Origin of the sequence: Ramlibacter sp. PS3R-8 (assembly GCF_037572435.1) — a bacterium.
Taxonomy (GTDB): Bacteria; Pseudomonadota; Gammaproteobacteria; order Burkholderiales; family Burkholderiaceae_C; genus Ramlibacter.
In genome coordinates this window covers 223,539-335,670 of record NZ_JBBHGT010000002.1, presented here as the reverse complement: position 1 = coordinate 335,670, position 112,132 = coordinate 223,539, and the positions used below count along the sequence as shown (strand labels likewise).

Below are 112,132 nucleotides of genomic sequence, written 5' to 3'. Positions count from 1 at the left end.
AGCGCGAGGCGGGCACGCCGCTCAAGTCGCAGGCGGTGCTGTTCCGCACCAGCCACCACAGCGCTGGCCTGGAGCTGGAGCTCGCCCGCCGCAACATCCCTTTCGTGAAGTTCGGCGGGCTGAAGTTCCTGGAGGCCGCGCACGTCAAGGATGTGATGGCCCTGCTGCGTTTCGCGCAGAACCCGCGCAGCCGCATGGCGGGCTTTCGCGTGGCGCAACTCGTGCCGGGCATCGGGGCGGCGACGGCCACGCGGCTGCTCGATGCCATGGCCGAAGCGGGCGACCCGCACCAGGTCTTGCAGGACTTCGAAGCGCCGGCGCAGGCCTTGCAGGAGTGGTCGCAGCTCGCGTCGCTGTTCGCCAGGCTGAACGACGCCGAGCTCGCGTGGCCGGCCGACATGGAACTGGCCAAGTCCTGGTACCTGCCGGTGCTGGAGCGCCTGCATGACGATGCAGGCGTGCGCAAGCTGGATGTGGAGCAACTGGCGCGGCTGGCCGCCGGCTACGGCAGCCGCGAGCGCTTCCTGACGGAGCTGACGCTGGACCCGCCCGACGCCACCAGCGACCAGAGCGGGCCGCCGCTGCGCGACGAGGACTACCTGGTCCTGTCCACCATCCACAGCGCCAAGGGCCAGGAGTGGAAGGCGGTGCACGTGCTGAGCGTGGTCGACGGCTGCATCCCCAGCGACATGGCGACGGGCACGACGGAGGAGATCGAGGAGGAGCGCCGGCTCCTGTACGTGGCGATGACGCGTGCCCGCGAGCAGCTGCACCTGCTGGTGCCGCAGCGCTTCTATGTCACGCAGCAGTCGGGCGGCGGCGACCGCCACCTGTATGCGGGCCGCTCGCGCTTCATCAGCGAGGCGATGACAGCGCACTACGAGCAGGTCACGTGGCCCGAAGCCATCGCCGTGCGGCCGGGGCTGGCGCAGCCACAGGTGCCCGTGATCCAGGTGCGGTCGCGTGCGCGTGCGGCATGGAAGTAGCGCTTTAAGAAGACGGGCGCGAGCCCCGCCGTCGCCTCTCCGCGACAATAGGCCATGCGTCTCCCCAGCTCCGCCAATTTTCGCCCCGTCGGCACCATTCCCCTGCGCAACCTCTGGCGCTCCGACCACCTCGGCGCGCTCGACGCGCACGACGCCGCACAGATCCAGGCCCTCGGCATCCGCCGCGTGCTCGACTTCCGCGGTGTCGAGGAACGCACCGCCGCCGCCTGCGCCCTGCCGGGCGTAACGGTCCATTCGCTGCCGATCGAACCGACCATCGTGCAGAAACTGGCGGACCTCGTGGCGGCCGGCAGCACGATCTCCGGGACGGACGTTTCCACCTACATGCAGGACACCTACCGCGGCTTCGTGCGCACCGGCACGCCGCGCTTCGCCGAGTTTTTCGGCCACCTGCTGGCCTCCGACGAGCCCACGGTCTTCCACTGCACGGCGGGCAAGGACCGCACGGGTTTCGCCGCGGCGCTGCTGCTCAAGGCCACCGGCGCGAGCGACGACGAGGTCATGCAGGACTACCTGCTGACGAACGATCGCGTGCAGTTGCCGTCCGCTTCCCGCCTGGGCCTCTCGCCGGAAGCCACCGAAGTGCTGTGGCGGGTGCAGCCGGAATTCCTGCACGCCGCCTTCACCGAAGTCCACAGTTCCTATGGTTCGCTGGAAAACTACCTGCGCGAGGGCCTGGGGCTGCGCGACGCCGAGCGCGAGCGACTGAATCTGCTTTACCGGACTAGGTAGGAACCCGCCCCCTGGCCCGTCGGTTTTCCTGCCGGCTACCGCGACAGCCTCCTACGCAACTCCCCGGGCAGAGCCGACAGGTCTGCCATTCGGCGACGCAAACACTCCGTTCCATGGCAGGCAAATTGCCTGTGATAAAGAAAGGGAGTCCGCGATGCCGAACCAGGAACAATCCCGAGACGGGATCCCGCGCAAGGACGACAACCGCCCGAGCCCGGATGGGCAAAAGGGTGGCGAGGCTCCCGGCAGCCAGGACTACCGCGGCGACGGCCCGGGCAAGCCAGGCCTGACCAGCGACAACCAGCCTGATCTCGTGGCGCCGTCCGGTGTCAACGAGCGCGACGGTGCTCCCGTTGAAGGAGCAGGCGGCGCCCTCGACTTCGACGACGGCACGGACATGGTCCATCCGCGCGGCAAGGTGACCAGCGCGGGCCGCACGGCCAACGAGAAGAACCCCAGCGATGCCGGGGACCTGGGTGCGCCCAACGCCGGCATGTCGGACCGCAACGGTCCGAGCGATCCCGATGCAAAACGTAGCCGCTAAGGCGGTGCGGGGAGGAGGCAACATGGTTTACGCGATCTTCTCCGCTTCGGTCCTGCTGGCGATCGGCGCGATCTATGCAGGCGCGGTCAGCTGGCTGTACTTCCGGCAGGAACGCCTGCTGTTCGAGCCCGACGCGCTGCCGCACGACGACCCGATCTGCACCGATCCCGATACGCGCGAGTTTTTCGTCGACGTGCCGGGTGCGCGCTTGTCCGTGGCCCAGATGACGCGGCCCGACTCGCGCGGCGTGTTCTTCTTCCTCCACGGCAATTCCGGCAACCTGAAGAAGTGGTTCGTCGATCTCGACGCCTTCCGCCAGGCCAATTTCGACGTGGTGATGTTCGACTATCGCGGCTTCGGCAAGAGCAGCGGGCGCATCGAAAGCGAGGAGCAACTGCGCGCCGACGTCGCCGCGGTCTGGGCGCACTTCGCCCCGGCCTACCAGGGCAAGCGGGTCGTGATCTCCGGCCAGTCGCTGGGCACGGGCCTGGCTGCCGGCCTGGCCGCGCAACTTGGCGCCGAGGGACACGCGCCCGACCTGACCTTGCTGGTCTCGCCGTACAGCAGCATGCGCGCCCTGGCAGCGGAGCTGTATCCATGGGTGCCGCAGCAGGTGCTGCGGTATCCGCTGCATACGCTGGAGCACGCCGCCAAGCTGCTGGGCCCGGTGATGCTGATCCACGGCGAGAAAGACGAACTGATCCCGATCCACCACAGCGAGACGCTGTGCAAGTCGATGCGGTCGGCCGAACTCGTGCGGGTGGACGGGGCCGGGCACAGCGACGTGCACCAGTTCCCCACGGTGCGCAAGGCGCTCGCATCGGCCCTGGGCCGGCTCTGACCGCTCGCTGACATCACGCAACGCCCGTCCTGCCTCCGGGCAGGACGCGGCATTCGCCCACACGGCCGTGCCCGACAATGCCGGCCATGGATCTTGCCCTCTGGTCGGTGATCGTCGGTGTGTTGCTGGTGCTGATGGCGCTGGCATCGACGGTGCTGAAACGCCTGCCGCTTTCCACCGCCATGCTCTACTTGCTGGTGGGCATCGCCGTCAGCCCGCTCGGCTTGGCCCTGGTGCACGCGGAGCCACGCACCCATGCGCTGATCCTGGAGCGCATGGCCGAAGTGGTGGTGCTGCTGTCGCTGTTCACCGCCGGCCTGAAGCTGAGCCCGGGCCTCACGGACAAGCGCTGGCGCCTGCCCGTGCGGCTCGCGGTCAACTCCATGGTGATCACCGTCGCGTTGATTGCCGTCGTCGCCTGGTTCTTCCTGGGCCTGCCGCTGGGCGCGTGCGTCCTGCTGGGCGCCATCCTGGCGCCGACGGACCCGGTGCTCGCCTCCGATGTGCAGTTGCACGAGCCCGGCGACACCGACAAGCTGCGCTTCGCCTTGACCGGCGAGGGAGGGCTCAACGACGGCACCGCCTTCCCCTTCGTCATGCTCGGCCTGGGCCTGCTCGGTTTGCACGAACTCGGCTCGTTCGGCTGGCGCTGGGTCGCCGTGGACGTGGTGTGGGCGACCGCCACCGGCCTGGTGACCGGCTGGGTGCTCGGCATGGCCGTGGGGCGCCTGGTGCTGCACTTGCGGCGGGAGCACAAGGAGGCGGTCGGCCTCGACGACTTTCTCGCCCTCGGGCTGATCGCCCTGGCGTACGGCTGCGCGTTGCTGCTGCAAGGCTATGGCTTCCTTGCGGTGTTCGCCGCCGGCGTGGCCTTGCGCCGGCTGGAGCAACTCGAGGGCGGGGGGACGGCGAGCGCCGGCAAGGTGGAACAGGCCCTGCTGGACCCGGACCGCAGTGCGGCCGAGAACGCTGCGGTCCACCCCAGGCACGCGCCGATGTACATGACCCAGGCGGTGCTCGGCTTCAACCAGCAGGCCGAGCGCATCGGCGAAGTCGCCATCGTGATCGCCATCGGTGCGCTGCTGTGGGCCGTCGACTGGCATGCGTCGGCCTGGTGGTTCGTGCCCTTGATGTTCCTGGTGATCCGGCCGCTGTCGGTGCGCATCGGCCTCTCGGGGGCTCCCGTGTCCGGCGCGCAGCGCTGGTTGATCGGATGGTTCGGCATCCGTGGCGTCGGCTCGCTCTACTACCTCATGTATGCCGTCAACCATGGGCTCGACGCCGCGCTGGCCAACCAGATCATCGCGCTCACCCTGGCCGTGGTCGTCACCTCCATCGTCGTGCATGGCACTTCCGTCACGCCGATCATGGCGGCCTACGAGCGCACGCTGAGGCGGGGCCGGCGCAAGCCCTGACGAAGGCCGGGTCTCCTACACCACCGAAGTCCGGGGGCTGACATCGCCATTCATGCGCTTCTCTAGAGTATCCACAAGTGAGGAATCGCATGAAGAAGTCACCGCCAACCACGGGCCGCACACACCATGAAAAAGCCAACGCCTGACGCCGTCGACCTCCTGGACGCGGACCACCTTGCCGTGCACGCACTGTTCGAGGCCTACCGCGAGCTGGTGGCCATGCGCGCGCCCGCCCCGCAGCGGCGCACGCTGGCCGAGGAGATCTGCATCGAGCTGACCATCCATGCGCGGCTGGAGGAAGAGCTGTTCTATCCGGCAGTGCGCGATGCGCTGAACGACGACGAATTGCTCGACGACGCCGAGGATGCGCATGGCAGCCAGCGCGAGTTCGTCGCTCAGATCCTGGCCACGCCGGCGGACGACGAGCTCTACGACGCGAAAGTGGCGGTGCTCGCCGATTACGTCGCGCGCCACGTTCGCCAGGAACGCGAGGAAGTGTTCAATCGCGTGCTGGCTTCGCGCATGGACCTGCAGTCCCTCGGCCGCACGCTCGCCGTGCGCAAGGAGGAGCTGCGCTCGGTCAAGGAGGCCTTGCGCGAGGACGCGCTGGCCTCGGCGCTTGCGTAGCACGGCCGAGCCTGAACACGGCATGCCCGAGAAATGTCCTACATGGTTCGACAGCGGGAGACGACAAGACGGGATTGATCGGCCACTAAAGTGACTGAAGGCAGGGGAAACCCTGTCATCTCAACTGACCGAAACAAAACCCCTAGGAGTTCCTGATGATCAAGTCCCCCATCGCGCAATGCGCCGCCCTGGCCCTCATGGCAGCCCTGTCGCTGAGTGCGTGCGGCAAGAAGGACGAGGTCCCGGCCTCGTCGTCCTCCTCGACCTCGACGCCTTCCACCTCGAGCACGTCGCCTTCGACCACCTCGCCCAGCACGGCTGGCAGCACCACCGGCTCGGGCTCCATGGCCACGACGCCGAGCACGGGCAGCACCGACACCACCGCTGGCTCCAGCACGGGTTCCACGATGGGTTCCGCCTCGGGTTCCGCGACCGGCTCCACCGGCAGCGGCACCTCCATGGGCGCCTCCGGCACCGGCACCCCGACGGACATGAGCTCCAGCTCGTCGTCCAGCACGCCGATGGCCACCACGTCCACCCGGTAAGGCGACAGCGGGAGCAATCCAGCGCAGCAAAAAGCCGGGCTTGCCCGGCTTTTTTCCGGCCTCAGCCCTTTTCGATCGGAAGCCGCGGCGTGCGGCACCACTCGCTCCAGCTTCCTGCATACAGGCCGGGCGGGGTGAGGCCCGCGAGTTCCATGCCGATGACGTTCGGCACGGCGCTCACGCCGCTGCCGCAGTACATCACCACCGATGCCGCGTCGCGGCCGCCGAGCAGCTGGTCGAATTCCTCGCGCAGTTGCGCCGCGGGCTTGAAGCGGCCGTCGGCGCCGATGTTCTGCGCGAACGGCCGGTTCAGGGCGCCCGGGATGTGACCGGCCACCGGATCCAGCGGCTCCACCTCGCCGCGAAACCGCTGCGGCGCGCGCGCGTCCACCAGCGTCACCGCACCGCTGCCGAGCGCGCCTGCCACCTGCTGCGTGGTCACCAGCTTGCGCAAAGGCGGGCCCAGTTCGAAGTTGGACTGGAAGTGCGAAGCCTCCGCGCCCGAGCGCACCTCGCCACCGGCCGCCTGCCAGGCCTGCAGCCCGCCATCCAGCACGGCGGCCGCTTCATGGCCTGCCCACTTGAGCATCCACCAGAGCCGGCCGCAATAGTTGGCGCCATTGCGGTCGTACACGACGGCCTGCATGTCGTTGGCGAAGCCGACGCTGGACAGCCACATCGCGAACTTCTCGCGGCTGGGCAACGGGTGCCGGCCGCCGGAGGCGGCATCGGCGTGCGGCTGCTGCTGCCCGTTGGCGTCCGGCAGGCCCTTGTCGCTGAGCGCTTCGTCCAGGTGCGCATACACCGCTCCGGGAATGTGCGCCTGCAGGTACTGCCGCTCGCCGCTGGCGGGGTCCATCAGGTCGAAGGTGCAGTCGAAGACCATCAGGCGCGCCTTGGTGTCCCGCAAGGCCTTCAGCTGGTCGACGGAGACAAGGGTCGTGTGCATGTTCGGCGCCTCGGTCAGGGCAGGACGCTGCGCGGGCCCACCGCCTCGCGGTACCACTCGTGGAAGTGCTGCATGCCGTCTTCCATCGGGCTCTGGTACGGGCCGACTTCGTTGTCGCCGCGTTCCATCAGCGCCTTGCGCCCGGCGTCCATGCGCAGGGCGATCTCGTCGTCCTCCTCGCAGGTTTCCATGTACGCGGCCTGTTGCGCCTCGACGAATTCGCGCTCGAAGGCCTGGATCTCCTCGGGGTAGAAGAACTCCACCATGTTCAGCGTCTTCTGCGGCCCCTTCGGGTACAGCGTGGAGACCACCAGCACGTTGGGATACCACTCCACCATCACGTTGGGGTACAGCGTGAGCCAGATCGCGCCGTGCTTGGGAGGGCGGCCGTTGCCGAAGCGCAGGATTTCGTCGTGCCACTTGCGGTACACGTCGGAGCCGGGCTTGCCGAGCTTGCCGGCCACGCCCACGGTCTGCACCGAGTGGTCGCGCCCGAACTCCCAGCTCAGGTCTTCACAGGCGACGAAGTTGCCGAGGCCCGGGTGGAACGGCCCGACGTGGTAGTCCTCGAGATAGACCTCGATGAAGGTCTTCCAGTTGTAGTTCACTTCGTGCAGCACGGCGCGGTCGAACACGTAGCCCGAAAAGTCGAGGTCGGCCTTGGGCCCGAGCTTCGCCAGCGCCCGCGCCACGTCGTAGCCGCCCTTCTTCTCGAACAGCAGGCCGTTCCAGTTCTGCACCTCGTAGTTGTTGAGGTTCAGGCACGGGTCGGTCTGGAAGTGCGGCGCGCCCAGCAGGGTGCCCGCTGGCCCGCCGCTGCCCGCGCTGTAGGTCCAGCGATGCAGCGGGCACACGATGTTTCCGCCCGACGATGGCGTCGCCTGCACCGAGCCGCGACCGCGCAGCATCAGCGCCTGCCGGTGCCGGCAGACGTTGGAGATCAGTTCGATGCCGTTGGCCGAGCGCAGCAGCGCGCGCCCCTCGCCCTCCTGGGGCAGGGTGTAATAGTCGCCGCGCTCCGGCACCGCCAGCTCGTGCCCCACATAACGGGGCCCTTGCTGGAAGATCAGCTCCATCTCACGCGAATGGAGCGCCTGGTCGAAGTAACTGGTGACGGGAAGTTGGCTTGCGGCCTGCTGTAGCTGAAGACTTAAATCAGACATGGACCTGACCTAGAGACTCCCCCTATGAAGGGGACAGGGCCGCGCTTGGGAGCGCGACGAGAGGGAGGGCGATTCTAACCCCCGACTGCACATGGGGCGGTCCCGCCTAAAATCCAGTCTCGACCCGAACACATTACATGTCCAAGCCGTCATTCAATCCCCCTGCCAGCTATGAAGCGGCCATGGAAGAGCTGGAACAGCTCACGAGCCGCATCGAGTCCGGACAGTTGCCGCTGGAGCAACTGCTCGCCGGCTACGAGCGCGGCGCCGACCTGCTGAAGTTCTGCCGCGAGAAGCTGCAGGCCGTGGAAGAGCAGATCAAGGTGCTCGACGCCGGCGTGCTCAAGCCGTGGGCGACGGAGTGACGTTCGACCTGCGCGCATGGTCCGCCCGGCGGCTGGCGGAAGTGGAGGACGCCCTGTCCGCGTGGGTGCCCGCCGACGCACCGGCCGGCCTGGGCCACGCCATGCGCTATGCGGTGCTCGATGGCGGCAAGCGCCTGCGGCCACTGCTGGTGGTCGCCGCCTGCGAGTCGGTCGGCGGCCACCAGGGCGCGGCCCTGCGCGCCGGCTGCTCCGTCGAATTGATCCACGCCTACTCGCTGGTGCACGACGACATGCCGTGCATGGACGACGACATCCTGCGGCGCGGCAAGCCGACGGTGCACGTGCAGTTCGGCGAGGCTTCGGCCCTGCTGGCGGGGGACGCGTTGCAGGCGCTGGCCTTCGAGCTGCTCACGCCGGTGGACCAGGGCATTCCCGACGCCACGCAGGCGCGCCTGTGCCGCCTGCTGGCGCGCGCCGCAGGCCACGACGGCATGGCGGGAGGCCAGGCCGTCGACCTGGCCGCCGTCGGCCATGCCCTGACGGAAGACGAACTGCGCCGCATGCACAGCCTGAAGACCGGTGCGCTGCTGCACGCCAGCGTGATGATGGGGGCTGCTTGCGGCGAGCCGGCTTCGGCTGCGTTGAAGGGCCTCGACGGTTACGGACGCGCACTCGGCCTGGCGTTCCAGGTGGTGGACGACATCCTCGACGTCACCGCCGACTCCGCGACGCTGGGCAAGACGCCCGGCAAGGACGCCGCCCAGGCCAAGCCGACCTATGTTTCGCTGCTGGGGCTGGACCGCGCCCGCAGCCACGCGGCCGAACTGCTGGAGCAGGCGCGCGCCGCGCTGGCCACCAGCGGCCTGGCCGACACGCGCGCGCTGCTCGGCCTGGCCGAGATGGTGGTACACAGGGACAACTGAGAACCGCATGGCCAAGCTGCTCGAAACCATCAACGACCCGGCGGACCTGCGCCGGCTGCCGCGCACGCAACTCGCGCCCGTCGCGGAAGAACTGCGCGCCTACGTGCTGGAGTCCGTGGCGCGCACCGGCGGCCACCTGAGCTCCAACCTCGGCACGGTGGAACTCACGATCGCGCTGCACTACGTCTTCAACACGCCGTTCGATCGCATCGTCTGGGACGTCGGCCACCAGACCTATCCGCACAAGATCCTCACGGGCCGGCGGGAGCGCATGGCGTCGCTGCGCCAGCTCGGGGGCCTGGCGGGCTTCCCGCAGCGCGCGGAGAGCGAGTACGACGCCTTCGGCACGGCGCATTCCTCCACCAGCATCTCCGCCGCGCTGGGGATGGCGGTGGCCGCCAAGCAAAAGGGTGAACAGCGCCGTTGCATCGCGGTGATCGGCGACGGCGCGATGAGCGCCGGCATGGCGTTCGAGGCGCTGAACAACGCGGGCGTGGCCGACACCGACCTGCTGGTGATCCTGAACGACAACGACATGTCGATCAGCCCGCCGGTGGGCGCGCTGAACCGCTACCTCGCCCAGCTCATGAGCGGGCGCTTCTATGCCACCGCCAAGGACCTGGGCAAGAACGTGCTGAAGGTGGCGCCGCCGCTGTTCGAACTGGCCAAGCGCTTCGAGGAACATGCCAAGGGCATGGTGGTGCCGGCCACCCTGTTCGAGAAGTTCGGCTTCAACTACATCGGGCCCATCGACGGCCACGACCTCGACTCGCTGGTCCCGACGCTGGAGAACATCAAGCTGCTCAAGGGCCCGCAGTTCCTGCACGTCGTGACGAAGAAGGGGCAGGGCTACAAGCTCGCCGAGGCGGACCCGGTGGCGTACCACGGCCCGGGCAAGTTCGATCCGGCGGTGGGACTGGTCAAGCCGGCGACGGTTTCCAAGCCGACCTTCACGCAGGTGTTCGGCCAGTGGCTGTGCGACATGGCCGCCCAGGACCACCGCCTGGTGGGCATCACGCCCGCCATGCGCGAGGGCTCGGGCATGGTCGAATTCCAGCAGCGCTTTCCCGATCGCTACCACGACGTCGGCATCGCGGAGCAGCACGCCGTGACCTTCGCCGCGGGCCTGGCCTGCGAGGGCTTGAGGCCGGTGGTGGCGATCTATTCGACCTTCCTGCAGCGCGCCTACGACCAGCTGATCCACGACGTCGCACTGCAAAAGCTGCCGGTGGTGTTCGCCCTCGACCGCGCGGGCCTGGTCGGGGCGGACGGCCCCACGCATGCGGGCGCCTACGACATCCCGTTCCTGCGCTGCGTGCCCCATGTCAGCATCGCGTGCCCCGCGGACGAGAACGAATGCCGCAAGCTGCTGACCACGGCCTACCAGCAGGATCACGCGGTGGCAGTGCGCTATCCGCGCGGCGCCGGCGCCGGCGTGGCGGTGGAGCCGGGCCTGCAGTCGCTGCCGTTCGGCAAGGGCGAGTTGCGCCGGCAAGGCCAGTCCGTCGCCATCCTGGCCTTCGGGACGCTGCTGTACCCGGCGCTGCAGGCCGCCGAGCGGCTGGGCGCCAGCGTGGCCAACATGCGCTGGGCCAAGCCGCTGGACACCGAACTGCTGCTGCAACTGGCGGCATCGCACGATGCGCTGGTCACGGTGGAGGAGGGCGCCGTCATGGGCGGGGCCGGCAGCGCGGTGCTGGAAGCGCTGCAAGCCGCGGGCGTCGTCAAGCCCGTGCTGCAACTGGGACTGCGCGACGAATATGCGCCGCACGGGGATCCGGCGCGGCTGCTGTCGCTGCAGGGGCTGGATGCGGCGGGCATCGAGGCGTCCATCCGCGCGCGGTTCGGCGAACTGGTGGCGCGCGCGGCGCCGAGCCTGAAAGTGGTGGGCTAGCCAGCAACGGCGGGGTCACTGCGCGAACCCGCCCTACGAAGCGCCGCCCCTGTAGGGCGGGTTCGCGCCAGCGACCCCGCCATCGAAGCGAGGGAAAACCCGTTCCTGACGGGAAGCTGTCGCTTGGAGAATGGTCCGCCTAGACCTTCTCCAGGAGACAAGCCATGGATCGTCGTTCACTTCTTCGCAACGCAGGGATCGCCGGCGTGCTGGCCACGGGCATCGCGCCCGCCGTGCACGCGCAGGCTGCCATCCGATGGCGGCTCGCTTCGAGCTTCCCGAAATCGCTGGACACCTTGTACGGCGGCGCGGAGGTGTTCGCGGCGCGCGTGAAGGCGCTGTCCGGCGGCAAGTTCGAGATCTCCACCCACGCCGCCGGCGAGCTGATGCCCGCCTTCGGCGTGGTCGACGGCGTGCAGCAGGGCACCGTCGAAGTGGCGCACACGGCGCCGTACTACTTCTTCGGCAAGAGCGAGGTGTTTGCCCTGGGCTGCGCGATCCCCTTCGGCCTGAACAGCCGCCAGATGACGGCGTGGATGCACGAGGGCAATGGCCTGAAGCTGATGCGCGAGTTCTACGCCAAGTACAACATCGTCAACTTCCCGGCCGGCAACACCGGCGCGCAGATGGGCGGCTGGTACCGCAAGGAAATCAAGAGCTCCGCGGACATGAAGGGGCTGAAGTTCCGCGTCGGCGGTTTCGCCGGCAAGGTGATCGAGCGCATGGGAGGTGTGCCCCAGAACATCCCCGGCGGCGAGATCTACCAGGCGCTGGAAAAGGGCACCATCGACGCCGCCGAATGGGTGGGACCGTACGACGACCTGAAACTCGGTTTCGCCAAGGTGGCGCCGTTCTATTACTACCCCGGCTGGTGGGAGGGCGGTCCGGAGCTCGACATATTCGTCAACCAGAAGGCGTACGACGGGCTGTCCCCGGAGTACAAGGCGATGGTCGAGTCCGCCGCGTCCGACGCGCACATCACCGTGCAGGCGCGCTACGACGCGCGCAATCCCGCCGCATTGAAGCAACTGGTGGCGGCGGGCACCAAGCTGCGGCCGTTCTCGAACGAGCTGATGAACGTGGCGTTCAAGGAGTCGATGGCGCTGTACGACGACATCGGTTCGAAGAATGCGGACTGGAAAAAGATCTATGCGGACTATTCGAGCTTCCGCGCCGACCAGAACGTCTGGTTCCGCTTCACCGAGATGACTTTCGACCGCTTCATGCAGAACCAGAAGCTGTGAAGGAAGGCCGCGGCGCTGTGGCGTCGCTGCCGAGCTCAAGGGAAAACCCCCGCTGACGGGAAAGTTCGCGTTCCGGAGAATGTGCCACCCTGCGACCGACACGAAAGTTGGAACACATGGGTGGTACATAACCGAAATTTCTCAAAAGCAGGAGTCCCCATGGATCGTCGTTCCCTGATGAAGAAGGCTGGCATCGCCGGCGTGCTCGCGACCGGCATCGCGCCCGCGGTGCACGCGCAGGCAGCCATCCGCTGGCGCCTCGCCTCGTCTTTTCCGAAGTCGCTGGACACCATCTACGGCGCCGCCGAAGTGTTCGCCGCGCAGGTCAAGGCGATGTCGGGCGGCAAGTTCGAGATCTCCACCCATGCCGCCGGCGAACTGATGCCCGCCTTCGGCGTGGTCGACGGCGTGCAGCAAGGCACCGTGGAGATGGCGCACACCGCGCCGTACTATTTCTTCGGCAAGAGCGAGGTGTTCGCCCTGGGGTGCGCGATCCCGTTCGGCCTGAACAGCCGCCAGATGACGGCATGGATGTACGAGGGCAACGGCCTGAAGCTGATGCGCGAGTTCTACGCCAAGTACAACATCATCAATTTCCCGGGCGGCAACACCGGCACGCAGATGGGCGGCTGGTACCGCAAGGAGATCAAGAGCGTTGGCGACCTGAAGGGCTTGAAGATGCGCATCGGCGGCTTCGCGGGCAAGGTGCTCGAGCGCCTGGGTGGCGTGCCGCAGAACATCCCTGCCGGGGAGATCTACCAGTCGCTGGAGAAGGGCACCATCGACGCCGCCGAATGGGTGGGCCCGTACGACGACCTGAAGCTGGGCTTCAACAAGGTCGCCCCGTTCTACTACTACCCCGGCTGGTGGGAAGGCGGTCCGCAGCTGGACTTCTTCATCAACGACAAGGCCTTCAACGCCCTGAGCCCGGAAAACAAGGCGATCGTCGAAAACGCCGCCGCGCATGCGCACACGGTGATGCAGGCACGCTACGACGCCCGCAACCCGGCTGCGCTGAAGCAACTGGTCGGCGCCGGCACCAAGCTGCGTCCCTTCTCCAACGACCTGATGAATGCCGCTTTCAAGGAGTCGATCGCGCTGTATGAGGAGCTGGGCTCCAAGAATCCGGACTGGAAGAAGATCTACGCCGACTACAGCGGCTTCCGCGCCGAGCAGAACCTGTGGTTCCGCTTCACCGAGGCGACGTTCGACCGTTTCATGCAGGCGCAGAAGCTGTAAGCTGCCTGCACGCAAGAGCAAGAGGCCCCGCGGGGCCTCTTTTTCTTTGCGGCTACACCAGGAGTTCAGTCCCATGGATCGTCGTTCCGCCCTCCGGAATGCCGGCATCGCCGGCGTGCTCGCGGCCGGCGCCGGCCCCGCCGTGCACGCCCAGGCTTCCATTCGCTGGCGCCTCGCTTCCAGCTTCCCGAAATCGCTCGACACCATCTACGGTGCAGCCGACGTCTTCTCGCAAAAGGTCAGGCGGCTGTCCGGCGGCCGCTTCGAGGTGTCCGTGCACGCCGCCGGCGAACTGATGCCGGCCTTCGGCGTGGTGGACGCCGTGCAGAAGGGCGCCGTCGAAGCGGCGCACACCGCACCGTATTACTTCTCCGGCAAGGATGAAACCTTTGCCATCGGCGGCGCCATCCCCTTCGGCCTGAACAGCCGGCAGATGAGCGCGTGGACGTACGAGGGCAACGGCCTGAAGCTGATGCGCGAGTTCTATGCCCGGTACAACATGATCAGTTTCCCGTGCGGCAATACCGGCGCACAGATGGGCGGCTGGATGCGCAAGGAAGTCAGGAGCGCGGCGGACCTGAAGGGACTGAAGTTCCGCATCGGCGGCTTCGCCGGCCGCGTGCTGGAGCGCATGGGCGGCGTGCCGCAGAACATCCCGGGCGGCGAGATCTACCAGGCGCTGGAGAAGGGGAGCATCGACGCGGCGGAATGGATCGGGCCCTACGACGATCTCAAGCTCGGTTTCCACAAGGTGGCTCCCTTCTACTACTACCCCGGGTGGTGGGAGGGCGGCCTGCAACTGGACCTGTTCGTCAACCAGAAGGCCTACGACGCGCTGTCGGAGGAGAACAAGGCCATCGTCGAAGCCGCGTCCACCTATGCGCACGTCGAAACGCAGGCGAAGTACGACGCCCGCAATCCCGGCGCCCTGAAGCAGCTGGTGGCCGCGGGCGCCAGGCTGCGCCCGTTCCCCGCCGACGTGATGACCGAGGCCTTCAAGCAGTCCATCGGCCTGTACGACGAGCTGTCCCGCAAGAACGAGAACTGGAAGAGGGTGTATGGCGACTACTCCAGGTTTCGCGCGGAGCAGAACCTCTGGTTCCGCTTCACCGAGGCGACCTTCGATCGCTTCATGCAGTCGCAGAAACTGTAAGTAGGTCGTCCGTATTCAGCTCATGCCAAATGCATGACGAAGTTCGGCTTTTTTGCAATCAAAGGAAGGTTTTAGGTACAAGCGCTGACGCTGAGTGCCAGCCTTCTGCAAGGTTCGCGGCTTGCTCAGCCGCATCATCCGCGCATCACAGGAGTTGTCATGGACCGTCGTTCCCTCATCAAACGCGCCGGCATCGCCGGCGTTCTGGCCTCCGGCATCGCACCCGCGGTGCATGCCCAGGCTGCCGTCCGCTGGCGCCTCGCCTCCAGCTTCCCCAAGTCGCTGGACACCATCTTCGGCAGCGCGGAGATGTTCGCGCGCACCGTCAAGGACCTCTCGGGCGGCAAGTTCGAAGTTTCCACGCACGCGGCCGGCGAGCTGATGCCCGCCTTCGGCGTGGTGGATGCCATCCAGAACGGCACCATCGAGATGGCGCAGACCGCGCCCTACTACTTCACCGGCAAGAACTCGATCTTCGCTTTCGGCTGCGCCGTACCCTTCGGCCTGACCGCGCGCCAGATGGATTCGTGGATGGAACACGGCAATGGCCGCAAGCTGATGGACGCGTTCTATGCGCAATACAACATCAAGAGCGAGAGCGCGGGCAACACCGGCACGCAGATGGGTGGCTGGTATCGCAAGGAGATCAAGACCGTTGCCGACCTGAAGGGCCTGAAGATGCGCCTGGGAGGCGGCCTGTTCGGCGAAGCGATGGCCAAGCTCGGCGTGGTGGCGCAGAACATGCCCGCCGGCGAGGTGTACCAGGCGCTGGAGAAGGGCACGCTCGACGCCAGCGAGTTCGTCGGCCCTTATGACGACGAGAAGCTCGGTTTCAACAAGGTCGCCCCGTTCTACTACTACCCCGGCTGGTGGGAGGGCGGCGCCGAGCTCGAGTTCTTCATCAACACCAAGGCCTACGCCGCGCTGTCGCCGGAGAACAAGGCGATCGTCGATGCCGCGACCAAGGTGGCGGCGCGTGACATGACCGCCAAGTACGACGCACTGAACCCGGTCGCGCTCAAGCGCCTGGTGGCCGCCAGGACGCAGCTCAAGCCCTTCTCGAAGGACCTGATGGACGCGGGCTTCAAGGCGTCCATGGAAGTCTTCGCGGAGCACGAGGCCAAGTCGCCCGAGTTCAAGAAGATCCACCAGGACATGCGCGCATTCCAGCGCGACCAGCTGCTGTGGACGCGATTCTCCGAATACCGCTTCGACAGCTACATGGCGTCGGTGAAGATTTGAGCCCCATCTGGCCTCGCCATGAAAGCCGCCCCCGGGCGGCTTTTTTCATGCCTACACTGGGTCGATGGCGCAATGGGTCATCGACATCATCGGGCGGCTGGGTTACTTCGGCGTCGCGCTTCTCATGCTGGCCGAGAACCTGTTCCCGCCGCTGCCCTCCGAGTTGATCATGCCTTTCGCGGGCTTCCTCGCCGCGCGCGGTGAGCTTCATCCGGTGCTGGTGGTCGCGGCCGGAACGCTCGGATCGCTGGTCGGCGCCTTGCCCTGGTACCTGTTGGGACGCAAGTTCGGCGCCGACCGGCTGAAGGCGCTGGCCGAGCGGCATGGCCGCTGGATCGCGCTGACGCCCAGGGAGATCGAGCGCGGCCAGAAGCTCTTCGAGGAGCGCGGTCCCCTGGTGCTGGTGTTCGGTCGCCTGGTGCCGGCCTTGCGCACCGTCGTGGCGCTGCCCGCCGGCATGGCGCGCATGCGGCCCCTGCCTTTCGTGCTGTGGACGCTGCTCGGCTCGCTGATCTGGACGTCGCTGCTCACCCTGGCCGGCTACCTGCTGGAGAGCCAGTACGAGCGCATCTCCAGGTGGCTGAACCCGGTGTCGACGGCCATCTTCGCCGTGATCGTGGTCTGGTACGTGGTGCGCGTGGTGCGGCACCGGTCGGACGATGACGAAAACCGCCAGCCCGACTAGGGAAGGATGCGCGCCATCCTTTAGAGTCGGGCGTTCATGCACGACGACCTTCCCCTCATCACCACCATCGCAGCGGGCCTCGGGCTCGCCCTGGTGTTCGGCTTCCTGGCCGTTCGCCTGCGGCTTCCGGCCCTCGTGGGCTACCTCTTCGCCGGCGTCCTGATCGGCCCGTTCACGCCCGGTTTCGTGGCCGACTCGGCCATTGCCGCGCAGCTTGCCGAAATCGGCGTGATGCTGCTGATGTTCGGCGTCGGCCTGCATTTCTCGCTGGGCGACCTGCTGGCGGTGCGCAAGATCGCCGTGCCGGGGGCCGTCGTGCAGATGGCCGCGGCCACCGGCATGGGCATGGGCGTCGCCAGCTTGTGGGGCTGGAGCCTGCCCGCCGCGCTGGTGTTCGGCATCTCGCTGTCGGTCGCCAGCACGGTCGTGCTGCTGCGCGCGCTGGAGGATCGCGGCGCGCTCGACACCTTCAACGGCCGCATCGCGGTGGGCTGGCTGGTGGTGGAAGACCTGGCCATGGTGCTGGTCCTGGTGCTCCTGCCGCCGATGGCCTCCATGATGACGGGCACGGCGCAGCCTGCGGCCGAATCGATGTGGCGCCAGATCGGCGTGACGCTGTTGCAGGTCAGCGCGTTCGTGGCGCTCATGCTGCTGGTGGGCCGGCGCGTGTTCCCCTGGCTGCTGTGGCAGGTGCAGAAGGTCGGTTCGCGCGAGCTGTTCACGCTGTGCGTGGTGGCCGCGGCCGTGAGCATTGCCTACGGCGCCACCAAGCTGTTCGGCGTGTCCTTCGCGCTGGGGGCCTTCTTCGCCGGCATGGTGTTGCGCGAGTCCCAGTTCAGCGAACGCGCTGCGCACGAGACGCTGCCCTTGCGGGACGCCTTCGCCGTGCTGTTCTTCGTCTCCGTGGGCATGTTGTTCGACCCGGCGGTGCTGCTGGAGCAGCCGTTGCGGGTGGCTGCCGTGGTCGGCATCATCGTGTTCGGCAAGTCGATCGCCGCCGCGCTGCTGGTGCTGCTGCTGCGCTATCCGCTGCACACGGCGTTGACGGTGTCCGCCAGCCTGGCGCAGATCGGCGAGTTCTCCTTCATCCTGATGACCCTGGGCGGAACGCTCGGCGTGCTGCCGGCGGACGCGCAGAGCCTGGTCGTGGCCGGCGCCTTGATCTCCATCGCATTGAACCCGCTGCTGTTCCACGTGATCGAGCCGGCGCAGCGCTGGCTGCTGCGCCGTTCGCAGGTGGCGCGCGAACTCGCCACGCGGGACGATCCGCTTGCGGAGCTGCCGATGACGACGGATCCCCGCTTCCTGTCGGGGCATGTCGTGCTGGTCGGCTACGGGCGCGTCGGCCGGAAGCTGGCGGCGGATCTGGCCGCGGCGGGCTTGCCTTACGTGGTGGCCGAACAGAACCGTGAGCTGGTCGAGACCCTGCGCGGCAATGGGATCGCGGCGGTGAGCGGCGATGCCAGCCGCCCGGAGGTGCTGGTGCAGGCGCATGTCGCGCGCGCTCGCCTGTTGGTCATCGCCACGCCCGACACGCTGGGCGTGCGGCAGATGGCCGAGCAAGCGCGGCTGCTCAATCCGTCGATCGAGATCGTGGTGCGCTCGCACAACGAGGAAGAGGCGCGCCGGCTGGAAGCGGAGGTCGCGGGGCGCGTCTTCGTCGGCGAACTGGAGCTGGCCTCGGCGATGAGCCGGTATGTGCTGGAGAGGTGCAGCACCTAGCCCTGGCGTGGGGATCGCGCGCGAAGGTTCTAAGGGTTGCCCCGCCTTGAAGCAATTCACCAAATGGTGAATCGTTGCGGCATGACGGAAACCGCCCAGGAACTGCCCGCGCGCATCGCGGACATCGAAACCCTCGAGGAACTCATGAGCCGGCCGACGCCCGCGCTCGCGCGCAGCCTGGCGCAGGCGCCGGGCGACATCCTGGTCCTCGGTGTCGGCGGCAAGATGGGCCCGACGCTCGCGCGCATGGCCAAGCGGGCCGATCCGGCCCGGCGGGTGATCGGCGTTGCCCGTTTTTCGGAGCCCGGCTTGCGCGAACGCCTGCAAGCCAGCGGCGTGGAATGCATCGCCGCCGACCTGCAGTCGCGTGAAGCGCTCGCGCAACTGCCCGATGCGCCCAACATCATCTTCATGGCGGGCCGCAAGTTCGGCTCCACCGGCAGCGAGTGGCTGACGTGGGCGATGAACGCGCACGTGCCGGCGCTGGTGGCGGAGCGCTTCGCGCGTTCGCGCATCGTCGCCTTCTCCACCGCCTGCGTCTACCCCTTCGTCCCCACCGCGGGTGAAGGCGCGCCGGAGTCGACGCCGCCGACGGCGCCCTCGGGCGAGTACGCCAACTCGTGCGTGGCCCGCGAGCGCCTGTTCGAGCACTTCTCGCACCTGCATGGCACCGAAGGCCGGCTGCTGCGCCTGTCCTACGCGATCGACATGCGCTATGGCGTGCTCCATGACGTGGCGCAGAAGGTGCTGCGCCGCTCGCCCATCGAGCTGGGCATGGGGCATGCCAACGTGATCTGGCAGGGCGAGGCCAACGACTGGGCGCTGCGCACGCTGGCGCATTGCACCGCGCCGACCAGCGCGCTGAACCTGAGCGGCCCGAAGATCAGCATCCGCGAGCTGGCGCTGGCGTTCGCCGAGCGGCTGGGGGTGCGGCCGGTCTTTACCGGGCATGAAGCCCCGACGGCGTGGCTGGTCGACTGCAACCAGGCCTTCCGGCTGTTCGGCCAACCCAGGGTGAGGCTGGAGCGCATGATCGACTGGACCGCCGACTGGGTGCAGCGCGGCGGCGCCACCCTGGGCAAGCCCACGCACTACGAAGCGCGCGACGGCAAATACTGAAGGAAACCCTGATGCACTGGAGCGAACTGCCTGCCGACAGCCTGGCCGTCCTGCGCGCCGGGGCGGTCATTCCGGCGCACCTTCTCGCACTGGACGCGCAGCGCCGGCTCGATGCGCGGCGCCAGCGCGCGATGACGCGCTACTACCTGGACGCCGGCGCTGGCGGGGTGGCGGTCGGCGTGCATTCCACGCAGTTCGCCATCCGTGACGTCGGGCTCTACCAGCCGGTGCTGGAACAGGCCATGCAGACCGCGCGCGAGTGGCAGCCGCTGGGCGGTCGGCGCCCGCTGTTCATGGTGGCGGGGCTGGCGGGCCGCACGGAGCAGGCGTTGCGCGAAGCGCGGGTGGCCCGCGGGCTCGGCTATCACGCCGGCCTGCTCAGCCTGGCCGCGATGAAGTCAGCGAGCGAGGACGAGCTGGTCTCGCATTGCCGCGCCGTGGCCGAAGAGATGCCACTGGTGGGCTTCTACCTGCAGCCCGCGGTCGGCGGCATCCACCTGCCGATGCCGTTCTGGCGCCGCTTCGCCGAGATCGACAACGTCGTCGCGATCAAGATGGCGCCGTTCCATCGCTATCGCACGCTCGACGTGATCCGCGGCGTCGTCGCGGCGCGCGCCGAGGAGCGCATCACGCTCTACACGGGCAACGACGACCACATCGTGCTCGACCTGCTGGCGCCGTTCAGGTTCATGCGCGACGGCCAGCCGGTGACGGCGCGCATCCGCGGCGGCCTGCTGGGGCACTGGAGCGTGGGAACGCGCAGCGCCGTGCAGTTGCTGGAGCGCATCCATGCGGCAGTGCAGGCAGGACAGGCGCCTATGGACTTGCTGGCGCTGGACAGCCAGGTGACCGACTGGAATGCGGCGCTGTTCGACGTGGCGCATGATTTCCACGGCTGCATTGCCGGTTGCCACGAGGTGCTGCGGCGGCAGGGACTGCTGGCGGGCACGTGGTGCCTGGACCCGGCCGAAGGCCTGAGCCCGGGGCAGGCGGAGGAGTTGTCGCGCGTGCAGCGGGAGTATCCGCATCTGAATGATGATGCGTTCGTGGCGGAGCACAGGGAGCGGTGGTTGTCGTAGGGCAACCCTCGTTGACACGGTGGAGTGCTGAACGTAGAGTCAATTAACCGTTTAGGGAATTAACCCGGAGATCCCCATGCAGAAGCGCTTCTTCCTCCACGCCATCGCCGCGACGCTCGCCCTTGGCGCCGTCCTGCCCGCCGCGGCGCAGAACTGGAAACCCACCCGGCCGATCAACCTGATCGTGCCGTGGGCCGCCGGGGGCTCCACCGACCAGGTGACGCGCGTGACCGCCGCGGAACTGGAAAAGGCGCTCGGCCAGACCATCGTCATCGTCAACCAGCCGGGCGCCTCCGGGGCCATCGGCACCAAGAGCGCGATGGATGCAGCCAAGGACGGCTACACGTGGACCGCCGGCGCGGCGCAGGACCTGGGCGCCTACCAGGCTCTGGGCTCCGTCAACACCAGCATCAAGGACTGGCACCTGTTCCTGAACGTGGCCAACATCCAGGTGATCGGCGTGAACCCGCAACGCCCATGGCAGAACGCCAGGCAGCTGCTGGACGACATGAAGGCCAAGCCGGGCCAGATCAGCGTCGCCACCGCCGGCGTGACATCCGCCGCGCATGCCGCGATGGACCAGATCGTCAAGGCCACGGGGGTGAAGTACAAGGAAGTCTCGTACGACGGCGGCAACCCCGCGGTGGTCGCGACCGTCGCCGGAGAAGCCGACCTCACCACGCAGCTGGCGGTGGAGCAGGCCGACATGATCCGCGGCAAGCGCCTGCGTCCGCTGGCCACGGTCAGCGACAAGCCGCTGGAACTCGAAGGCTACGGCACCATCCCGCCGCTGTCGGCCACCATCCCCGGCTTCACCGCGCCGGCAAACTACTTCGGCATCTTCATCCCGAAGGGCGTGCCGGACGACGTGGTCAAGACGGTGGAGCGCATCTGGGCACAGAACATCGTCAAGAGCGAGGCGTTGCGCAAGTACGCCACGAGCCGCGGCGCGCTGATGAATCCCCTGCACGGCGAGGAGGCGCAGCAGGCCGTGTGGCCGGCCGTGCAGACGAACGTCTGGAACCTGCACGCCAGCGGCAAGACCAAGGTGGCGCCCGACACCGTCGGCATCCCCAAGCCCTGAGCCCAGGGCCATGGCGGATCCTGCCCTCGTCCCCGAGCATTCCGTTGCCACCGGCATCGACGAGGAGCGCGCTTCACCGCGCGCAGACCTCAGGGACTCCATCGGCTGGATGATCCTGGGCGTCGCGGTGCTGGTCGGCTCCATCACGATGGACCGGCTGGAACAGCAGAACATCAACCCGGTCACCGTGCCCGGGTTGCTGCCCGGCCTGCTGGGCATCGGCATGATCCTGCTGGGCCTCGTGCTGTGCGTGCGCAGCCTGCGCCTGGGCGCGCTGGCGCACGCCACGCCGGCGCGCACTGCGCACGAGCGCGAGGCATCCCGGCGCGTCTGGATCGCCATCGCGCTGTGCTGCGGCTATGCCGTCGTGCTGGTGGGCCACGGCATTCCCTTCTGGATCGCCTCGTCCATCTACGTGACGGTTTCCATCCTGGTGTTCCGCCGCCTGAGCAACGATCCCGCCGGCCGCCGCCTCGACGCGCGCGCCTGGATCCAGGCGCTGGTGATCGGCGTGCTCTCCTCGGTGGTCACCTGGCTGGTGTTCGAGCGGCTGTTCCTGGTCCGCATGCCCTGAGCCCGACGGCTCCCACACGTAGCGATCTCCACGATGCAAGGACTGCAAGACCTCGGGGCTGCCTATTGGAGCTTCATGAACCCCATGACCCTGTTGTACGGGCTGGGGGGCGCTTTCGTCGGCATCGTCATGGGGATCCTGCCGGGCCTGTCGGCCACGCTCGCGATTGCCCTGCTCACCACGCTGACCATCAAGCTGCAGGCCAACGACGCGATCCTGGTGCTGATCTGCTCCTATGTCGGCGCCCTCTACGGGGGCTCGCGCACGGCCATCCTGCTGAACATTCCCGGCACCGCGGCCAACGCGGCGTCCTGCGCCGACGGCTATGCGCTCGCCATGCAGGGGCAGGCCGGACGCGCCATCGGCATCGCGACGTCCGGGGCTTTCGTCAGCACGTTGCTCGGCGTGGTGTGCCTGGCGCTCTTCACGCCGCTGCTGGCGGAAGTCGCGCTGCAGTTCGGCGCCTTCGAATTCTTCTGGCTCGCCTTGTTCGGTGTCACGCTGTCCGGCAGCATCGTCGGCGGGGACCCGCTCAAGGGCTGGCTGATGGGGCTGCTGGGGCTGTTCCTGGCGCAGGTCGGGCAGGAGACGCTGTATGCCCACAACCGCTTCACCTTCGGCTGGGACGATCTCGCCGGCGGTGTCGCGCTCATCCCCGCGCTGGTGGGCGCGTTCGGGCTGGCCGAAGTGCTCACCACGCTGGCCGACCCGATCGAGCGCAAGATCGCGGACGTCCGGGATTCCGTCCTGCCCCGCTGGAAGGAAATCATCGAGTACCGCTGGACGGTGCTGCGATCCGGCGTCATTGGCGTGTTCACCGGGTTGCTGCCGGGGGTCGGCGAGGACGCGGGCGCCTGGATGTCCTATGCCGCGGCCAAGGCGGCCAGCAAGGAGCCGGAAAAGTTCGGCAAGGGTTCCATCGACGGCCTGATGGCCGCCGAGACCGGCGACATGTCGTCCATCCCCGGCCACATCATTCCCTGCCTGGCGCTCGGCATCCCGGGCTCGGCGCCGTCGGCTGTGCTGATGGCGGCCATGATCATCCACGGCGTGCAGCCCGGCCCGATGCTGATGATCCAGAATCCGCACTTCGTCTACCAGGTGGTCGCCATGACCACCCTGGCTTCGATAGCGATCCTGCTGTTCGGCCTGTTCGGCGTGCGCCCGCTGCTGCATGTGCTGCGGGTGCCCCGCGCCATCCTGATGCCCATCGTGTTCCTGCTGTGCACCGTGGGCGCCTTCGCCACCGCGTCGCGCCTGTTCGACGTTTACATGATGCTGGCCATCGGCATCGGCGCCTTCTTCCTGCGCCGGCGCGGCTATGAAATGGCCCCGCTCGTGCTGGGCCTGGTGCTGGGGCACCTGCTGGACAAGAGCCTGCGCCGCGGCCTGGTGCTGTCCGACGGTAGCATCCTGCCGTTTTTCACGCGGCCGATCGCCATGGGCTTTGCCGTCGTCACGATCTTCGTGATCCTGCTCTACGTCAAGCCGTTCAAGGCGGCGGTCCAACGCGCGAAGAACGGCGTCCTCGGCGGCGTCCGGGCCCTGTTCGCGCGTCGAACCTGAGGTCTTGCACATGAAGTTCGCGCTCTGCAACGAAGTGCTGCAGCCGCTGCCGTTCGCGCAGCAGTGCAGATGGGCGGCGGACCTGGGCTACGACGGTCTCGAGGTCGCGCCGTTCACGCTGGCGGACGACCCGATGTCGATCACCGATGAACAGGCTGCCGGCTTTCGCAAGGTCGCGGAGGACCATGGCCTGCGGATCTTCGGACTGCACTGGCTGCTGGTCGCGCCGGCGGGACTGTCCATCGTCAGCGAGGACGCGCGGTTGCGCCGCCGCACGATGGATGTGATGACGCGGCTGGTGGAATTGTGCGTCGCCCTCGGCGGCAGCTACCTGGTGCACGGTTCGCCCAAGCAGCGCAGCGTGCCCGGGGGCAACACGCGCGAACAGGCGTGGGAGCGCGCGCGCGAATGCCTGCAAGCCGCGGGCGAGGCAGCGGCGCGTTGCGGAGTCACCTACTGCCTGGAGCCGCTGTCGCCTCGCGAGACCGACCTGTTCAACACAGTGGAAGAGGCTGCGCGCATGGTCGACGAGATCGGCCTGCCGGCGCTGCGCACGATGATCGACTGCAGCGCGGCCGGCCAGGCCGAGGCGGAGCCGGTCCAGGCGCTGATGGAACGCTGGATGCCGCGCGGCGTGATCGGTCATGTGCAGGTCAACGACCCGAATCGGCGCGGGCCGGGGCAGGGTGCGATGGAATTCGGGCCCATCCTGCAGGTGATGCTGCGGATGGAAGAAGCGGGCAACTTCCCCGGCATCGTGGGCGTCGAGCCCTTCGACTATGTTCCCGACGGTCCCGGGTGTGCCGCACATTCCCTCGGCTACCTGCGCGGCGTGCTGCAAGGATTGCAAACCCATGGGTGAAGCGCCGCTCCTGTCGATCCGTGCCATCGCGTTGTACGAGCGGCCCGTCAAGCTGCGCATGCCGTTCCGCTTCGGCGTGGTCACGCTGACGGAGTCGCCGCAGGCCTTCGCGCGGGTCCAGGTGGCGCTGCCCGATGGCCGCACTGCATGGGGGGGCGCCGCGGAGCTGATGGCGCCCAAATGGTTCGACAAGAACCTGGCGCTGACGAACGAGGACAACTTCGGGCAGCTGCGCGACGTGCTGCGCATGGCACGTGACGCGTACCTGTCGGACAGTTCGCCCGCCACCGCCTTCGGCCACTTCGGCCGTCACCACGAGGCCCATGCGCGGGCAGCGTCGGCGCGCGGGTTCAACCCGCTGCTCGCCAGCTACGGGCCGGCGCTGGTGGACCGCGCGCTGATGGACGCGATGTGTCGCGCATGCGGCCTCTCGTTCTACGCGGCGATGCAGGCCAATCTCGCAGGCATGGGTGCGGCGCATCCGGAGTTCCAGGGAATCGATTTCGGCGCCTTCCTGGCCGGCCTGCGGCCGGCAGCCAGCATGCACGCGCGCCACACGGTGGGCCTGGTGGACGCCATCACGCCCGCGGACCAGTCCGAGCGTGTCGGCGACGGCCTTCCGGAGACGCTGGAGGAAGTGGTGCGGGCGTACGGCCACCGGTACTTCAAGCTGAAGGTGGCCGGCAACGTGCAGGCCGACGTGCAGCGGCTGCGGTCCATCGCCTCCGTGCTGGACCGCTCGCCGCAGCCGTACTTCGCTTCCCTCGACGGGAACGAGCAGTACGAGAGCGCCGAAGGCGTGCAGGAGCTCGTGCGCGGCATCCAGGCGCAGCCCGCGTTGCGGCGCCTGTGGGAGTCCATCCTGTTCATCGAGCAGCCGATCGCGCGCAAGCTCGCGCTGCAGGTGGACATGCGCTCCGCCGACCTCGGCAAGCCGGTGATCGTCGATGAATCGGACGGCGAGTTGGCGAGCTTCGCGCAGGCACGCGCACGCGGCTATTCGGGGGTGTCGTCAAAGACCTGCAAAGGCTTCTACAAGTCCGTTCTCAACGCGGCGCGTTGCGCGGCATGGAACCGCGAAGAGGCCGGTGCGCATTACTTCATGTCCGCCGAGGACCTGACGACGCAGGCTGGCCTGTCGGTACAGCAGGACCTGGCCTTGGTGAACCTGCTGGGCATCACGCACGTGGAGCGCAACGGGCATCACTACGTCAATGGCATGGCGGCCTTGCCGTGGACGGAGCAGCAGGCCTTCCTGCGCGCGCATCCGGACCTGTACGAGAACAGCCACGGGGCCGTGCGGTTGCGCATTGCCGACGGTGAGATCGCCTTGTCGTCGCTGGATTGCTTGGGCTTCGCGAGCGGATCGATGCCCGATTTCGGCGTGATGTCGGCGCTTTGATGGCTGTCGGGGTGCGCTTCGCGCAACCCGACCTACGCATCGACTACCCCGTAGGCCGGGTTGCGCGCAGCGCACCCCGGCACCCCGACTGCGCTACTTCTTGAACAGGTCGTCGATCTTCTTCTGCTCGTCCGCCTCGGCCTTGTTGGAGGCCGCGGAGCCGGGCTGCAGGTCCGCAGGCGGCGCCAGCGGGTCCGTGCTTCCGCCCGAACCCGGCATGTCCGCCGGCATCTCGATCTTCACCTTGTCCAGATCGACTTTCTCCACCGTGTCATGCCCGACGATCCCCGGGAAGGCGATGATCAGGCCGACCATGGCGAGCTGGATGATCACGAAGGGCACCGCGCCCCAGTAGATCTGCCCCGTGGTGACGGGAGCGATCTGCTTGCGGGTCACCCGGTCGACGTACGCCTTGTCGGGCGCCACGCTGCGCAGGTAGAACAGCGCGAAGCCGAAGGGCGGATGCATGAACGAGGTCTGCATGTTCACCGCGAGCAGCACGCCGAACCACACCAGGTCGATGCCCAACTTGTCGGCTACGGGCGCCAGCAGCGGCACCACGATGAAGGACAGCTCGAAGAAGTCGAGGAAGAACGCGAGCAGGAAGATCAGGATGTTCACCACGATCAGGAAGCCCAGTTGACCTCCCGGCAGCGCCGTCAGCAGGTGCTCCACCCAACGCGGGCCGTCCACGCCCTGGAAGCTCAGGCTGAAGATGGTGGCGCCGATCAGGATGAACACCACGAAGCACGACAGCTTGGTGGTCGCATTCAGCGCCTGCTTCAGCAGGCTCATGCTCAGGCGGCCCCGCACCGTGGCCATGATGATCGCGCCCAGCGCGCCCATCGCGCCGCCTTCGGTGGGCGTGGCAATGCCGAGGAAGATGGTGCCGAGCACCAGGAAGATCAGCAGCAGCGGCGGGATCAGCACGAAGGTGACGCGCTCGGCCATCCGCGACAGGAGACCGAGCCTGGTCACCTTGTTGATCAGCGCGATGATGAAGGCGAACATCACGCCGGCGCACATCGCGACCACGATGGTTTCATCGGTCGGCACGGTCGTCACGGTCTCGCCCCGCCACCAGGAGACCACGCGGGCCCAATTCCGGCCGAGCGTCACCGCCAGCGCAGTGGACAGGATCGTCAGCACCAGCAGCGAGGGCAGGCCGGCCTTGCCGCTGTCCTCGCGAATGGTGCGCGCTTCCAGCGGCAGCGCCGGCACCCACTTCGGCTTGAAGATGGCGATCAGGACCACGTAGCCGGCGTACATGCCGGTCAGCACGAAGCCCGGGATGAACGCCCCCTTGTACATGTCGCCGACGCTGCGACCGAGCTGGTCGGCCAGCACGATCAGCACCAGCGACGGCGGGATGATCTGCGCCAGCGTGCCGGACGCCGCGATCACCCCGGAGGCGAGGCGGCGGTCATAGCCGTAGCGCAGCATGATGGGCAGCGAGATCAGGCCCATCGAAATCACCGAGGCGGCCACCACGCCCGTCGTGGCCGCAAGCAGAGCGCCGACGAATATCACGGCGAAGGCAAGCCCCCCGCGCACGGGTCCGAACAGCTGGCCGATGGTGTCCAGCAGGTCTTCGGCCATGCCGCTGCGCTCCAGGATCAGGCCCATGAGCGTGAAGAACGGGATCGCGAGAAGCGTCTCGTTCTGCATGATTCCGAAGATCCGTAGCGGCAGCGCCTGCAACAGCGAGGTGGGCAGCACGCCCAGCTCGATGCCGATGAAGCCGAAGAAGAGGCCGCAGGCCCCGAGGCTGAAAGCCACCGGGAAGCCGAGCAGCAGGAAGACGAACAGGCCCGCGAACATGATCGGGGCGAGGTTCTGGGCGATGAACTGCATCATTGTTGTGGTCCTCGTTCCGCGCTCAGATGCGGCCCTGGGCTTCGGCCTGGCGCCGAAGTTCCTCGGCCAGTTCTTCTTCGGGGGTCTTGGCCACGATCTTCTGGGTCGGGTCGGAGATCAGTCCCTGCAGGTAGGCGATGCGCTTGATCAGTTCGGAGAAGCCTTGCAGCAGCAGCAGCCCGAAGCCGATCGGCATGAGGATGTACACGGGCCAGCGAATGAGGCCGCCGGCGTTGGAGGAGACCTCGCCGGAGCGGAAACCTTGCAGGAAGAACGGGATGCCGTAGTAGAGGATGACCAAGCAGACCGGCAGCAGGAAGAAGACGAAGCCGAAGATGTCGATCCAGATCTGCTTGCGTTTTTCCAGGCGGCTCGAAATGACGTCGATCTTCACGTGCTCGCCATGCAGGAGGGTGTAGCCGGCGGCCAGCAGGAAGGCGGCGGCGAACAGGTACCACTGCACCTCCAGGTACGCGTTGGAACTCATGTTGAAGATCTTGCGGACCAGGGCATTGACCCCGCTGATGACCGTCGACCCCAGGATCAGCCAGATCACCCACCTGCCGACCTGTGCGTTCAGCCAGTCCACGGCATTGGAGAACTTCAATAAACCGCGCATGGGAATTTTCTCCGTCGGGTGCGGGCACGCCGCCCCGCTTCTGTCGGGTAGAGTAAGAAGGAAATTCTAGAAAGCGGCCTTCCGGCCAACCTGACAGCATCGTGACTGCCGAGCCGGCGCGTTATCAGTGTTTGTACCGGGTCGACGGAATCGCTCGCTTCTGACCCATGACCTTTGCGCCCATCACCGCCGATGCACCGGACATGCGCCGCGCCAGCCGCGACCGCCTGTCCGTGGCGCTGATGGATGCGCGCAACCACACGCTCCAGGCCCTCGGCCGGCTTGAGCCACCGTCCCTTGCCATGTCGCCACCGGGTGACGCGGCGGCTCCACTGTGGCTGGCGGGCCACGTCGCGTGGCTGGCGGAATACTGGATCGGCCGAAATCCACGGCGGGCCCTCGGGCCGCGTTGTCCCGGTGCCGGCGTGCGCACCGCTTCGGTCGAGCCGATGGCGGACGCATGGTTCGACCCGACGCTGGTGCCCCCTGGCCAACGCGGCGGGCTGGCGCTGCCGGACCTGCCGGTGCTGCGGGCCTACCTGCTGGAGACGCTGGAGATCACGCTGGACCTGCTCGATCACACCGCGGACACCGACGACGCGTTGTACTTCCACCGCATGGCCCTGTGGCACGAGGACCTGCGGGGAGAAGAGCTCGCGATCCTGGCGCAGGCGGCCGGCGTCTCCCTGGGGCTGGGACTGCCGCCGGCGGTCGCTGCCCGCGCACCAGTTCTGCTGCCCGCGACCGAATGGACGCTGGGCTGGACCGAACCTGGCTTCGCCCTGGACGTGGAGCGGGGCCGCGCGACGATCACCGTGCCGGAGTTCGAGATCGATGCGCAGCCGGTGGGCTGGGCGCAGTACGTCGAATTCATCGACGACGGCGGCTACGACCGGCAGGAGCTGTGGCACCCGGAGGGCTGGGCTTGGCTGCAGCGCGAGGCGCAGCGCGACGGCCGGCGGGGCCCGCGCCATGTCGACCAGATCGGCGTGGCCAGCGGCGCCGTGCTGCAGACGATGTTCGGCCGGCCCACGCGCATGTCCGGCAGCCAGCCGGTGCTGCACGTGACCTGGTGGGAGGCGGATGCGTGGGCGCGCTGGGCCAACCGCCGCCTGGCGACCGAAGCCGAGTGGGAGATCGCCGCCATGCACGCCGCGCGCCGGGGCTATCGCTGGGGCGACGTGCGCGAATGGACCGCGGGCACGCTGCGGCCGTGGCCCGGCTTCGAGCCGGCGCCCTGGGCGGCGCATGCGGAGCTGGATGCGCAGGGCGTGTTCGGCCGGGCCCGCGTGCAGCGCGGCGCCTCCTTCGCATCGCGCGGGCGCATGAAGCATCCGAAGGCGAGGTGGTGGGCGCTGCCGGAGCGCGACGAAGGGTTCGTCGGGTTTCGGACCTGCGCCTTGTGAGTGCGCAACGCCGGGCGCCGGGCCGCCTCGGCTAGCATCCTCGCTTATGAATACGTTCCAGGACAGCCTGGCGCGCGCCGTTCAACTGGTGGCGGGCGCCGATCCCTTGCTGCTGTCCATCGTCGGCCGCTCGCTCGCGGTGAGCGGGCTGGCATGCATCATCGCCTGCGTGCTCGGCCTCGTGCTGGGCGGCTGGCTCGCCGTCGCGCGCTTCCCGGCGCGCGGGGCCGTGGTCACCATCCTCAACACATTCCTGGCCGTCCCCTCGGTGGTGGTGGGCCTCGTGGTGTACCTGCTGCTCTCCCGCTCCGGGCCCCTCGGCTTTCTCGGCTGGCTGTTCTCCTTCCAGGCCATGGTGTTCGCGCAGGTGCTGCTGGTGCTGCCGGTGTGCACCGCGCTGACGCGCCAGGTGGTGGAGGACGCGGAGCGCGCCAATGGGGAACAGTTGAAGTCGCTGGGCGCCGGCGCGGCCTTGCGCAGCCTGCTGCTCGCCTTCGACGAACGCTATGCGCTGGTGACGGTCCTGCTGGCGTGCTTCGGCCGCGCGATCTCGGAAGTGGGCGCGGTGATGATCGTCGGCGGCAACATCGAGGGCTTCACGCGCGTCATGACCACGGCCATCGCGCTGGAGACGAGCAAGGGCGACTTGCCCCTGGCCCTGGCGCTGGGACTGGTGCTGCTCGGCGTGGTGCTGGCCCTGAACGCGGTGATCGCGCTGGTGGCCCGCTGGCGCGGTGCGCATGCCGAGGGCGTGGTGCTGGCGGGAGCGGGCGGATGACCGCATGGGTCCAGCTGGAGTCGGTCGATTTGCACTTCGGAGCCGTCCACGCCTTGCGTGGCGTCAACCTGCGCATCGCCGCCGGGGAGCGCGTGGCCGTGATCGGCGCCAATGGCTGCGGGAAAAGCACCCTGCTGCGCGTGCTGCACGGCTTGTTGCGGCCCACGGCCGGATCGTTGCAGCGGGACGCCAGGCTCGGCCAGGCGATGGTGTTCCAGAAGCCGTTTGCGCTGCGCGCATCGGCGTTGTCCAACGTGGCGCTCGGCCTGTGGCTGCGCGGCACGCGCTGGCAGGCGGCGAAGCAAGCCGCCCTGGGCGCCCTCGGCCGCGTCGGGCTGGCACAGGTGGCGCTTCGCAATGCCCGCACCTTGTCGGGCGGGCAACTGCAGCGGCTGGCGCTGGCGCGCGCCTGGAGCCTGCGGCCGCATGTGCTGCTGCTCGATGAGCCCACGGCCAGCCTCGACCCGCATGCCAAGCGCGAGGTCGAGGCGCTGATGGCGGATTTCGCCGCCGCCGGCATGACGCTGGTGTTCGCCAGCCACAACCTGGGCCAGGTCAAGCGCCTGGCCACGCGTGTGGTCTACATGGAGCAGGGACGGGTGCTGGCAGACCTGCCGGTGGACGCATTCTTCAACGGTCCGCTGGCCGAGACGTCGCGCGAGGCCGACCTTTTCGTGCGAGGCGAGTTGGGATGAACTGGATGGCCATGGTGCGCTGCGTGGTGCTTGCGACGGCGGGGTGCGGCGCCGCGTCGGCGCAGACGGCCATCACGATGGCATCGACCACGTCCACCGAGCAGTCCGGCCTCTTCGGCCACCTGCTGCCGCAATTCAAGCGTGCCACGGGCATCGACGTGAAGGTCGTCGCCCTCGGCACCGGACAGGCCATCGACATGGCGCGGCGCGGCGATGCCGACGTGCTGTTCGTGCACGACCGCGCGGCCGAGGAGAAGTTCGTGGCCGACGGCTTCGCGCCGCGCCGGCATCCGGTGATGTACAACGACTTCGTCCTGCTGGGCCCCGCCAGTGACCCCGTGGGCGCGCGCGGCAGCGACATCGTCGAGGGGCTGAAGAAGGTGGCGGCTGCCAACGCGCCCTTCATCTCGCGCGGCGACAAGAGCGGCACGCACGCGGCGGAACTGCGCTATTGGCAGCAGGCCGGCGTCCCGGCAGCCAAGGGCGGCGGCTACAGGGAGTGCGGCTGCGGCATGGGTCCCGCGTTGAACATCGCCGCCTCGAGCGGCGCCTATGTGCTTGCGGATCGCGGCACCTGGCTGAGCTTCAAGAACCGGCAAGGCCTGGCGGTGCTGGTGGAGGGCGACAAGCGCCTGTTCAACCAGTACGGCGTGATGGTCGTGAGTCCGCAGCGTTTCCCGCATGTCAAGGCAGCGCAGGCGCAACAGTTCGTCGAATGGGTCACCTCGCCGGCGGGGCAGCAGGTGATCGCCAGTTATCGCATCAACGGCGAGCAGTTGTTCTTTCCGAACGCGGGAACCGCCAATTAGGGGACGCGGCGCCTGCGCAGCCATCGCTCCAGCCCGTCGAACACCCACTGCGTCAACAGCGCCAGCACGGCCGCCGGCACGGCGCCGGCCAGCATCAGGGTGGTGTCGTTCACCGCGAGACCGGCGACGATGCGTTCGCCCAGGCCGCCGGCGCCGATGAAGGTGGCGACGGTTGCCAGGCCGACGTTCAAGACCGCCGCCGTCTTGATCCCCGCGAAGATGGTCGGCGCCGCCAGCGGCAGCTCGACGCCGCGCAGCACCTGGCCGTCGCGCAGGCCCAGCGCCAGCCCGGCCTGCCGCATGCCGGCGGACAGCGAGGACAGCCCCGCGTGCGTGTTGCGCACGATCGGCAGCAGCGCATAGACCGATAGCGCCAGCAACGCCGGCAGGAAGCCGATGGTGCCCACCAGCGCGATCAGGAAAGCGAGCAGCGCCAGCGACGGCACCGTCTGGGCAATGCCCACCGCGCCCATCAGGCTGCCGGACAGCCTCGGCGATCGATGCGCCAGCACGCCCAGCGGCACCCCGATGGCAACGGCGATCGCGAGCGAAGCGAACACCAGCGTGAGGTGTTCGCGCAGCAGCCGCGGCAGGTCCGGTGCGAACAGGCGGTCGACGAAGCCCGTTCCCACAGGCGATGTCGCCGCCGCGGCAGGCCGCACGACACCGGCGACCTTGCTGCGCGCCACGAATTCCCGGGCGACCGCCTCGAACGACTTGCCGTCGATCTCGACCTGCCCGTTCATGGCGCGCATGGCGACGTCGTCGATGCGGTTCGACAGCGCTGCTGCCAGCGGGCGCTCGTCCACCGTGGCGCGCATCAGCAGCACCGCGTCATAGCGCGGGAAGAACGCGCGGTCGTCGCGCAGCACGCGCAGCTTCATGCGCGCGATCTGCGCGTCGGTGGTGTAGGCGTCCACCACGTCCACCTGGCCGCGCGAGAGGGCCTGGTACGCCAGGCCATGGTCCAGCCCGCTGCCGGGCGTGAAAGGCAGCTGGTAAGCGCGTTGCAGCGCGCCCCAGCCGTCGGCGCGCACCAGGAACTCGTGCGACAGGCCGAAGCGCAACGGCCCCTTGGCCCGCGCCAGGTCGGAGATCGTGGCGATGCCCAGCCGCGCGGCGTCGTCTTCGCGCATCGCCAGCGCGTAGCTGTTGTTGAAACCCAGCGGGACCGCGGCTTTCAAGCCCCGGGGCGCGAGCCACTGATTGAGCTGCTCCAGCGAAGGCGAGCCGTCCCGCTTGAGGATCTCGCGCACGATGGTGCCGGTGTATTCGGGGTACACCTGCACGCCGCCGTTGGCCAGCGCCTGTTCCATCACGGCGGTGTTGCCCAGTCCTTGCCGGTGCACGGCCGGCACCCCTGCTTCCACCAGGACCTGGCGGGTGATTTCGCCGAGCACGTAGCTTTCGGTGAAGCGCTTGGAGCCGACGACCAGGTCGTCCGCGATGGCGGGCACCGTGAACGACAAGCACCACGCCGCTGCGGCGAGCCGGGAGAAGAAAGAAGCCATGCGCATCACCCTACCCATGCCGCCGATTTGACCTGGGCCCAGGCGGCAGTGCCGACGGCCAGGCCGAGTTGATCCACCGACCGCGCGGTGACGCGCGCCAGCAGCACGGAGTCCCCGCACGCCAACTGCAGCAGCGCCTGCGACGGATGCCCACCCTGCGCGATGGCCCGAACGGTGCAAGCGAGCACGTTCTGGATGCTGCTGCCTTGCGGCGGCGCCAGGGCGACACTCACATCGCGGGCGAGCACCCGCACGCGGACGGCGTGTCCCACGGCGTGGCCGGCATCCGGCAACCAGAGCACGCCGCCCTCGAAGCGCGCCTGGGCGAGCTGCCACCGCGCGTCGCGGCCGATCACGGTCGCATGCAACAAGGCGGCCGGCTCCTCGCCCGGCACCGCGGGCAGGTCGATGCGCGCGAGTGTTTCAGCCAGCGGACCCGCCGCGCGCACGCGTCCGGCGTCCAGCAGCACCAGGTGGTCGGCCAGGCGCGCCACTTCGTCGCCCGAGTGCGTGACGTAGAGCATCGGGATGCGCAGCTCGTCGCGCAAGCGTTCGAGCCACGGCAGGATCTCCTGCCGGCGGGGCGCGTCCAGCGCGGCCAGCGGCTCGTCGAGCAGCAGGATGCGCGGCTGCGTGGCCAGCGCGCGGGCGATCGCCACCCGCTGCCGCTCGCCGCCGGACAACTGGTGCGGGCGCCGGTCGAGCAATTCGCCGATGCCCAGCAAGCGCACCAGCCCCGGCACGTCGATGCCCGCCGGCGTGCCCGCCGCACGCTTCGCGGCGAAGGCCAGGTTCCCCGACACGTCGAGATGGTCGAACAGGCTGGCTTCCTGGAACACATAGCCCAGCGGTCTCTGCCATGCCGGCAGGAAGACGCCGCGCGCACTGTCTTCCCACGCGGCGCCGTTGACCACCACCCGTGCTTCGGCCGCGCGTTCGAGGCCGGCCACGCAACGCAACAGCGTCGTCTTGCCGGAGCCGGACGGGCCGAACAGGGCCGTCACGCCTTGCGCCGGCAGCCGCAGGTCGACGTCCAGGGTGAAGCCTTCGCGCGGCAGGCGCAGGCGTGCTTCGATCTGGTCCGCGCTCATCCCAGCACCCGCGCGCTGCGGCGGTTCAACAGGGCCAGCGCCAGCAGCACGCCGAAGGAGAACAGCACCATGCCCGCGGACAGCCAGTGCGCCTGCGTGTATTCGAGTGCTTCCACGTGGCCGTAGATCTGGGTCGACACGACGCGCGTGCGCTCCGGAATGTTGCCGCCGATCATGAGCACCACGCCGAACTCGCCCACCGTGTGCGCGAACGTCAGCACCGCGGCCTGCACGATCCCGCCGCGTGACAGCGGCAGCACGACGTGCACGAACGCATCGAAAGGCGTGGCGCGCAGGGTCGCCGCTGCTTCCAGGGGCCGCCGTCCCACGCCTTCGAACGCGGTCTGCAGGGGCTGCACCGCGAACGGGAGCGAATACAGGATGGAGCCGAGCAACAGGCCGCCGAAGGTGAAGGGCAGCAGCCCGATGCCCAGGGCCTGCGTGAGCTGGCCGCCCCAGCCGTTCGGACCCAGCGCCACCAGCAGGTAGAAACCCAGCACGGTCGGCGGCAGCACCAGCGGCAGCGCGACGAACGCGGCGACCGGGCCGCGCCAGCGCGACGCCGTGCGCGCCAGCCACCAGGCGATCGGCGTGGCGATCAGCAGCAGCAGGAAGGTGGTGGATGCCGCGAGTTGCAGCGTGAGCCAGAGCGCCTGCAGGTCGGCCCGGCTGATCGACATGTCAGAACGTATAGCCCGCCGCGCGCAGCACCGCGCGCGCCGGTTCGGATCGCAGGTAGGCCAGGAAGGCGCTGGCTGCCGGATTGGCCGCGCCCGGATTCAGCAGCACGGCGTCCTGCCGGATCGGCGCATGCAGGTTGGCCGGCACGATCCAGCCCGTTCCCCGCAGGATGCGGCCGTCCTCTGCTACCTGCGACAAAGCCACGAAGCCCAGCGGCGCATTGCCAGTCGCGACGAACTGGTAGGCCTGCGCGATGTTCTCTGCATGCGCGAAGTTGCGTTCCCACGCGGAGAGCAGGCCGAGGTTCTTCAGGGTTTCGACGGCGGCGGCGCCGTACGGCGCCACCCGGGGGTCCGCGATGGCGAGGATGCCGTGCGCAGGCTTGCGCAACACGTCGGCGTTGGAGTCCACCACGCCGGGCTGCGCGCTCCAGAGCACCAGTTGGCCGATGGCGTAGGTGAAGCGCGTGCCGGGCCGGGCCAGCCCTTCGGCTTCCAGCCTGCGCGGGGTCTGGGCGTCGGCCGCGAGCAGCACTTCGAACGGTGCGCCGTTGCGGACCTGCGCGTGGAACTTGCCGGTGGAGCCGAGCGCGACGACGGCGGCGTGGCCGGTGTCGCGTTGGAAGGCGGTGGCGATCTTGCGGATCGGCGCGGCGAGGTTCGCCGCCGCGGCCACCTGCACCTGGCCGGCGTGGGCGGGCAGGGCGAGGGCGACGAGGAGGGCGAAGATCGGTCGAATCATCAATGCCGAGTGTAGGCCGGCGGTAAGCGGTAGGCCGGCGGTGAGCGCGGAGCCGAACCCCGGTGAAGGTGACGCACCGGTCACCGGGGTTCGGCTTCGCGCTCACCCCGGCCTACGACCGCCCCGGCTTGTGCCCCAGCTTCCGATACACCGTCGCCCGGCTGATCCCCAGCGCGCGCGCGGCCTCCATCACGTTGCCGCGCGCATCGTTGACCGCCTTGCGGATCAACGCGATCTCCACGTCGCGCAGCGGCAGCCGCGAGCCGGCAGTTGCGCGCGCCTCGCCGGCCGCATGCGCCATGCAGGCCAGGCGCAACCCGGACCACAGCGGCACTTCCACCGGCGCGGCGTCGCCATGCCGCGCCAGGTCGAACAGCTGTTCCCAGGGCTGGGCGAACAACTCGCTGCAATGCACGGGAGCGGCGTGCGCGCCGGCCAGGCCCGCGAGCATCTGGCGCGCGGCCGGATTGCTGCCCGCCACCCAGCCGTCGCCGTCCAGGCACACCAGGCCGTCGTCGTCGTCACCGAGCAGCCGGCCCGGCCAGTTCAGGCGCAGCGCCACCCGGTGCGGGCGCGACAGCGTCAGCGCGTTCTCGATGCTGCGGGCGGATTGCGAAACCAGGTGCTTGAGCTCCGGCCGTTCGGCGGCATCGATGCCCGTCAGGTCCAGCATGCCCACGCAACTGCCGTCGGGGCCGAACAGCGGCGCGCCGGCGCAGCTGTAGCAGCCCGTCATGTCGAAGAAGTGTTCGCCGCGATGCAGCCACACCGGCTGCAGTTCCGCCAGCGCCGCGCCGATGGCGGTGGTGCCGACGCTGCGCTCGGACAGGTCGACGCCGATGCGCGTGATGACCGCGGCGCGCGGGTCCGCATGGTCGATCGGCCCATGCGCGTCCACCACCACGCCGTGCTGGTTGGTGAGGATGGCGAAGTAGCGGGTGCTGGCGATCGCACGGCCGAGCTGCTCCAGCACCGGACGGGCCGCGCTGACGAGCTGGTGGTTGCCTTCCTCGACCCGGCGCGCCTGCTGGCGGGGCACGACGTCGAAGCTGACGGGGTCCTGGGGGCGCTGGCCATGGCCGAGGCAGCGGCGCCAGGAACGCTCGATCCAGCTGCCGCCGTACCAGCCGTCCACCAGCACGTCGGTCATCGAGCGGCCCTCCTGCATCACGGCCTGGCGGGCACGGGCGATCTGCTGCAACCGCCCTTGCACGGCGCTCTCTCCGGGAACGCTCATCTTTCGCTCCATGTTTCCCGGCGCCGCCCCCGCAGCGCCGGACCCCATTGTTCCATTTTGAGAATTTCCCGCCAGTGCGCCGGGCGACCTAGGGTTTCGCCTAGGGAGGGGGAAAGGGGCCAATCCAACAATGGCTGCCCGAGCCCACTCCGGAGACACACGACATGCTGGTATCCCTCAAGGTCAATGGCAAGGCGGCAAGCGTCGACGTCGCCCCCAACACGCTGCTGGTCACCGCCATCCGCGAAAACCTCCGGCTGACGGGCACCCACGTGGGCTGCGACACGGCCCAGTGCGGCGCCTGCACCGTCATCGTCAACGGCCGCGCGGTCAAGTCCTGCAACACCCTCGTCGCGCAGCACCCCGGCGCCGAGATCACCACCATCGAAGGACTGGCGGCTGCCGACGGCACCATGCATCCCATGCAGGCGGCGTTCAAGGAATGCCACGGCCTGCAATGCGGCTTCTGCACGCCGGGCATGGTGATGAGCGCGCTGGACCTGTGCCAGCGCCATCCCAACGCCAGCGAAACGCAAGTGCGCGAACAGCTCGAGGGCAACATCTGCCGCTGCACGGGCTACCAGAACATCGTCAAGGCCGTCCGCCAGGGCCAGGCCGCCATGGGCGCCAAGCCCTGAACCGCACACAAGGAGACAAGCCATGGGTGCATCCGACAACTTCGCCAAGCTGCCGCACATCGGGGAGTCCGTCCGCCGCAAGGAGGACTACCGCTTCCTGACCGGCGCGGGCCAGTACACCGACGACATCAACCTGCCGAACCAGCGCTATGCCGTGTTCGTGCGCTCTCCCCACGCCCACGCGGCGATCCGCGGCATCGACACCGCGCGGGCGTCCGCCATGCCCGGCGTCGCCCGCATCTTCACCGGCAAGGACGTGGAGGGCAAGATGGGCGGGCTGCCCTGCGGCTGGCTGATCACCAGCACCGACGGCACGCCGATGAAGGAGCCGCCGCACCCCATCCTGGCGCAAGGCAAGGTGCGCTACGTCGGCGACCACGTCGCGATGGTGGTGGCCGACACGCTGGAGCAGGCGCGCAATGCGGCCGAGGCGGTCGACGTCGAATACGATCCGCTGCCGGCCGTGGTGGACGTGCGCGGTGCCGCCCGGGCGACGGCGCTGCACGACGCGGCCCCGGACAACCGCTGCTACAAGTGGGCGATCGGCGACAAGAACGCGGTCGACGCGGTGTTCGCCAAGGCCGCGCACGTCACGAAAATCGACCTCACCAACCAGCGGCTGGTCGCCAACCCGATGGAGCCGCGCGCGGCGATCGGCTCGTTCAATCGCGCCAGCGACGAGTACACGCTGTACGTGTCCAACCAGAACCCGCACGTCGAGCGGCTGCTGATGACCGCCTTCGTGCTGGGACTGCCCGAACACAAGGTCCGCGTGATCGCACCCGACGTGGGCGGCGGCTTCGGCGCCAAGATCTTCCTGTATGCGGAAGACGTGGCGTTGACGTGGGCGTCCAAGCAGCTCAATTGCGCCATCAAGTGGACCTGCGACCGCAGCGAGGCCTTCCTGAGCGACGCCCAGGGCCGCGACCACGTGAGCCATGCCGAGATGGCGATGGACAGCCAGGGCAGGTTCCTGGCGCTGCGCGTGAAGACCGACGCCAACCTGGGCGCCTACCTCTCCACGTTCTCCACCGCCGTGCCGACCATCCTGTACGCCACGCTGCTGGCGGGCCAGTACAAGACGCCGCAGGTGTACGTGGAAGTCGATGCGTGGTTCACCAACACCGCGCCGGTGGATGCCTACCGCGGCGCCGGCCGCCCGGAGGCCACCTACCTGCTGGAGCGGCTGGTGACGCGCTGCGCCTGGGAGATGAACATCCCGCAGGACGAGATCCGCGAGCGCAACTTCATCGACACCTTCCCGTACCAGACGCCCGTGGCGCTGCAATACGACACCGGCGACTACCACGGTGCGCTGTTCAAGGCCAACGCGCTGGCCGACGTCAAGGGTTTCGAGCAGCGGCGCAAGGCCAGCGAGGCCCAGGGCCTCAAGCGCGGCCTGGGCTACAGCAGCTACATCGAGGCCTGCGGCATCGCGCCGTCGAACATCGCCGGTGCTCTGGGCGCGCGGGCCGGCCTGTTCGAATGCGGCGAAGTGCGGGTGCACCCGACCGGCAGCGTGACGGTGTTCACCGGCTCGCATAGCCACGGCCAGGGCCACGAGACCACCTTCGCGCAAGTCGTCGCGGCGCGCCTGGGCATCCCGGTCGACAACGTCGACATCGTGCACGGGGATACGGGACGCGTGCCCTTCGGCATGGGCACCTACGGCTCGCGGTCGATCAGCGTCGGCGGCGCGGCCCTGATGAAGGCGCTGGACAAGATCGAGACCAAGGCCAAGAAGATCGCGGCGCACCTGATGGAAGCCGGCGACGGCGACGTCGAATTCAGCAACGGGGAGTTCCGGATCAAGGGCACCGACAAGAAGGTGACGTTCGGCCAGGTGGCGCTGACGGCCTACGTGCCGCACAACTATCCGCTGGACAAGCTGGAGCCCGGCCTGAACGAAACGGCCTTCTACGACCCGACCAACTTCACCTTCCCGGCGGGCACCTACATCTGCGAGGTGGAGGTGGACCCGGCGACGGGCGTCGTGCGCATCGACCGCTTCACGGCGGTGGACGACTTCGGCGTCATCGTCAACCCGATGATCGTCGAGGGCCAGGTGCACGGCGGGCTGGCGCAGGGTATCGGGCAGGCGTTGATGGAGAACTGCGTGTACGACAAGGACACCGGCCAGCTGCTGACCGGCTCGTACATGGACTACGCCATGCCGCGCGCCAATGACTTGCCCAGCTTCAAGCTGGACACCGTCTGCACGCCGTGCACGCACAACGCGCTGGGCACCAAGGGCTGCGGCGAGGCCGGCGCCATCGGTTCGCCGCCGGCGGTGATCAACGCCGTGCTCGACGCGCTGAAGGACCTGGGCGTGAAAGACCTCGACATGCCCGCCTCATCCAGCCGCGTCTGGGAAGCCATCCAGGCCGCGAAGCCCTGAACCCCCGAAGGAGACCGAACCATGTATGCATTCACCTTCGAGCGTCCTGCGTCGCTCGCCGACGCGCAACGCGCCGCGGCGGCCGGCGGCACCAAGGTGCTGGCCGGCGGCCAGACCCTGCTGGCGTCCATGAAGCTGCGCCTGGCCAATCCCGAGAAGCTGGTGGACCTGGGCGGCATCGCGGAGCTGTCCGTCATTCGCCGCGAAGGCAACGCCCTCGTCATTGGCGCGATGGCGCGCCATGCGGACGTCGCCACCAACGCCGACGTGAAGGCGGCGATCCCGGCGCTGGCGGACATGGCGGGCAACATCGGCGACCGCCAGGTCCGCGCGATGGGCACCATCGGCGGTTCGCTGGCCAACAACGATCCGGCGGCCTGCTACCCGGCGGGCGCGCTGGCGATGAACGCCACCATCGTCACGACCCAACGCAAGATCAGTGCCGACGATTTCTTCACCGGCATGTTCACCACCGCGCTGAACGACGGCGAGCTGATCACCAGCGTGAGCTTTCCGCAGGTCAAGCGGGCGGCGTACATCAAGTTCAAGCAGCCGGCCTCGCGCTTCGCCCTGATCGGCGTGTGCGTGGCGCAGACGGACAGCGGCGTGCGCGTGGCGGTCACCGGCGGCGGCAACGGCGTGTTCCGGCACACCGGCCTGGAGCAAGCGCTCGCGAAGAGCTTCACGCCCCAGGCCGCGGCCGCAGTGAAGATCGACGCCGGCAATCTGTCGGGCGACCTGCATGCGAGCGCGGCGTACCGGGCGAACTTGATCTCGGTGCTGACGCAAAGGGCGGTGGCGAAGGCGCTGGGCTGAGGCTTCGAGCAACTCCCTCTCCCCTGGGGAGAGGGCTGGGGTGAGGGGCGGGCGCGCCACACCCTCACCCCAACCCTCTCCCGCAAGCGGGAGAGGGAGCCACACCTCACAATCCAGGACATGAGCGCGCTCCCCTTCCCCTCCATCGACGCCCTCCAGCAGTCCCTCCAGGCTTGCGGCTACTTCGCCGAACGACGCCTCGCCACCGCCGTGTTCCTGGCGCTGAAACTGCAGCGCCCGTTGCTGCTGGAAGGCGAACCCGGCGTCGGCAAGACGGAGCTGGCCAAGGCGCTGGCCTCGGCATTGCAGCGCTCGCTGCTGCGCCTGCAGTGCTACGACGGCCTCGAGCTGCGCGAGGCGCTCTACGAATGGAACTACGCCGCGCAACTGCTGCACATGCGCGCGGCCGAGGGCAAGGAAAGCGCCGACCAGATCGAGCGCGAGGTGTACCAGGACCGCTACCTGATCCGCCGACCGCTGCTGCAGGCGTTGCAGGCGCCGGAGCCGGGCGCGGTGCTGCTGATCGACGAGGTGGACCGCGCCGACGAACCCTTCGAGGCCTTCCTGCTGGAATACCTGGGGGAGTACCAGGTGAGCATCCCCGAGATCGGCACCATTCGCGCCCGGGCGACGCCGGTCACGATCCTCACCAGCAACCGCACCCGCGAGCTGAACGACGCGGTGAAGCGGCGCTGCCTGTACCACTGGCTCGACTACCCGGACCGCGACCGCGAGCTGGCGATCGTGCGCTCGCGCGTGCCCGAAGCCGGCGATGAGCTGTCGCAACAGGTGGCACGGTTCATCGGCCGCCTGCGGAGCGAGCCCTTCGCCAATGCGTTCCAACGCGCCCCCGGCATCGCCGAGAGCGTGGAGTGGGCCAAGGCGCTGGTGGCGCTGGACACGCTGGCGCTCGACCCGGAGGTCGTCTCCGATACGGCGGGCATCTTGTTCAAGCAGCGCGAGGACGTGGCCGCGCTCACGCGCGAACTCGCGGCCGACCTGCTGAAGCCTGAGCCCGAACCGGCCTGAAGCGCAGGCATCGGCCATGAGCAACCTGGGCGACGCGCGCAGCGCCAAATTCGCTGACAACATCGCCGGCTTCGGCCGCGCGCTGCGCCGTGCCGGCCTGCGCGTGGACAGCGCCCGCATCGGCCTGGCGCAACAGGCGGTGCAGCTTGTCGGCGTGGAGGACAAGGCGGACGTCGGCGCGGCGCTTGAGGCCGTGCTGGTCAGCCGTGAACAGGAACGCGACGTGTTCCGCGAACTGTTCGATGCGTACTTTCGCGACCCCGAACTCGCCCACAAGCTGCTGGCGCAGATGCTGCCCACCGCACAGGGCCAGGCGGAGCCGTCGAAGCGGCGGCCGCGCGTGAGCGATGCCCTGGCGCCGCAAAAGCGTTTCGGCGGCGGCACGCGCAAGCCGGATCAGGAGGTGGAGTTCGACGCCGCGATGACGGCCAGCGACATGACGCGGCTGAAGCACGCCGACTTCAACGCCCTGAGCGCGGGTGAGTTCCACCTGGTCGAACGGCTGGCACGCGACATCGCGCTGCCGGTCCCGCAAGTGGAGATGCGGCGCATGCGCCCCGGCACGCGCGGCAATCGCCTGCATTGGGCGCGCTCGATGCGGCAGTCGGCCCAGACGGGTGGCGAGCTGATGGTGCTGCGCAGGATGCAGCGCAGCCGCCAACCCTTGCCGCTGCTGGTGCTGGTGGACGTCTCCGGTTCGATGGAGCGCTATGCGCGCCTGCTGCTGGCCTTCCTGCATGCGGCGACGCGCCTGCATCGCCGCCGCGACGTGTTCGCCTTCGGCACGCACCTGACCGACCTCACGCCTGCCTTCCGCATCGCCGACACCGATGCGATGCTGGCCGCCGCCAGCACGGCCATCGACGACTTCGCAAGCGGCACGCGGCTGGGTGAGTCACTTGCCACGCTGCGCCAGCGACACGCGCGCCGCCTGGTGGGCCGGCGCACCCTGGTGCTGGTCATCAGCGACGGCCTCGACACCGGCGAGCCGGAGGAGCTGTCACGCGAACTGGAGTGGCTGACGCATCGCTGCCGCCGGCTGCTCTGGCTCAACCCGCTGCTGCGCTTCGAAGGCTATGCTCCACTCGCGCGCGGCGCGGCGGTGCTGCACCGGCATGCCCACGCCATGCTGGCGGTGCACAACCTGGCCCGGTTGCAGGACCTCGCGCAAAGCCTCTCCGAACTGCTCGATCGCTAGACGAAGAAAGAAGATCCCCATGGAAATGCAAGGCAGCCGCCACCTCGCCGTCTCGCAACAACAGGCGTGGGAAGCGCTGAACGACCCGCAGGTGCTCAAGGCCTGCATCCCGGGTTGCGACAAGGTGGAGCCGACCGCCGACAACCAGTATGCGATCGCCATGGCCGTGAAAGTGGGGCCGGTGGCCGCCCGCTTCGCCGGCAAGATCACGCTGCTGGATGTGCTGCCGCCCAACAGCTACACGCTCGCCTTCGAGGGGCAGGGCGGCGCGGCCGGCTTCGGCAAGGGCAGCGCGAAGGTGTCGCTGGCCCCGCCCGTCGAGGGCGCGGGCTGTGAACTGAATTACACCGCGAACGCGCAGGTGGGCGGCAAGATCGCCCAGGTCGGGCAGCGGTTGGTCGACGGGGTTGCACGCTCGATGGCCGAGGAATTCTTCCGCCGCTTCGACGAGGAGATGCAGCGGCGCTACCCGGATGCCTACGCCGCGCAGGCCGCGCTGCCGCCGGATGCGCCTGCGCCTGCCGCGCCGGCCCGGGGCATTCCCATGTGGGCCTGGATTGCATTCGGCGCCGGCATCCTGCTGGCCCTGTTCGTGCTGATGCGCTAGGACCGCCATGCCGGATTCGTCCCTTCGCTGCTGGAACCGGCGCGCGATGCTGGCAGCGGCGGCGAGCGTCGTCGCGTGTCCGGCGCTGGCCCTGGCGCAGTCCGCCGCTTATCCGACGCGTCCGATCACCCTGATCGTGCCGTGGCCGGCCGGCGGGCAGACCGACATCACGATGCGCATCCTGGCGGAGCTCGCGGGGCGTTCGCTGGGCCAACCGGTGGTGGTGGACAACCGCCCCGGCGCCGCGGGCACGCTGGTGGGCCCGGCGCTGCGCGCGGCCGCGCCCGACGGCCATGTCATCGGGCAACTGCCGCTGACGCTGTACCGCGCGCCGCTGCAACGCAAGGTGCCGTGGGATCCGCTGCGCGACATCACGCCGGTGATCCAGGTCTCGGGTGTCACCTTCGGCATCGTGGTGCCGGCGGACAGCGCCTTCCAGTCCTTTGCCGACCTGCTGGCCTGGGCCCGCGAGCGTCCCGGCCGGCTGAGCGTGGGGTCCACCGGCATCGGCAGCACCGCGCACCTGGCGATGGAGGACGTGCTGTCGCGCGAGGGCGTGAGCTACATCCACGTGCCCTACAAGGGGACGGCGGACCAGATGCTGGCGGTGGCGAGCCGCACGCTGATGGTGGGCGTCAATTCGACCGGCTACGCCCCCTATGTCGAAACCGGGCGGCTGCGTCTGCTGGCCGTCTTCAATGCCCAGCGCAGCAAACGCTGGCCCGAGGTCCCCACCCTGCGCGAGCTGGGTCACCCCGAGGCGGTGTACACCTCGCCGTACGGCATCGGCCTGCCGGCCGGGGCCGATCCGCTGGTGATCCGCAAGCTGCACGACACCTTCAAGGCCGCGATGTTCGATCCGCTGCACCTGCAGGAGATCGCCCGGTACGACCAGGAGCAGGCTTACCTGGACACCGCGGACTACGGCCGCTACGTGCAGGGTGTGACGGCGCGCGAGCGCGTGCTGCTGGCCCGCCTGGGCCTCGGCATGGGGAGGCCGGATTGAAACCAACAGAACAGATTCGACGGAGGAGACCCATGAAGAACACGACGGTCCTCGCGTGGGCCGCGTTCGCCGCATCCCAGGCCTGTGGACAGACGCCCGCCGATTCGCCCGCGGCGCAGGACGGCAACCGGACGTTGCGGCCGGTGGTCGTGACGCCCACCCCCGGGGTGGCGCAGGAAGCGTTCAACACGCCGGCGTCGGTGGACGTGGTGGATCGCGAAACGCTGCGCAACTCGCAACTGCAGGTCAACCTCTCGGAGCCGCTGGTGCGCGTACCCGGCGTGATCGCGCTGAACCGGCAGAACTACGCGCAGGACCTGCAGATCTCCATCCGCGGCTATGGCGCGCGCTCCACCTTCGGCGTGCGCGGCATCCGCCTGTACCTGGACGGCATCCCCGCCACCGCGCCGGATGGCCAGGGGCAGGTGTCGCACTTCGACATCTCCACCGCGGACCGCATCGAGGTGCTGCGAGGCCCGTTCTCGTCGCTGTACGGCAATTCCTCCGGCGGCGTGATCAGCGTGTTCACCGCCGATGGCGGGCCGGACAAGGTGCTGGAGGCGGGCAGCGCGTTCGGCAGCGACGGCGTGTGGCGACAGAACGTCGGCTTCTCGGGTACGGAGGGACCCTGGAACTGGAACCTGGGCTTCGTGCATTTCGAGACCGACGGCTACCGCGAGCACAGTGCCGCCAAGCGCGACGGCTTCAACGGCAAGGTCCGCCTCGATGCGACGAGGGACACCAAGGTCACCTTGGTCGGCAACTGGGTGTCGATGCCGGATGTGCAGGATCCGCTGGGACTGACGAGAGGTGATTGGGAGAGGGATCCGCGGCAAATGTCGTGCTCGGGGGTTGTCGCGCCCGCACCTTGTCCCATCGAGTTCAATCCTCGCAAGTCCGTCGAACAGCTGCAAGCCGGCCTCATCCTGGACCACCGCATCGACGACGTGCACGCGCTCAAGCTCACCACCTGGACCGGTCATCGCAGCACCGAGCAGTTCCAGGCCATCCCGGTCGGCGCCCAGGCCGCGCCGACCAGTTCGGGCGGCGTCATCGCGTTGGACCGTGACTACCGTGGCGTGGACGCGCAGTGGATCGCGCGGACGCGGCTCGGTGCGAATGCGCTGACTTTCACCGCCGGCCTGTATGCCGACGAGCTGCAGGAGAATCGCCGCGGCTACGAGAACTTCGTCGGCCCCGTCCTCGGCGTGATGGGCAACCTGCGCCGCAACGAGGACAACCGGGTGCGCAGCTTCGACCAGTACGCGCAGGTGCAATGGGATAGCGAACGCGTCACCCTCACCGGCGGCCTGCGGCATTCCGAGGTGCGCTTTTCTTCGCAGGACCAGTTCATCGTCGCTGGCACCAACCCCGACGACAGCGGCTCGACCCGATTTTCAGCGACAACCCCGGTGCTGGGCGTGGTCTACCACGTGAGCGATGCGCTGAACGTGTATGCCGCCGCCGGCCGCGGCTTCGAGACGCCGACCTTTAATGAAGTGGCCTACAGACCTAACCTGGCTACCGGCCTGAATTTCGACCTGAAGCCGGCACACAGCCGGCAATACGAAATTGGCATAAAGGCGGAGCCGGCGCCCGACTGGCGCGTCAACGCGGCGCTGTTCCAGGCGCGCACTTCGGACGAGATCGTCGTTCAGTCGAATACCTTCGGCCGCAGTTCGTTTCAGAACGTCGGCGAGAGCAAGCGGCGCGGCCTGGAACTGGCATTGTCCGGACGCATAGGCGGGGCGTGGTCCACCTATGCGGCACTCACCTACCTGGATGCGACTTACAGCACTTCCTTCCTAACCTGCGGACCGCCGCCATGTCCGACACCGAGCGTCACCATCCCCGCCGGCAACCGCATCCCCGGCATCCCGCGCACCTCCGCGTACGCGGAGGTTGCCTGGAAGCACCGTCCGTGGGGCCTGGAGACGGCCGTCGAGTTGCGCCATGTGGGCAAGATCGCCGTGAACGACACGAATTCGGACTTCGCCCCGGCCGCGACCTTGTTCGCCTTCCGGCTCGGCCTGGAGCAGAAGGTGGACCGCTGGACCGTGCGGGAATTCGTGCGGGTGGACAATCTGGCCGACCGCAAGGCGATCGGGTCCGTGATCGTCAACGAGGGCAACCAGCGCTACTTCGAGCCCGCGCCGGGCCGCACCTGGCTGGTGGGTGTGAGTGCTGCGTACGCCTTCTGACCGGAAGGAACCATGGAAAACATCGACGTGATGGTGCTGCGCACGCTGCGCGACTGGCGGGCGGCGGGCAAGCGCGCGCTGCTGGCGACGGTGGTGCGCACGTGGGGCTCGTCCCCGCGTCCGGTGGGCTCCATCATGGCGTTGGCCGAGGACGGCTCGGTGGTCGGTTCGGTCTCCGGCGGATGCATCGAGGACGACCTCATCTACCGCCACACCCGCGCGTACAGCGGCAAGGAACCGGGCCACCAGATCCCGTCCGGGCCGCCGTCCTTCGTGAAGTACGGCGTGACGGCCGATGAAGCGCACCGCTTCGGCCTGCCTTGCGGCGGCACGCTGGAACTGCTGCTGGAATTCGACCCCGATGTGGAGTCGCTGCAGGCACTGGTGCAGGCACTGGAGCAGGGCCGCCTGATGCGGCGCACGGTCCAACTGGCGAGCGGCGCGGTGTCGCTGGCGCTGGCGGAGTCGCCGCAGGAGCTGAGCGTGGCCGGCGGCGCGCTGGTCAACACCTTCGGCCCCGAGTACCGCATGCTGCTGATCGGCGCGGGGCAGTTGACGGAGTACCTCGCGACGATGGCGCTGTTCAGCGGCTTTGCCGTGACGGTGTGCGACCCGCGCGAGGAATACCGTGGCAGCTGGAGCGTCGCGGGCGCGCGGGTGGTGAGCGACATGCCGGATGACGTGGTGACGGCCTTCCACGCCGACCGCCGCAGTTGCGTGGTGGCGTTGACGCATGACCCGAAGCTGGACGACCTGGCGTTGCTCGAGGCCTTGAAGACTGATGCCTTCTACGTCGGCGCCATCGGCAGCCGCCGCAACAACGAGGCGCGGCACCAGCGGATGATCGAGCACTTCGACCTGACCCCCGCGGACCTGCAGCGCCTGCGCGGGCCGATCGGCATCTACATCGGCAGCAAGACACCGGCCGAGATCGCCGTCAGCATCATGGCGGAGATCCTGGCGGTGAAGAACGCCGTCACCCTGCCGCGCGACATGGAAGTCGCTGCCGCCAAGAACCTGCGCGCGGTGCAGGCGAACGATGCGGGTCCCGTGGTGTGCGGCGTGTCGGGAACGCGCTGAGAGCATCCATGGCGGGGTGCGCGTAGCGCAACCCGCCCTACGCCACAGTCGGAACACGCGCCCCGTAGGGCGGGTTCGCGCCAGCGACCCCGCCGTCGCGTGACGGGCTTACTTGCGATACGCATCCACCAGCTGCTGGCCCTCCGGTCCGGCTTTTTCCAGCCATTCCTTGAGCATCGTGTCACCGACCTTCTTCATGTCGGCCTTCAGTTGCGCCGAGGGTGCATGGATCTGCATGCCGTTGGCCTTGAGCTTTTCCAGCACCTCGGTGTTGGTCCTGCGGCTGGCCGCCCAGCCGCGCGTTTCGGCGTCGGCGCCGGCCTTCATCAGGGCATCCTGCGTGGCCTTGTCCAGTGCATTGAACGAGGCGCGGTTCACGATCACCGCGTTCTTGGGCAGCCAGGCCTGCGTGTCGTACCAGTTCTTGATGTGCTCGTACGTCTTGGTGTCGAAACCGGTCGAGCCCGACGACATGTACGAATCGACGACGCCGGTGGCCATGGCCTGCGACAGTTCGGCGGCCTGCACCGTCACCGGTTGCGCGCCCACCAGTTCGGCGATGCGGGCGGTGGCGGGGCTGTAGGCGCGCCACTTCAGGCCCTTCATGTCGGCGGCGGAGTTGATCGGGCGCTTGGTGTAGATGCCCTGCGGCGGCCACGCCACGGCGTACAGGACCATCATGCCTTGCTCGGCCAGCTTCTTGTCCACCAGCGGCTTCTGCGCGCGCCACAGCTTGGCGGCGTCGTCATAGCTGTCGGCCAGGAAAGGCAGGCCGTCCGCGCCGAAGATCTGCCATTCGTTCTGGAAGTTGACCAGCAGGATCTCGCCGATCTGCGCCTGGCCGCCCTGCACGGCGCGCTTGATTTCGGGCGCCTTGAACAGCGCCGCGTTCGGGTGCACCGTGATCTTGAGCTTGCCGCCGGAAAGCCGGTCCACGTCCCTGGCGAACAGTTCGAGGTTTTCGCTGTGGAAATTGCTTGCAGGGTAGGCGGCAGGCAGGTCCCACTTGGTTTGGGCGGCGACCTGGCCGGCCAGGGCGATGGCTGCCAGCGGGATGGCGAACTTGAGTTTCATGCGAGCTCCATGGATCGGTTCTGGACAGGAGGAGCTTACGTGCAATTCCCGGGCCAGCGGATGCGGCTTAACCCCAAGCGCCCGCCTCACATCTTGGACGGCAGCCAGGTCGCTATCTGGGGCACGAACCAGAGCAGCAGCACCATGGCGCACATCAGGAAGAAGAAGGGCATGGTGACCCGGGCGATCCACGTGATCTCCTTGCCCGTCATGCCCTGCAGCACGAACAGGTTGAAGCCCACCGGCGGCGTGATCTGCGCCATCTCCACGACCACCACGATGAAGATGCCGAACCAGATCAGGTCGAAACCGGCGGACTGCACCGTCGGCAGGATCACGCCCATGGTCAGCACCACCATCGAGATGCCGTCGAGGAAGCAGCCGAGGATGATGTAGAAGATCGCCAGCGCCACCATCAGCATGAAGGGCGACAGCCCGAGCGACCGCACCCACTCCGCCAGGTGGCGCGGCAGGCCGATGTAGCCCATGGCCAGCGTCAGGAACGCGGCGCCCGACAGGATCAGCGCGATCATGCAGTACAGGCGCGTGGCGCCCAGCAGCGAGTCGCGGAACGTGGCCCAGTTCAGCGAGCGTTGCACCGCGCTGAGGACCAGCGAACCCACCACGCCCACGGCGGCCGCTTCCGTCGCCGTGGCCACCCCGCTGTAGATGGAGCCGAGCACGGCGGCTATCAGCAGCACCACCGGGATCAGGTGGCGCGACTCGTGGACCTTTTCCATGAAGGTCATCACCGTCTCGGGCACGGGGATCTTCTGCTTGTTCAGCATCGCCCAGACCGCGAGATAGCCGGAGAACAGCGAGGCCAGCACGATGCCGGGGATGATGCCGGCGACGAACAGGCGGGCTATCGAGACGTCCGCCGTCACGCCGTAGACGATCATGATGATCGAAGGCGGGATCAGCAGTCCCAGCGTGCCGGCGCCGGCCAGCGAACCGATCGTGATCTCCTCCGGATAGCCGCGCTTGCCCAGCTCGGGCAGCGTCATCTTGCCGATGGTGGCGCAGGTGGCGGCGGAGGAGCCCGAGACGGCGGCGAAGATGGTGCAGCCGATCACGTTGGTGTGCAGCAACCGGCCCGGCAGCCGCGACACCCAGGGCGCCAAGCCGCGGAACATGCTCTCGCTGAGCTTGGTGCGGAACAGGATCTCGCCCATCCAGATGAACAGGGGCAGCGCGGTGAGCGTCCAGCTCGAGGCGGAACCCCAGACCGTGACCGCCATGGCGTCACCGGCGGGGCGCGACGAGAACAGCTGCATGCCGATCCAGGCGACGCCCGCCAGCGTGAGGCCGATCCAGACGCCGCTGCCGAGCAGCAGGAACAGCGAGGCGATCAGCAGGGTGGTGACGGCGAAGTCATTCATTGTGCAGCGCCTCCTCCGTCTCGACGGACTGGCGCTTGCCGCGCAGCTCCAGCACCCATTCGTCGACCAGGGCGACCAGCAGGATCACCGTGCCGACGGCCATGGCGAGCTGCGGCAGCCACAGTGGCGTGGCGTCGTTGCCGGTGGAGATGTCGTTGATGGTCCGCGACACCCAGGCCAGGCGGACGGAGTAGAAGGCGAACAGGGCACCGAGGAGCACGGAAGCCGACAGCGCCCACATCTCCAGCGCCCGGCGGCTCTTGCCGCGCAGGCGGCCCAGCAGAAGGGTCACCCGGATGTGCTCGTTGCGCTTGAGGGTGTGCGCCAGTGCCAGGAAGCCGGCAGCCGCCATGGCGTAGCCGGCATAGGCGTCGGTCCCGGGAACGTGGAAGCCGACCTGCCGGCTCACGATGGACAGCAGCACCATCAACAGCACACCCACCATCGCCAGGGCCGCCAGCCAGGCCGAAGCGTCATACAGGAAGTCCAGCAACCGTCGCATGCAACCCCTCTTCGTTGTGGCCCCGAGTTTAGGGGCTGTTCTTCCATAATGGCCGGATGACTTCCCGCACCTTCCCGGCATGGCAATTCTGGATCGACCGCGGCGGCACTTTCACCGACGTCGTGGGCCGCCGGCCGGACGGCAGCCTCGTCACCCACAAGCTGCTGTCGGACAACCCGGAGCAATACCGTGATGCGGCCGTGGCGGGCATCCGCCATCTCCTGGGACTGAAGCCGGGCGAGCCGATCACGCCGCGGCAGGTGGAGTGCGTGAAGATGGGAACCACGGTGGCGACCAATGCACTGCTGGAGCGCAAGGGCGAGCCCACGTTGCTGGTCACCACGCGGGGCTTTCGCGATGCGCTGCGCATCGCGTACCAGAACCGCCCGCGCCTGTTCGACCGGCACGTCGTGCTGCCGGAACTGCTCTACTCCGAAGTCATCGAGGCCCGCGAGCGCATGGGGGCGCACGGCGAGGTGCTGCAGGCGCTGGAAGAGGCCCACCTGCGGCAGGCGTTGCAGGCGGCGCACAGCCGCGGCCTGCGCAGCGTGGCCATCGTCTTCATGCATGGTTACCGCTACACGGCGCACGAAGGCGCCGCGGGCCGCATCGCCCGCGAATGCGGCTTCGACCAGGTCAGCACCTCGCACCAGACCAGCCCGATGATGAAGCTGGTCAGCCGCGGCGACACCACCGTGGTCGACGCCTACCTGTCGCCCATCCTGCGGCGCTACGTCGACCAGGTGGCGGCGGAGATGCCGGGCGTGAAGCTGTTCTTCATGCAGTCGTCCGGCGGCTTGACGGACGCCCATGCCTTCCAGGGCAAGGACGCCATCCTGTCCGGGCCCGCCGGCGGCATCGTCGGCATGGCCCGGACGGCGCAACTCGGCGGCCATGACCGCGTCATCGGCTTCGACATGGGAGGGACGTCCACCGACGTTTCGCACTTCGCGGGGGAGTTCGAGCGCGAGTTCGAGACGCAGGTGGCCGGCGTGCGCATGCGCGCGCCGATGATGAGCATCCATACCGTGGCGGCAGGCGGCGGCTCGATCCTGGAATTCGACGGCGCGCGTTTTCGCGTCGGCCCGCAGAGCGCCGGCGCCAATCCGGGGCCGGCCAGCTACCGCCGCGGCGGGCCGCTGGCCGTGACCGACGCCAACGTGATGGTCGGCAAGATCCAGCCGCGCTACTTCCCGCCGGTGTTCGGCCCGCAAGGCAACGAGCCCCTCAGCCACGAAGCGGCAGCGACGAAGTTCGCGGACCTGGCGCAGCGCACCGGGCGCAGCGCCGAGGAAGTGGCCGAGGGCTTCATTGCCATCGCCGTGCAGCAGATGGCCAACGCGATCAAGAAGATCTCGGTGGCGCGCGGCTACGACGTCACCCGCTACACGCTCCAATGCTTCGGCGGCGCCGGCGGCCAGCACGCCTGCCTGGTGGCGGATGCATTGGGCATGTCGCGCGTGTTCGTGCACCCGCTGGCCGGCGTGCTGTCGGCGTACGGCATGGGGCTGGCCGACCAGAACGTCATCCGGGAACAGGCGGTCGAATTGCTGCTGTCGCCGGAGAACCTGGCCGACGTGCGGCAGAAGCTGGATGCGCTGGCGGGCGCCGCGCAGGCGGAGCTGCGCAAGCAGGATCTGAGCGGCAACGCAGTGCAAGTGCGGCGTCGCGTGCATGTGCGCTACCAGGGCAGCGACTCGGCGCTGGTGGTTGCCTTCGGCACGCAGGAGGAGATCGTTGCCGGTTTCGAGTCGGCTTACCGGCAGCGCTTTTCCTTCCTGATGCCGGGCAAGCCGATGATCGTGGAAGCGGTGTCGGTGGAGGCGGTGGTCGCGGGCGATGCGCCGGCGGAGCCGCGCCAGGCCGAACAGCCGGTGCGCGAAGTGCCACGGCGCGAGACGGTCCGCATGTACTCGGGCAGCGCCTGGCACGAGGCGGCGTTGGTGGTGCGCGAAGACGTGCGCCCCGGCGACGTGATCGCGGGGCCGGCGATCATTGCGGAGAAGAACGCCACCACGATCGTCGAGCCGGGGTGGCAGGCGCGCATCACGGCCCTGGACCACATCGTGCTGGACCGCACCCGGCCGCGCGACGTGAAGTTCGCCGCGGGCACGCAGGTGGACCCGGTGCTGCTGGAGGTGTTCAACAACCTGTTCATGAACATCGCGGAGCAGATGGGCCTGCAATTGCAGAACACGGCGTACTCGGTGAACATCAAGGAGCGACTCGATTTCTCCTGCGCGCTGTTCGACGCCGACGGCAACCTGATCGCCAATGCGCCGCACATGCCCGTGCACCTGGGGAGCATGGGCGAGAGCATCAAGACCGTGATCCGCGAGAACAGCGGGACGATGCAGCAGGGCGACGTCTACGTGCTGAACGATCCGTACCATGGCGGCACGCATTTGCCGGACGTCACGGTGATCACACCGGTGTACCTCTCTTCACTCCCTCCCCCTCCGGGGGAGGGCGGGGGTGGGGGCGCTCGAGAGAAGCCCCTCTTCTACGTCGGCTCCCGCGGCCACCACGCCGACATCGGCGGCACCACTCCGGGCTCGATGCCGCCCTTCTCGACACGGATCGAGGAAGAGGGCGTGCAGATCGACAACTTCAAGCTGGTGGACCGCGGCACGCTGCGCGAGCAGGAGATGATCGACCTGCTGCGCAGCGGCAAGCATCCTTCGCGCAATCCCGAGCAGAACATGGGTGACCTGAAGGCGCAGATCGCGGCCAACGAGAAGGGTGTGCAGGAACTGCGGCGGATGGTGGACCAGTTCGGGCTGGATGTGGTGCAGGCCTACATGCGGCACGTGCAGGACAACGCGGAAGAGTCCGTGCGGCGCGTCATCACGCGGCTGAAGGACGGCCAGTTCACGCTGCCGCTGGACAACGGCGCGCAGATCCACGTGGCGATCCGCGTCGACGCCGCGTCACGCTCCGCCGAGATCGACTTCACCGGCACGTCGCCGCAGCAGGTCAACAACTTCAACGCCCCCAAGGCCGTGTGCATGGCGGCGGTGCTGTACGTCTTCCGCACGCTGGTCAGCGACGAGATCCCGCTCAACGCCGGCTGCCTGAAGCCGCTGAACGTGATCGTGCCCGAAGGCTGCATGCTCAACCCGAACCCGCCGGCGTCGGTGGTGGCGGGCAACGTGGAGACCTCCACCTGCATCACCAACACGCTGTACGGCGCGCTGGGGGTGATGGCCGCGGGGCAGTGCACCATGAACAACTTCACCTTCGGCAACGCCCGCTACCAGTACTACGAGACCATCTCGGGCGGCAGCGGCGCCGGCGGCTTGTACGACGAGAAGGGCGACCTGTGCGGCGGCTTCGACGGCACCAGCGTCGTGCAGACCCACATGACCAACTCGCGCCTGACCGACCCCGAGGTGCTGGAGTTCCGCTTTCCGGTGCGGCTGGAAAGCTACGAGATCCGCCAGGATTCCGGCGGTGATGGTCAATGGCACGGCGGCAATGGCGGCGTGCGCCGGGTGCGATTCCTGGAGGACATGACGGCCAGCATCCTGTCCAATGGGCGCAAGGTGCCCGCCTTCGGCATGGCGGGCGGGCAGCCGGGGCAGGTGGGCCTCAACCGCGTGGTGCGCGGTGACGGCCGGGTGGAGGCGCTGGACCACATCGGCTCGGCCGAGATGAAGCCGGGCGACATCTTCGAGATCCACACGCCGGGAGGCGGGGGGTTCGGCACTCCGCGCGCGTGAAGGGTGGCGCAGGCTAGAGGCGGGGCAGGAAGTCGGCGGGCGCCGATGCGCCGGCTTCGTCGTCGCGCTCGGCCTGGTCCGGCGGCCGCACCCGCGGTGCTGCGTCCCGTTCGCCGATCTGCTGGCGCCACATCGCGTAGTAGAGACCCTTGAGCGCCACCAGTTCCGCGTGGCTGCCGCTTTCCACGATGCGGCCCCGCTCCAGCACGTGGATGGTGTCCGCATGCAGCACCGTCGACAGTCGATGCGCGATCAGCACCGTGATCTGCGTGCGGGTTGCGGAGACGCGGCGCACCGTCTCGGTCACCTGCTGTTCGGTGAGCGAATCCAGCGCCGACGTCGCTTCGTCGAACACCAGCAGCCGGGGTTCGCGCAGCAGGGCCCGGGCGATCGACAGGCGCTGGCGCTCGCCGCCCGACAGCCGGGTGCCGGCCTCGCCGATGACCGTGTCCAGGCCTTGCGGCAGGCGTGCCAGCAACTGCGTGCACTGCGCGTGCTCGAGGGCCAGAAGGATCTGCGCATCCGTCGCATCGGGACGGACGAAGAGCATGTTTTCCCGGACCGTGCCTCCGAACAGGCTGGTTTCCTGCGTGACGTAGCCGACCTGCCGGCGTGCCTCGTTGTAGCGCAGCCTGCGGGTGCTGACGTCGTTGAAACAGACCTCGCCCTCCGATTGCCGATACAGCCCGAGCAACAGTTTCACCAGGGTGGACTTGCCCGAGCCCGAGGGGCCGACGAAGGCAATGGTGTCCCCGCGGCGGGCGGAAAACGAGACGTCGTCCAATGCATTTTCCTGGGCGCCGCGGTGGCGAAAGCTCACGTGGTCGAAGCGCAGGGACTCGACGGGCCCGATGTGCACCGCATCCTTGGGGCGCTGGTCGACAGGTTTGGCCATCAGCTCCACGAAATTCGCCATCGACGAACTGGCTTCCCGCCAGGCCAGGATGATGGTGCCCAACTCCTGCAGCGGCGCCAGGATGGCCACCGAGATGAACTGCATGGCGATCAGTTCGCCCGTGGACAGGACGTTGCGGAAGATCAGCCACAGCAAGGTGAACAGCACCGAGAGCTTCAGCAGGCTGAGCGTCGAGCCCTGGAGGAAGCTGAGCCAGCGGATGCGGCGCACCTTCGCCATCTCCAGGCCGAAGATCACCTCGGTCTGCGCCTGCAGGCGGCGGATCTCGCGGAACGTGAGTCCCAGGCTCTTGATCAGCGCCACGTTGCGCAGGCTCTCGGTGATGAAGCCCGCGTTGCGGGTCGTTTCCCGGTTCAGCGCGCGCTGCTGGCTGCGGATCTGGCGGCTCAACAGCCCGGAAAGGCCGCCCAGCACGACCAGCCCGATGAAGAACACCGGCACCAGCAGCCAGCTCTTGGTCACCGCGTACCAGAGGAGGAAGGCCAGCCCCACCACCGACGCGAACAGCACGTTGATGAAGGCGTTGATGAAACGTTCGGTGTCCCGGCGCACCCGCAGCAGCATCGACAGCGTCTCGCCGCTGCTCTGCTCCTCGAACTCCTGGTAGCGCAGGCGCAGGGTCTGCCGCAGGCCATCGTTGAAGATCTGGGTGCCCAGCCGCTGCACGACCAGCCGCGTGAGGTAGTCCTGCACCGCCTTGCAGGCCCGCGAGGCGATGGCCACCGCGACAGCGAGCGCCAGCAGGCGCAATGCGCCGCGCACGAGTTCATCGTCGCTCTTCACGTTGCGCTGGTTGGCGTAATCATCGATCAGCCAGCCGAAGATGATGGGGTCCACCAGCGCCAGCACCTGGCCGAGCGCGGCCAGCAGCAGGGCCACCGCCGCCAGCCTGCGCTGCGACTTCAGGTAGGTCCACAGCAAGTTCATTGCCGGAGGATACAAGCGCTAGAGTCCTGCCATGAAACCGCTTTTGCCATCCCGCGCTTCGGATGCCGGCGTGCCTGGGCTGGCCTGCCTCTTCGTCGCTGCCGTGCTGGCGCTGCCCGCGCACGGCCAGCCGGTGGTCGACGCCGTGATCCCGTTCGCGGACGCGCACGTCCACCTGAACGACCCGGCGATGCAACGCGACCTGATGCAGCGCTGGGGCGCGACGCACGCCGTGGTGTTCTGGGGCGGCAGGAGCAGCAACGAGTCCGTGCTCGATGCCGCCCGCAGCCAGCCGGAGCTGATCCCGTTCGCCTCGATCTCGCCGGAGCGCACGGCCTACCGCCCCGCCTGGGAGCGTGACGATCCGGCGCTGCTGCACCAACTGGACGCCTTGCTCGCCTCCGGCGCCTTCAGGGGCATCGGCGAGATCGCGGCTGCGCATTTTCCCGCTGCCGGCTTTGCCGAGACCGATTTCAGCCCGCTCGGGCCGATGATGACGGGGATCATGGAGCTGGCGCGCAAGTACCGGCTGCCGGTGATGGTGCACGTGGAGTCCACGCGGCTGCAGGAACTGGCGGCGATGCTGCTGCGGTTTCCCGACGTGCCGGTCATCTGGGCCCATGGGGGCTATACGCCGCTGTTCCTGGCGCGCCGCATGCTGCAGCAACACCCGAACCTGTACTACGAGCTCAGTGCGCGGACCTGGCCGCGCCACCCGCGCTCGCCTGACTACACGATCCTGCGGGACGGCGTCGAAGTCTGGCCGGAGTGGCTGCAACTCATCGAGCAGATGCCGGGCCGCTTCCTGGTAGGCACCGATGCCAGCCACCGGTCGCCGGCGAGCGAGGCGATGAAGTTCGCCAGCGTGCAGGACTTCCTGCGGCAAATTCGGCCTCCCGTGCGCGAGCAGGTGGCGCGAGGCAACCTGCTGCGGCTGGTGGGGCTTGCTCCCTGACCGGGCGTTTGCAATCGGCTGCTAGAGTCCGCGGGATGCATTGGCTTCGTTCCCTGATCGCCCGTCATCCGCGGCCCGCCCTCGTACTGGGCAAGGGCCTGTTTCTCGCCGGCTGCATCCTGATCCTGGGGGCGATCTTCGCGCGCGCCGGATTGGCGTGGCCCGTGCCGGAGGGGCCGGTGGCCTTTGGTGTCGCTGCTGCGCTGGTGCTCGCCGGGATGGGGCTGACGCAGATGGCGGAGCGAGCCGGCAAGCCCTGACGCGCTGGTCCGCGCGCATGCCGGGGTCGGCTGGCGCCGAACCCGGCCTACGGGGCCACGGGGAATGAATCCGTCAGGGCCCGTAGCGCGCATGCCGGGGTCGGCTGGTGCGGAACCCGGCCCACGGGAATGAAAACCGACCGGGCCTGTAGGTCGGGTTCCGCCGCCGGCGGACCCCGACGCGCACTCCTACTTCTTCGCCGCAGAAGCCGCCGACGCAGCCGCCTTGGCCGGGGCAGCGGGCTTGCTGTCCTTCTTCTCGTCCTTCTTCGCCGAGGCGGCCTTGAACTTGTCGCCATTGACGGTCAGGCCCTCGGCCGACAGTTTCGCGGCGCTGCTGTCGCCCATGCCTTTCACGCGGGCCACCAGGTCCGGCCAGTCCTTGAACTTGCCCTTCTTGCGCTCGTCCAGGATGCGCTGGGACATCACCGGGCCGATGCCCTTGATGCCGTCCAGGTCCGCGGCCTTGGCCGTGTTGACGTCGACAGCCGCGAAGGCCGCGGCGGCGTACAGCATGGCCAGGACGGCCAGGATTTTCTTCAGCATGCTCGTCTCCTCGTGGTCAGGGTCATGCTCCAACGGCGGACGTCACCCGGCCGATGACAGGGTCGCCACGTACTTCGCCACGCCGGTCGCGACGTCGGCGAAGGCATGGTCGCAGCCGGCGGCGCGCAGGGTGCTGAGGTCGGCCTGCGTGTAGCACTGGTACTTGCCGCGCAATGCGTCCGGGAACGGGATGTATTCCAGCAGGCCCAGGTCCACGGCGGTCGCCGCGTCCGGGACGCCGCCCGGATGGAGCGCGTTGATCACGCCCACTGCCACGTCGTTGAATGGCTGGGCCCGCCCGGTCCCGAGGTTGAAGATGCCGGACTTTTGCGGATGGTCGAAGAACCACAGGTTCACCGCCACCACGTCGTCCACGAAGACGAAGTCGCGCGACTGCTGGCCGGGGCCGTAGCCGCCGTATTCGCCGAACAACTTGACCTTGCCCTGCTCGCGGAACTGGTTGAACTGGTGGAAGGCCACGCTCGCCATCCGGCCCTTGTGCTGCTCGCGCGGCCCGTACACGTTGAAGTAGCGAAAGCCCGCCACCTGGCGCTTGTTGCGCTTGAAGTCGCGGCCGCACTCGCGGCGCATGCGCTGGTCGAACAGCAGCTTGCTGTAGCCGTAGACGTTCAGCGGCAGCTCGAACTGCGGCACTTCGCGGAACGTGTCCGAGCCGCCGTAGACCGCGGCGGAGGATGCGTAGAGCAGGCGGCTGCCGCGCTCCTGGCAGGCCTCGAACAGCGAGCAGGACACCGCGTAGTTGTTGTCCATCATGTACTTGCCGTCCTGCTCCATCGTGTCGCTGCAGGCGCCCTCGTGGAACACGGCCTCCACCTTGCCGAACGCGCCCTCGGCGAACATGGCGTAGAAGTCGTCGGCGTCGAGGTAGTCGTCGATCTCCAGGTCGCGCAGGTTCAGGAACTTGTCCCCCTGCTTCAGGTCGTCCACCGCGATGACGTTGATGATGCCGCGCGCGTTGAGGCCCTTGATGATGTTGGAGCCGATGAACCCTGCGGCTCCGGTAACGACGACACGGGTCATGCGAACAGCTCCTCGTAGGACACGGTGGCGGTGCCGAACTTGCCCACCACGATGCCGCCGGCGCGGTTGGCGATCGGCAGCGCATCGCGCAGCGACACCCCCGCGGCCACCATCGTGGCCAGCGTGGCGATCACCGTGTCGCCGGCGCCGGTGACGTCGAACACCTCGCGGGCCTGCGCCTTCACGGTCAGTTCGCCGGCGTCGTCGTACAGCGTCATGCCTTCCTCGCTGCGGGTGAGCAGCAGGCCCCGCAAGCCCAGGTCCCTGCGCAGCTTCTGCGCGCGCGCACGCAGGTCGTCCTCGTTCTGCCAGCGCCCCACCACGTCCTGCAGCTCGGCTCGGTTCGGCGTGATGACCGTCGCGCCCCGGTACCTGCCGTAGTCGGAACCCTTGGGGTCGACCAGCACCGGCTTGTTGGTGGCGCGCGCGCTCTCGATCATGGCCGGGATGTGGGCCAGCCCGCCCTTGCCGTAGTCGGAGAACAGGATCGCGTCCTGCTGCGGCAGCAGGGCGGTGAACGCCTCGTTCTGCAAGGCCAGCACCTCGTGGTCCGGCTCGTTCTCGAAGTCCATGCGCAGCAGTTGCTGCTGGCGGCCGATGACGCGCAGCTTGACGGTGGTGCGCAGGCCGGGGTCCCGCTTCAGGTGGGCGCGGATGCCCGTGTCTTTCAGCAGCCGCTCCAGCCGGTGGCCGGGCTCGTCGTCGCCGACCACACCGAGGAAGCTGGCCTGGGCGCCGAGCGTGCTGACGTTGTAGGCCACGTTGGCGGCGGCGCCGATGCGCTCTTCCTCGCGCGATACCTTCACCACCGGCACCGGCGCCTCGGGCGAGATGCGTTCCACGGCGCCGTGCCAGTAGCGATCGAGCATCGCGTCGCCGACCACCAGCACGCGGGCTTTCGCGATCTGTTGCTTGCTTGGGTTCATGTTCATAGTTCTTCCACCCGGCGGGCGGGATAGCTGTCCCAGGCCTGGCAGCCCGGGCATTGCCAGAAATGCTGCTTGGCCTCGAAGCCGCAGGCGGCGCAGCGGTAGCGTGTCAGGGGCTTGACGGCGTGGTCCAGCGCGCGCTGGACGTCGGGGTGGAACTGCTGGTGCTCCAGCTTCTCCCCCGCGATCCACTTGGCCGCGGCCACCAGGGAGGGCTCGCGCTTCAGGTGCTGTACGTAATTGTTGCGGGCGGCCTCGGGATCGGTCTCCAGCGCCGCGATGGCGTCCAGCACGTCCAGCGACGGCGACTGCTCGTAGCTTGCGCGCAGCAGCCCACGCGCGTCGTCCTGCCGGCCGCTGGCGATCGCCGCCTCCGTCAGCGCCTTGGCCATCAGGGGCAGGGCCGGGGGACTGGCGCCGGCCAGCTCCGTCAGCAGCTCGAAGGCGCCACGGGCATCGCCGGCGCGCCGGCGTAGCGCCGCCAGGTCGATGCGCGGGCGCGCGGAGCGCGGGGCGATTTTCATGGCCTTCTGCAGCAGTTGCTCCGCCTCCGCGGGGGTGGCGCCCGCCGCCTGCTCGCACAGGTAGTGGGCCAGCCGGCCAGCGAACTGGCCGCCGGAGCCGGCGGCGTCGAGCTTGCGCGCGATCTCCGAGGCCAGCTGCCAGTCGCGTGAGCGCTCGTAGATGGCCAGCAGCGCCAGCAGCGCCTGTTCTTCGAACGCCGTGCCTTCCAGCTTGCGCAGGGCTTCCTCGGCGCGATCGAGCAGGCCGGCGCGCAGGTAGTCCAGGGCCAGGGCATGCTGCGCGCGGTGCCGGTCCGCCCGGCTCAGGTCGGCGCGGGACAGCAGGTGTTCGTGCACGCGAACGGCGCGCTCGTACTCGCCACGGCGGCGGAACAGGTTGCCCAGGGCGAAATGCAGCTCGGAGGTGTCGGGGTCGCTCTGCACGGCCTCGATGAAGGCGTCGATGGCCTGGTCCTGCTGCTCGTTCAGCAGGAAGTTCAGGCCGCGGAAGTAGGCCTTGGGCGCCAGCCGGTTCTCGATGCGAAGCTGGCGCAGGTCCAGCCGGGAGGCCAGCCAGCCCAGCCCGAAGGCCAGCGGCAGGCCCCACAACAGCCAGGTGAGGTCAAAGTCCATGTGTCGGCGGCGTGCCTTGTCCGATCAGGGTGCTGGGCTGGTGTTCCGGATGCGTCAGGCGCGCGGCCTGGCGGTGCTTCCACCAGCGCGGCACCATGCCCACCGCGCCGATCACCAGCCCCGCGGCAAAGGTGCCCAGCACGATCAGCACCATCGGCGCGGTCCACCGGGTGCCGAAGAAGAAGTTGACGGTCGCGTCCTGCTGGTTGTTCAGCGCGAAAGCGAACAGGGTAAAAAAAATGGCCGCCTTGAGCAGCCATACCAGGTATTTCATCGGGGCTCCTCGCTCGCGAGGAATTGTGCCCTAGCGCTTGGCCCCGGCCGCCTCGATTTCGGCCGTCCGCTCGTCCACCGCCTCGCGCAGGGCCTTGCCCGGCTTGAAGTGGGGAACGCGCTTTTCCGGGATGTGCACGCTTTCGCCCGAACGGGGGTTGCGGCCCATCCGCGGAGGGCGCCGGTTGATCGAGAAACTGCCGAAGCCCCGGATCTCGATGCGGTGGCCGCGCACCAGCGCGTCGCTCATCGCGTCAAGAATGGTCTTGACGGCGTATTCGGCGTCGCGATGGGTGAGCTGGCTGAAACGCGCAGCCAGTTCTTCGACGAGGTCGCTTCGAGTCATTGCTTGAAGGGAAGCCGGGGGCACGCAGCCCCCGGCACCCCGGGCCTTCTTACTGCTTGTCCGTCGTGTCCAGCTTGGCCCGCAGCAGCGCGCCCAGGCTGGTCGTGCCGGCGTTTTCACGCGACGACTGCTGCGACAGGTTGGCCATCTGGCCCTGCTCGTCCATCATGTCCTTCTGGCGGATCGACAGCTGGATGTTGCGCGTCTTGCGGTCGATGTTGACCACCACGGCCGTCACTTCGTCGCCTTCCTTGAGCACGTTGCGCGCGTCTTCCACGCGGTCGCGGCTGATTTCGGAGGCACGCAGGTAGCCCATGATGTCCTGGCCCAGGTCGATCTCGGCGCCCTTCGGGTCGACGGTCTTGACCTTGCCGGTGACGGACGAACCCTTGTCGTGCACCGAGGTGAAGGTGGAGAACGGGTCGCCATCGAGCTGCTTGATGCCCAGGGAGATGCGCTCGCGGTCGACGTCGACGCCCAGCACGATCGCTTCGACTTCCTGGCCCTTCTTGTAGTTGCGAACGGCAGCTTCGCCGGTCTCGCTCCAGGACAGGTCGGACAGGTGCACCAGGCCGTCGATGCCGGCAGCCAGGCCGACGAACACGCCGAAGTCGGTGATCGACTTGATCGGGCCCTTGACGCGGTCGCCGCGCTTGGTTTCCTGCGCGAATTCCTGCCACGGGTTGGCCTTGCACTGCTTCATGCCCAGGCTGATGCGGCGCTTGTCCTCGTCGATCTCCAGGACCATGACTTCGACTTCGTCACCCAGGGACACGACCTTGGAAGGAGCAACGTTCTTGTTGGTCCAGTCCATCTCGGAAACGTGCACCAGGCCTTCGATGCCGGGTTCCAGTTCGACGAACGCGCCGTAGTCGGCGATGTTGGTGATCTTGCCGAACATGCGGGTGCCGTTGGGGTAGCGGCGGCCGACGCCCATCCACGGGTCGTCGCCCATCTGCTTGAGGCCCAGGGACACGCGGTTCTTCTCGGTGTCGAACTTCAGGATCTTGGCGGTGATTTCCTGGCCGGCGGTCACCACTTCGGACGGGTGACGGACACGGCGCCACGCCATGTCGGTGATGTGCAGCAGGCCGTCGATGCCGCCGAGGTCCACGAACGCACCGTACTCGGTGATGTTCTTGACGACGCCGCGCACGATGGAGCCTTCCTTCAGGGTTTCCATCAGCTTGGCGCGCTCTTCGCCCATGGACGCTTCGACCACGGCGCGGCGCGACAGCACCACGTTGTTGCGCTTGCGATCGAGCTTGATGACCTTGAACTCGAGGGTCTTGTTCTCGTAGGGCGACAGGTCCTTGATGGGACGCGTGTCGATCAGCGAGCCGGGCAGGAAGGCGCGGATGCCGTTGACCAGGACGGTCAGGCCGCCCTTGACCTTGCCGGTGGTGGTGCCGGTGACGAACTCGCCGGACTCGAGCGCCTTCTCCAGGGACATCCAGGAGGCGAGACGCTTGGCCTTGTCGCGCGACAGGATGGTGTCGCCGTAGCCGTTTTCGATGGCGTCGATGGCCACGGAGACGAAATCGCCTTCGCGGACTTCGACTTCGCCCTGGTCGTTCTTGAATTCGTCGATCGGAATGTAGGCTTCCGATTTCAGGCCGGCGTTGACCACCACGTGGTTGTGCTCGACGCGCACGACTTCGGCGGTGATGACTTCGCCGGCGCGCATTTCCTGGCGCTGCAACGATTCTTCGAACAGGGCGGCAAAAGATTCTGACATGGAGGTTGCGGTGACCCGCGGGGTTGAGGTTGTCGATCCCCGTCACCAGTGCGCTGCTGCGCGGAGGGAGTGGCGGGGGCCTACGAGAAGTTCTGCTTCTCTTCCCACCACCTCAAGACCTGTGCCACCGATTCTTCAACCGACTGGCCCGAGTTATCGAGGAGGAGGGCATCCACGGCCGGCTTCAAAGGGGCGACGGCGCGATTCGAGTCGCGTGCGTCACGTGCTTCCAGGTCGGCGCGAAGACCCGGGAGTGTAGTCGAAATCCCTTTTGAAATCAACTGCTTATGCCGGCGCTCGGCGCGTTGGGCGGCGCTGGCCGTCAGGTAGACCTTCAGCGGGGCGTCCGGGAAGATCACGGTGCCCATGTCGCGGCCATCCGCAACCAGCCCCGGCAGCTGGCGAAAGCCCTGCTGCAGGGCCACCAGCGCGCTGCGGACGGCGGGCAGGGCGGACACGCGGGAGGCGTTCATGCCGGCTTCCTCGGTGCGGATCGCCTCCGTCACGTCCTGGCCATGCAGCAGCACCCGGCCCTCGGTGAAGACGATGTCCAGCGACTCGGCCAGGCGGGCGATGGTGTGCTCGTGCCCCACGTCGAGCGCGAGCCCGGCGCGGGTGGCGGCCAGGCCGGCGATGCGGTAGAGCGCGCCGGAGTCCAGGTAGCGGTAGCCCAGCCGGCGGGCAACCTCGGAGGCCAGCGTGCCCTTGCCGGAGGCCGTGGGGCCGTCCACGCACAGCACCGGGATGTGGGGTCTGGAAGTGCGGGACACGGAGAACAGGGTTTCGAAATAGTCGGGGAAGGTCTTGCCCACGCACTTCGGGTCTTCGATGCGCACGCGCGCGCCGGCCGAATTGAAGGCGGCCAGCGCGAAGCACATCGCCATGCGGTGGTCGTCGTAGGTGTGGATGGAGGCCGACTTCCAGTCGGCAGGCGGCGTCACGCGCAGGAAGTCCGCCCCTTCTTGAACCTGCGCGCCGAGCTTGCGCAATTCGGTGGCCATGGCGGCGAGCCGGTCCGTTTCCTTGACGCGCCAGCTGGCGATGTTGCGCAGGGTGGTCGGGCCGTCGGCGAACAGCGCCATCACGGCCAGCGTCATGGCGGCGTCGGGGATGTGGTTGCAGTCCAGGTCGATGGCGCGCAGCGGCCAGGCGCCGCGTCGGACTTCCAGCCAGTTCGCGCCGCTGCTGACGGCCGCGCCCATCTGCCGCGCCGCGTCGACGAAGCGGATGTCGCCCTGGATCGAGTCGGCGCCGACGCCTTCGATGCGCAGCGGGCTTGCGGTTGCGGCAAGCGCGCCCAGGGCCACGAAATAGCTGGCCGAGGAAGCGTCGGCCTCGACGTGGATTTCGCCCGGCGACTGGTAGCGGCTGCCCGCGGGAATGGTGAAGCGCTGCCAGCCGTCCCGCTGCACCGCGATGCCGAAGCGGTGCAGCATGTTCAGCGTGATCTCGATGTAGGGCTTGGAGATCAGTTCGCCGACCACCTCGATCACCACGTCCTGCCGGGCCACGAGGGGCAGGGCCAGCAGCAGCGCGGTGAGGAACTGGCTGGAGACGTCGCCGCGCACCGCGATCGGCGCGTCGAGCTTCAGGGCGCTGGCCGGGTGGATCTTCAGCGGCGGGTAGCCTTCATTGCCCAGGTAGTCGATGCGGCAACCGAGCTGGCGCAGCGCATCGACCAGGTCGCCGATCGGGCGTTCGTGCATGCGGGCCACGCCCGACATTTCGAATTCGCCGCCCATGAGGGCCAGGGCGGCGGTGAGCGGGCGCATGGCGGTGCCGGCGTTGCCGAGGAAGAGGCGCGCCGAGCGCCCCCACCCCGACCCTCCCCCAGAGGGGGAGGGGGGAATACCGGATCCCGCAGGGCGGGTTCGCGAAGCGACCCCGCCGATCCCGGTGATTTCGACGGCCGCCCCCTTGTGCACCACGCTGCACCCCAGTGCCCGCAACGCATCGAGCATCACCCGCGTGTCGTCCGAATCCAGCAGGTCGTGGACGACGGTGGTCCCACCGGACAAGGCCGCCAGCAGCAGCACGCGATTGGAGATGCTCTTCGAGCCGGGCAGGACGACGGTGCCGCCGGCCTCCTCCAGTGGCGCGAGGTCCAGGAATGCGGTGCTGAACATGACCCGGGGGGTGGCCGCGCGGGGCGGCTACTTCTTGCCCATGCGCCAGCCGGCGCGCGCCTGGCTGGCCTGCTCGATCATGGCCTCCAGCTTCTCGCCGCCGCTGTCCTCGGCGAACTGCAGCATGTTGTGCAGGCTGCGCTGGAAGATCTTGGCCTGCTCGATCAGCTCGTGCCGGTTGGCGATGAGCACGTCGCGCCACATCTTGGGGTCGCTGGCGGCAATGCGGGTGAAGTCGCGAAAGCCCGGGCCGGCCAGGGCCAGGAATTCCTTGCCGCTGCCCTGGTTGACGATGCCGTGCATCAGGGCGAAGGCGATCAGGTGCGGCAGGTGGCTGACAGCAGCGAACGCCGCGTCGTGCGCTTCCGGCGCCATCTGCAGCACGTTGCAGCCCAGCGCCTCCCATGCATCCTGCGCGCGCTTGAGGTGGCCCACCTGCGTGCGCTCGATCGGCGTCAGGATCACCTGCTTGCCGAGATACAAGTCCGCGTCCGCGTGCTCCACGCCCGATACTTCCTTGCCGGCGATGGGATGCGCCGGCACGAAGGAGCCGACGTTCTCGCGCAGCACGCGGCGGGCGGCGTCGACGACGTCGCGCTTGGTGGATCCCACGTCCATCACCAGCATGCTGGGCGTGACGAGGTGGCGGATCGCCTTGAAGGTGGCTTCGGTCGCCGACACCGGCACCGCCAGCAGCACGATGTCGGCGCCGGAGACGGCGAGCAGGGCCGACGGCGCCTCGACGTCGATCACGCCCATCTGTCGCGCCCGCTCGGTGGTGGACGGGGACTTGCTGTAGCCCACCACCCGCTTCACGAGGCCGGCGCGCTTCATGGCGAGCGCGAACGAGCCGCCCATCAGGCCGCACCCGATCAATCCCAACTGCTCGAACATCGCTGCCATGAGGTTTGTCTTCTTCTAGTCGCCGAGGGGGTAGGTGCCGAGCACCTTGTAGAAAGCGCACAGCGCCTGCAGGTCCTTCAGCGCCGCCGCGACGTGCGGCTGCGAGGGGTGGCCCTGCAGGTCGATGTAGAAATAGTATTCCCACTGGCCCGATCGCGCGGGCCTGGATTCGAAGCGCGTCATCGAAACACCGTGCTCCTTGAGCGGTCCCAGGATGTCGTGCACCGCGCCGGGGCGGTTGGGCACCGAAACGATCAGGCTGATGCAGTCCTTGCCCGACGCTTCCGGTGCGGCCAGCACCTGGGGCAGGCAGACCACGGCAAACCGGGTGCGGTTGAACGGGTCGTCCTGGATGGCGTGCGCGGCAATGTGCAGGCCGAACTCGGTGGCGGCGCGCTCGCTGGCGATGCCGGCCCACGCCGGGTTGCCCGCCGCCAGGCGCGCGCCTTCGGCATTGCTGGACACGGCCCGCCGCTCGGCCTCGGGCAGGTGGTTGTTGAGCCAGCCCTGGCACTGCGCCAGCGCCTGCGGATGGGCCAGCACCACCTGGATGCCCTTGAGGTCGTTGTCCTTGCGCAGCAGGTGGTGGCGCACCAACAGGCTGGTCTCGCCGACCAGGTGCAGCGGCGTGCCGAGGAACAGGTCGAGCGAGCGCGTCACCACGCCTTCGGTGTTGTTCTCCACCGGCACCACGCCGAAGTCCGCCGCGCCCGCGGTGGCGGCGTGGAAGACCTCGTCGATGCTCACGCAAGGCACGCGCTCGATGCTGGAGCCGAAGAACTGCAGCGCGGCCTGCTCGCTGTAGGTGCCGGCGGGGCCGAGGTAGGCGACGCGCTGCGGCGCCTCGAGCGCCCGGCAGGCCGACATGATCTCGCGCCAGATGTTGGCGACGTTGCCGTGCTTGAGCGGGCCCTGGTTGGCGGCCTGCAGTCCGTTGATCACCTGCGCTTCCCGCTCCGGCCGGAACACGGGCGAGCCTTCGGCGCGCTTGATCTCGCCGACCTCGTTGGCGAGGGCGGCGCGGCGGTTCAGCAGGTCCAGCAGTTCGCGGTCGACCTGGTCGATGCGGGTGCGGAGTTCGGAAAGCGTCTTGGGCATCAGGTGGAGGGCGTCTCGGCGCCGTTGGTGTCGTCACCTTCGGCCGCGCCGGCGTCATTCTCCACGATGCGCTGCAGTCCGCTCAACTTCGAACCCTCGTCCAGGCCGATCAGCGTCACGCCCTGCGTAGCGCGGCCCAGCTCGCGGATCTCGCTCACGCGCGTGCGCACCAGCACGCCGCGGTCGGTGATGAGCATGATCTCGTCGTCGGCGTGAACCAAAGTAGCAGCGACGACCTTGCCGTTGCGCTCGCTCTGCTGGATGGCGATCATCCCCTTCGTGCCGCGGCCGTGGCGCGTGTACTCGGTGATCGGGGTGCGCTTGCCGTAGCCGTTCTCGGTGGCCGTCAGCACGCTTTGCTGTTCGTCCTCGGCCACCAGCATGGCGATCACGCCCTGGCCTTCCTCCATCATCATCCCGCGCACGCCGCGCGTGTTGCGGCCCGTCGGGCGCACGTCGTTCTCGTCGAAGCGCACGGCCTTGCCGCCGTCGGAGAACAGCATCACGTCGTGCTTGCCGTCGGTGAGCGAGGCGCCGATCAGGAAGTCGCCCGGGTCCAGGTCGACGGCGATGATGCCGGCCTTGCGCGGGTTGTTGAACTCGTCCAGCGTCGTCTTCTTGACGGTGCCCATGGACGTGGCCATGAACACGTAGTGGTCCGCCGGGAAGCTGCGGAATTCGCCGGTCAGCGGCAGCACCACGTTGATCTTCTCGCCTTCCTGCAGCGGGAACATGTTGACGATGGGGCGGCCGCGCGAGCCGCGCGAACCCGCCGGAACCTCCCACACCTTCAGCCAGTACAGTCGGCCGCGGTTGGAGAAGGCCAGCAGGTAGTCGTGCGTGTTGGCGATGAACAGCTGGTCGACCCAGTCGTCTTCCTTGGTCTGCGTCGCCTGCTTGCCGCGGCCGCCGCGCTTTTGCGCCCGGTATTCCGAGACCGGCTGGCTCTTGATGTAGCCGGCGTGCGAAAGCGTCACCACCATGTCGGTCGGCGTGATCAGGTCCTCGGTCGCCAGGTCCTGCGCGTTGTGCTCGATGGTGGAGCGGCGCGCGCCCAGTTTGGTCTGGCCGAACTCCTGCCGCAGCGCGCTGAGTTCCTCGGTGATGATGGTGGAGACGCGCTCGGGGCGCGACAGGATGTCCAGCAGGTCGTCGATCTCGGCCATCACGTCGCGGTACTCGGCGACGATCTTGTCCTGCTCCAGGCCGGTCAGGCGCTGCAGGCGCATCTGCAAAATTTCCTGGGCCTGCGTGTCGGACAGGCGGTACAGGCCGTCGCCGTGCAGGCCGTACTGGCGCTCCAGGCCCTCGGGGCGGTAGTCGTCGGCGTTGATGACGCCGCCGTCCGCCCTGGCCCGCGTGAGCATCTCGCGCACCAGGCTGGACTCCCAGCCGCGCGCCATCAGCTCGGTCTTGGCCACCGGCGGCGTGGGCGACTCGCGGATGATCCGGATGAAGTCGTCGATGTTGGCCAGGGCGACCGCCAGGCCTTCCAGCACGTGGCCGCGTTCGCGCGCCTTGCGCAGGTTGAACACCGTCCGGCGGGTGATCACCTCGCGGCGGTGCTGCAGGAAGACCTGGATCAGCGTCTTCAGGTTGCACAGGCGGGGCTGGCCGTCGATCAGCGCCACCATGTTGATGCCGAAGGTGTCCTGCAGCTGCGTCTGCTTGTACAGGTTGTTCAGCACCACCTCGGGGACTTCGCCGCGCTTGAGCTCGATCACCAGCCGCATGCCGGACTTGTCGCTCTCGTCCTGGATGTGGCTGATGCCCTCGATCTTCTTCTCGTGGACCAGCTCCGCCATCCGCTCCTGCAGCGTCTTCTTGTTCACCTGGTAGGGCAGCTCGTCGACGATGATCGCCTGGCGCTGGCCGCGGTCGATGTCCTCGAAGTGGCACTTGGCGCGCATCACCACCCGGCCGCGGCCGGTGCGGTAGCCCTCCTTGACGCCCGAGATGCCGTAGATGATGCCGGCCGTCGGGAAGTCGGGCGCCGGGATGATCTCCATCAGTTCGTCGATGCTGGCTTCCGGGTTGCGCAGCAGGTGCAGGCAGGCGTCCACCACCTCGTTCAGGTTGTGCGGCGGAATGTTGGTGGCCATGCCCACGGCAATGCCGCCGGAGCCGTTGACCAGCAGGTTCGGCAGCTTGCTCGGGAGGACCAGCGGCTCCTTCTCGCTGCCGTCATAGTTGGGGCCGAAATCGACGGTCTCCTTGTCGATGTCGGCCAGCATCTCGTGGGCGATCTTGGCCAGCCGGATTTCCGTGTACCGCATGGCCGCGGCGTTGTCGCCGTCCACCGAGCCGAAGTTGCCCTGGCCGTCCACGAGCATGTGGCGCATGGAGAAGTCCTGCGCCAGCCGCACGATGGTGTCGTACACCGACTGGTCGCCGTGCGGGTGGTACTTGCCGATGACGTCGCCGACGATACGGGCGGACTTCTTGTACGGCCGGTTCCAGTCGTTGTTCAATTCGTGCATCGCGAACAGCACGCGGCGGTGCACCGGCTTCAGCCCGTCCCGCGCATCCGGCAGCGCCCGCCCCACGATGACGCTCATGGCGTAGTCGAGGTAGCTGCGCCGCATTTCCTCCTCGAGGCTGACGGGCAGGGTTTCTTTGGCGAAGGAAGTCATGGAGTCCGTCTGCGGGCGGGAAACCGGAGATTTTACGTTTTCGCGGCCCTGTCTCGTCGCTGCAACAGAAGGAATGAATTCAGTCTTTGTCCTACGGAACCCCGCTGGCCCAGCCGTTGAATGAGTAAGTGCCTATGGCACAATGCCCTTGACGTAACTGGTGAATTGGTCACTAAGGACGTAGTCTTGACGCAGCGCAGCTGCGACTTTTCCCCAAGAGGAGAACCATGAAGAAACTGAATAAAGTAGCGCTGCTGTGCGTTTCAACCGCAGTGCTTGCAGGCTGCGGCTCTATGCGACCCGTCATGCCGACGCCCGGCGGCGCCGCTGAGCCTGGCCGCGTCCAGGCTGCCAACGGTGGCACCGTGATCGACAACTGGCAGAACGGTACCGGCCAGTACGTCTGGCGCAACGGCACCAATGAACTTTGCTGGCGCGATGCCAACTGGACGCCTGCCACCGCGGCCGTCGGCTGCGACGGCGCCCTGGTTCGCGCTGCGGCGGCTCCCGCTCCCGCTCCCGCTCCGGCAGCCCGCCCGGCTCCTCCCGCTGCTGCCCCGGCGGCTCCGGCTGCCCGTCCGCCTGCTCCGGCCCCGGCTCCCCAGCCGCCCGCCGCGACCAAGGTGACCTACGCGGCCGACGCGTTCTTCGACTTCGACAAGTCCGTGCTCAAGCCCGAAGGCCGCGCCAAGCTGGACGACCTGGTCGGCAAGATCCAGGGCATCAACCTCGAAGTGATCATCGCCGTGGGCCACACCGACGCCGTCGGCAATGACTCCTACAACCAGAGCCTGTCGGTGCGCCGCGCCGAAGCCGTCAAGGCCTACCTGGTGACCAAGGGCATCGAGAAGAACCGCGTGTACACCGAAGGCAAGGGCGAGAAGCAGCCTGTGGCCGACAACAAGACCTCCGAAGGCCGCGCGAAGAACCGCCGCGTGGAAATCGAAGTGGTCGGCACGCGCGCCAACCGCTGATCGATGGTGCAAAAAAGGCCCGCGGAAGCGGGCCTTTTCCGCAGCTACGAAAAAAGGCCCGCTCGCGCGGGCCTTTTTTCATTTCGTGACGAGCTATCCCAGCCACAATCTGGCCCAGCCATGAACGACACCCTCAACGCCGATCCCGCGGAACTGGCCAAGTTCTCCGAGGTGGCCCACCGCTGGTGGGACCCGGACAGCGAGTTCGGGCCCTTGCACCAGATCAACCCGCTGCGGCTGGGCTGGATCGACGGCGTCGCGGGACTGGCGGGCAAGCGCGTTGCCGACATCGGCTGCGGCGGCGGCATCCTGTCCGATGCCATGGCCCGCAAGGGTGCCAACGTGCTGGGCATCGACCTGGGCACCAGGTCCATCCGCGTGGCGCAGCTGCACGCCCTGGAGGCCGGCACCCCGAACGTGGAATACCGCGAGACCAGCGCCGAGGCGCTGGCGGCGGAGCAGCCGGGCAGCTTCGACGTGGTGACCTGCATGGAGATGCTGGAGCACGTGCCGCGGCCGGAGTCGGTGGTGCAGGCCTGCGCCACCCTGGTCAAGCCGGGCGGCTGGGTGTTCTTCTCCACCATCAACCGCAATTCCAAGTCCTTCCTGTTCGCCATCGTCGGCGCGGAGTACGTGTTGAACCTGCTGCCCAAGGGAACCCACGAATACCTGAAATTCATCCGCCCGAGCGAGCTGGCGTCCTGGTGCCGGCTGGCCCGGCTGGACCTGCAGCAGACCCGGGGGATGGAATACAACCCGTTCTCCCGCCGCTACTGGCTGTCGGGGGACACCAGCGTCAACTACCTGGCTGCGGCCCGCAAGCTGTGAAGACGAACTTCAACTCGGTCAAGGCCGTCCTGTTCGACCTGGACGGCACGCTGATCGACAGCGCGCCGGACCTGGCCGCTGCCGCCGACAAGATGCGCACGGACCGCGGCCTGTCGTCGCTGCCGCTGGAGCTTTACCGGCCGATGGCGGGCGCGGGCGCGCGCGGCATGCTGGGCATCGCCTTCGGCATCGGGCCGGACCACGCCGAGTTCCCGGCGCTGCGCGAGGAGTTCTTCCGCAACTATGAGGGCTGCATGAACCAGCGCACGCTGGTATTCGACGGCGTGGCCCAGTTGATCGCTTCCCTGGTGGACCGGAACATTCCCTGGGGCGTGGTCACCAACAAGTCGATGCGCTTCACGACCCCGCTGACCAAGGGCATGCCGCTGTTCGCATCGGCGCGCGCGGTGGTGGGCGGCGACTCGACGCCGCACTCCAAGCCGCACCCCGCGCCCCTGCTCGAGGCGGCGCGCCAGCTCAGCGTGAAGCCGATCCAGTGCGTCTACGTGGGTGACGACGTACGCGACGTGCAGGCCGGCCGCGCAGCGGGCATGGCCACCGTGGCCGCGACTTACGGCTACCTCGGCAACACCGATGTGCGCAGCTGGGGCGCCGATACCCATATCGCCACGCCGCTGGCCCTGTTGCCGCTCTTGAATTTCAAGCGGGTGGCGTAAGATAGGTCTTCCTGGGGCTGCACCGGTTTCGACGTGGGTTCGGACGCGCAGCAGGGCATGTCGAGGATCAGTCACCTCGTAAATCCATCTGAAACAAACCAACTGCGAACGATTCTTCGTACGCCCTCGCCGCCTAATCAGCGGTGAGCCTTGCAACAGTCGGCCGATGGGCTGGGCAAAGGGAGCAATCCCCTAGCTGCAAGGTTATCTACATTGGCTGGCCTTCCTTCGGGTACCTTGGGGGAGGGCGAGAAAATAGGGTGCTGGCTGGACGGATAGCGTGCGACTGCGCGATCCGCCCGGCGAGATCCAAAACAGATCGCTAAGCATGTAGAACTGTTCGTTGAAGGCTTGCGGACGCGGGTTCAATTCCCGCCAGCTCCACCACCACACGGCAAGGCCGTCCTCCGCGGGGGGGACGGCCTTTTCGCCGCCCCGACGCCGCGTCACCGGTCGTGCGCGGTCGCCACCAGTTTCAGCAGCTCGGCCAGGTCCACCGGCTTGGCGAAATGCCGGTCGAAACCGGCCCGCCGGGACTTCTCCTTGTCCGCTTCCTGCCCCCAGCCGCTCAAGGCGATGAGCAGCACGTCGCCGCCCCAGGGACGGGCGCGGATCTCCTGGGCGACCTGGTGGCCGGTCAAGTGCGGCAGGCCGATGTCGAGGATCGCCACCCGCGGCCGGAAGCTGTCGGCCTGCGCCAGGGCCTGCTGCCCGTCGTTGGCGATCGCCGTGCGGTAGCCCAGCATCTCGAGCAAGGTGGCCATGGAGGCGGCGCTGTCGACGTTGTCGTCCACCACCAGCACCCGGAAATCCTCCGGCGGCTGCGGATGCGACCGGGGCGCCTCGCGCGCCGGCGCCGCTGGCTGGTGGCTGAGCGGGACGCGCATGGTGAAGGTCGAACCCCGGTCCGGCCCGTCGCTGTGCGCGGAGATGTCCCCGCCGTGCAGGTCGAGCAGCTGCCGGACCAGCGCCAGCCCGATGCCCAGGCCGCCCTGCGAGCGCCCCGCACCGCGTTCGACCTGCGTGAACATCTCGAAGATGTGCGGCAACATTTGCGGGGGAATGCCGATGCCGTTGTCCCGGACGGTGACCACCGCATGGTCGTCCAGCGCGGCGGCGGAGACTTCGATGCGTCCGCCTTCGGGCGTGTACTTCGCCGCGTTGTTCAGCAGGTTGGCCACCACCTGGCACAAACGCGTGACGTCGGCCTGCACCATCAGCGTCCCTGGCGCAGGAAGCTGCACGGCCAGGTGATGGCGACCGGCTTCGATCAGCGGCCGGCTGGTTTCCACCGCGGCCTGGACGATGCGGGTGATGTCCGCCACCTCGCGGCGCAGTTCCATCTTGCCGCGGCTGATGCGGCTGACGTCCAGCAGGTCGTCCACCAGGTGCACCATCTGCCTGAGCTGGCGGTCGATGATGCTGCGGGCGTTCGCATGGACCTCGGCCGCGGGCGTCAGGCGCATCATCTGCAGTGCGTTGCGGATGGGCGCGAGGGGATTGCGCAGCTCGTGCGCCAGCGTGGCCAGGAACTCGTCCTTGCGGCTGTCGGCTTCCTGCAGGCGCGCCTGGCTGTCCTTCAGGGCCGCATCCACCTTCTCCTGTTCCGTGACGTCGACGGCGATGGACAGCACGGATTCGATCTCGCCGGCGGCGTTCAATTCCGGGATCATCCGGCAGTGGAACACCGCGGCATTGCCGTCGCGGTCGGTGAATGCGAACTTGAGCTGCCCCACTTCCCGGTGCGCGAACACCTCGTCGAGCGCCTCGTCCCAGAGCCGGCAAAGCTCCGCCGGCATGCCCAGCTCCTGGTTGGTCCGGCCCACGAAGTCAGTCGCGGGGCGGCCGGTGTAGCGGGTCACCACCGGGCTCACGTACAGGTGCCGGTGCTCGCGGTCCATCCGGGCGAAGATGTCCGGGGAGTTCTCTACGAGCGTGGAGAACTGCCGCTGCTGCTGCTCCAGGCGCACGGCGGTGGCCGCCAGCGAACGCTCCGCCCGCACGCGGTCGTCGATGTCGCGGATGACGTACAGCACGCCCCGGTTGCGGCCCGCCGCGTCCCGCAGCAGGGACGCCGTGATTTCCACGTTGGCTTCCTCGCCGCCGGGCATCCGGTGCACCAGGTTTTCGCGCAGCGCATTGCGCTCGCGCAGGCGCTCCCTGACCGGGGACGGCGCAGTCCCGTCCGGCCGGTGTTCCTGCAGGATTTCGCTCTTGTGGCGTCCGAGCGCCGCCGACATGGGCAGCCCGTACTGGCGTTCGGCCGCCGCGTTCATGAAGATGATGTGGTCGTCCAGGTCGAATGCCAGCACGGCGTCCTGCATCTGCGCCAGCACGTCCTGGCGCAGGCTGTTGGCCGCCGCGTTCGACGAGTCCAGCGTGTAGACGTCCTCGCCCACGATCAGGGCGTCCACTTCCCCCTTGCGGATGGCCGACAGCGTTTCCTCGGCCTCGTGCAGGCGGATGACCAGCTCGGCGTGTTCCGCCTGCAGGCGCGCCAGGGCGTCGCCGTCGCCATCGGCTTCGTCTCGGGAGGCGGGGCGTTGCATGGCCGCTATTCCTTGCGCGCCAGTCCCAGCCCATGCAGCAGGCGTTCGGGATTCGACATGTCGCCGACGAAGCGGCGCATCGGCAGGGGCCGCATGCGCAGCAGCGTGGGCGCGGCGACCACCTGGTCGCGTGCGGCCTGGTCCACGTGCTCGGCGATGCTCAGGATCTCCAGCTGGTAGCGACCGGGCACCAGCGCCTCGCAGAAGGCGCGCGTGTTGACGATGGCCCGCGCCGAGGAGGGGGCGGCCTCCGTCACGTAAAGCCGCAGTTCGAGTTCGGCGGGAGGCTGGCCGGTGCTGGGCGGCGGGTGCAACTTCATGGCAAGGCCCTAGCGCGCCGGCTGGACATCGAGCCCCACCAGGACCTTCTCTTCGTTCGACAGGTCGCCGATGATCTTGCGGATCGGCTCGGGGAACTTGCGCACCAACGTCGGCACCGCGAGGATCTGGTCGCCGGCGGCCAGTTGCGGGTGGACGAGCAGGTCGACGATCTCGATCGAGTACCGCCCCGCCAGGTGCGTTTCACACAGTTGCTGGAGGTTCTCGAGGGCGGCCACCGAGCGCGGGGTGCTGCCGGCCACGTACAGCCTCAGCTGCCACTCCGGCTTGCCGGCTGCGGCCGCGCCCTTGATCGAACGCACCTTGTTCATCGCTTGCCCTTCCTGCCCCGGGGACCGTCGCCCCCGTTACTGACCGTCCGCGCGATCTCCTTGGCGCGTTCGGCGACGCCGGCGGCCTCGAAACGCTCGCGCTCGATCGCGAAGCGCACGTCGCCGGCCCGCTCGTCCGCTTCCGCGTTGAGGGAGGCGATCTGGGCATCGAGGGCCTTGCGGCGGTTCGCCAGGTCCCGCAGGCGGCGGTCGTGGTCGCGGGTGCGCAGTTCGCTGGCCGCCCGTTCCTGGGCTTCCTGCGCCATCCGGGCCGTCCCGGTCAGGACCCGCTCGCCGGACAGGTACACGTCCACCAGGTCCACCCCGTGGTCCGTGAAGACGAACTCGCGGACCTGGTTCGAATGGCGCATGCCGCGGGATTTCAGCACCTGCAGCGTGCGCGTGCGCTCGCCGTTGTAGGCCAGGTTGGTCAGCAGCAGCCAGCTGTCCATCAGCGACGAGACGCCCACCTCGGACGCCGCGATCGTGGCGGTGGTGTCGGCCGTCAGGCTGGTGAACAGCGCGGTGACGCCTTCCTGCTTGAGGAAGTCGATCAGCCGCATCAAGGTGAGCTTCAGGCCCGCGTCGTTGTCGTTGGAGCTGAGGTTGCTGATCGGGTCGACCACCACCACCGAGGGCTTGAAACTGCGCACCAGGTCGTACATGGAGACCAGATGCTGCTCCAGCCCATGCAGCGTGGGGCGCGAAGCGTGGATCTGCAGCAGCCCCTTGCGCACCCAGGGCGTCAGGTCGATGCCGATGGAGCGCATGTTGCGCATCAGCTGGCTTTCCGATTCCTCGTACGCGAACAGCAGGGCGCGCTCGCCTCGGCTGCAGGCGGCGTCGATGAAGCTGGCGGACACGCTGCTCTTGCCGGTGCCGGGCGCGCCGGAGACCAGCACGCTGCTGCCGCTGTAGACACCCTTGCCGCCGAACATGTCGTCCAGGCCGGGGATGCCGGTGGACACCCGCTTCTCGGACACCTGGTGGTCCAGGCGCAGCGACGTGATGGGCAGGACCGACAGCCCCTTCGGCCCGATCAGGAAGGGGTACTCGTTGGTGCCGTGGGACGAGCCGCGGTACTTGACGACGCGCATGCGGCGCGTGGACACCTGGTCGACGATGCGGTGGTCCAGCAGGATCACGCAGTCGGCCACGTATTCCTCCAGCCCGTAGCGGGTGAGGGAGGTCTCGCCGCGCTCGCCGGTGATGATGGCGGTGACGCCCTTGTCCTTGAGCCAGCGGAACAGGCGGCGCAATTCCGCGCGCAGGATCGCCTGGTTGGGCAGGCTGGCGAACAGGGCCTCGATCGTGTCGAGCACCACGCGCTTGGCGCCGATGGAGTCGATGGCATGGCCGAGCCGGATGAACAGGCCTTCCAGGTCGTATTCGCCGGTTTCCTCGATCTCGCTGCGCTCGACGCGAACGTAATCGAGTGCAACTTTCTTCTGCAGGCGCAGTTTTTCCAGGTCGAAGCCCAGCGACCGCATGTTGGCCACGAGCTCCTGTTCGTTTTCCTCGAACATCATGAAGACGCCCGGCTCGCCGAACTCGGTCGCTCCGCGGACGATGAATTCCGCCGACAGCATGGTCTTGCCGCAACCGGCCGCGCCGCACACCAGGGTAGGGCGCCCCCGGGGCAGCCCGCCCTCCGTGATCTCATCGAGACCGGCGATGCCGGTCGGCGTCTTGGGGAGGGTCAGCGGGGCAGCGGGGGGGACGCGGGACGGTCTTGCCATTGTCGGGCTTGAATTGAGGTGGCAAAACGAGGGAGGAATCCGGCCGAAACGCGCAGCCGCACCAGGTGGCCGACATGTGTCGAACATGTGCGTATCACGACCACCACAATACGCCCTCCAAAGATTCTAAACCGCCGGAATCTCATCCTGGGGCCCCCAGGCCTGGCTGGGCAACACCGGCGTCAGGACTGGGGCGCCGACACCCACATCGCCCTACCGCTGGCGCTGCGAACACTGTCGAATCGCTGAGCTTCGCAACGAGAACACAGGAGGCTGGCTGGACGGATGGCATGCGACTGCGCGATCCGCCCGGCGGGATCCCATGGCCAACGTTGGACAGTTCGCCGTATACCTGCTGCTTCGGCGGCTGATGGGACAAGAACGATGCGAATCACCTTCCTTGGTGCCGCGGGCACCGTCACCGGATCCAAGTACCTCCTGGAACATGACGGCCGCCAGGTGCTGGTGGACTGCGGCCTGTTCCAGGGGCTCAAGCAGCTGCGCCTGCGCAACTGGGAGCCGTTCCCGCTGGCAGCCGACAAGATCGATGCAGTGGTACTCACGCATGCGCACATCGATCACAGCGGATACCTGCCGGCGCTGGCGCGCCAGGGATTCCGCGGGCCGGTCTACGCGACGCAGGCCACGCGTGATCTGTGCGTGCTGCTTCTGCCCGACTCCGGACACCTCCAGGAGGAGGATGCGCTCTATGCCAACCGGCACCGATTCTCCAGGCACCACCCGGCGCTCCCGCTGTACACCGAGGACCAGGCGCGCAAGGCACTGCGCCTGTTCCGTCCACGCGATTTCGCGGAGGAATTCGAGCCCATCCCCGGCGTCAGGATGCGCTTCAGCCTGGCCGGGCACATCCTGGGCGCGGCCAGTGTGCACGTTGCATGGAGCGGCGGCTCCCTGCTCTTCTCCGGCGATCTCGGGCGCGACGACGACATCCTCATGCGGCCACCGGAGCCACCGCCCGCCGCGGATTTCGTCGTCATCGAGTCGACCTACGGCGATCGTGTGCACGAGGAAAGCGACCCGGCCACCGCGCTGGCCGAAGTGATCAACAGGACGGCGGCAAGGGGCGGCATCGTGGTGATTCCGGCGTTCGCGGTCGGGCGTGCGCAGGCCTTGCTCTACCTGGTGGCCACCCTGAAGCGCGACCGTCGCATTCCGGACCTGCCCGTGTTCCTCAACAGCCCCATGGCGGCAGATACGACCGAGATCTACCAGCGCCACCGCGCGAAGCATCGACTGGACGCGGAGCAATGTCGCGCGATGTGCACGGCCGCGCGGGTGGTGAATTCGGTGGAGGAGTCCGAGAAGCTCAACGAGCTGCGGGTGCCGGCAGTGATCATTTCCGCCAGCGGCATGGCGACCGGCGGACGCGTGGTGCACCACCTGAAGGCCTTTGCGCCGGACCACCGCAACACCATCCTGCTGGCGGGCTACCAGGCAGCGGGAACCCGCGGCGCCGCGCTGGTGGCCGGTGCGCAAGAGGTCAAGATCCACGGCGAATACGTCCCCGTGCGCGCCGAGGTGGCCAGCCTGGGTTCGATCTCGGCCCATGCCGATCGCAACGAACTGCTCGCCTGGATCGGCAAACTGCCGCGCGCGCCACAGCGGGTGTTCGTGACGCATGGGGAACCGGTGGCGGCCGACAGGCTGCGGCTGGCTATCGAGGAGAAATTCCGTTGGCCGACGACGGTGCCGGAACACCGGCAGGCCGTGGAGCTGGCATGACGCGCAACATGGGCCAGGGCACCGGCAACCGGGATAACCGGAGAGTGCCTGTGGCCCGCACGGGTCAGCCTCCGCCGCGACGCTCCAGCAGTTCGAACACACCCATCCCCGCGAGCATGGCAGCGACAAAGATGATCGCCTTCAGCTCGCCCATTCCGAGCGCCACCACCGCCGGGCCAGGGCAGAAGCCCGCCACGCCCCAGCCGATGCCGAACAACAGGCTGCCCAGCACGAGGCGGCGGTCCACCCGTCCCGAAGCGGGGAGCTTCATCGGCAGTCCGAGGAGCGAGACCGTGCGCTTGCGCGCGACGCCGAAGGCGAGCACGCCGACGGCTATCGCCCCGGCCATCACGAAGGCGAGCGACGGGTCCCATTCCCCCGCGAGGTCGAGGAACCCGAGCACCTTGGCGGGGTTCGACATCCCCGAGACGATGAGGCCGAGGCCGAACAGCAGTCCGGCGGCCAGCGAAAGAAACATTGCCATCGTGAACCTCCTCAAGCGCCCAGCACGTGGCGGGCCACGAAGACCGTGGCGAAACCGGCCCCCATGAAAGCCGCGGTGGCGACCAGCGACCGCGGGGACAGCCGGGAGATGCCGCAAACGCCGTGACCGCTGGTGCAGCCGGCGCCGTAGCGGGTGCCCACGCCAACCAACAGGCCGGCGGCCACGAGGGCACCGTAGCTGGCGTCGATGTCAGGGCGCGGCAGGCTGGCGAACGCTGAATACAACAGCGGCGCATCCAACAGCCCGATCACGAATGCGATGCGCCAGCCGATGTCGCCGCGCTGCGGACGCAGCAAACCACCCAGGATGCCGCTGATGCCGGCGATGCGGCCGTTGAACAGCACGAAGATGGCGGCCGCCAGGCCGATCGCGATGCCGCCGGCGGCGGCATGCCAGGGTGTGAACGTGCTCCAGGCGATGTTCATGGTCACTCCTTGGGGCAGTAGAGCTTGTAGACGAGGGCCAGGACTTCCAGCAGCGCCGGATCCGCCACGCTGTAGAAGACGTTCTTGCCCTCCTTGCGGGTGGCGACGACGCCCTGGTTGCGCAAGACGCCGAGCTGCTGCGAAAGCGTGGGCTGGTGGATGTCCAGTTCCTCCTCGAGGTCACCGACGCACATCTCGCCCTGCGACAGCTGGCACAGGAGCAGCAGGCGCTCCTGGTTGGCCAGCACCTTCAGGGCCGACACGGCATCGGCGGCGGCCGCCCGCAGGCGTCCGGGATCGATCTTCTGGTTTCGCGGCATGGATCGGTCTTGAACTACTTGAAAATATTATATCCAAGAACATAATATGGCGGCAGATTTTCAAGGAGCCTCGATGACCCGCCCCCGCATCCAGCCTTTCTTCGACGCCGGCACCGGAACCGTCAGCTATGTGGTGTCCGACCCGGCCACCGGACGCGCCGCCATCATCGACCCGGTCCTGGACTATGACTTCAAGTCAGGCGAAACCAGCACCAGGTCGGCTGACGAGGTGCTCGCCTATCTGGGTCGGGAGGCGCTGGAGGTCGACTGGATCCTCGAGACGCACGCGCACGCCGACCATCTGTCCGCGGCGCGCCATCTGCAGGAGCGCGTCGGCGGCCGCGTTGCGATCGGCCAAAACATCACGGAGGTGCAGGACGTCTTTCGCAAGCTGTACAACCTGGAGCGCACCTTCCTGCCGGATGGCAGCCAGTTCGACCATCTGTTCAAGGATGGCGAGCGGTTCCGCATCGGCGAGCTGGAAGTGACGGCGCTGCTGGTGCCGGGGCACACGCCGGCCGACATGGCGTACCTGGTGGACGACGCTGTGTTCGTGGGCGACACGCTCTTCATGCCGGACGTGGGCACCGCGCGCGCCGACTTTCCCGGCGGTGATGCGCGCCAGCTGTATCGCTCGATCCGGCGGCTGCTGGAGCTGCCGCCCGCCACGCGGGTGTTCGTCTGCCACGACTATCCGCCCGGCAGCCGCGCGCCCGGGTGGGAGACCAGTGTGGCCGAACAGCGGCAAAGGAACATCCATGTGCGTGACGGCGTCACCGAGGAGGCGTTCGTGGAAATGCGGCGCCGGCGTGACGCCACCCTCGAGATGCCTGCGCTGATCCTGCCGTCGATCCAGGTGAACGTGAGGGGCGGGCAACTGCCGCCGGCCGACGACAACGGCATCGCTTACCTGCGGATCCCGGTGAACGCGCTGCGCCGGCGAGTGCGCTGAACGCGATGCGATGCGGTCCGTTTGACATGGATCAACCACGAAGCCGCGGCGCGTTCCACATTGGCAGTCGGGCGGGTGCCAAAGGGCGCCGGCGCCCCAAGTCTCGATTGTTGAAAGGGCCAACATGACTGCAAACACCGGCAATGTGGATCGCATGCTCAGAGCGATGGTGGGGCTCGTCCTCATCGGCCTGGCCATGACGGGCATCGTGGGCGCGTGGGGCTGGATCGGCATCGTGCCGCTGGCCACGGGCGCCTTCGGGTTCTGCCCGTTGTACTCGATGCTCGGCATCAACACCTGCGGCGTGAAGCCATAGGGGAGTTCGGGATCGCCGCGCTTGCCTGGCGCCCGCGTCGCGATGGGCACCAGGCCAGGGGCCTGCCAAGGCAGCGACTGCGCTCAGCGCGCGATGCCGAGGCGCCAGGCGAAGCGCCGCGCACCGCGCGGGGATGCAGGTGGACGGGAAGGGGCGAGGCGGCGTGCGCGCTGATGCCGCTCAAGCGGATGGTCCGCCGGCCCGGTCCGGAGGAGGACCTCCTGCCTTGCTGCGATAGATCACGTGGTAGGCCAGTCCCACCAGCACGCTGCCTCCGAGCAGGTTGCCGGCGATCACGATGGCAAGGTTCGCGCCCATCCCTGCCAACGTGACGACCGGTGTGCCGGCCCCAGGCCCGCTGCCGGACTGCACCAGCATCGCCAGCGGCATCAGGTACATGTTGGCGATGCTGTGTTCGAAACCTGCGGCCACGAACGCGGTGATCGGAAAGACCACCGCGACAGCCTTGTCGGTGACGCTGCGCCCGGCCATCGCCATCCAGACCGCCATGCAGACCAGGACGTTGCACATCACTGCGCGGAAGAAGGCTTCCTGCCAGGGCAGGTCCTGCTTGGCCAGCGCGATGCGCACCACGGTCCGCCCGACCGCGCCCGCCCCCATGCCGGTATGCCCGCTCAGGTCGACGAGCAGCGCAAGGCCTGCCGCGCCCACGAAATTGGCTGCGCACACCACCACCCAGTTGCGCAACACCTGGGCGGAGGTGATCTTTCGGTCCGCCCAGGCCATCGCCAGCAGGTTGTTGCCGGTGAAAAGCTCGGCGCCCGCCACCACCACCAGAAGCAGTCCGAGAGAGAACACCAGGCCGGAGACCAGCTGCGACGCGGCAAGTCCCAGGCTGGCATCCGAACGGACGATGACGGACAGCATCGCCCCGAGGCCGATGAAGGCTCCGGCCAGCACGCCGAGCATCGCCAGCGGAAGCAGCGCCATCTGCGCCTTGGCGACGCCGACCGTTTCGATGCGGCGCGCGACTTCGCTCGGCGAGTAGGCATCGGACCCGTAGATTTCGGTGGTCATCGTTACCGTGGCTTCGTACCTGCGTCTGTCAGGACAGGATGCAGCGGGCCAGCTGCCTGGCTGCCTTGAGGCCGGGCCAGCCGGCATGACCAGCGGCAGCCGAAGCCCGTGCGTCAGCTTCGGCGCCGCGGGGCCATGTTCACCGCGGCTTCTGCTGCTCCTCGCCGCGGATGGAAAGCACCGGCACGGGGGCCTGGCGGATGACCTGCTCCGCCCCACTGCCCAGGAGCACGCGTCCGATGCCACGCCTGCCATGGGTGCCCACGACGATCAGGTCCGCTTCGAAGCGCCGCGCCTCTTCGGCGACCTGGTCGCCCAAGCGCTGGCCGGGCGCTTCCATGAGCTTCGTATCCGCGGGTACGCCCGCGGCCCGTGCGATGTCCAGGCCCTCCTGAAGCACCTTTTCGGCATAGCCGCGGCACTCCTGGAGCACGTCCGCGCTGTATTCGAAGCCGCTCATGTACGCGAGTTCGTCGAAAGAATGCACCAGCCGCACGCGCCCGCCGCTCTCGCGCGCCAGCTGGAGGGCGGTGACGAGGGCCTTGCCCGAGGTCGGGCTGCCGTCGACGGGGATGAGGATGCGATGGAACATGGCGCGCTCCTTTCGGTGTGAGGAATGCAAATGTTAGGAGCCTATTCGCGAACGTGGCTTGCGCAAGATCAATCGCGGCCGGTGTCCCGTGATCCGGCCCTTGGCCGCCACTGCAGGCAGGATGCTGATCCGCCGCTTGATGCATGTCAACCGCCGCTCGGCGTCGCCGCCTAGAGTCGACCGTCATGGACAGCGTCTCCCAGGGATTGACGACGGCCGAGGCGCAGGCCCGGCTGCGCCGCTTCGGACCCAACGCCTCGGCGGACGCCGAAGACCATGGCATCCGCCGCGTGCTCGCCGGCATCGCGGCGGAGCCGATGTTCCTGCTGCTGCTCGCCGCCGCGGGCGTCTATCTCGTGATCGGCAATCTCGGCGAAGGCCTCCTGCTGGCGTGCTTCGCGGTGCTTTCCGTGGGACTGGTCCTGCTGCAGCAGTACCGGGGGGAGCGGGCCCTGCAGGCGCTGAACGCGCTGGCCGTGCGCCATGTGCGTGTGCTGCGGGACGGCGGCATCCACCGGGTCGCGAGCGTGGAGGTGGTGCCCGGCGACGTGATGCTGCTCGCGGAGGGCGAGCGCATCGCCGCGGACGCGGTGCTGCGCGAGGCGAACGCCCTGCAGGTGGATGAGTCCCTGCTCACCGGTGAATCGCTGCCCGTGCGCAAGCGTGCGGACACGCCGGCGCAGCCTGCACCGATCCCGGGCGGCGACGACTCCCCTCATGTCTTCGCTGGAACCCTCGTCGTGGGAGGCCACGGCGTCGCCGAAGTCACGCAGACGGGAGGCGGCACGCAGATGGGCCGCATCGGCGCGTCCTTGGCCGGCATCGACACGCAGTCCACCCCACTGCAAGTGCAGCTGGGCCGCCTGGTCCGGCAGTTCGGCTGGGTGGCACTGGCGCTCAGCGCGCTGCTGGTGCTTTGGCATGGGGTGGTGCGGCAGGACTGGCTGCAGGGGCTCCTGTCCGCGCTGGCCTTCGCCATGGCCATGCTGCCGGAGGAAATCCCGATGGTCCTGACCATTTTCATCGGGCTGGCCGCATGGCGCATGGCGCGCCTGCAGGTGCTGGCGCGCCGGCCGGCGGTGATCGAGGCGCTCGGCGCCATCACGTTCCTGTGCGTGGACAAGACCGGCACGCTCACCGAAAACCGGCAGCAGCTGCGCCGGCTGGTCACCAGCGACGCCGATGTGGATTTCGCCACGGATTCCTTCCTGCCCGGTTCCGTGCAAGCGCTGCTCGAATATGGCGTGCTGGCCTCGCGCCGTGGCAGCGTCGACCCGCTGGACGTGGCGCTGCTGGCCAGCGGCGACGCTGCGCTCCCTGCGGACCGGCTTCACCAGGGCTGGAGCTTGCGCCAGGAATATGCACTCACGCCCGAGCTTCCGGCCATGGCGCAGGTCTGGCGGCGTCCGGACGGCCAACAGGAAATTGCGGCGAAAGGGGCGGCCGAGGCGATCGCCGGCCTGTGCCACCTCGATGCGCGCGCCCGCGCGGCGCTGCTGGTGCAGGTCGAAGCGCTGGCGGGCCAGGGCCTGCGCGTGCTGGCGGTGGCGCGCTCCCCTGCCGGCGAGGGGCCGCTGCCATCCAGCCAGGCCGGCTACGACTTCACGCTGGTGGGCCTCGTGGGTTTCGAGGATCCCCTGCGCGCCGATGTCCCGCAGGCGCTGCAGGTCGCGCGCGCGGCGGGCATCGCGGTCGTGATGATCACGGGGGACCATGCGGCCACCGCGCTGGCCATCGCCCGCCAGGCGGGCATCGACACCCAAGCCGGCGCCCTGACCGGAGGGCAGCTGGCCCGCATGGACACGCAGGCGCTGCGTGAAGCGGTACGGCAGACGCGGGTGTTCGCGCGGGTGCTGCCGCAGCAGAAGCTCGCGCTGGTGCAGGCCCTGCAGGCCAACGGGGAAACAGTGGCCATGACAGGCGATGGCGTGAACGACGCGCCGGCGCTGAAGGCGGCGCACGTCGGCATTGCCATGGGCAGGCGCGGCACCGACGTCGCGCGCGAGGCGGCCGGCCTTGTGCTGCTGGACGAGAACGTGACGCGCATCGTCGAAGGCGTGCGCACGGGCCGCCGCACCTTCGACAACCTGCGCCACGCCATGACCTACATCGTGGCCATCCACGTGCCCATTGCCGGGCTGGCGCTGCTGCCGCTGCTCTTTGGCCTGCCACCTGTGTTGTTGCCGGCGCACGTGGTGTTGACCGAGATGGTGGTGGATCCCATGTGTTCTTTTGCCTTCGAAGGCGTGGCGGAGCGCGGCGACATCATGCGGCGACCGCCCCGGCCGCCGCGCGAGGACCTGCTGGGCCGCGCCACGCTGTACCAGGGCCTGGCCGAGGGCGTCCTGTTGCTGGCCGCCATCCTGGTGGTCTACGTTGCGGGCTTGCGGACACTCGATGCGGCGCAGGCCCGCACGCTGGCTGTCGTGGGGCTGACCGCCGGGAACCTGCTGCTCGTGTGGGTGAATACCGGTCCCCACCACCGGCGACAGCCCGCCCGGAAGGCGCTGTGGCTGGTCAGCGCGGGCGCGGCGCTCGCGCTGGTTGCGGCCATCGCCTGGCCGCCGCTGCGCGGGCTGTTGCAGTTCGGCGTGCCACCGGTCGCCGGTTTGCTGGCCGCCCTGGCGGGCGCCGGCGCCGCAGTCCTGGCTGCGGCGGCGCTGTCGGGACGACGCGCGACGTCACAGCGGCGGTGATGGGGTGCCGGACGGCTTGCCGCTGCGGGCTGCGTTTGATGCAGCGCAAGGCGCAGCGTGACAGCAGGTGTACCTTGTGGCACCTGTTCCGTCCTGCAGGAGATTCCCATGCGTCCTTTCCACCAGACCGTCGGATCGCTCGACCAGTGGCTGCCACAGCCCGACCCTGACGCATGAACACGCAAGTCGCGTCCCATGAGCCTCATTCCCAAGCGCTCGACCTGCCACTGAAGACCGCCCTGGCGCGCACGGCGCACGGGATCTCGCCCGCCTCCGTGGCGATGGCCCACGCAGACTGGCTCACCCACCTGCTGGTCTCACCCTCCAGGCAATCGGAGCTCGCGTCGAGCGCGCTGCAGAAGTCCTTGCTGTGGCTGCGCTTTGCCAGCCAGGCCTGGGCCGGCCCATGCGCGCCGTGCGCGGAACCGATGCCCGGCGACAAGCGCTTTGCCAGAAGCGATTGGCAGTTGCCCTTCTTTGCCACGCTCGCCCAGGGCTTCCTGCTCACGGAGCAGTGGTGGGACGAAGCCACCCGCGGCGTGCGCGGCGTGTCCCGGCATCACGAGGAAGTGGCGTCCTTCACCGTCCGGCAGTGGCTGGACATGCTCTCGCCGTCCAACTTCGCGGCATTGAATCCGGAGGTGATCCGCGGGACACTCGCCAGCGGGGGCGCCAACCTCGCCACGGGCCTTGCCAACTTCTGGCGTGACGCGATCGCCGTTGCGGCAGGCGGGCCGCCGCGCGGGGTCGAAGCCTTCCGGCCCGGCGAAGGTGTCGCGCTCACCCCCGGCAAGGTCGTGCATCGCAACCACCTCATGGAATTGATCCAGTACGAGCCGGCCACGGAACGGGCGCAGAAGGAGCCGCTGCTGATCGTGCCGTCGTGGATCATGAAGTACTACATCCTCGACCTCACGCCCGACGATTCGCTGGTGCGCTACCTCGTGTCGCAGGGGCATACCGTGTTCATGATCTCGTGGCGCAACCCCGGCGCCGACGATCGGAACCTGGGTCTCGACGACTACGTGGAGACGGGCGTGTTGCAGGCCCTCGCTGAAGTGCGCAGGATCAGGCCGGGAACGCAGGTGCACGCCGCCGGTTACTGCCTGGGCGGCACGCTGCTCGCCGTGGCCGCCGCGCTGCTGGGAAAACGGCGCGACCCGGTGCTCAGGACGGTCACGCTGCTGGCGGCCCAGGTGGACTTCGAGGAGCCCGGCGAACTGGGCCTGTTCATGGACGAAAGCCAGGTCGCATTGCTGGAAGACCTCATGGCGGAGCGCGGCTACCTGGACGGACGCGAGATGGCGGGCGCGTTCCAGCTGATCAACTCGAAGGACCTCGTCTGGTCCAAGCTGGTCCACGAGTACCTGATGGGAGCCCGGACCCCGATGACGCCCATGCGCGCCTGGAACGCGGACGCGACGCGCTTGCCGGCAAGGATGCACAGCGAATACCTGCGTCGCCTGTATCTCGAGAACCACCTGGCCGAGAATACGTACGCGGTGCATGGCGAGACGGTGAGCTTGCGCGACATCCGCGTTCCGCTGTTCGTGGTGGCCACCGAGAGGGATCATGTCTCGCCCTGGCGCTCGGTGTACAAGGTGCTGCCCCTGGTGAGCGCGCCGTCGGACTTCGTGCTGGTCTCCGGCGGCCACAACGTGGGCATCGTCAGTCCGGCCGACGGTCCCCTGGCTTTTGCAGAAGCGGCCTATCGGCATGCGTCGCACGCACGGCACGAGGCGCCGCTGGATGCGCAGGATTGGCTGGGCAGCGCGCCAGCCGCTGCGCGGGGCTCCTGGTGGACGTGCTGGAGTCAGTGGCTGGGTCGACACTCGTCCGGAACGGTTCCGGCAAAGCCGGTCACGAAAGTCCGCTTGTCCGGCAAGGTGGTGCCGGCGCCGGGCGCCTATGTGCTCGTCCCGTAGTTGAATGTCAGTGCCGGTGCTGGTGGTGCGCATCCGGCGCGTGCGGATGCGCATGCTGGGTCGGCTCGTGGACATGGGCGTGGCTGTGGACGCCCGCCGGCATCGGATCATGCGCGTGGCCGTGATGCCCGTCCGCGTGATCGTGGGCGTGCTCGTGCTCCATCCGCGCATGTTCGTGTTCGTGCCCGTGGCGCTCCAACAGGTGCAGGCACACGCCCAGTGCCATCAGTCCCCCTGCCGCCGCCATGAGCCAGCCCCCCGAGCGGTCGCCCAAGGCCAGGGCGCCCAAGGCTCCGATGAAGGGGGCGCAGGCGAAGACCGATCCCGTGCGGGCCGCGCCGAAGCTGCGCTGCGCCAGCAGGTAAAAGCGCAGGGACAGCCCGTAGCCTGTCGCCCCGATCGCGAGCAGGCCCAGGGCCGCAGGAACGCCGGGGAGCGGCTCCCCGAACGCCAGGGCCAGCGCGAACGTGGCGAAGGCGCCCAAGGCGCACTTCGCCATCACCACCTGGCCGGGGTCGCGCTCGGCGAGCGCGCGCGAAGCCGTGTTGTCCGCGCCCCAGGCGGCCGTGGCCACGAGCACGGCGAGCAGTCCCGCCAGCTGGGCGGAGCCGGAGGCCGCTTGATCGAGTGCCAGCAAGGCGCCTCCGCCAAGCAGCAAGAGCATGGCCGCCCACACGCGTCGATCCATCGTCTCGCGGTACAGCCAGCGCGCGAGCACGGCGGTGAACAGGGCTTCGAGCGTGAGCATGAGAGAGGCCCCCGCACCGCTGGCCCGCTGCAAGCCCCACGCCAAGGCGACGGGGCCGATCACCGCGCCGAAGAAGGCGACGAGGAGCAGCCGCGGCACGTCGGATCGGGCGAGCGCGGCCTCGCGCCCGGCGCCCTTGCGCAGCAGCGCGCCAACGCTGGTCGCCCCCGCATAGAGCAGGCAAGCCGTGGTGAAGGGGCCCACGCCCTTGCCGAGGAACTGGAGCAAGGGCGTGGAAAGGCCGAAGAGCGTGGCGGCGACCAGCGCGAGCAGGCCGCCGGCGGAGGCAGGGGTCATCGTCGCAGCACGCGGGCCAGGCGATGCTGGCCGTGGGCAGCCATTGCAACGCCAAGGCCGCCCGCCTGCGGTGCGGCAAGGGCGGTCAAGGCCTGGAGCCGATCGGGTTGCGGTGGCTGCCTCAGTTCAGGTCCTTGTCCTTCCACGCCTTCAGGCCCGACACGGCGGCGCCCGCCTGCAGGCCTGACTTGGTCAGCGCGTACATCCTGCCGCCGGTGAAGTTGCCGGCCCCTGCCTTGACGTTGGCCGAGCTGCCGCCCGTACCGGCGCCCGCGGCGGCGCCGGCCGACGCGTCCCAGCCCTTGTCGACGAAATCGGTCAGTGCCTTCGGGGTTTCGAACACGAAGAGATAACGCGTGCCGGAAGCACCGAGCTGCACGCCGGCGCTCGCCTGCGCAATGCTCATGTACGTGTCCTGCGAAGTCTTGTTGTCGTGCGCGATGCCCTTGCCGCCGGCCCCGCCCAGGCCGAAGCTCAGGCCGAAGGTCGTGAACACCGCGTAGCCGGGTGCCTTGGCGACCATGTCCTGGAGCTTGGGGTCGGACTTGTAGAAGTCCTGGAGAGCCTCCATGGCCTTGGCCTTGACCTCGGTCTGCCTGGAAGATTTCTGGTCCTGCGCGCGGACCGAGGCGCCGACGAGCACGGCCGTCGCACCGATGAGTAATTGACGTCGTTGCATGCGACCTCCATGAGACGATGACGAAGGGACACGGGCACACGCGGGTGGCAGCACCACAGCCGCACGCGCATTGTGAGACGCCCGCGCGGGGATCTGAATGGGACCTAGGTCTTATGGTCTTGACCGCCGGCGCGCGACTCAGTCCCCGGGTCGGTGGAGCAGCTTCGCCGCGGCGAAGACATCCTCGGTGTTGATCATGCGCGTCGAGCAGGCCAGCAGTTCATTGCCCACTTCCACCGCCTCGCCAAGCAACTGCTGCCAGCATCGGGCGGCGTCCTCCAGGTCGGCGCGCAGCAGCTCGGTCTGTACTGCAAGGGCGTCTTCCGGGCGCGGCGACGCGCCCAGCTGGCCGTTGGCGGCGGCATGCCGCTGGACAACCTGCTGGGTCGCCTGCGCCTGGATCCTGCGCATGGCTTCGAAGCCGCGGACCAGGGTGGCCGTTCCTTCGGTGCCCACGGCAAACTGCTGTTGCGCCAATTGCGTGCCCCAGTTCCATGCCGCCGGGGTGGCGGCTGCCGGGGTGGTGGACGGGGTCGCGGGCTTGCTCTTCAGCGTCATGATTGCTCCTTCATGATGCGATCGCATCGGATCCATTGTGCGACTTGCACGCCCAATGGGCCAGCGTGTGCGCGTGGCATATTCGAAGTCTGGCGGTGGACGACAATGCCGCAGGGGTGAACGGATGATCGACAAGATTGCGAAATCGGTGGCGGAAGCGATTGGCGAAGTGAAGGATGGCGCAACCATCCTGGTGGGCGGTTTCGGCACGGCCGGCATTCCCGACGCCCTGATCGACGGGCTGATCGAGCGCGGCGGCAAGGATTTCACCATCGTCAACAACAACGCCGGCAACGGCACCACCGGCCTGGCGCGGCTGTTGCAGCTCGGCCGTGTGCGCAAGATCATCTGCAGCTTCCCGCGGCAGGCCGACTCGTTCGTCTTCGACGAGCTGTACCGTAGCGGCAAGCTCGAGCTGGAGCTCGTACCGCAAGGCAACATCGCCGAGCGCTGCAGGGCGGCTGGCGCCGGCATCGGCGCCTTCTACACGGCCACCGGCGTGGGCACCCCGCTGGCCAAGGGCAAGGAAGTGCGCAACATCGGCGGCCGCGATTACGTGCTCGAGTACCCGATCCACGGCGACATCGCCCTGATCAAGGCACACCGCGGCGATCGCTGGGGCAACCTCACGTACCGGCTGGCCGCGCGCAACTTCGGGCCGGTGTTCGCCACGGCGGCGAAGCACACGGTGGCCTCGGTGCACGAAATCGTGGAACTGGGCGAGCTGGACCCGGAGACCATCGTCACGCCGGGCATCTTCGTCAAGAAGATCGTGAAGATCCCCTACGTGCCCACCCAGTCGGGCGGTATCCGCGAGGAGAAGTGAACATGCCGAACTACAAGCTGCGCACGCGCGACGAACTCGCCCGGCGCATCGCCATGGACATCCCCGAAGGCGCGCTGGTCAACCTGGGCATCGGCATGCCCACCATGGTGGCCAACCACCTGCCGGCGGACAAGGAGATCCTGCTGCACTCCGAGAACGGCATCGTCGGCATGGGGCCGGCGCCCGCGAAGGGCGGCGAGGATTACGACCTGATCAACGCGGGCAAGCAGCCGGTCACCTTGCAGAAGGGCGCTTCGATCGTGCACCACGCCGACAGCTTCGCCATCATGCGCGGCGGCCACCTCGACATCTCGGTGCTCGGCGCCTTCCAGGTTTCCATGGCCGGCGATCTTGCCAACTGGCACACCGGCGAAGAGGACGCGATCCCCGCCGTGGGCGGCGCGATGGACCTGGCGGTCGGCGCGCGCAGCACCTGGATCAGCATGAACCTGCTGACCAAGGAGGGCCAGAGCAAGATCGTGGCGCAGTGCGGTTATCCGCTGACCGGCGTGGCCTGCGTCAAGCGCGTGTACACGGACCACGGCACGTTCGCGCCGGCCGGTGACCACCTCGCCGTGATCGACCTGGTCGAAGGCCTCACGCTCGCGGAGGCGCAAAAGCTGGTCGGGCTGCCGCTGCGCGCCGCCTGAGGACGCGCCATGGTTGAAGCCACGAACGCGCGCATCACGCCCGGACTGCTGGCGCGCTTGCGCGAATGGGAAGGGCGCAGCGAGGCGCTCACCGACGACGTGACGCCGGCGCCGGTCCGCGCCCTGTCTGCCACGCTCGACCGCGACGACGCCGATCCCGCGCCGGGCACGCCGCTGCCGCCCTTGTGGCATTGGCTCTACTTCCTGCCGCGGCATCGCCAGAGCGAGCTGGGCCCGGACGGCCACGCCCGCCTCGGCGGCTTCCTGCCCCCCGTGCCGTTGCCACGCCGCATGTGGGCGGGCGGCCGGTTGCAGTGGAATGCGCCGCTCCAGGTGGGCGATGCGATCGAGCGCAACTCCCGCATCGTCTCCGTCACGCACAAGGCGGGGCGCACCGGCGACCTGGTCTTCGTGCTGGTGCGTCACGAGGTGCGCAATGCGGGCGGCGTGGCTGTGACCGAGGAGCACGACATCGTCTACCGGGCGCCGCCGCAGCCCGGCGACGCGGTTCCACCGCCACAGGCGGCCCCGGGCGAGTCCGCGTGGAGCCGCGAGATCGTGCCCGACGACGTGCTGCTGTTCCGCTATTCCGCGTTGACGTTCAACGGGCACCGCATCCACTACGACCGCCAATACGTGACCGAAGTCGAGGGCTACCCGGGCCTCGTCGTGCATGGCCCCCTGATCGCAACGCTGCTGGTCGACCTGCTGCGCCGCGAAATGCCGCAGGCGAAGCTGCGCAGCTTCAGCTTCAAGGCCGTGCGACCTACCTTCGACCTGCATGCCTTCCGGGTCCGCGGCCAGCCTTCGCCGGATGGCCGCAACGTCCGCTTGTGGGCGCAGGACCACGAAGGCTGGCTCACCATGCAGGCCGACGCCACGATCGAATGACATGAAAACCGAGATCCCCGCGCCCGACGCGCACCAGGAAATGCGCGAGGCCCTGCGCGCCATGTGCCGCGGCTTCGACTCTGCCTACTGGCAGAAGGTGGACAACGACCGCGGCTATCCCGAAGCGTTCGTCGATGCGCTGACCGAAGCGGGCTGGATGGCGGCGCTGATCCCCGCCGAATACGGCGGCTCCGGGCTCGGCCTGGCCGAAGCCTCGGTGATCATGGAAGAGGTCAACTACTCCGGCGGCAACGCGGGGGCGCTGCACGGCCAGATGTACAACATGGGCACGGTGCTGCGGCATGGCTCCGACCGGCAAAAGCAGCAATACCTGCCGGCCATCGCCAGCGGCAAGCTGCGGCTGCAGTCGATGGCGGTGACGGAGCCCACGACCGGCACCGACACCACGCAGCTCAGGACCACCGCGGTGCGCAAGGGCGATCGCTACGTCGTGAACGGCCAGAAGGTGTGGATCTCGCGCATCCAGCACTCCGACCTGATGATCCTGCTGGCGCGCACCACGCCGCTGGCCGATGTGCGCAAGAAGAGCGATGGCATGAGCATCTTCATCGTCGACCTGCACCAGGCGCTGGGCAAGGGCATGACGGTGCGGCCGATCCAGAACATGGTGAACCACGAGACCAACGAGGTGTTCTTCGACAACCTGGAGATCCCGGCCGACAACCTGATCGGCGAGGAAGGGCAGGGCTTCAAGTACATCCTGACCGGGCTGAACGCGGAGCGCACGCTGATCGCGGCGGAATGCATCGGCGACGCGTACTGGTTCATCGACAAGGCGCGCCGCTATGCCAGCGAACGCGTCGTGTTCAACCGCCCGATCGGCCAGAACCAGGGCGTGCAGTTCCCCATCGCCGACGCCTACATCGAGACCGAAGCCGCCAACCTGATGCGCTTCAAGGCCTGCGCGCTGTTCGACGCCGGCAAGCCCTGCGGCGGCGAAGCCAACATGGCCAAGTACCTGGCGGCCAAGGCCTCGTGGGAGGCGGGCAACGTGTGCCTGCAGACCCATGGCGGCTTCGGGTTCGCGCACGAATACGACGTCGAGCGCAAGTTCCGGGAAACGCGCCTGTACCAGGTGGCGCCGATCTCCACCAACCTGATCTATTCGTACGTGGCCGAGCACCTGCTGGGGCTGCCGAGGAGCTTTTGATGCCGCGTCCACTGGACGGCATCCTGGTCGTCTCGCTCGAACACGCCATCGCGGCCCCGTTCTGTACGCGGCAGCTTGCCGACCTGGGCGCCCGCGTGATCAAGGTGGAGCGTCCCGGCAGCGGCGACTTCGCGCGCGCCTACGACGATCGGGCCAGCGGCCTGTCATCGCATTTCGTCTGGGTGAACCGGTCGAAGGAAAGCCTGACGCTGGACCTCAAGCAGCCGGCGGCCTTGCGGGTGCTGATGGACCTGCTGGCGCGGGCCGACGTGCTGGTGCAGAACCTGGCCCCTGGCGCCGCGGCCCGCATGGGGCTCGGCTACGCGCAACTGAGTGGACTGCATCCGCGATTGGTGGTGTGCGACGTGTCCGGCTACGGCAACGACGGCCCCTATCGCGACAAGAAGGCCTACGATCTGTTGATCCAGAGCGAAGCCGGCTTCCTGTCGGTGACGGGCACGCCGCAGGAGCCGAGCAAGTCGGGCAACTCCATAGCCGACATTGCCGCCGGCATGTACGCATACAGCAGCGTGCTGGCGGCCTTGCTGCAGCGGCAGAAGACCGGACGCGGCTCCCATGTCGATGTCTCGATGCTGGAGTCGCTGGGCGAGTGGATGGGCTTTCCCATGTACTACGCGTACGAGGGCGCCGAGCCGCCGCCGCGAAGTGGCGCGTCGCACGCGACCATCTATCCCTATGGCCCTTTCGAGGCGGGCGACGGCAAGACGGTGATGCTGGGGTTGCAGAACGAGCGCGAATGGAAGGTGTTCTGCGAAAAGGTGTTGGTGCAGCCGGCACTCGCCGCCGACCCGCGCTTCGATGCCAACGCCAAGCGCAATGCCAACCGGGGCGCCTTGAAGGAGATCATCCTGTCGGCGTTCCGGGAGATGAGCGCGGAGCAGGTCATCGCGCGCCTCGAAGACGCGCAGATCGCCAATGCGCACGTCAACACCGTGGGCGACATGTGGTCGCATCCGCAATTGCGCGCGCGCGAGCGCTTCCGCCAAGTCGGCTCACCGGCCGGCGAGATCGAGGCGCTGCTGCCGCCCGGGGTCAACAGCAGCTTCGACTACCGGATGGATCCGATCCCGGCCGTCGGCGAGCATACGCAGGCCATCCTGCTGGAGTTGGGGCGCGGCGACAGCGAGATCCAGGCGCTGCGAGGCGCCGGGGCGATCTGAGGGGCGCGCCTTTCAACCGAAAATCACGTCGGAGGCCGTCAGGGGGATGCCCGACCAGGGCCGTTGCGCCCGTCCTGCACAATCCACCCTCGCATGCAGTTACAGGACATCCTCTACTCCCAGGGCTTCGGCCCGCGCCGCCTGTGCACGGGCCTGCTGCAAAACGGCCTGGTGGCCGTGAACGGCGAGACCGTCACCGATCCGGCAGCGGACTTCGAACCGGATGGCCTGCGTTTCTCCGTCGAAGGCAAGTCATGGGAGTACCACGCCAAGGCCTACCTCGTGCTGCACAAGCCGGGCGGGTACGAATGCTCGCAAAAGCCTTCCGCCTGGCCCAGCATCTACACGCTGTTGCCGGCGCCGCTGCGCCAGCGCCCCGTCAAGGGCGGCCAGCCGGGCGTGCAGGCCATCGGCCGGCTGGACCAGGACACGACGGGCATGCTGCTCCTGAGCGACGACGGCGCTTTCATCCATCGCATGAGTTCGCCCAGGCACCACGTGCCGAAGGTGTACGAGGTCGGCACGGCCGATCCGGTGGATGCGAAGCAGGTCGCGCGGCTGCTGGCAGGCGTGGTGCTCGATGACGACCCGCGGCCGGTGCAGGCGGCCGCGTGCGAGGCTACCGGCGAACATGGTTTGCGACTGACCTTGACCGAAGGCAAGTACCACCAGGTCAAGCGGATGCTGGCGGCGGTGGGCAACCGGGTCGTCACGCTGCACCGGTCCCGCATGGGCAGTTTGGCGCTTCCTGACGACCAGGCGCCGGGCCAGTGGCGCTGGCTCACCCCGGAACAACTGGTGGCGGTCGCCGATCGGGGACAATAGCGGCCACCGTCCACCCATGGGTGCCCCGGCGCGTTGTACGCCCATGCCCTGAGTAACCTGCGCCCAAGTGAAACCTCTGTCCCTGTGCCGCGCCTGGCTTGCCGCCGGCCTGCTGCTTCCCCTGCTGGCCTTTGGCCAGGCCGCGCCGATCTTCGTGCTCAATTCGCTGGACGCGGACGTGAGCGTCATCGACCCGGTGAGCTGGCGCGAGGTGCGCCGCATCCCCACCGGCAAGGAGCCGCACCACCTGTACATGACGCCGGACGAAAAGTCGCTGCTGGTCGCCAATGCATCGTCCGACACTCTGACCTTCATCGACCCGCGCACGGCGCTGGTCCAGAAGATCGTGCGTGGCGTGATCGACCCCTACCACCTGCGTTTTTCCCCCGACATGAAGTGGCTGGTCACCGCCGGCAACCGCCTGCAGCACGTCGACCTGTATCGCTGGGACGGCACCGACCTGGCGCTCGTCAAACGCATCCCCACCGGCAAGACGCCCAGCCACATCTTCATCGACAGCGCCAGCACGGTGGCCTACGTGACGATGCAGGACAGCGACGAGCTGGTCGCCGTGGACCTGGCCAGGCAGGAGATCCGCTGGCGCATCAAGACCGGCCCCATGCCCGCTGACATCTACGTCACCGCGGACGACAAGACGCTGCTGGTCGGCCTGACGGGCAGCGACAGCGTGGAAGTCTTCGACGTCAGCGGGCCGCAGCCGAAGTCGGTGCGCCGCATCCGCACCGGCGACGGCGCGCATGCCTTCCGCGCCGCCGGCGACCGCCGCCACGTCTACCTCAGCAACCGGGTGGCCAACACCATCAGCAAGATCGACCTCACCACGCTGCAAGTGGTGGACACCTACCCGGCCCCGGGTGGCCCGGACTGCATGGAGGTCATGGGCGGCGGCCGCTACCTGCTGGTCACCTCCCGATGGGCGCGCAAGCTCACCGTCATCGACACGGAGGCGCGCCAGGTCGTGCGGCAGGTGCGGGTCGGCAAGTCGCCGCACGGCGTCTGGACCCTGGACCACGCGCCGAGGCAGTGATGGGGTTGCCGGGCGCGCTGCGCGGGCTGGCATGGGCGCTGCTGGTGCCGGCGGCCGTGGCGCAACCGGCGTGCAGGCAACCGGTCTACCTGACGCTGGACACCGGCCACATGGGCGTGGCCCCGTTGATCGCCGAGGTCCTGAACCGCCAGCAGGTCAAGGTGACTTTCTTCGCCGCCAACGAGAAGACGCAGGAGGGCGATGGCAGCCTGGGGGCGCACTGGGCGCCCTGGTGGAAGGCGAGGGCGGCCGAGGGCCACGCGTTCGCCTCGCACACCTGGGACCACACCTACTGGCGCGCCGACCTGCCGGGCGACCCGCCGCGCTTTCGCGTGCGGCCTTCCGCCGGCGCCGCGGCCGGCAAGGACTTCACGGTCACGGCCGCCGAGTACTGCGCGGAGATCACCCGGGCGGCCCGGCGGCTGGAAGAAATCACGGGCCAGCGGCCTTTGCCGCTGTTCCGCGCGCCGGGGGGCAAGACTTCCGCCAAACTGCTGGCCGTGGCACGATCCTGCGGATATGCCCACGTGGCGTGGGCGCCCGCCGGCTTCCTGGGCGACGAACTCCCCAGCGAGACGGCGAGCAACCAGCAACTGCTGGCCAAGGCGCTGCGTGACGTGCGCAGTGGCGACATCCTGGTGGCGCACCTGGGCATCTGGTCCCGCAAGGACCCCTGGGCGCCGGCCGTGCTGGAGCCGCTGATCACGGGCCTGAAGGCCAAGGGTTTTTGTTTTGCGACATTGCGCGACCATCCTGACTACCGGGACTGGGTCACGCGCGTTAGATGACCATGCAGTGGATCCAGGACTTGTTTGAAAAGGCCCAGCAGGGGCTGTTCGAGATCGCCATCCAGCCGATCCTGTTTTCGTTCGGGCTGGGCAATTTCCTCGAGGACGGCTACACGGCCACCGGCTGGCTGCTGGTCGGCCTCCTCCAGATAGCCGTGCTGCTGGCCATCATCGGCCCGCTGCAGCGCTGGCGGCCGGTGGAGCCGATGGTGGACGCGCAGGCCGTCCGCACCGATGTGCTCTACACGCTGCTGCACCGGCTGGGCCTGTTCCGGGTGGCGCTGTTCTTCAGCGTCGAGCCCCTGTTCGACGACATGTTCGGCGCGCTGCGCGTGGCCGGCCTGAACACCGTCCACATCGACCAGTTCATGGCCGGCGTCACGGACCGTCCCTTCATCAGCTTCGTGATGTACCTGGTGGTGTTCGACTTCGTCGACTACTGGATCCACCGGGGCCAGCACGGCCTGAACTGGTGGTGGAGCCTGCATTCGCTGCACCACTCGCAGCGGCAGATGACGATGTGGAGCGACAACCGCAACCACCTGCTGGACGACCTGCTGCGCGACAGCCTGCTGGTGATCGTGGGGCAGCTGATCGGCGTGGGGCCGGGGCAGTTCGTCGCCATCGTCGCGATCGCGCAGCTGAGCGAAAGCCTGCAGCACGCCAACGTGCGGCTGCACTTCGGCCGCATCGGCGAGCGGCTGTGGATCAGCCCGCGCTTCCACCGGCTGCACCACAGCATCGGCATCGGCCACGAGCGCAACGCCTCCGGCGAGCTGCTGCCCAATGGCCGCAGCCCGGCGCTGGGCGGCCACAACTTCGGCGTGCTGCTGCCGTGGTGGGACGTGCTGTTCCGCACCGCCAACTTCGAGCTGCGCTGGGACCCCACCGGCGTGCGCGACCAGGTGGAGCAGGGCCGCAATTACGGCGGCGGCTTCTGGTCGCAGCAGTGGCTGGGGGTGAAGCGGCTGGTGGGGAAGGCATAGGCGGGGTCGCTGCGCGAACCCGCCCTACGTCACCTGCGCCCTACGTCACCTGCGCCCTCTCCCGCTTGCGGGAGAGGGTTGGGGTGAGGGTGGTGGCGCGCTTGCCCCTCACCCCAGCCCTCTCCCCAGAGGGGAGAGGGAGCATGAAAGCTATCCTCCATCCATGTCCCTCCTCTTCGACTCGTTCTGGCGCGCCGTCGCCTACTGCCTGCATCCGCGGGTGATCGGCCTGTCGCTGCTGCCGCTGGTGCTGTTGATCCTGGCGGCGGGCGGCCTGGGCTACTTCTTCTGGGATGACGCCGTCAACGGCGTGTTCCTGTGGCTCGAGTCCAGCGAATGGCTGGCCGGCTTCACGCGCTGGTTGCAGGACATGGGGATGGCGGGGCTGAAGAACGCCCTGGCGCCGCTGCTGATCATCTTTGCCGTGACGCCCCTGCTCGTGATCGTCGTGCTGCTGATCGTCGCGCTGCTGATGACGCCGGCCCTCGTCAACCTGGTCGGCCGCCGGCGCTTTCCCGCGCTGGAGCGGCGGCATGGCGCGTCGTTCCTGCGCGGAGCGCTGTGGTCGGTGGGCTCGATCCTGCTGGCCGTCGTCGCCCTGGTCGTGTCGCTGCCGCTTTGGCTGATCCCGCCGCTGATCCTGCTGCTGCCGCCCCTGATCTGGGGCTGGCTGACCTACCGCGTCATGACCTTCGATGCCCTGGCGGACCATGCCAGCGCCGACGAACGCCGCCGCGTGTTCCGCGGCCACAGGAGCTCCCTGCTGTTGATGGGCATCGCCACCGGCTACCTGGGCGCGGCGCCGAGCGTGGTGTGGGCTTCGGGCTGGTTCTTCGCCGCGGCCTTCCCGATCCTGATCCCCGTGGCGATCTGGATCTACACGCTGGTGTTCGCGTTCTCTTCGCTGTGGTTCACCCACTACTGCCTGGCCGCGCTGGAGCAGCTGCGGCAGGCCGAACATGCAGCAGCGGAGGTGCCGGCCTTCGTGGAGCCTCAGCTCCTGCCGTAGGTGTCCTCGATGCGGACGATGTCGTCCTCGCCGAGGTAGGCGCCCGACTGCACCTCGATCATCTCCAGCTCCATCTTGCCGGGGTTGTGCAGGCGGTGCACTTCGCCGACCGGGATGTACGTCGACTGGTTCTCGCTGAGCAGGAAGACCTCCGAGCCGCGCGTCACCTGCGCCGTGCCGCGCACGACGATCCAGTGCTCGGCGCGGTGGTGGTGCTTCTGCAGGCTGAGGGACGCGCCCGGCTTGACGCCGATGCGCTTGACCTGGAAGCGCTCGCCCGCATCGACGCTGTCGTACCAGCCCCAGGGCCGCACCACCTTGCGGTGGAACGCGGCCTGCGCGGCGTTGACCGCTTCCAGGTGCGCCACGACCTCCTTCACCTGCTCCGCGCAGCTGCGGTGCGCCACCAGCACGGCGTCGGGCGTGTCGATGATCAGCAGGTCCTGCGTGCCCACCGCCACCACCGGCCGGTGCGGGGCATGCACGAAGGTGTTGCGCGCATTCAACGCCCAGCCCTGGCCGTGCAGGCGGTTGTCGTCGGCATCGGCCGGCCCCAGGTCCGCCACGGCGTTCCAGCTGCCCACGTCGCTCCACTGCCCGCGGAACGGCAGCACCGCCACCTGGTCATGGCGCTCCATCACGGCGTAGTCGATGCTCTGCGAGCGGCAAGCCTCGAACTCGGCGCGGCCCGGCCGCAGGAAGGAGATGCCGGGAGAGGGCGTCAGGCCCTCGTCCGTGTCGGCCTTGGCCATCGCGGCGCGGCAGGAGGCCAGGATGTCCGGCGCATGCTGTTCCAGCGCCTCGATGAGCACGCGGGCCTGCACGAGGAAGATGCCGGCGTTCCACAACGCATCGCCGGCCAGCAGCAGTTCCTGCGCGCGCGCCCCGTCGGGCTTCTCCACGAACTGGGCCACCTGCAGGCTGCCGTCGGGACGTGCCGCGCCCTGGCGGATGTAGCCGTAGGCGGTGCTCGGGAAAGTCGGGACCACGCCGAAGGTGACGATGGCGCCGGAGGCCGCGGCGCTCAGGCCCTCCTTCATGGTCCGGCCGAAGGCCGCGGCGTCGGGAATGTGGTGGTCGGCGGGGCAGAACAGCAGGTATTCGTCCTCCGCGGCATGCAGCGCGGCCAGGGCCATGGCGGCCGCGGTGTTGCGCGCCGCCGGCTCGAGGATCACGGTGCCCTTCGCCTTGGCCAGGCGATAGACGTCGGCCACGAGGAAGCGGTGGTCCTCCGCAGCGACGGCCAGCAACCGCGAGCCGAGCGGCGCCACGCGTTCCAGCGTCAGCTGCAGCAGGCTCTTGTTGCCGATCAGCGGCACGAACTGCTTGGGAAAGCTCTTGCGGCTCAATGGCCACAGGCGGGTGCCGGAGCCGCCGCAAAGGATGACGGGAGTGATGGAGCCCATCCCGTGAATGATAAGGCTCGGCTTTGGCGCGAGGGTCCGGGCGCCGCGCCTTTCTCGTGGATGAGGGCGGGGCCGGTAGGATTACCGCATGAGCGCTCCATCCCCCTCCTTCGGCCTGGTCATCGTCGGTGACGAGATCCTCTCCGGCAAACGCGCCGACAAGCACCTGCCCAAGGTGATCGAGCTGCTCAATGCGCGCGGCCTGCAACTGGCCTGGGCCGAATACGTGGGCGACTCGCCGGAGCGCATCACGGCCACCCTGCAACGGTCCTTCGCCTCGGGCGACGTGGTGTTCTCCTGCGGCGGCATCGGCGCGACCCCGGACGACCACACCCGGCAATGTGCGGGCCGGGCCCTGGGCGTTGCGCTCGAACTGCATCCGCAGGCCGAGGCCCTGATCCGCGAGCGCATGCAGGACACCGCCCGCGAGCAGGGCGTGCCTTACGAGCCGGACCGGCCGGACAACATCCACCGCCTGAACATGGGGGTGTTTCCGAAGGGCGCCTCCATCATCCGCAACCCCTACAACAAGATCCCCGGCTTCACGGTGGGCAGCGTGCACTTCGTCCCGGGATTTCCCGTGATGGCGTGGCCGATGATCGAGAACGTGCTGGACGCCCATTACAGCCACCTGTTCACGCGCGATGCGTACCTGGAGAAGTCGGTCATCGTGTTCGGCTCGATGGAGGCCACCCTCACGCCGCTGATGGAGCAGGTGGAGCGCGAGCATCCGCAGGTGAAGGTGTTCAGCCTGCCGAGCGTCGACCATCCCACGTGGGGCCGCCACATCGACCTGGGGGTCAAGGGAGCCCCGGCGGATGTCGACCCGGCCTATCGGACCTTGCTCGACGGTTTGGCCCGTCTGCAGGTCAAACTCGGCCCTGAATTGGTGCGTCCTTAGCTTGCACCGGCGGAGTGCGCGGGGGCTTTTTGCACCTGAACAGTGCGGTGCCTCCTGCGATCCGCAAGGGTCCCGTAGGGAAAAGACCTCAGGATCGGTGAGAATCGCCGGGCTTCGCGCCGTGACGCATGCACCAGCTTTGGCACAGAACCTGCATCCCGCAAGCCGCACGCTTATCCAACAACCAACCATCCCCCAGGAGAACCTTGATGGCAGCCAAGACCGTCGCAGACGTCATGAAGATGGTGAAGGACAACGAAGTCAAGTTCGTCGACTTCCGCTTCACCGACACCCGCGGCAAGGAGCAGCACGTGACCGTGCCCGTCTCCCATTTCGATGAAGACAAGTTCACGGCCGGCCACGCCTTCGACGGCTCGTCGATCGCCGGCTGGAAGGGCATCGAAGCCTCCGACATGCTGCTGATGCCGGACGCGAACACGGCCAACATCGACCCGTTCTTCGAAGAGACGACGCTGATCATGTCGTGCGACGTGCTGGAGCCGGGTGACGGCAAGGCCTACGACCGCGACCCGCGTTCCATCGCCAAGCGCGCCGAGGCCTACCTAAAGGCCTCCGGCATCGGCGACACCGCCTACTTCGGCCCGGAACCCGAATTCTTCATCTTCGACGACGTGCGCTGGGCCGCCGGCCCCAGCGGCTGCTTCGTCGAGATCGACGAGTACGAAGCGCCGTGGAACACCGGCAAGAAGCTGGAAGGCGGCAACAAGGGCCACCGTCCCACCACCAAGGGCGGCTACTTCCCCGTGCCCCCGGTCGACAGCACGCAGGACATGCGCGCCGAGATGTCCTTGATCCTCGAGTCGGTGGGCATCCCGGTCGAAGTGTTCCACCACGAAGTGGCGGGCGCGGGCCAGAACGAGATCGGCACCAGGTTCAGCACGCTGGTCGAGCGCGCGGACTGGTCGCAGCTGCAGAAATACGTGATCCTGAACGTCGCCAATGCCTACGGCAAGACGGCGACCTTCATGCCCAAGCCCATCGTCGGCGACAACGGCTCCGGCATGCACGTGCACCAGTCGGTGTGGAAAGGCGGCAAGAACCTGTTCGCAGGCGAAGGCTATGCCGGCCTGTCCGAGCTGGCGCTGTACTACATCGGCGGCATCATCAAGCACGCGCGCGCGCTCAACGCCATCACCAACCCCGGCACCAACAGCTACAAGCGGCTGGTGCCCGGCTTCGAAGCGCCCGTGAAGCTGGCGTATTCGTCGCGCAACCGCTCGGCCTCCATCCGCATTCCGTATGTGGCCAACCCGAAGGGGCGCCGCATCGAGTGCCGCTTCCCGGACCCCTTGATGAACCCCTACCTGGGTTTCGCCGCCATGCTGATGGCCGGCCTGGACGGCATCGAGAACAAGATCCATCCGGGCGAGGCGGCGACCAAGGACCTGTACCACCTGCCGCCGGAAGAGGACGCGAAGATCCCGACCGTGTGCCACAGCCTGGACCAGGCGCTGGAGTACCTGGACAACGACCGGACCTTCCTGACCAAGGGTGGCGTGTTCACCGACGCCATGATCGACGCCTACATCGAGCTGAAGATGACGGAAGTCACCCGCTTCCGCATGACGACGCACCCGATCGAGTTCGACATGTACTACTCTCTGTAATTAATCACAGGTTGGGTGGTGAAAGAGGCGACTTTGTCGCCTCTTTCCGTTTCAAATCAACAGCTTATTTGGCAATCTGAAGAGTTTGCGCGATACTGGAAGGCCATCCTGCATCTCGATGCTGGGAGCACCGATGAAACACGCTTACCTCCTGATTCCGCTCGCAGCCGCCGCTTTCATTGGCGCCGCATCGGCACAGACCAAGATTTTCCGCTGCGGCAACACGTACACCAACGACGAAGCCCAGGCCAAGGCCCAGGGCTGCAAGCTCGTCGAAGGCGGCAACGTGACCGTCGTCACGGGGACGCGCTATACGCCTCCGAAGGAGGGCCCCGGCGCCAAGGTCGTGACGGCGCCTGCGGCGGGTGGCCAGCGCATCGACTCCGGCGAGCAGAAGGCGCGTGACGCCGATGCGCGCGCCATCCTCGAGGCCGAGCTCAAGAAGGCGGAAGCACGCCTGGCCGAGCTGAAGACGGAGTTCAACAACGGCGAGCCCGAGAAACAGGGCGCCGAGGGCCGCAATTACCAGAAGTACCTCGATCGGGTCGCCGAACAGAAGGCGAACATCGAACGCACCGAGAAAGACATTGCCGGACTCAAACGCGAACTCGGGCGCGCCGGCAACGCCACCCCGACGGCAGTCAACAAATAAGGCTTCTGCCGGGCTGGTTGCGGCAACGCAGCAAAATGGGGGCTTGAGTACCAAGTCCTCCACCGCTGTCCGCTTCCAGTCCTTCGACCTGCTGGCCACCCTGGTGGCCGTGGTGCGCGGCGACGGCACCGTGCTGTTCGCCAACTCCGCGCTCGAGGATGCCCTGGGTACCTCTCGCCGCGCCATCGAGGGCGCCAGCTTCCTCCCCCTCTTTGCCGAACCCACCGTCTTGCGCAGCGCGCTCGATGGCGCCCGGATCAACGAATACGCCGCGCTGCGCTACGACGCGCGGCTGCTGCGGCAGCAGGGCGAGCCGATGCCCGTGCACGTGGTGCTGGCACAGACCGAAACGGCCGACGAGTTCGTGGTGGAACTGCTGCCGCTGGAAGCCCAGACCCGCCAGGACCGCGAGGAGCGGCTGATCGACCAGGCGCAGGCCAACAAGGAATTGATCCGCAACCTGGCCCACGAGATCAAGAACCCGCTGGGAGGCATCCGCGGCGCCGCGCAGTTGCTGGAGATGGAAATCGACTCGCGCGACCTGAAGGAATACACGCGCGTCATCATCCACGAGGCGGACCGCCTGCAGACACTGGTGGACCGCCTGCTGGCGCCGCACCGCCGGCCCCACGTGGTGGGCGACGTCAACATCCACGAAGTTTGCGAGCGCGTCCGCTCGCTGATCCTCGCGGAGTTTCCGCGCGGCTTGCGCGTGGTTCGGGACTACGACACCTCCATTCCGGAATTCCGCGGCGACCGGGAGCAGCTGATCCAGACCGTGCTGAACATCGCGCACAACGCCTGCCAGGCGTTGACGGACCGCATCGCCGCGGGCGACGCGCAGCTCACCTTCAGGACGCGCATCGGGCGGCAGGTGACATTTGGAAAGCAGCGCTATCGACTGGCACTGGACTTGCATGTCATCGACAACGGGCCCGGTGTACCGGACTCGATCAAGGACCGCATCTTCTTTCCGCTCGTGTCGGGCAGGGAAGGCGGGTCCGGCCTGGGGTTGACGCTGGCGCAAACCTTCGTGCAGCAGCACCATGGCCTGATCGAGTGCGACAGCGTGCCGGGGCGGACGGATTTCAAGATCCTCATCCCCTTGCCCTGAGTCCTACACTTTCGTTAGCTTGCCTGAGGTCACACAGAGAACATGAAGCCGATCTGGATCGTTGACGATGACCAATCCATCCGCTTCGTGCTCGAAAAGGCGTTGCTGCGCGAGGACCTCCCGACGCGCAGCTTCACCAACGCGCGCGAGGTGATGACCGCGCTGGACGGCGCGAGCGACGACGACGGCCCGCAGATCCTGGTGAGCGACATCCGCATGCCGGGCGGCAGCGGCCTCGACCTGCTGACGCGGGTCAAGGAGAAGCACCCCGGCCTGCCCGTCATCATCATGACGGCGTTCTCGGACCTGGACAGCGCCGTGTCGGCGTTCCAGGGCGGCGCCTTCGAATACCTGCCCAAGCCCTTCGACCTGCCCAAGGCCATCGAGCTGATCCGCCGCGCGGTGGAGGAAAGCCAGCGCGAAGAGGTGGCCGAGGAACGCATGGCCGCCACGCCCGAGATGCTGGGGCAGGCCCCGGCGATGCAGGACGTGTTCCGCGCCATCGGCCGGCTGTCGCAGTCCAACGTGACGGTGATGATCACCGGCGAATCGGGCTCGGGCAAGGAGCTGGTGGCCCGCGCGCTGCACAAGCACTCGCCGCGCGCCAGCGGCCCCTTCGTCGCCATCAACACCGCGGCGATTCCCAAGGACTTGCTGGAGTCGGAGCTGTTCGGCCACGAACGCGGCGCCTTCACCGGCGCGCAGACCATGCGCCGCGGCCGCTTCGAGCAGGCCGACGGCGGCACGCTGTTCCTCGACGAAATCGGCGACATGCCGTTCGACCTGCAGACGCGCTTGCTGCGCGTGCTGTCGGACGGCCACTTCTACCGCGTCGGCGGCCACAACGCGGTGAAGGCGAACGTGCGCGTGATCGCCGCAACCCACCAGGACCTGGAGCAGCGCGTCAAGGAAGGCAACTTCCGCGAGGACCTGTTCCACCGGCTGAACGTGATCCGCCTGCGGCTGCCGGCATTGCGCGAGCGGCTGGACGACATCCCGATGCTGGCGCGCCATTTCCTGCAGCAAAGCGGCAAGCAGCTCGGCGTGGAACCCAAGCGCATCTCCGATGCCGCCATCACGCGGCTGATGACCTTCGGCTTTCCGGGCAACGTGCGGCAGCTCGAGAACATCTGCCACTGGCTGACCGTGATGGCGCCGTCGCAGCTGATCGAACCGAAGGACCTGCCGCCCGAAGTGGGCGCCGGTTCCACGGAGGCGGCGCCCGTGGCGGCGCGTCCGGCATCGGCCGCATCGGACCCGTCTGCCAGCGCCGTGGACGATGCACCCGCCGTGCCCGGCGTCGGCGCGGTGGCGGCGCCCGCCGGCGGCGGTTGGGAAAGCGCACTGGAAGTGGAAGCGATGAACCTGCTGCTGGCCGGCCGCCATGACGTGTGGGAAGAGCTGACCAAGCGCTTCGAGTCCAAGCTCATCCTGACGGCGCTGGCCAACACCCGCGGCCGCCGGATCGAGGCGGCGCAGAAGCTCGGCATCGGGCGCAACACGATCACGCGGAAGATCCAGGAGCTGGGGCTGGAGTGAGATGAAGCGCTGGGGTTCTCCTACACGCTCTGCCGCTTCGCGGGACTAGGCTGGTCTCCGACCCCCAACAGGAGCAGCGCATGAAAACGAGCTCGACCCTCATCACGGCCGTGGCGCTTGTCGCCGCCGCATACGGCGCGGTGGCCTTCGCGCAGACCACCGCCAACCCCAGCCCCGGCAACACCGGCGGCGGCGCTTCCACCAGTTCCGGCGCAGGCGTCGTCACCAGCGGCAGCGCCGCTCCAGCGGGCCAGATTCCGGCCGCCAAGGACACCAGCGCGGGCAAGCAGCCCGGCGGCACGGGCGCCGGCATGTCGGCGGTTCCCGCGGGCAAGTCTCCCGCGGCCGACGCGAAAACCGCCGAGACCAAGCCGGCCACGACCACCGCCAAGAAGAAGACGACGGCGAAGAAGACCACGACGGCGACGAAGAAGCCGGTGTCGAAGAAGAAGCCGGATCCGGGCGCTTCGTAGGCCGGGTTCCGCAACGCGAACCCGGCGGGCGCCCGTCAAAGCTCCACCGTCACCGGCGCGTGGTCGCTCGGTTGCTTCCACTTGCGCGGCACGCGATCGATGCTGCACCCCTTCACCAGCGGCCTGACCGCCTCGGTGACGAGGATGTGGTCGATGCGCAGGCCCCGGTTCTTCTGGTAGCCCAGCATCCGGTAGTCCCACCACGTGAAGCTTTTTTCCGGCTGTTCGAACAGCCGGAAGCTGTCGACCAAGCCCAGCTCCAGCAGCTGGCGGAAGTGGTCGCGTTCTTCCGTCGTGTGGTGGATCTGTTCCTTCAGCCCCACCGGGTCGTAAGAGTCCCGGTCTTCCGGGGCGATGTTGAAGTCGCCCGCCAGCAGCAGCCGCGGATGGCGCGCCATCTCCTCGCGGACATGATCACGCAGGCCGCGCAGCCACGCCATCTTGTACGCGAACTTCTCCGTGCCGGGAGCCTGGCCATTGACGAAGTACGCGTTGAGCACGCGCAGCTCTCCCACGGGGGTGTCGATGGTGACCGACAGCAGCCGCGAACTCCCGTCCTCGAAGCCCGCGATGTTCTTCACCGGGTCGCGCACCGGAAAGCGGCTCAGGACCGCGACGCCGTTGTAAGTCTTCTGCCCGAACACGGCGCAATGCCCATAGCCGGCGGCGCGCAGCGCTTCGAGGGGGAACTTGTCGTCGGTGAGTTTCAGTTCCTGGAGGCACAGCACATCGACCGGGTTGGCGGCGGTCCAGTCCTGTACGTGCTGAAGGCGCGCGGCGAGGGAATTGACGTTCCAGGTTGTGAGTTTCATGGCGATCCAGCGATGGATTTTTGTTGATATTTGTATCTGTACGGGGTTCACCATACCCCCAGGGCGTGGTCGAAGGTCCGCGGCATGCGACAGTGTGGGTCATGCTTAAAGTCGTTCCATGCTCTCGAGGCGCTCGCCCGTGAGGGCCGTCCTTGACCGCGTGAAGGTGCGGTGGCGCATGAAGGGGGTCGCCAACACGGCCGGCCTGGCGGCCTTCTTCATCGCGTACTTCTGGATCCTGAACCACCCGCAATTCGAAGTCACGCAGATGCCGGTGACGGCGGTCGACTACTGGATTCCCCACGTTCCAGCCGCGATCGTTCCCTACGCCACGCTCTGGGTTTACCTCTCCCTGCCGCTGGCCCTGATGACCCGCAGCGCCGAGTTCCGCTCGTTCGGCGTGGCGGCCTTCACGCTGTCCGTTGCGGGCCTCGCCTGCTTCTACCTGTGGCCGACCGCTGTCCCCGTCGTTGCCGGCTGGTCACCCAACGCCGCGGACTCGCTGCTGCGCAATGTCGACGGCGGCCGCAATGCCTGCCCCTCGCTGCACGTCGCATTCGCCGTGTTCTCGTGGGTCTGGCTGCGCCGGCTGGTGGCCGACATGGGGGGCCCGGCGTGGGTGCGATTCGGCAACGCGTTCTGGTGCCTTGCGATCACCCTTTCCACGCTGGCCACCCGCCAGCACGTCGTCCTGGATGTCGTTGCAGGCGCTGCGCTCGGCGCAGCGGTGGCAGCGCTGAACATGCAGTGGCTGCGGCGTTCGTCCCATGGCTCCTTCATGCGTTACCGCTCTCCAGGTACCAGTTGAGGATCTGTTCCCCGTTCATGTGCACCACGCCGGCGTGCTTGCCGATGTGCTCGTACACCTTTTCGAGGTAGCCGATGCGGAACGGCTGGCCGCTGATGTAGGGGTGGATGGCGATGGCCATGATCTTCGGCCGCTCCTGCGCCTCCAGGTAGTAGCGGTCGAACGTGTCGCAGCACTTCTGCGTCCAGTAGGCCGCCTCGTGGTGCTGCACGATCATCAGCGGGATGTCGTTGTTTTCGACGGTGTAGGGCAGGGTCACCAGCGGGCCGTTGGCCGTGCGGATCGTGGTCGGTTCGTCGTCGTAGGGATAGTCGCCGATGTACTTCACGCCGGCGGCGGCCAGCAATTCCGGGGTTTCGTACGTTTGCGTCAGGCCCGGGCCCAGCCAGCCGACCGGGCGCTTGCCGCAGAACTTCTCCAGCGTGTCCATGGACTTCTCGATCATCGCCCGCTGGTCGTCCACCTTGTGGATCGGCATCTGCTCCCAGGAGTGCCCCATGAACTCCCATCCCGCTTCCAGGCAGGCGCCGGCGACGCGCGGATAGTCCTGCGTCACGCGCGCATTGATCGACACCGTGGGCTTGATGCCCAGGCTGTCGTAGAGCTTCTTGAAGCGCCAGAACCCCACGCGCATGCCGTATTCGTGCCACGCCCAGTTGGGAACGTCGGGCAGCAGGGGCACCCCGGTGGGCGCCGGCAACACCTGCCGCGCCATCGGACGGCCGATGTCCCAGACCTCGAGGTTGACGATGGTCCACACGATCACCTTCGCGCCTCCGGGCAGCTTCAGCGGCGGACGGTCGACGATTGCAGAGTAGTCGACGCGGTCGCGCGGGATCATGGTCATCGATTGCTCCTGGATGGTGCGCATGGCGGGCATGCAAGTTGCGGATTCTGACGCATCATGCAAGTATCCAACCAACCCATGCACCGGAGGTCATCGATGATGTTTCGTGGTTCCAGGCGTCTGCTGAGCGCCGCCCTCGGCGGCCTCGTCCTGTGCGCTGCCGGCCCGGCGCTGGCACAGTCCGACTACCCGCGGCAGCCGATCCGCATGATTGTCGGCTTCGCCCCCGGCGGCATTTCGGACGTGCTGGCGCGGGCGATCGCCGCCAAGCTGTCGACGCAGGTCGGCCAGTCGGTGATCGTCGAGAACCGGCCCGGCGCCGGCACCACGATCGCCGGCGACGCCGTGGCGAAGGCGCCGCCGGATGGCTACACGATCTGGCTGCAGGACGTGACCACGCACGCGATCAACGCCACCTTGTATCCCAAGCTGCCCTACGACACGCTGCGCGACTTCACGCCGATCGCGCTGGTCGCCTCGACGCCGCTGATGCTGGTGGTGCATCCGTCGTCGCCGGCCCGCAACGTGCGCGACCTGGCCGCGCAGTCCAAGGCCGAGCCCGGCAAGATGGCGTACGGCTCTTCGGGCAATGGCACCATCATCCACCTGGCCAGCGAGATGCTGAAGGCCAGCCAGGGGATCGATGCGGCGCACATCCCGTACAAGGGCAGCAGCCCGGCGACGACGGCCATCCTGGCCAACGAAGTGAGCTTCGTCTTTTCGACCATGCCGCCGGCGGTGAGCAACGTGAAGGCAGGCAAGCTGCGCGCGCTGGCCGTGACCACGCCGCGCCGGGTGGCGGCCGCGCCCGACGTGCCCACCATGGGCGAAGCCGGTGTGCCCAATTTCGACGTGGTGCTGTACAGCGGCATCCTGGGCCCCAAGGGCATGGACCCGGCGATCGTGCGCAAGCTCAACGCGGAGTTCGCCCGCGTCCTGCAGGGCGAGGACATGAAGAAGGTCTACGAGAACCTGGGCGCGGACCCCATCAGTGTCTCGCCCGAGGTCTTTGCGGACATGATGGGCAAGGACGTCGCGCGCTATGCGCCGGTGGTGAAGGCCTCCGGCGCCAAGGTGGATTGAGCGCGGCGCCGCGCTGCGGCGCGGCCGCTCAGACGTGCGCCATCGCGGCGACGCCGATCGCCAGACCCACGGCGGCCACGCCGAACATCACGTATTCCAGCCACTTCTTGCGCGTGAGCAGGGCGATGGCCGCCATGGCGATGGACACCTGCAGCGCCGTCGTGGCCTGGGCCCACCTGTGGTGCACGTGCATCTGCGAGTCGCTCTGCGTGTCCCAGTCCTTCGCCTCGGCCTCGATCTTCTCCGCGTTGGCCTGGATCTCCTTCTTCTCCTTCTCGTAGCGGTCGATCTTGGCCTGGTAGAAAGCCTGCCGGTCCGCCGGGGCCAGGTCGCGCGAGACCTCGGCCAGCGACTGCTTGGTGGACTTGGCCTGGAAGTAGTTCCACTGGTTGGACGCTTCGGTCTTCTTGATGGCCGCGTTGTTCTTGAACAGGCCCGCGT

At 68.2% G+C, this 112,132-nt stretch carries 105 protein-coding genes and 1 other RNA gene (2 of these 106 only partly in view); 65 read left to right on the top strand and 41 right to left on the bottom strand.

Features of this window, described 5'->3' with window-relative positions:
* The 6 genes from WG902_RS09525 to WG902_RS09500 form a co-directional block, all read left to right on the top strand.
* A protein-coding gene (locus WG902_RS09525) for an ATP-dependent helicase (protein ID WP_340059790.1) crosses the window boundary here: on the top strand, positions 1-986 show its end. It extends 1,084 nt beyond the left edge of the window; the window shows 986 of its 2,070 coding nt (coding positions 1,085-2,070); its start codon lies beyond the left edge, outside the window; the stop codon is at positions 984-986.
* Positions 987-1,040: 54 nt separating this feature from the next.
* Entirely contained in the window at positions 1,041-1,739 is a 699-nt protein-coding gene (locus WG902_RS09520) for a tyrosine-protein phosphatase (RefSeq protein ID WP_340059789.1), read from the top strand.
* Positions 1,740-1,893: 154 nt separating this feature from the next.
* The gene (locus WG902_RS09515; protein ID WP_340059788.1) at positions 1,894-2,283 is read left to right on the top strand and encodes a serine/threonine protein kinase; all 390 of its coding nucleotides are present in this window, start codon (positions 1,894-1,896) and stop codon (positions 2,281-2,283) included.
* Between the two features lie 22 nt (positions 2,284-2,305).
* A complete protein-coding gene (locus tag WG902_RS09510; RefSeq protein WP_340059787.1) occupies positions 2,306-3,124 on the top strand; it encodes an alpha/beta hydrolase in 819 nt (272 codons plus the stop codon).
* A gap of 86 nt (positions 3,125-3,210) precedes the next feature.
* Entirely contained in the window at positions 3,211-4,539 is a 1,329-nt protein-coding gene (locus WG902_RS09505; protein WP_340059786.1) for a cation:proton antiporter, read from the top strand.
* 126 nt (positions 4,540-4,665) lie between these two features.
* Positions 4,666-5,166, top strand: coding sequence for a hemerythrin domain-containing protein (locus WG902_RS09500; protein ID WP_340059785.1), 501 nt, complete (start codon positions 4,666-4,668; stop codon positions 5,164-5,166).
* 142 nt (positions 5,167-5,308) lie between these two features.
* Here the strand turns inward: WG902_RS09500 and WG902_RS09495 are convergent, their stop codons facing one another.
* The 3 genes from WG902_RS09495 to WG902_RS09485 are packed head-to-tail and all read right to left on the bottom strand — an operon-like array spanning position 5,309 to position 7,823.
* The gene (locus WG902_RS09495) at positions 5,309-5,728 is read right to left on the bottom strand and encodes a hypothetical protein (RefSeq protein ID WP_340059784.1); all 420 of its coding nucleotides are present in this window, start codon (positions 5,726-5,728) and stop codon (positions 5,309-5,311) included.
* Positions 5,729-5,772: 44 nt separating this feature from the next.
* On the bottom strand, positions 5,773-6,660 hold the full coding sequence (locus tag WG902_RS09490) for a sulfurtransferase (RefSeq protein WP_340059783.1): 888 nt from the start codon (positions 6,658-6,660) through the stop codon (positions 5,773-5,775).
* 14 nt (positions 6,661-6,674) lie between these two features.
* Positions 6,675-7,823, bottom strand: coding sequence for an aromatic ring-hydroxylating oxygenase subunit alpha (locus WG902_RS09485; protein WP_340059782.1), 1,149 nt, complete (start codon positions 7,821-7,823; stop codon positions 6,675-6,677).
* A 137-nt stretch (positions 7,824-7,960) separates the two neighbouring features.
* Between WG902_RS09485 and WG902_RS09480 the strand changes: the two genes are divergently transcribed.
* The 16 genes from WG902_RS09480 (at position 7,961) to WG902_RS09405 (ending at position 25,937) form a co-directional block, all read left to right on the top strand.
* Complete coding sequence (locus tag WG902_RS09480) at positions 7,961-8,188, top strand: exodeoxyribonuclease VII small subunit (RefSeq protein WP_340059781.1); 228 nt, start codon at positions 7,961-7,963, stop codon at positions 8,186-8,188.
* Positions 8,185-9,072, top strand: a complete 888-nt coding sequence (locus tag WG902_RS09475) for a polyprenyl synthetase family protein (RefSeq protein WP_340059780.1) — start codon at positions 8,185-8,187, stop codon at positions 9,070-9,072. Before WG902_RS09480 ends, WG902_RS09475 begins: the two co-directional genes overlap by 4 nt.
* Before the next feature lie 7 nt (positions 9,073-9,079).
* Entirely contained in the window at positions 9,080-10,966 is a 1,887-nt protein-coding gene (gene dxs / locus WG902_RS09470; protein ID WP_340059779.1) for a 1-deoxy-D-xylulose-5-phosphate synthase, read from the top strand.
* Positions 10,967-11,130: 164 nt separating this feature from the next.
* Positions 11,131-12,210: a TRAP transporter substrate-binding protein gene (locus tag WG902_RS09465; RefSeq protein WP_340059778.1), complete on the top strand. Its 1,080-nt coding sequence runs from the start codon at positions 11,131-11,133 to the stop codon at positions 12,208-12,210.
* Positions 12,211-12,369: 159 nt separating this feature from the next.
* The gene (locus tag WG902_RS09460; RefSeq protein WP_340059777.1) at positions 12,370-13,449 is read left to right on the top strand and encodes a TRAP transporter substrate-binding protein; all 1,080 of its coding nucleotides are present in this window, start codon (positions 12,370-12,372) and stop codon (positions 13,447-13,449) included.
* A gap of 73 nt (positions 13,450-13,522) precedes the next feature.
* Positions 13,523-14,602, top strand: a complete 1,080-nt coding sequence (locus WG902_RS09455) for a TRAP transporter substrate-binding protein (RefSeq protein ID WP_340059776.1) — start codon at positions 13,523-13,525, stop codon at positions 14,600-14,602.
* 159 nt (positions 14,603-14,761) lie between these two features.
* A complete protein-coding gene (locus WG902_RS09450) occupies positions 14,762-15,844 on the top strand; it encodes a TRAP transporter substrate-binding protein (RefSeq protein WP_340059775.1) in 1,083 nt (360 codons plus the stop codon).
* A 64-nt stretch (positions 15,845-15,908) separates the two neighbouring features.
* Positions 15,909-16,529, top strand: coding sequence for a DedA family protein (locus tag WG902_RS09445; RefSeq protein WP_340059774.1), 621 nt, complete (start codon positions 15,909-15,911; stop codon positions 16,527-16,529).
* Positions 16,530-16,565: 36 nt separating this feature from the next.
* Positions 16,566-18,251, top strand: coding sequence for a YbaL family putative K(+) efflux transporter (ybaL, locus tag WG902_RS09440; RefSeq protein WP_340059773.1), 1,686 nt, complete (start codon positions 16,566-16,568; stop codon positions 18,249-18,251).
* An 81-nt stretch (positions 18,252-18,332) separates the two neighbouring features.
* Positions 18,333-19,370 carry an NAD-dependent epimerase/dehydratase family protein gene (locus WG902_RS09435; RefSeq protein WP_340059772.1) on the top strand — a complete coding sequence of 346 codons (1,038 nt, stop codon included), beginning with the start codon at positions 18,333-18,335 and terminating at the stop codon, positions 19,368-19,370.
* Between the two features lie 11 nt (positions 19,371-19,381).
* The gene (locus tag WG902_RS09430) at positions 19,382-20,449 is read left to right on the top strand and encodes a dihydrodipicolinate synthase family protein (RefSeq protein ID WP_340059771.1); all 1,068 of its coding nucleotides are present in this window, start codon (positions 19,382-19,384) and stop codon (positions 20,447-20,449) included.
* A gap of 76 nt (positions 20,450-20,525) precedes the next feature.
* The gene (locus WG902_RS09425; protein WP_340059770.1) at positions 20,526-21,533 is read left to right on the top strand and encodes a Bug family tripartite tricarboxylate transporter substrate binding protein; all 1,008 of its coding nucleotides are present in this window, start codon (positions 20,526-20,528) and stop codon (positions 21,531-21,533) included.
* 10 nt (positions 21,534-21,543) lie between these two features.
* Positions 21,544-22,107 (top strand): tripartite tricarboxylate transporter TctB family protein, encoded by a 564-nt coding sequence (locus WG902_RS09420; RefSeq protein ID WP_340059769.1) that lies wholly within the window; start codon positions 21,544-21,546, stop codon positions 22,105-22,107.
* 75 nt (positions 22,108-22,182) lie between these two features.
* On the top strand, positions 22,183-23,673 hold the full coding sequence (locus WG902_RS09415) for a tripartite tricarboxylate transporter permease (RefSeq protein WP_340059768.1): 1,491 nt from the start codon (positions 22,183-22,185) through the stop codon (positions 23,671-23,673).
* Positions 23,674-23,683: 10 nt separating this feature from the next.
* Entirely contained in the window at positions 23,684-24,535 is an 852-nt protein-coding gene (locus tag WG902_RS09410) for a sugar phosphate isomerase/epimerase family protein (RefSeq protein ID WP_340059767.1), read from the top strand.
* Positions 24,528-25,937, top strand: coding sequence for an enolase C-terminal domain-like protein (locus tag WG902_RS09405; protein ID WP_340059766.1), 1,410 nt, complete (start codon positions 24,528-24,530; stop codon positions 25,935-25,937). The genes WG902_RS09410 and WG902_RS09405 overlap by 8 nt, the downstream gene beginning before the upstream one ends.
* Positions 25,938-26,030: 93 nt before the next feature.
* Here WG902_RS09405 and WG902_RS09400 read toward each other — a convergent pair whose 3' ends face one another.
* Both WG902_RS09400 and WG902_RS09395 read right to left on the bottom strand, forming a co-directional pair.
* Complete coding sequence (locus WG902_RS09400; protein WP_340060183.1) at positions 26,031-27,791, bottom strand: TRAP transporter large permease; 1,761 nt, start codon at positions 27,789-27,791, stop codon at positions 26,031-26,033.
* 25 nt (positions 27,792-27,816) lie between these two features.
* Positions 27,817-28,413 carry a TRAP transporter small permease subunit gene (locus WG902_RS09395; protein WP_340059765.1) on the bottom strand — a complete coding sequence of 199 codons (597 nt, stop codon included), beginning with the start codon at positions 28,411-28,413 and terminating at the stop codon, positions 27,817-27,819.
* 167 nt (positions 28,414-28,580) lie between these two features.
* Here WG902_RS09395 and WG902_RS09390 point away from each other — a divergent pair, with 167 nt between their 5' ends.
* Genes WG902_RS09390 through WG902_RS09375 form a run of 4 tightly spaced genes read left to right on the top strand, consistent with a single transcriptional unit; the run spans position 28,581 to position 32,101 of the window.
* Positions 28,581-29,819, top strand: a complete 1,239-nt coding sequence (locus WG902_RS09390; RefSeq protein WP_340059764.1) for an SUMF1/EgtB/PvdO family nonheme iron enzyme — start codon at positions 28,581-28,583, stop codon at positions 29,817-29,819.
* A gap of 46 nt (positions 29,820-29,865) precedes the next feature.
* Positions 29,866-30,597: an ABC transporter permease gene (locus tag WG902_RS09385; protein WP_340059763.1), complete on the top strand. Its 732-nt coding sequence runs from the start codon at positions 29,866-29,868 to the stop codon at positions 30,595-30,597.
* Positions 30,594-31,292 carry an ABC transporter ATP-binding protein gene (locus WG902_RS09380; RefSeq protein ID WP_340059762.1) on the top strand — a complete coding sequence of 233 codons (699 nt, stop codon included), beginning with the start codon at positions 30,594-30,596 and terminating at the stop codon, positions 31,290-31,292. The genes WG902_RS09385 and WG902_RS09380 overlap by 4 nt, the downstream gene beginning before the upstream one ends.
* Positions 31,293-31,297: 5 nt before the next feature.
* Positions 31,298-32,101: a substrate-binding domain-containing protein gene (locus tag WG902_RS09375; protein WP_340060182.1), complete on the top strand. Its 804-nt coding sequence runs from the start codon at positions 31,298-31,300 to the stop codon at positions 32,099-32,101.
* Here the strand turns inward: WG902_RS09375 and WG902_RS09370 are convergent.
* The 5 genes from WG902_RS09370 to WG902_RS09350 form a co-directional block, all read right to left on the bottom strand.
* The gene (locus tag WG902_RS09370) at positions 32,098-33,612 is read right to left on the bottom strand and encodes an ABC transporter permease/substrate-binding protein (protein WP_340059761.1); all 1,515 of its coding nucleotides are present in this window, start codon (positions 33,610-33,612) and stop codon (positions 32,098-32,100) included. The two genes, WG902_RS09375 and WG902_RS09370, sit on opposite strands and share 4 nt — an antisense overlap.
* Before the next feature lie 5 nt (positions 33,613-33,617).
* A complete protein-coding gene (gene modC / locus WG902_RS09365) occupies positions 33,618-34,703 on the bottom strand; it encodes a molybdenum ABC transporter ATP-binding protein (RefSeq protein WP_340059760.1) in 1,086 nt (361 codons plus the stop codon).
* Positions 34,700-35,383 carry a molybdate ABC transporter permease subunit gene (modB, locus tag WG902_RS09360; protein WP_340059759.1) on the bottom strand — a complete coding sequence of 228 codons (684 nt, stop codon included), beginning with the start codon at positions 35,381-35,383 and terminating at the stop codon, positions 34,700-34,702. The genes modC and modB overlap by 4 nt, the downstream gene beginning before the upstream one ends.
* Position 35,384: 1 nt before the next feature.
* Entirely contained in the window at positions 35,385-36,125 is a 741-nt protein-coding gene (gene modA / locus WG902_RS09355) for a molybdate ABC transporter substrate-binding protein (protein ID WP_340059758.1), read from the bottom strand.
* Between the two features lie 112 nt (positions 36,126-36,237).
* Complete coding sequence (locus tag WG902_RS09350) at positions 36,238-37,362, bottom strand: helix-turn-helix domain-containing protein (protein WP_340059757.1); 1,125 nt, start codon at positions 37,360-37,362, stop codon at positions 36,238-36,240.
* Positions 37,363-37,526: 164 nt separating this feature from the next.
* Here WG902_RS09350 and WG902_RS09345 point away from each other — a divergent pair, with 164 nt between their 5' ends.
* The 9 genes from WG902_RS09345 to WG902_RS09305 all read left to right on the top strand — a co-directional run bounded on the left by WG902_RS09345 (position 37,527) and on the right by WG902_RS09305 (position 48,335).
* On the top strand, positions 37,527-38,000 hold the full coding sequence (locus tag WG902_RS09345; protein ID WP_340059756.1) for a (2Fe-2S)-binding protein: 474 nt from the start codon (positions 37,527-37,529) through the stop codon (positions 37,998-38,000).
* 22 nt (positions 38,001-38,022) lie between these two features.
* A complete protein-coding gene (locus WG902_RS09340) occupies positions 38,023-40,398 on the top strand; it encodes a xanthine dehydrogenase family protein molybdopterin-binding subunit (RefSeq protein ID WP_340059755.1) in 2,376 nt (791 codons plus the stop codon).
* 21 nt (positions 40,399-40,419) lie between these two features.
* Positions 40,420-41,214: an FAD binding domain-containing protein gene (locus WG902_RS09335; RefSeq protein ID WP_340059754.1), complete on the top strand. Its 795-nt coding sequence runs from the start codon at positions 40,420-40,422 to the stop codon at positions 41,212-41,214.
* 120 nt (positions 41,215-41,334) lie between these two features.
* Positions 41,335-42,243, top strand: a complete 909-nt coding sequence (locus tag WG902_RS09330; protein WP_340059753.1) for an AAA family ATPase — start codon at positions 41,335-41,337, stop codon at positions 42,241-42,243.
* 16 nt (positions 42,244-42,259) lie between these two features.
* Positions 42,260-43,441 carry a vWA domain-containing protein gene (locus tag WG902_RS09325; protein WP_340059752.1) on the top strand — a complete coding sequence of 394 codons (1,182 nt, stop codon included), beginning with the start codon at positions 42,260-42,262 and terminating at the stop codon, positions 43,439-43,441.
* A gap of 19 nt (positions 43,442-43,460) precedes the next feature.
* Positions 43,461-44,048, top strand: coding sequence for a CoxG family protein (locus WG902_RS09320; RefSeq protein ID WP_340059751.1), 588 nt, complete (start codon positions 43,461-43,463; stop codon positions 44,046-44,048).
* A 7-nt stretch (positions 44,049-44,055) separates the two neighbouring features.
* A complete protein-coding gene (locus tag WG902_RS09315; protein WP_445263675.1) occupies positions 44,056-45,054 on the top strand; it encodes a Bug family tripartite tricarboxylate transporter substrate binding protein in 999 nt (332 codons plus the stop codon).
* Positions 45,055-45,086: 32 nt separating this feature from the next.
* Positions 45,087-47,255 (top strand): TonB-dependent receptor family protein, encoded by a 2,169-nt coding sequence (locus WG902_RS09310; RefSeq protein ID WP_340059750.1) that lies wholly within the window; start codon positions 45,087-45,089, stop codon positions 47,253-47,255.
* Positions 47,256-47,267: 12 nt separating this feature from the next.
* Complete coding sequence (locus tag WG902_RS09305) at positions 47,268-48,335, top strand: XdhC family protein (protein ID WP_340059749.1); 1,068 nt, start codon at positions 47,268-47,270, stop codon at positions 48,333-48,335.
* A gap of 108 nt (positions 48,336-48,443) precedes the next feature.
* Here WG902_RS09305 and WG902_RS09300 read toward each other — a convergent pair whose 3' ends face one another.
* The 3 genes from WG902_RS09300 to WG902_RS09290 all read right to left on the bottom strand — a co-directional run bounded on the left by WG902_RS09300 (position 48,444) and on the right by WG902_RS09290 (position 51,293).
* Complete coding sequence (locus tag WG902_RS09300) at positions 48,444-49,409, bottom strand: TRAP transporter substrate-binding protein (protein ID WP_340059748.1); 966 nt, start codon at positions 49,407-49,409, stop codon at positions 48,444-48,446.
* An 86-nt stretch (positions 49,410-49,495) separates the two neighbouring features.
* Positions 49,496-50,791, bottom strand: a complete 1,296-nt coding sequence (locus WG902_RS09295) for a TRAP transporter large permease (RefSeq protein ID WP_340059747.1) — start codon at positions 50,789-50,791, stop codon at positions 49,496-49,498.
* Entirely contained in the window at positions 50,784-51,293 is a 510-nt protein-coding gene (locus WG902_RS09290) for a TRAP transporter small permease (RefSeq protein ID WP_340059746.1), read from the bottom strand. Before WG902_RS09290 ends, WG902_RS09295 begins: the two co-directional genes overlap by 8 nt.
* A gap of 56 nt (positions 51,294-51,349) precedes the next feature.
* On the opposite strand from WG902_RS09290, the gene WG902_RS09285 reads away from it, so the two are divergent.
* Entirely contained in the window at positions 51,350-55,015 is a 3,666-nt protein-coding gene (locus tag WG902_RS09285; protein WP_340059745.1) for a hydantoinase B/oxoprolinase family protein, read from the top strand.
* A gap of 13 nt (positions 55,016-55,028) precedes the next feature.
* Here WG902_RS09285 and WG902_RS09280 read toward each other — a convergent pair whose 3' ends face one another.
* On the bottom strand, positions 55,029-56,858 hold the full coding sequence (locus WG902_RS09280; RefSeq protein WP_340059744.1) for an ABC transporter ATP-binding protein: 1,830 nt from the start codon (positions 56,856-56,858) through the stop codon (positions 55,029-55,031).
* Positions 56,859-56,889: 31 nt separating this feature from the next.
* On the opposite strand from WG902_RS09280, the gene WG902_RS09275 reads away from it, so the two are divergent.
* Both WG902_RS09275 and WG902_RS09270 read left to right on the top strand, forming a co-directional pair.
* Complete coding sequence (locus tag WG902_RS09275; protein ID WP_340059743.1) at positions 56,890-57,813, top strand: amidohydrolase family protein; 924 nt, start codon at positions 56,890-56,892, stop codon at positions 57,811-57,813.
* A gap of 35 nt (positions 57,814-57,848) precedes the next feature.
* Complete coding sequence (locus WG902_RS09270) at positions 57,849-58,073, top strand: hypothetical protein (protein ID WP_340059742.1); 225 nt, start codon at positions 57,849-57,851, stop codon at positions 58,071-58,073.
* A 189-nt stretch (positions 58,074-58,262) separates the two neighbouring features.
* Here WG902_RS09270 and WG902_RS09265 read toward each other — a convergent pair whose 3' ends face one another.
* From WG902_RS09265 to gyrA, 11 genes are all read right to left on the bottom strand, one after another.
* Positions 58,263-58,619, bottom strand: coding sequence for a ComEA family DNA-binding protein (locus WG902_RS09265; RefSeq protein ID WP_340059741.1), 357 nt, complete (start codon positions 58,617-58,619; stop codon positions 58,263-58,265).
* A gap of 42 nt (positions 58,620-58,661) precedes the next feature.
* Positions 58,662-59,660 (bottom strand): ADP-glyceromanno-heptose 6-epimerase, encoded by a 999-nt coding sequence (gene rfaD, locus WG902_RS09260; protein ID WP_340059739.1) that lies wholly within the window; start codon positions 59,658-59,660, stop codon positions 58,662-58,664.
* Positions 59,657-60,586 carry a D-glycero-beta-D-manno-heptose-7-phosphate kinase gene (rfaE1, locus tag WG902_RS09255; RefSeq protein WP_340059738.1) on the bottom strand — a complete coding sequence of 310 codons (930 nt, stop codon included), beginning with the start codon at positions 60,584-60,586 and terminating at the stop codon, positions 59,657-59,659. Before rfaE1 ends, rfaD begins: the two co-directional genes overlap by 4 nt.
* 2 nt (positions 60,587-60,588) lie before the next feature.
* A complete protein-coding gene (lapB, locus tag WG902_RS09250) occupies positions 60,589-61,725 on the bottom strand; it encodes a lipopolysaccharide assembly protein LapB (RefSeq protein WP_340059736.1) in 1,137 nt (378 codons plus the stop codon).
* Positions 61,715-61,999, bottom strand: a complete 285-nt coding sequence (locus tag WG902_RS09245; protein WP_340059735.1) for a LapA family protein — start codon at positions 61,997-61,999, stop codon at positions 61,715-61,717. The genes lapB and WG902_RS09245 overlap by 11 nt, the downstream gene beginning before the upstream one ends.
* A 30-nt stretch (positions 62,000-62,029) precedes the next feature.
* The gene (locus tag WG902_RS09240) at positions 62,030-62,344 is read right to left on the bottom strand and encodes an integration host factor subunit beta (RefSeq protein ID WP_332827486.1); all 315 of its coding nucleotides are present in this window, start codon (positions 62,342-62,344) and stop codon (positions 62,030-62,032) included.
* A 49-nt stretch (positions 62,345-62,393) separates the two neighbouring features.
* Positions 62,394-64,082, bottom strand: coding sequence for a 30S ribosomal protein S1 (gene rpsA / locus WG902_RS09235; RefSeq protein ID WP_340059732.1), 1,689 nt, complete (start codon positions 64,080-64,082; stop codon positions 62,394-62,396).
* An 80-nt stretch (positions 64,083-64,162) separates the two neighbouring features.
* Positions 64,163-66,208, bottom strand: a complete 2,046-nt coding sequence (locus WG902_RS09230; RefSeq protein ID WP_340059730.1) for a bifunctional 3-phosphoshikimate 1-carboxyvinyltransferase/cytidylate kinase — start codon at positions 66,206-66,208, stop codon at positions 64,163-64,165.
* A gap of 27 nt (positions 66,209-66,235) precedes the next feature.
* The gene (locus WG902_RS09225) at positions 66,236-67,102 is read right to left on the bottom strand and encodes a prephenate dehydrogenase (protein ID WP_340060180.1); all 867 of its coding nucleotides are present in this window, start codon (positions 67,100-67,102) and stop codon (positions 66,236-66,238) included.
* Positions 67,103-67,126: 24 nt separating this feature from the next.
* Positions 67,127-68,209, bottom strand: coding sequence for a prephenate dehydratase (gene pheA / locus WG902_RS09220; RefSeq protein ID WP_340059729.1), 1,083 nt, complete (start codon positions 68,207-68,209; stop codon positions 67,127-67,129).
* Entirely contained in the window at positions 68,209-70,842 is a 2,634-nt protein-coding gene (gene gyrA, locus WG902_RS09215) for a DNA gyrase subunit A (RefSeq protein ID WP_340059728.1), read from the bottom strand. Before gyrA ends, pheA begins: the two co-directional genes overlap by 1 nt.
* A 227-nt stretch (positions 70,843-71,069) precedes the next feature.
* Between gyrA and ompA the strand changes: the two genes are divergently transcribed.
* From ompA to ssrA, 4 genes are all read left to right on the top strand, one after another.
* The gene (ompA, locus tag WG902_RS09210) at positions 71,070-71,816 is read left to right on the top strand and encodes an outer membrane protein OmpA (protein WP_340059727.1); all 747 of its coding nucleotides are present in this window, start codon (positions 71,070-71,072) and stop codon (positions 71,814-71,816) included.
* A gap of 120 nt (positions 71,817-71,936) precedes the next feature.
* The gene (gene ubiG, locus WG902_RS09205; RefSeq protein ID WP_340059726.1) at positions 71,937-72,644 is read left to right on the top strand and encodes a bifunctional 2-polyprenyl-6-hydroxyphenol methylase/3-demethylubiquinol 3-O-methyltransferase UbiG; all 708 of its coding nucleotides are present in this window, start codon (positions 71,937-71,939) and stop codon (positions 72,642-72,644) included.
* Complete coding sequence (locus WG902_RS09200) at positions 72,641-73,321, top strand: HAD-IA family hydrolase (protein WP_340059725.1); 681 nt, start codon at positions 72,641-72,643, stop codon at positions 73,319-73,321. Before ubiG ends, WG902_RS09200 begins: the two co-directional genes overlap by 4 nt.
* A 13-nt stretch (positions 73,322-73,334) precedes the next feature.
* Positions 73,335-73,708: a transfer-messenger RNA gene (ssrA, locus tag WG902_RS09195) on the top strand.
* Positions 73,709-73,767: 59 nt separating this feature from the next.
* Here ssrA and WG902_RS09190 read toward each other — a convergent pair.
* Genes WG902_RS09190 through kaiC form a run of 4 tightly spaced genes read right to left on the bottom strand, consistent with a single transcriptional unit; the run spans position 73,768 to position 78,259 of the window.
* Complete coding sequence (locus tag WG902_RS09190; RefSeq protein ID WP_340059724.1) at positions 73,768-75,870, bottom strand: PAS domain-containing hybrid sensor histidine kinase/response regulator; 2,103 nt, start codon at positions 75,868-75,870, stop codon at positions 73,768-73,770.
* 5 nt (positions 75,871-75,875) lie between these two features.
* The gene (locus tag WG902_RS09185; protein ID WP_340059722.1) at positions 75,876-76,190 is read right to left on the bottom strand and encodes a circadian clock KaiB family protein; all 315 of its coding nucleotides are present in this window, start codon (positions 76,188-76,190) and stop codon (positions 75,876-75,878) included.
* 9 nt (positions 76,191-76,199) lie between these two features.
* Positions 76,200-76,520 carry a circadian clock KaiB family protein gene (locus tag WG902_RS09180; RefSeq protein ID WP_340059721.1) on the bottom strand — a complete coding sequence of 107 codons (321 nt, stop codon included), beginning with the start codon at positions 76,518-76,520 and terminating at the stop codon, positions 76,200-76,202.
* The gene (gene kaiC, locus WG902_RS09175) at positions 76,517-78,259 is read right to left on the bottom strand and encodes a circadian clock protein KaiC (protein ID WP_340059720.1); all 1,743 of its coding nucleotides are present in this window, start codon (positions 78,257-78,259) and stop codon (positions 76,517-76,519) included. Before kaiC ends, WG902_RS09180 begins: the two co-directional genes overlap by 4 nt.
* Positions 78,260-78,643: 384 nt before the next feature.
* On the opposite strand from kaiC, the gene WG902_RS09170 reads away from it, so the two are divergent.
* On the top strand, positions 78,644-80,002 hold the full coding sequence (locus WG902_RS09170; protein WP_340059719.1) for an MBL fold metallo-hydrolase: 1,359 nt from the start codon (positions 78,644-78,646) through the stop codon (positions 80,000-80,002).
* 64 nt (positions 80,003-80,066) lie between these two features.
* Here WG902_RS09170 and WG902_RS09165 read toward each other — a convergent pair whose 3' ends face one another.
* From WG902_RS09165 to WG902_RS09155, 3 genes are read right to left on the bottom strand one after another with little or no spacing between them, the layout of a single operon-like run.
* On the bottom strand, positions 80,067-80,486 hold the full coding sequence (locus WG902_RS09165) for a DUF6691 family protein (RefSeq protein ID WP_340059718.1): 420 nt from the start codon (positions 80,484-80,486) through the stop codon (positions 80,067-80,069).
* Positions 80,487-80,497: 11 nt separating this feature from the next.
* Positions 80,498-80,932: a YeeE/YedE family protein gene (locus WG902_RS09160; RefSeq protein WP_340059717.1), complete on the bottom strand. Its 435-nt coding sequence runs from the start codon at positions 80,930-80,932 to the stop codon at positions 80,498-80,500.
* A gap of 2 nt (positions 80,933-80,934) precedes the next feature.
* Entirely contained in the window at positions 80,935-81,252 is a 318-nt protein-coding gene (locus WG902_RS09155) for an ArsR/SmtB family transcription factor (protein WP_340059716.1), read from the bottom strand.
* Between the two features lie 73 nt (positions 81,253-81,325).
* Between WG902_RS09155 and WG902_RS09150 the strand changes: the two genes are divergently transcribed.
* Both WG902_RS09150 and WG902_RS09145 read left to right on the top strand, forming a co-directional pair.
* Positions 81,326-82,204, top strand: coding sequence for an MBL fold metallo-hydrolase (locus tag WG902_RS09150; protein WP_340059715.1), 879 nt, complete (start codon positions 81,326-81,328; stop codon positions 82,202-82,204).
* 124 nt (positions 82,205-82,328) lie between these two features.
* Positions 82,329-82,520, top strand: a complete 192-nt coding sequence (locus WG902_RS09145; protein ID WP_340059714.1) for a YgaP family membrane protein — start codon at positions 82,329-82,331, stop codon at positions 82,518-82,520.
* A 180-nt stretch (positions 82,521-82,700) separates the two neighbouring features.
* Here WG902_RS09145 and WG902_RS09140 read toward each other — a convergent pair whose 3' ends face one another.
* Both WG902_RS09140 and WG902_RS09135 read right to left on the bottom strand, forming a co-directional pair.
* Positions 82,701-83,558, bottom strand: coding sequence for a formate/nitrite transporter family protein (locus WG902_RS09140; protein ID WP_340059713.1), 858 nt, complete (start codon positions 83,556-83,558; stop codon positions 82,701-82,703).
* Positions 83,559-83,697: 139 nt separating this feature from the next.
* Positions 83,698-84,150, bottom strand: a complete 453-nt coding sequence (locus tag WG902_RS09135; RefSeq protein ID WP_340059712.1) for a universal stress protein — start codon at positions 84,148-84,150, stop codon at positions 83,698-83,700.
* A gap of 185 nt (positions 84,151-84,335) precedes the next feature.
* Between WG902_RS09135 and WG902_RS09130 the strand changes: the two genes are divergently transcribed.
* Complete coding sequence (locus WG902_RS09130; RefSeq protein WP_340059711.1) at positions 84,336-86,846, top strand: cation-translocating P-type ATPase; 2,511 nt, start codon at positions 84,336-84,338, stop codon at positions 86,844-86,846.
* 173 nt (positions 86,847-87,019) lie between these two features.
* A complete protein-coding gene (locus WG902_RS09125; RefSeq protein WP_340059710.1) occupies positions 87,020-88,771 on the top strand; it encodes a PHA/PHB synthase family protein in 1,752 nt (583 codons plus the stop codon).
* Positions 88,772-88,778: 7 nt separating this feature from the next.
* On the opposite strand, the gene WG902_RS09120 is transcribed toward WG902_RS09125, so the two are convergent.
* The 3 genes from WG902_RS09120 to WG902_RS09110 all read right to left on the bottom strand — a co-directional run bounded on the left by WG902_RS09120 (position 88,779) and on the right by WG902_RS09110 (position 91,053).
* Positions 88,779-89,816 (bottom strand): DMT family transporter, encoded by a 1,038-nt coding sequence (locus tag WG902_RS09120; protein WP_340059708.1) that lies wholly within the window; start codon positions 89,814-89,816, stop codon positions 88,779-88,781.
* A 121-nt stretch (positions 89,817-89,937) separates the two neighbouring features.
* Positions 89,938-90,495, bottom strand: a complete 558-nt coding sequence (locus WG902_RS09115) for a YSC84-related protein (protein ID WP_340059707.1) — start codon at positions 90,493-90,495, stop codon at positions 89,938-89,940.
* Positions 90,496-90,633: 138 nt separating this feature from the next.
* Entirely contained in the window at positions 90,634-91,053 is a 420-nt protein-coding gene (locus tag WG902_RS09110) for a phasin family protein (protein WP_340059706.1), read from the bottom strand.
* A gap of 124 nt (positions 91,054-91,177) precedes the next feature.
* Here WG902_RS09110 and WG902_RS09105 point away from each other — a divergent pair, with 124 nt between their 5' ends.
* The 10 genes from WG902_RS09105 to WG902_RS09060 all read left to right on the top strand — a co-directional run bounded on the left by WG902_RS09105 (position 91,178) and on the right by WG902_RS09060 (position 100,428).
* Complete coding sequence (locus WG902_RS09105; protein WP_340059705.1) at positions 91,178-91,879, top strand: 3-oxoacid CoA-transferase subunit A; 702 nt, start codon at positions 91,178-91,180, stop codon at positions 91,877-91,879.
* A gap of 2 nt (positions 91,880-91,881) precedes the next feature.
* On the top strand, positions 91,882-92,529 hold the full coding sequence (locus WG902_RS09100) for a 3-oxoacid CoA-transferase subunit B (RefSeq protein ID WP_340059703.1): 648 nt from the start codon (positions 91,882-91,884) through the stop codon (positions 92,527-92,529).
* Between the two features lie 9 nt (positions 92,530-92,538).
* Positions 92,539-93,420, top strand: a complete 882-nt coding sequence (locus WG902_RS09095; protein ID WP_340059702.1) for an FAS1-like dehydratase domain-containing protein — start codon at positions 92,539-92,541, stop codon at positions 93,418-93,420.
* A gap of 1 nt (position 93,421) precedes the next feature.
* Positions 93,422-94,591, top strand: a complete 1,170-nt coding sequence (locus WG902_RS09090) for an acyl-CoA dehydrogenase family protein (protein WP_340059701.1) — start codon at positions 93,422-93,424, stop codon at positions 94,589-94,591.
* Positions 94,591-95,772 carry a CaiB/BaiF CoA transferase family protein gene (locus WG902_RS09085; RefSeq protein WP_340059700.1) on the top strand — a complete coding sequence of 394 codons (1,182 nt, stop codon included), beginning with the start codon at positions 94,591-94,593 and terminating at the stop codon, positions 95,770-95,772. The genes WG902_RS09090 and WG902_RS09085 overlap by 1 nt, the downstream gene beginning before the upstream one ends.
* Positions 95,773-95,865: 93 nt before the next feature.
* Entirely contained in the window at positions 95,866-96,597 is a 732-nt protein-coding gene (locus WG902_RS09080) for a pseudouridine synthase (RefSeq protein ID WP_340059699.1), read from the top strand.
* 67 nt (positions 96,598-96,664) lie between these two features.
* Positions 96,665-97,645 carry a YncE family protein gene (locus tag WG902_RS09075; protein ID WP_445263674.1) on the top strand — a complete coding sequence of 327 codons (981 nt, stop codon included), beginning with the start codon at positions 96,665-96,667 and terminating at the stop codon, positions 97,643-97,645.
* A complete protein-coding gene (locus WG902_RS09070; protein ID WP_340059698.1) occupies positions 97,645-98,433 on the top strand; it encodes a polysaccharide deacetylase family protein in 789 nt (262 codons plus the stop codon). The genes WG902_RS09075 and WG902_RS09070 overlap by 1 nt, the downstream gene beginning before the upstream one ends.
* A 2-nt stretch (positions 98,434-98,435) precedes the next feature.
* Positions 98,436-99,419 carry a sterol desaturase family protein gene (locus WG902_RS09065; RefSeq protein WP_340060178.1) on the top strand — a complete coding sequence of 328 codons (984 nt, stop codon included), beginning with the start codon at positions 98,436-98,438 and terminating at the stop codon, positions 99,417-99,419.
* A 163-nt stretch (positions 99,420-99,582) separates the two neighbouring features.
* Positions 99,583-100,428 (top strand): EI24 domain-containing protein, encoded by an 846-nt coding sequence (locus WG902_RS09060; protein WP_340059697.1) that lies wholly within the window; start codon positions 99,583-99,585, stop codon positions 100,426-100,428.
* Here WG902_RS09060 and WG902_RS09055 read toward each other — a convergent pair.
* The gene (locus WG902_RS09055) at positions 100,413-101,834 is read right to left on the bottom strand and encodes a mannose-1-phosphate guanylyltransferase/mannose-6-phosphate isomerase (RefSeq protein WP_340059696.1); all 1,422 of its coding nucleotides are present in this window, start codon (positions 101,832-101,834) and stop codon (positions 100,413-100,415) included. The genes WG902_RS09060 and WG902_RS09055 overlap by 16 nt on opposite strands.
* 88 nt (positions 101,835-101,922) lie before the next feature.
* On the opposite strand from WG902_RS09055, the gene WG902_RS09050 reads away from it, so the two are divergent.
* The 6 genes from WG902_RS09050 (at position 101,923) to WG902_RS09025 (ending at position 108,141) form a co-directional block, all read left to right on the top strand.
* Positions 101,923-102,735, top strand: coding sequence for a competence/damage-inducible protein A (locus WG902_RS09050; protein ID WP_340059695.1), 813 nt, complete (start codon positions 101,923-101,925; stop codon positions 102,733-102,735).
* A gap of 209 nt (positions 102,736-102,944) precedes the next feature.
* Positions 102,945-104,363: a type I glutamate--ammonia ligase gene (glnA, locus tag WG902_RS09045; RefSeq protein WP_340059693.1), complete on the top strand. Its 1,419-nt coding sequence runs from the start codon at positions 102,945-102,947 to the stop codon at positions 104,361-104,363.
* Between the two features lie 133 nt (positions 104,364-104,496).
* Positions 104,497-105,015, top strand: a complete 519-nt coding sequence (locus WG902_RS09040; protein ID WP_340059692.1) for a hypothetical protein — start codon at positions 104,497-104,499, stop codon at positions 105,013-105,015.
* A 43-nt stretch (positions 105,016-105,058) separates the two neighbouring features.
* Positions 105,059-106,129, top strand: a complete 1,071-nt coding sequence (glnL, locus tag WG902_RS09035) for a nitrogen regulation protein NR(II) (protein WP_340059691.1) — start codon at positions 105,059-105,061, stop codon at positions 106,127-106,129.
* 42 nt (positions 106,130-106,171) lie between these two features.
* Positions 106,172-107,668 carry a nitrogen regulation protein NR(I) gene (gene ntrC, locus WG902_RS09030; protein WP_340059690.1) on the top strand — a complete coding sequence of 499 codons (1,497 nt, stop codon included), beginning with the start codon at positions 106,172-106,174 and terminating at the stop codon, positions 107,666-107,668.
* 80 nt (positions 107,669-107,748) lie between these two features.
* Complete coding sequence (locus tag WG902_RS09025; RefSeq protein WP_340059689.1) at positions 107,749-108,141, top strand: hypothetical protein; 393 nt, start codon at positions 107,749-107,751, stop codon at positions 108,139-108,141.
* Between the two features lie 35 nt (positions 108,142-108,176).
* Here WG902_RS09025 and xth read toward each other — a convergent pair whose 3' ends face one another.
* Positions 108,177-108,953 (bottom strand): exodeoxyribonuclease III, encoded by a 777-nt coding sequence (gene xth / locus WG902_RS09020; protein WP_340059688.1) that lies wholly within the window; start codon positions 108,951-108,953, stop codon positions 108,177-108,179.
* 139 nt (positions 108,954-109,092) lie between these two features.
* Here xth and WG902_RS09015 point away from each other — a divergent pair, with 139 nt between their 5' ends.
* Positions 109,093-109,761, top strand: coding sequence for a phosphatase PAP2 family protein (locus WG902_RS09015; RefSeq protein ID WP_340059687.1), 669 nt, complete (start codon positions 109,093-109,095; stop codon positions 109,759-109,761).
* Here the strand turns inward: WG902_RS09015 and WG902_RS09010 are convergent.
* On the bottom strand, positions 109,730-110,641 hold the full coding sequence (locus tag WG902_RS09010; protein ID WP_340059686.1) for a polysaccharide deacetylase family protein: 912 nt from the start codon (positions 110,639-110,641) through the stop codon (positions 109,730-109,732). The two genes, WG902_RS09015 and WG902_RS09010, sit on opposite strands and share 32 nt — an antisense overlap.
* A 63-nt stretch (positions 110,642-110,704) precedes the next feature.
* On the opposite strand from WG902_RS09010, the gene WG902_RS09005 reads away from it, so the two are divergent.
* Positions 110,705-111,691, top strand: a complete 987-nt coding sequence (locus tag WG902_RS09005) for a Bug family tripartite tricarboxylate transporter substrate binding protein (protein WP_340059685.1) — start codon at positions 110,705-110,707, stop codon at positions 111,689-111,691.
* 28 nt (positions 111,692-111,719) lie between these two features.
* On the opposite strand, the gene WG902_RS09000 is transcribed toward WG902_RS09005, so the two are convergent.
* A protein-coding gene (locus WG902_RS09000) for a DUF4337 domain-containing protein (RefSeq protein ID WP_340059684.1) crosses the window boundary here: on the bottom strand, positions 111,720-112,132 show its 3' portion. The gene runs 190 nt beyond the window's last position; only the last 413 of its 603 coding nucleotides appear in the window; its start codon lies off the right edge, out of view; it ends in the stop codon at positions 111,720-111,722.

Bases quoted from the DNA above. Each gene is read 5' to 3' on its own strand.
- WG902_RS09520 (WP_340059789.1), top strand. From the start codon at position 1,041: ATGCGTCTCCCCAGCTCCGCCAATTTTCGCCCCGTCGGCACCATTCCC.
- WG902_RS09515 (WP_340059788.1), top strand. From the start codon at position 1,894: ATGCCGAACCAGGAACAATCCCGAGACGGGATCCCGCGCAAGGACGAC.
- WG902_RS09510 (WP_340059787.1), top strand. From the start codon at position 2,306: ATGGTTTACGCGATCTTCTCCGCTTCGGTCCTGCTGGCGATCGGCGCG.
- WG902_RS09505 (WP_340059786.1), top strand. From the start codon at position 3,211: ATGGATCTTGCCCTCTGGTCGGTGATCGTCGGTGTGTTGCTGGTGCTG.
- WG902_RS09500 (WP_340059785.1), top strand. From the start codon at position 4,666: ATGAAAAAGCCAACGCCTGACGCCGTCGACCTCCTGGACGCGGACCAC.
- WG902_RS09490 (WP_340059783.1), bottom strand. From the start codon at position 6,660: ATGCACACGACCCTTGTCTCCGTCGACCAGCTGAAGGCCTTGCGGGAC.
- WG902_RS09485 (WP_340059782.1), bottom strand. From the start codon at position 7,823: ATGTCTGATTTAAGTCTTCAGCTACAGCAGGCCGCAAGCCAACTTCCC.
- WG902_RS09480 (WP_340059781.1), top strand. From the start codon at position 7,961: ATGTCCAAGCCGTCATTCAATCCCCCTGCCAGCTATGAAGCGGCCATG.
- dxs (WP_340059779.1), top strand. From the start codon at position 9,080: ATGGCCAAGCTGCTCGAAACCATCAACGACCCGGCGGACCTGCGCCGG.
- WG902_RS09465 (WP_340059778.1), top strand. From the start codon at position 11,131: ATGGATCGTCGTTCACTTCTTCGCAACGCAGGGATCGCCGGCGTGCTG.
- WG902_RS09460 (WP_340059777.1), top strand. From the start codon at position 12,370: ATGGATCGTCGTTCCCTGATGAAGAAGGCTGGCATCGCCGGCGTGCTC.
- WG902_RS09455 (WP_340059776.1), top strand. From the start codon at position 13,523: ATGGATCGTCGTTCCGCCCTCCGGAATGCCGGCATCGCCGGCGTGCTC.
- WG902_RS09450 (WP_340059775.1), top strand. From the start codon at position 14,762: ATGGACCGTCGTTCCCTCATCAAACGCGCCGGCATCGCCGGCGTTCTG.
- WG902_RS09445 (WP_340059774.1), top strand. From the start codon at position 15,909: ATGGCGCAATGGGTCATCGACATCATCGGGCGGCTGGGTTACTTCGGC.
- ybaL (WP_340059773.1), top strand. From the start codon at position 16,566: ATGCACGACGACCTTCCCCTCATCACCACCATCGCAGCGGGCCTCGGG.
- WG902_RS09435 (WP_340059772.1), top strand. From the start codon at position 18,333: ATGACGGAAACCGCCCAGGAACTGCCCGCGCGCATCGCGGACATCGAA.
- WG902_RS09430 (WP_340059771.1), top strand. From the start codon at position 19,382: ATGCACTGGAGCGAACTGCCTGCCGACAGCCTGGCCGTCCTGCGCGCC.
- WG902_RS09425 (WP_340059770.1), top strand. From the start codon at position 20,526: ATGCAGAAGCGCTTCTTCCTCCACGCCATCGCCGCGACGCTCGCCCTT.
- WG902_RS09420 (WP_340059769.1), top strand. From the start codon at position 21,544: ATGGCGGATCCTGCCCTCGTCCCCGAGCATTCCGTTGCCACCGGCATC.
- WG902_RS09415 (WP_340059768.1), top strand. From the start codon at position 22,183: ATGAACCCCATGACCCTGTTGTACGGGCTGGGGGGCGCTTTCGTCGGC.
- WG902_RS09410 (WP_340059767.1), top strand. From the start codon at position 23,684: ATGAAGTTCGCGCTCTGCAACGAAGTGCTGCAGCCGCTGCCGTTCGCG.
- WG902_RS09405 (WP_340059766.1), top strand. From the start codon at position 24,528: ATGGGTGAAGCGCCGCTCCTGTCGATCCGTGCCATCGCGTTGTACGAG.
- WG902_RS09400 (WP_340060183.1), bottom strand. From the start codon at position 27,791: ATGCAGTTCATCGCCCAGAACCTCGCCCCGATCATGTTCGCGGGCCTG.
- WG902_RS09395 (WP_340059765.1), bottom strand. From the start codon at position 28,413: ATGCGCGGTTTATTGAAGTTCTCCAATGCCGTGGACTGGCTGAACGCA.
- WG902_RS09390 (WP_340059764.1), top strand. From the start codon at position 28,581: ATGACCTTTGCGCCCATCACCGCCGATGCACCGGACATGCGCCGCGCC.
- WG902_RS09385 (WP_340059763.1), top strand. From the start codon at position 29,866: ATGAATACGTTCCAGGACAGCCTGGCGCGCGCCGTTCAACTGGTGGCG.
- WG902_RS09380 (WP_340059762.1), top strand. From the start codon at position 30,594: ATGACCGCATGGGTCCAGCTGGAGTCGGTCGATTTGCACTTCGGAGCC.
- WG902_RS09375 (WP_340060182.1), top strand. From the start codon at position 31,298: ATGGCCATGGTGCGCTGCGTGGTGCTTGCGACGGCGGGGTGCGGCGCC.
- WG902_RS09370 (WP_340059761.1), bottom strand. From the start codon at position 33,612: ATGGCTTCTTTCTTCTCCCGGCTCGCCGCAGCGGCGTGGTGCTTGTCG.
- modC (WP_340059760.1), bottom strand. From the start codon at position 34,703: ATGAGCGCGGACCAGATCGAAGCACGCCTGCGCCTGCCGCGCGAAGGC.
- modB (WP_340059759.1), bottom strand. From the start codon at position 35,383: ATGTCGATCAGCCGGGCCGACCTGCAGGCGCTCTGGCTCACGCTGCAA.
- modA (WP_340059758.1), bottom strand. From the start codon at position 36,125: ATGATTCGACCGATCTTCGCCCTCCTCGTCGCCCTCGCCCTGCCCGCC.
- WG902_RS09350 (WP_340059757.1), bottom strand. From the start codon at position 37,362: ATGAGCGTTCCCGGAGAGAGCGCCGTGCAAGGGCGGTTGCAGCAGATC.
- WG902_RS09345 (WP_340059756.1), top strand. From the start codon at position 37,527: ATGCTGGTATCCCTCAAGGTCAATGGCAAGGCGGCAAGCGTCGACGTC.
- WG902_RS09340 (WP_340059755.1), top strand. From the start codon at position 38,023: ATGGGTGCATCCGACAACTTCGCCAAGCTGCCGCACATCGGGGAGTCC.
- WG902_RS09335 (WP_340059754.1), top strand. From the start codon at position 40,420: ATGTATGCATTCACCTTCGAGCGTCCTGCGTCGCTCGCCGACGCGCAA.
- WG902_RS09330 (WP_340059753.1), top strand. From the start codon at position 41,335: ATGAGCGCGCTCCCCTTCCCCTCCATCGACGCCCTCCAGCAGTCCCTC.
- WG902_RS09325 (WP_340059752.1), top strand. From the start codon at position 42,260: ATGAGCAACCTGGGCGACGCGCGCAGCGCCAAATTCGCTGACAACATC.
- WG902_RS09320 (WP_340059751.1), top strand. From the start codon at position 43,461: ATGGAAATGCAAGGCAGCCGCCACCTCGCCGTCTCGCAACAACAGGCG.
- WG902_RS09315 (WP_445263675.1), top strand. From the start codon at position 44,056: ATGCCGGATTCGTCCCTTCGCTGCTGGAACCGGCGCGCGATGCTGGCA.
- WG902_RS09310 (WP_340059750.1), top strand. From the start codon at position 45,087: ATGAAGAACACGACGGTCCTCGCGTGGGCCGCGTTCGCCGCATCCCAG.
- WG902_RS09305 (WP_340059749.1), top strand. From the start codon at position 47,268: ATGGAAAACATCGACGTGATGGTGCTGCGCACGCTGCGCGACTGGCGG.
- WG902_RS09300 (WP_340059748.1), bottom strand. From the start codon at position 49,409: ATGAAACTCAAGTTCGCCATCCCGCTGGCAGCCATCGCCCTGGCCGGC.
- WG902_RS09295 (WP_340059747.1), bottom strand. From the start codon at position 50,791: ATGAATGACTTCGCCGTCACCACCCTGCTGATCGCCTCGCTGTTCCTG.
- WG902_RS09290 (WP_340059746.1), bottom strand. From the start codon at position 51,293: ATGCGACGGTTGCTGGACTTCCTGTATGACGCTTCGGCCTGGCTGGCG.
- WG902_RS09285 (WP_340059745.1), top strand. From the start codon at position 51,350: ATGACTTCCCGCACCTTCCCGGCATGGCAATTCTGGATCGACCGCGGC.
- WG902_RS09280 (WP_340059744.1), bottom strand. From the start codon at position 56,858: ATGAACTTGCTGTGGACCTACCTGAAGTCGCAGCGCAGGCTGGCGGCG.
- WG902_RS09275 (WP_340059743.1), top strand. From the start codon at position 56,890: ATGAAACCGCTTTTGCCATCCCGCGCTTCGGATGCCGGCGTGCCTGGG.
- WG902_RS09270 (WP_340059742.1), top strand. From the start codon at position 57,849: ATGCATTGGCTTCGTTCCCTGATCGCCCGTCATCCGCGGCCCGCCCTC.
- WG902_RS09265 (WP_340059741.1), bottom strand. From the start codon at position 58,619: ATGCTGAAGAAAATCCTGGCCGTCCTGGCCATGCTGTACGCCGCCGCG.
- rfaD (WP_340059739.1), bottom strand. From the start codon at position 59,660: ATGACCCGTGTCGTCGTTACCGGAGCCGCAGGGTTCATCGGCTCCAAC.
- rfaE1 (WP_340059738.1), bottom strand. From the start codon at position 60,586: ATGAACCCAAGCAAGCAACAGATCGCGAAAGCCCGCGTGCTGGTGGTC.
- lapB (WP_340059736.1), bottom strand. From the start codon at position 61,725: ATGGACTTTGACCTCACCTGGCTGTTGTGGGGCCTGCCGCTGGCCTTC.
- WG902_RS09245 (WP_340059735.1), bottom strand. From the start codon at position 61,999: ATGAAATACCTGGTATGGCTGCTCAAGGCGGCCATTTTTTTTACCCTG.
- WG902_RS09240 (WP_332827486.1), bottom strand. From the start codon at position 62,344: ATGACTCGAAGCGACCTCGTCGAAGAACTGGCTGCGCGTTTCAGCCAG.
- rpsA (WP_340059732.1), bottom strand. From the start codon at position 64,082: ATGTCAGAATCTTTTGCCGCCCTGTTCGAAGAATCGTTGCAGCGCCAG.
- WG902_RS09230 (WP_340059730.1), bottom strand. From the start codon at position 66,208: ATGTTCAGCACCGCATTCCTGGACCTCGCGCCACTGGAGGAGGCCGGC.
- WG902_RS09225 (WP_340060180.1), bottom strand. From the start codon at position 67,102: ATGTTCGAGCAGTTGGGATTGATCGGGTGCGGCCTGATGGGCGGCTCG.
- pheA (WP_340059729.1), bottom strand. From the start codon at position 68,209: ATGCCCAAGACGCTTTCCGAACTCCGCACCCGCATCGACCAGGTCGAC.
- gyrA (WP_340059728.1), bottom strand. From the start codon at position 70,842: ATGACTTCCTTCGCCAAAGAAACCCTGCCCGTCAGCCTCGAGGAGGAA.
- ompA (WP_340059727.1), top strand. From the start codon at position 71,070: ATGAAGAAACTGAATAAAGTAGCGCTGCTGTGCGTTTCAACCGCAGTG.
- ubiG (WP_340059726.1), top strand. From the start codon at position 71,937: ATGAACGACACCCTCAACGCCGATCCCGCGGAACTGGCCAAGTTCTCC.
- WG902_RS09190 (WP_340059724.1), bottom strand. From the start codon at position 75,870: ATGCAACGCCCCGCCTCCCGAGACGAAGCCGATGGCGACGGCGACGCC.
- WG902_RS09185 (WP_340059722.1), bottom strand. From the start codon at position 76,190: ATGAAGTTGCACCCGCCGCCCAGCACCGGCCAGCCTCCCGCCGAACTC.
- WG902_RS09180 (WP_340059721.1), bottom strand. From the start codon at position 76,520: ATGAACAAGGTGCGTTCGATCAAGGGCGCGGCCGCAGCCGGCAAGCCG.
- kaiC (WP_340059720.1), bottom strand. From the start codon at position 78,259: ATGGCAAGACCGTCCCGCGTCCCCCCCGCTGCCCCGCTGACCCTCCCC.
- WG902_RS09170 (WP_340059719.1), top strand. From the start codon at position 78,644: ATGCGAATCACCTTCCTTGGTGCCGCGGGCACCGTCACCGGATCCAAG.
- WG902_RS09165 (WP_340059718.1), bottom strand. From the start codon at position 80,486: ATGGCAATGTTTCTTTCGCTGGCCGCCGGACTGCTGTTCGGCCTCGGC.
- WG902_RS09160 (WP_340059717.1), bottom strand. From the start codon at position 80,932: ATGAACATCGCCTGGAGCACGTTCACACCCTGGCATGCCGCCGCCGGC.
- WG902_RS09155 (WP_340059716.1), bottom strand. From the start codon at position 81,252: ATGCCGCGAAACCAGAAGATCGATCCCGGACGCCTGCGGGCGGCCGCC.
- WG902_RS09150 (WP_340059715.1), top strand. From the start codon at position 81,326: ATGACCCGCCCCCGCATCCAGCCTTTCTTCGACGCCGGCACCGGAACC.
- WG902_RS09145 (WP_340059714.1), top strand. From the start codon at position 82,329: ATGACTGCAAACACCGGCAATGTGGATCGCATGCTCAGAGCGATGGTG.
- WG902_RS09140 (WP_340059713.1), bottom strand. From the start codon at position 83,558: ATGACCACCGAAATCTACGGGTCCGATGCCTACTCGCCGAGCGAAGTC.
- WG902_RS09135 (WP_340059712.1), bottom strand. From the start codon at position 84,150: ATGTTCCATCGCATCCTCATCCCCGTCGACGGCAGCCCGACCTCGGGC.
- WG902_RS09130 (WP_340059711.1), top strand. From the start codon at position 84,336: ATGGACAGCGTCTCCCAGGGATTGACGACGGCCGAGGCGCAGGCCCGG.
- WG902_RS09125 (WP_340059710.1), top strand. From the start codon at position 87,020: ATGAACACGCAAGTCGCGTCCCATGAGCCTCATTCCCAAGCGCTCGAC.
- WG902_RS09120 (WP_340059708.1), bottom strand. From the start codon at position 89,816: ATGACCCCTGCCTCCGCCGGCGGCCTGCTCGCGCTGGTCGCCGCCACG.
- WG902_RS09115 (WP_340059707.1), bottom strand. From the start codon at position 90,495: ATGCAACGACGTCAATTACTCATCGGTGCGACGGCCGTGCTCGTCGGC.
- WG902_RS09110 (WP_340059706.1), bottom strand. From the start codon at position 91,053: ATGACGCTGAAGAGCAAGCCCGCGACCCCGTCCACCACCCCGGCAGCC.
- WG902_RS09105 (WP_340059705.1), top strand. From the start codon at position 91,178: ATGATCGACAAGATTGCGAAATCGGTGGCGGAAGCGATTGGCGAAGTG.
- WG902_RS09100 (WP_340059703.1), top strand. From the start codon at position 91,882: ATGCCGAACTACAAGCTGCGCACGCGCGACGAACTCGCCCGGCGCATC.
- WG902_RS09095 (WP_340059702.1), top strand. From the start codon at position 92,539: ATGGTTGAAGCCACGAACGCGCGCATCACGCCCGGACTGCTGGCGCGC.
- WG902_RS09090 (WP_340059701.1), top strand. From the start codon at position 93,422: ATGAAAACCGAGATCCCCGCGCCCGACGCGCACCAGGAAATGCGCGAG.
- WG902_RS09085 (WP_340059700.1), top strand. From the start codon at position 94,591: ATGCCGCGTCCACTGGACGGCATCCTGGTCGTCTCGCTCGAACACGCC.
- WG902_RS09080 (WP_340059699.1), top strand. From the start codon at position 95,866: ATGCAGTTACAGGACATCCTCTACTCCCAGGGCTTCGGCCCGCGCCGC.
- WG902_RS09070 (WP_340059698.1), top strand. From the start codon at position 97,645: ATGGGGTTGCCGGGCGCGCTGCGCGGGCTGGCATGGGCGCTGCTGGTG.
- WG902_RS09065 (WP_340060178.1), top strand. From the start codon at position 98,436: ATGCAGTGGATCCAGGACTTGTTTGAAAAGGCCCAGCAGGGGCTGTTC.
- WG902_RS09060 (WP_340059697.1), top strand. From the start codon at position 99,583: ATGTCCCTCCTCTTCGACTCGTTCTGGCGCGCCGTCGCCTACTGCCTG.
- WG902_RS09055 (WP_340059696.1), bottom strand. From the start codon at position 101,834: ATGGGCTCCATCACTCCCGTCATCCTTTGCGGCGGCTCCGGCACCCGC.
- WG902_RS09050 (WP_340059695.1), top strand. From the start codon at position 101,923: ATGAGCGCTCCATCCCCCTCCTTCGGCCTGGTCATCGTCGGTGACGAG.
- glnA (WP_340059693.1), top strand. From the start codon at position 102,945: ATGGCAGCCAAGACCGTCGCAGACGTCATGAAGATGGTGAAGGACAAC.
- WG902_RS09040 (WP_340059692.1), top strand. From the start codon at position 104,497: ATGAAACACGCTTACCTCCTGATTCCGCTCGCAGCCGCCGCTTTCATT.
- ntrC (WP_340059690.1), top strand. From the start codon at position 106,172: ATGAAGCCGATCTGGATCGTTGACGATGACCAATCCATCCGCTTCGTG.
- WG902_RS09025 (WP_340059689.1), top strand. From the start codon at position 107,749: ATGAAAACGAGCTCGACCCTCATCACGGCCGTGGCGCTTGTCGCCGCC.
- xth (WP_340059688.1), bottom strand. From the start codon at position 108,953: ATGAAACTCACAACCTGGAACGTCAATTCCCTCGCCGCGCGCCTTCAG.
- WG902_RS09010 (WP_340059686.1), bottom strand. From the start codon at position 110,641: ATGCCCGCCATGCGCACCATCCAGGAGCAATCGATGACCATGATCCCG.
- WG902_RS09005 (WP_340059685.1), top strand. From the start codon at position 110,705: ATGATGTTTCGTGGTTCCAGGCGTCTGCTGAGCGCCGCCCTCGGCGGC.